Origin of the sequence: Klebsiella sp. RHBSTW-00484, assembly GCF_013705725.1 — a bacterium.
Lineage (GTDB): Bacteria > Pseudomonadota > Gammaproteobacteria > Enterobacterales > Enterobacteriaceae > Klebsiella.
Map to the genome: position 1 here is coordinate 5,918,079 of NZ_CP055481.1, position 115,343 is coordinate 6,033,421.

Sequence of the window (115,343 nt, forward strand, 5' to 3'; positions counted from 1 at the left end):
CCACGCGCCAGGTCACGACCGTAGCAGTGCGCACATACACCAAAGTCGGTGTCACAGGATACAACGGAACGCACTTTGACGGAGTCAACGGAGTTCTCTTCCAGCAGGTCACACCAGTGCTCGTGCAGCAGTGTATTGCGTGGAACCAGAATGTCCGCGGTGCCCGGCTTCAGAACGTCTTCAGCAGTCACACGACCCAGTACGCGATCGCGCAGCGGCTCTTTAACATCGCCACCCTCGATAACCGGGGTCATAGTGATGCCTTCCAGGGTACCACAGTCGTCTTCAGTGACAACCAGGTCCTGGGCAACGTCAACCAGACGACGAGTCAGGTAACCGGAGTTCGCTGTTTTCAGTGCGGTATCCGCCAGACCTTTACGCGCACCGTGCGTGGAGATGAAGTACTGAAGTACGTTCAGACCTTCACGGAAGTTCGCGGTGATTGGCGTTTCGATGATGGAGCCATCTGGCTTCGCCATCAGACCACGCATACCAGCAAGCTGACGAATCTGTGCAGCAGAACCACGCGCACCGGAGTCGGCCATCATGTAGATGCTGTTGAAGGAAACCTGCTGCTCTTCTTCGCCGTCACGGTTAATCACGGTTTCAGTTTGCAGGTTATCCATCATCGCTTTAGATACACGATCGTTCGCCGCAGCCCAGATATCGATAACTTTGTTATAGCGTTCGCCCGCAGTTACCAGACCAGACTGGAACTGTTCCTGAATCTCAGCAACTTCAGCTTCCGCTTCGCTGATGATCTCGTATTTTTTCTCCGGGATGACCATGTCATCGATACCAACGGATGCACCTGAACGCGCTGCATAAGCAAAGCCGGTGTACATCGTCTGGTCCGCAAAAATAACGGTTGGTTTCAGGCCCAGAATACGGTAACAGGTGTTCAGCATCTTAGAGATCGCTTTTTTACCCAGCGCCTGGTTCACGATGGTGAACGGCAGACCTTTAGGTACGATCATCCACAGAATGGCACGGCCAACGGTCGTGTCTTTCAAGCTGGTTTTCGCAACGAATTCGCCGCTTTCATCTTTTTCGTACTCGGTGATACGCACTTTAACGCGCGCATGCAGAGAGGCCAGGCCAGCACGATAAATACGCTCAGCTTCTTTCGGGCCAGTCAGCACCATGCCTTCGCCTTTGGCGTTAACACAGTCACGGGTCATGTAGTACAGACCCAATACAACGTCCTGAGAAGGAACGATGATAGGTTCACCGTTCGCTGGGGACAGGATGTTGTTGGTAGACATCATCAACGCACGCGCTTCCAACTGGGCTTCCAGCGTCAGCGGTACGTGAACAGCCATCTGGTCACCATCGAAGTCGGCGTTATATGCCGCACAAACCAGCGGGTGCAGCTGAATAGCTTTACCTTCGATCAGTACCGGTTCAAAGGCCTGGATACCCAAACGGTGCAGTGTTGGTGCGCGGTTCAGCAGTACCGGGTGTTCGCGGATAACTTCATCCAGGATATCCCAAACGACAGCTTCTTCACGCTCAACCATTTTCTTAGCGGCTTTGATGGTGGTGGCCAGGCCACGCAGCTCCAGCTTGCCGTAAATGAATGGTTTGAACAGCTCCAGTGCCATTTTCTTCGGCAGGCCGCACTGATGCAGACGCAGGTATGGACCTACGGTGATAACAGAACGACCGGAGTAGTCAACACGCTTACCGAGCAGGTTCTGACGGAAACGACCCTGCTTACCTTTGATCATGTCGGCCAAAGATTTCAGAGGACGTTTGTTAGAACCGGTGATCGCACGACCGCGACGACCGTTATCCAGCAGGGCGTCGACCGCTTCCTGCAGCATACGTTTTTCGTTACGTACGATGATATCCGGCGCAGCCAGATCCAGCAGACGTTTCAGACGGTTGTTACGGTTAATCACGCGACGATACAGATCGTTCAGATCTGAAGTTGCGAAACGACCACCATCCAGCGGAACCAGCGGACGCAGATCTGGCGGCAGAACCGGCAGAACGGTCAGGATCATCCACTCTGGTTTGTTACCAGACTGCACGAACGCTTCCAGCAGTTTGATACGCTTGGTCAGCTTTTTACGCTTGGTTTCGGAGTTGGTTTCGTTCAGCTCTTCGCGCAGAGTTTCACACTCTTGCTCCAGATCCATGCTTTTCAGCAGGGCCTGGATTGCTTCCGCACCCATCTTCGCATCGAATTCGTCACCGAACTCTTCCAGCGCGTCCAGATACTGCTCTTCAGTCAGGATCTGTTGACGTTCCAGGTTGGTCATACCGCCTTCGATAACGACATAAGATTCGAAGTACAGTACGCGTTCGATATCACGCAGCGGCATATCGAGCAGCAGGCCGATACGGGACGGCAGCGATTTCAGGAACCAGATGTGCGCAGTCGGAGACGCCAGCTCGATGTGGCCCATGCGCTCACGGCGCACTTTAGTCTGGGTCACTTCAACGCCGCACTTCTCACAGATCACACCACGGTGTTTCAGGCGCTTGTACTTACCGCACAGGCACTCGTAGTCTTTTACCGGCCCAAAGATACGGGCGCAGAAAAGGCCGTCACGCTCAGGCTTGAACGTACGGTAGTTAATGGTTTCCGGCTTTTTAACTTCACCAAAAGACCATGAACGGATCATGTCTGGCGAGGCCAGAGCAATTTTGATCGCATCAAACTCTTCGGTTTTAGTCTGCGCTTTCAGAAACTTTAATAAATCTTTCACGGATTTGCTCCCGTCGGAGTTAGCACAATCTGGCACCGGGAATTATCCCGGCACCAGTGACCTGTTTGAGCGAGAGTTACTCGTCTTCCAGTTCGATGTTGATGCCCAGCGAGCGAATCTCTTTCAACAGTACGTTGAAGGATTCCGGCATGCCCGGTTCCATCTGATGGTTGCCGTCCACGATGTTTTTATACATCTTGGTACGACCGTTCACGTCATCAGACTTAACGGTGAGCATTTCCTGCAGGGTGTATGCCGCGCCATAAGCTTCCAGCGCCCACACTTCCATCTCCCCGAAGCGCTGACCACCGAACTGCGCCTTACCACCCAGCGGCTGCTGAGTAACCAGGCTGTAAGAACCGGTAGAACGCGCATGCATTTTGTCATCAACCAGGTGGTTCAGTTTCAGCATGTACATGTAGCCAACGGTTACCTGGCGCTCGAACTGCTCACCGGTACGACCGTCAAACAACGTGATCTGACCAGAAGTCGGCAGGCCACCCAGCTGTAACAGTTCCTTGATTTCAGACTCTTTCGCACCGTCGAATACTGGCGTTGCGATCGGCATACCTTTTTTCAGGTTTTCAGCAAGACGCAGAACTTCTTCATCAGTGAAGGTATTCAGATCGACCTTCTGACGAACGTCTGTACCCAGATCGTAGGCACGCTGGATGAATTCGCGCAGTTTGGCGACTTCTTGCTGCTGTTTCAGCATGGCGTTGATTTTCTCGCCAATACCTTTCGCAGCCATACCCAAGTGGGTTTCCAGAATCTGACCGATGTTCATACGAGACGGTACGCCCAGCGGGTTCAGTACGATGTCTACCGGCGTGCCGTTTTCATCGTAAGGCATATCTTCGATCGGGTTGATCTTAGAGATAACACCCTTGTTACCGTGACGACCTGCCATTTTGTCACCAGGCTGAATCTGACGTTTAACGGCCAGATACACTTTAACAATCTTCAGCACGCCTGGTGCCAGATCGTCGCCTTGAGTGATTTTGCGGCGCTTCGCTTCGAGTTTCTTCTCGAACTCGTGTTTCAGTTCGTCATACTGCTCAGCCAGCTGTTCCAGCTGATTTTGTTTCTCTTCGTCGGTCAGGCCGAGTTCCAGCCAGCGGTCACGCGGCAGTTTGTCGAGCTTCTCAGCTTCAACACCACCGGAAACCAGCACCGCGTAGATACGACCAAACAGGCCAGCTTCGAGGATCTGCAATTCTTCAGACAGGTCTTTCTTCGCCTGCTTCAGCTGCATCTCTTCGATTTCCAGCGCACGTTTGTCTTTTTCTACGCCATCGCGGGTAAAGACCTGAACGTCGATAATCGTACCGGAAACACCGTTTGGTACGCGCAGAGAAGAGTCTTTAACATCAGACGCTTTCTCACCGAAGATTGCACGCAGCAGCTTCTCTTCTGGCGTCAGTTGGGTTTCACCTTTCGGCGTGACCTTACCAACCAGAATGTCGCCACCGGTAACTTCTGCACCAATGTAAACGATACCGGATTCATCCAGTTTGGAGAGCGCAGCCTCACCCACGTTCGGGATGTCAGCAGTGATCTCTTCCGGCCCCAGCTTGGTGTCACGGGACACACATGCCAGTTCCTGAATATGGATGGTAGTGAAACGGTCTTCCTGAACAACACGCTCGGAGACGAGGATGGAGTCTTCGAAGTTGTAACCATTCCATGGCATGAATGCCACGCGCATGTTCTGACCGAGCGCCAGCTCACCGAGGTCGGTAGACGGGCCATCTGCCAGCACGTCGCCGCGCTCGATTGGCTCACCCAGAGACACGCACGGCATCTGGTTAATACAGGTGTTCTGGTTAGAACGGGTGTATTTGGTCAGGTTATAGATGTCGATACCTGCTTCACCCGGGTACATCTCGTCTTCGTTAACTTTGATAACGATACGGGAGGCATCCACGTACTGAACCAGACCGCCACGTTTAGCAACCGCAGTTACACCGGAGTCAACGGCAACAGCACGCTCCATACCGGTACCAACCAGCGGCTTATCAGCACGCAGAGTCGGAACCGCCTGACGTTGCATGTTCGCACCCATCAATGCACGGTTGGCGTCATCGTGTTCCAGGAACGGGATCAGGGACGCACCGACGGAAACCACCTGTTGGGTGGAAACGTCCATGTAGTCAACCTGGTCGCGGCTGAACAAGCTGGATTCGCCTTTGCTACGACAAGTTACCAGGTCTTCTTCAAAGTGGCCTTCGTCATCCAGGTTGGAGTTCGCCTGAGCGATAACGTAGTTGCCTTCTTCAATAGCAGACAGGTAATGAATTTCGTCGGTAACAACACCGTCGGTTACTTTACGGTACGGAGTCTCAAGGAAGCCGTATTCGTTAGTCTGTGCGTACACGGACAGGGAGTTGATCAGACCGATGTTCGGACCTTCAGGCGTTTCGATAGGACATACGCGACCGTAGTGAGTCGGGTGTACGTCTCGAACTTCAAAGCCAGCGCGTTCACGGGTCAAACCGCCAGGGCCGAGTGCGGAGATACGACGTTTGTGCGTAATCTCAGACAACGGGTTGTTCTGGTCCATAAACTGGGAAAGCTGGCTGGAACCGAAGAACTCTTTAACCGCGGCAGAAATCGGCTTGGCGTTGATCATATCCTGAGGCATCAGGGTATCCAGATCGCCCAAAGACAGACGCTCTTTCACCGCACGCTCAACACGCACCAGGCCAACACGGAATTGGTTTTCCGCCATTTCGCCTACGGAACGGATACGACGGTTACCGAGGTGGTCGATATCATCGACTTCGCCTTTACCGTTACGGATATCGATGAGCTTTTTCATCACTTCGATGATGTCTTCTTTGCTCAGGATACCGGAACCTTCGATTTCATCACGCAGCAGAGAGCGGTTGAACTTCATACGACCAACCGCTGACAGATCATAGCGGTCTTCGGAGAAGAACAGGTTCTCGAACAGATTTTCAGCTGCTTCACGAGTCGGCGGTTCACCAGGGCGCATCATGCGGTAGATTTCTACCAGTGCGCTCAGACGATCGTTGGTTGGGTCGACGCGTATAGTCTCAGACATATACGCACCGTGGTCCAGATCGTTGGTGAACAGAGTTTCAATGCGCTTATGGCCAGACTGGCTCAGCTTCGCCAGTAGATCCAGGCTCAGCTCCATGTTCGCAGAGCAGATCAGCTCACCGGTAGATGCGTCAACATAGTCTTTAGATGCAACTTTACCCGCAATGTACTCAACCGGAACTTCGATATGTTTGATATCGTCTTTTTCCAGCTGGCGAATGTGGCGTGCAGTGATGCGGCGGCCTTTTTCGACGTACAACTTGCCGTTGGCTTCGATATCAAAAGAAGCTGTTTCACCGCGAAGACGCTCAGGAATGAGCTCCATCTGCAGCTTGTTATCACGAATTTCAAAGACCACTTTGTCGAAGAACAGGTCAAGGATCTGCTCAGTGGTATACTGCAGCGCACGCAGAATAATCGTTGCTGGCAGCTTACGACGGCGGTCAATACGGACAAACAGGTTGTCTTTCGGGTCGAACTCGAAGTCCAGCCAGGAACCACGGTAAGGAATGATACGCGCGTTATACAGCACTTTACCCGAAGAGTGGGTTTTACCTTTGTCGGAGTCAAAGAAGACGCCTGGGCTACGGTGCAGCTGAGAAACGATAACACGCTCGGTACCGTTGATAACAAAGGTGCCGTTGTCAGTCATGAGCGGAATTTCGCCCATGTAGACTTCTTGTTCTTTAATGTCTTTGACTGTGCCTTCCGGCGCTTCGCGCTCGTAGATCACCAGACGCAATTTTACACGCAGCGGTGCCGAATAGGTCACGCCACGAATCTGACATTCTTTAACGTCAAAAACAGGTTCGCCCAGACGGTAGCTGACGTATTGCAGCTCAGAATTACCGCTGTAGCTCTTAATCGGAAATACGGAACGGAAAGCTGCTTCCAGACCATACTGTCCTTCAGGATCTTGCTCGATGAACTTCTGAAACGAGTCAAGCTGGATAGAAAGGAGATAAGGTATGTCCAGAACCTGCGGACGTTTACCAAAATCCTTACGAATACGTTTTTTCTCGGTATAGGAGTAAACCATAGGGTTCCTCAGCTCGCTGACAAGTCGACCCATCTGCCCACATAAGGCAGTTTTTTATGCAACACTATTTTGTTGACCGGAAAATGGAACACTTTCCGCAATACCTGTTTCTATCACGCTTAAACCATTTCATTGCAATTTACACAGCTCAGGAGCCCTAACCTGTCGCAGTATATTAAGTCGTCTATAGAAACAAGCATTGTCAGGACAACCAGTAGTCAAACAGTGTGAAATGCTACTGGCGCCTTACAGCGCAAAAAGGCTGGTGACCAAAAAGTCACCAGCCATCAGCCTGATTACTCAGGCTGCAACCGGAAAAGTTGGCTTATTTAACTTCAACTTCAGCGCCAGCTTCTTCCAGAGATTTTTTCAGTGCTTCAGCGTCATCTTTGCTCACGCCTTCTTTCAGAGCGGCCGGAGCAGATTCTACCAGGTCTTTAGCTTCTTTCAGACCCAGGCCAGTTGCGCCACGTACTGCTTTGATAACGGCAACTTTGTTAGCGCCGATACCTTTCAGAATTACGTCGAATTCAGTTTTTTCTTCAGCAGCTTCAGCCGGGCCAGCAGCTACAGCTACAGCAGCAGCAGCAGAAACACCGAATTTTTCTTCCATTGCAGAGATCAGCTCAACAACGTCCATTACGGACATAGCGGATACTGCTTCAATGATTTGATCTTTAGTGATAGACATTTAAATTGTTCCTGAATATCAGAATAAGTTTATACGTAAGCAGATGCTTTACTAAGACAACTGCGATTAAGCAGCTTCTTTCGCATCGCGAACAGCAGCCAGAGTGCGAACCAGTTTGCCAGCCGAAGCTTCTTTCATGGTTGCCATCAGGCGTGCAATTGCTTCTTCGTAGGTCGGCAGGGTTGCCAGGCGATCGATTTGCGATGCCGGGATCAACTCACCTTCAAAGGCTGCGGCTTTGACCTCAAATTTTGCATTCGCTTTCGCGAACTCTTTGAACAGACGAGCAGCTGCGCCCGGGTGTTCCATAGAGTATGCAATCAGGGTCGGACCAACAAACGTGTCTTTCAGGCACTCGAACGGAGTACCTTCAACGACGCGGCGCAGCAGGGTGTTACGAACAACACGCATGTAAACGCCAGCTTCACGACCTGCTTTACGCAGTTCAGTCATTTTGCCTACAGTAACGCCACGGGAATCCGCAACTACTGCAGACAGCGCGCCTTTGGCTACTTCGCTGACTTCAGCAACAATCGCTTGTTTGTCTTGAAGATTTAAAGCCATTAGCTTTGCTCCTGGATGTTTGCCAGAGTTTATGCTCTGGAACTCACTTCACTCTTTCCAACGAAAGAGCGTCTTTATACGGTGAGCAGAAACAAGCCAGAGTATCCAAAAATAATCTTAGCGTTCTGTCACCGTCTACGCAGGGCATTAAGTTTCTTGCGAAACACCTGCGGTCTTCGACGGAGGCCTGGATAGGCCAGGCTCCAACGAACAAATCTGTTATTTGCTAACTTTCGTTAACAAACGTGGGGGTAGAATTGTAGACAAATCCTACGCCCACGTAAAGGCGAATATTAGTTCGCCACTGTCGCAGTCAGACCAGACTGATCAACGGCAACGCCAGCACCCATGGTGGTGGAGAGGCTAACTTTCTTGATGTACACGCCTTTTGCCTGAGTCGGTTTTGCTTTTTTCAGCGCAACCAGCAGAGACTCCAGGTTTTCTTTCAGTTTGTCAGCGTCAAAATCCACTTTACCGATGGTAGTGTGGATGATGCCGTTTTTGTCGTTACGGTAACGAACCTGGCCTGCTTTAGCGTTCTTAACTGCTTCAGCAACGTTAGGAGTTACGGTACCAACTTTCGGGTTTGGCATCAGGCCACGTGGACCCAGAACCTGGCCCAACTGGCCAACAACGCGCATTGCATCCGGGGAAGCAATAACGACGTCAAAGTTCATTTCGCCTTTTTTGATCTGGTCAGCCAGATCTTCCATACCTACCAGCTCGGCGCCTGCAGCTTTAGCTGCTTCAGCGTTCGGACCCTGGGCAAATACGGCTACGCGAACGGAACGACCTGTACCGTGCGGCAGTACAGTTGCGCCACGGACGTTCTGGTCAGATTTACGAGCGTCGATGCCGAGGTTTACAGCAACGTCAACGCTTTCTACAAACTTAGCGGTCGCCAGCTCTTTCAGCAGAGCAATGGCTTCGTTGATGTCATACTGTTTAGTTGCATCAACTTTGTCACGGATCACGGACATGCGCTTGGTCAGTTTAGCCATTTCTTAGTCCTCCACTACCAGGCCCATGGAACGTGCAGTACCTTCAATGGAGCGAGTCATCGCTTCAATGTCGGAACCAGTCATGTCGGCAGCTTTGGTCTGCGCGATTTCCTGCAGCTGAGCGCGGGAAATTTTACCTACTTTATCTTTGTTCGGCTTACCGGAACCAGACTTGATGCCTGCAGCTTTCTTCAGGAGAACAGCAGCCGGCGGAGTCTTAGTAACAAAGGTAAAAGAACGGTCAGCGTAAACGGTGATAACAACCGGGATTGGCAGACCTTTTTCCAGGGATTCGGTTTTAGCGTTGAACGCTTTGCAGAATTCCATGATGTTCACACCCTGCTGACCCAGTGCTGGACCAACCGGCGGACTCGGGTTTGCCATACCAGCTGCAACCTGCAGCTTGACATAGGCTTGTACTTTCTTAGCCATTTAAATTTCCTCGTTTGGGTGTAACGCCTTTAGAAAAGGCTCCCCGTGATAAATATCGCTTTATGGGCATATGACCCATAAAAACAAAAGGCGCGAAATTGTATGCCAATTTCGCGCCTCACGCAATGATTAAATCGCTGTTTTTTTGATCGGCAGTTAAGCTTTTTCTACCTGAGCAAAATCAAGTTCAACCGGAGTTGCGCGGCCGAAGATAGAAACGGACACCTTCAGACGAGATTTCTCATAGTCAACTTCTTCGACGACACCATTAAAGTCTGCGAACGGACCATCGCTAACGCGTACCATCTCACCCGGTTCAAATAGCGTTTTCGGCCGCGGCTTATCACCAACCTGCTGCAGACGGTTCATGATCGCGTCCACTTCTTTATCACTGATCGGAGCCGGACGGTCAGAGGTGCCGCCGATAAAGCCCATCACTCGAGGCACGCTACGCACCAAGTGCCAGCTCGCGTCATTCATGACCATCTGGACCAGTACATAACCAGGGAAGAATTTACGCTCGCTTTTACGGCGCAGGCCGCCACGGATCTCGACCACTTCTTCCGTCGGCACCATGACTTCGCCAAACAACTCTTCCATATTGTGTAATTTGATATGTTCACGCAACGAGGTAGCTACGCGACCTTCAAAACCGGAAAACGCCTGAACGACGTACCAACGTTTTTTAGGAGCTTCAGACATCTCAGAACCTCAGGCCAGTGATAAAGGATACCAGGCGAACCAGAATACCATCCAGTCCCCACAGGATCAGTGACATTACTGCAGTCACTGCGGCAACAATCAGCGTAGTGTGCAACGTTTCCTGGCGAGTTGGCCAAATCACCTTGCGGACTTCAGTTCTCGCTTCGCGAGCGAAAGCCACTGTCGCCTTACCTTTTGTCGTTAACAGCGCGACGCCGCCTGCTGCAGCGATCAGAATCACTACGGCCAACGCACGCACTGCCAGCATAATGTCACGATAGAGGAAGTTGCCGACGATAGCCATAATCAGCAGCACGGCAACAATCGCCCACTTCATCGCTTCGAGGCCGCGCCCGCTCCCTTGAGCTTCGGTATTCGCACTCATAAACCAACCTGTCACAAGAATTCAGACAAATATCTTCACCCCGCATGAAATACGAGGCGACCAAACCGAAATGCTCTGTTGCGTTTCGGACTTAACGCCCTCTTCAGAGCCTGTCTCAGCAATGATTATGACTCAAAAAATCACTGATGAGCCAGGTTCTGGTGTGAAAGCGTGCAAAAAGGGCATCAAATGATGCCCTTTTATTGCGCATTGCGTCAAATGTTATCAGTGATTAGCTGAGAACTTTAGCAACAACGCCCGCGCCAACGGTACGGCCGCCTTCACGGATTGCGAAACGCAGACCGTCGTCCATTGCGATCGGGTGGATCAGGGTAACAACCATTTTGATGTTGTCGCCCGGCATAACCATCTCTACACCTTCCGGCAGTTCGATGGTGCCAGTCACGTCAGTTGTACGGAAGTAGAACTGCGGACGGTAGCCTTTGAAGAACGGAGTATGACGCCCGCCTTCATCTTTGGACAGAATATAAACTTCAGATTCGAATTTGGTGTGCGGCTTGATTGAACCCGGCTTAGCCAGTACCTGACCACGTTCGATTTCTTCACGTTTGATACCACGCAGCAGAACACCTACGTTCTCACCAGCACGGCCTTCGTCCAGCAGTTTGCGGAACATTTCAACGCCGGTACAGGTAGACTTCGCAGTCTCTTTGATACCAACGATTTCAACTTCTTCGCCAACCTTAACAATACCACGCTCTACACGGCCGGTAACAACAGTACCACGACCGGAGATGGAGAATACGTCTTCGATAGGCAGCAGGAACGGCTTGTCAATCGCACGCTCTGGTTCCGGGATGTAAGAATCCAGGAAACCGGCCAGTTCGATGATTTTCGCTTCCCACTCAGCGTCACCTTCCAGTGCTTTCAGAGCAGAACCACGGATGATCGGAGTGTCGTCGCCCGGGAAATCGTACTGAGACAGAAGTTCACGAACTTCCATTTCTACCAGTTCCAGCAGTTCTTCGTCATCAACCATGTCGCATTTGTTCAGGAACACGATGATGTACGGAACACCTACCTGACGACCCAGCAGGATGTGCTCACGGGTCTGCGGCATCGGGCCGTCAGTTGCAGCAACAACCAGGATCGCGCCATCCATCTGCGCAGCACCAGTGATCATGTTTTTAACATAGTCGGCGTGGCCCGGGCAGTCTACGTGTGCGTAGTGGCGAGTCGGGGTGTCATATTCAACGTGGGAGGTGTTGATGGTGATACCACGAGCTTTTTCTTCCGGCGCGTTATCGATCTGATCGAATGCGCGAGCAGCACCGCCGTAGGTTTTAGCCAGTACGGTAGTGATTGCAGCGGTCAGCGTTGTTTTACCATGGTCAACGTGGCCGATAGTACCGACGTTAACGTGCGGTTTTGTACGTTCAAACTTTTCTTTAGACATCGATTGTCCCTCTAAGACACGGATAAATCGGTGATATCACCACATCAACCAGGCAACATGCCCGACTTGTTGAATGCAATAGAATAGAGAGAAACAGGGAGGAGAGATAAAGAAGTGGTGCTGATACCCAGAGTCGAACTGGGGACCTCACCCTTACCAAGGGTGCGCTCTACCAACTGAGCCATATCAGCACGTCTGGAGCGGGCAGCGGGAATCGAACCCGCATCATCAGCTTGGAAGGCTGAGGTAATAGCCATTATACGATGCCCGCATCCTGAAACTCGGCTACCCAGTTCTTTCTATAACAAAAAAAAGAGATGAGTCTCTTTTTCTGTTTGAGCTGACTAGTTTAACCAATCAACCCTGGCTTCGCAAAGCGTTGCCGAAAGATGGTGGTGGGGGAAGGATTCGAACCTTCGAAGTCGATGACGGCAGATTTACAGTCTGCTCCCTTTGGCCGCTCGGGAACCCCACCAGGCACTTGATGGTGCCGACTACCGGAATCGAACTGGTGACCTACTGATTACAAGTCAGTTGCTCTACCTACTGAGCTAAGTCGGCATCAAGTAGCGCGCATTCTAGGGAGACCTGAGAGTTCATGCAACTAAAAAATTGCATAAAACGTTCTATCGCTCACATTTTGTGCTTAATCGAGAAAAAACGGTGTAAATTCAAACAGCGAAGCACAAAAATACACCATTCATCGCACAAAGTTGCTTAGAGGCAACTCCTGAAAATGTAAAATCCCCTTTTGATATAACATCTTTACCGCTACGAGCTACCCGTGGTCTCAGTTAATTAACACTGACAGCCCTGTAGAAGACTTTATGTGCCACCACCAACTCATTCGCCTCTGTGATGCTACCGTTAGAAAGCATCATTCAATGAGTTTTTTTCTTATTATTCCTTGCAATCTGGTGTTACCCTCCTGCCCATTGTCCTGATTAACTAGTGTGAAGCACTCCCGCCTTTCTTTCATTCGGCGACTGCAAGAACATGCTTATGAGCCAAAAAGAGCAAACGTTAATGACACCGTATCTACAATTTAACCGCGACCAATGGGCTGCACTTCGTGATTCTGTTCCGATGACGCTAGCAGAGGAAGAAATCACGCGGTTAAAAGGTATCAATGAAGATCTTTCCCTTGAAGAAGTTGCAGAGATTTATTTGCCACTGTCGCGATTGCTCAATTTTTATATCAGTTCTAACTTGCGCCGCCAGGCGGTACTGGAACAATTCCTCGGTACCAATGGTCAACGTATCCCTTATATCATCAGTATTGCGGGTAGCGTGGCTGTCGGTAAAAGTACTACTGCGCGCGTGCTGCAAGCTTTACTCAGTCGCTGGCCCGAACATCGCCATGTTGAATTGATCACTACCGATGGTTTTTTACATCCTAACGCAGTATTGAAAGAACGCGGCCTGATGAAGAAGAAGGGCTTCCCGCAGTCTTACGACATGCATCGCTTAGTTAAATTCGTTTCCGACCTGAAATCAGGCATTCCAAACGCCACTGCTCCAGTCTATTCGCATCTAATTTATGATGTTATTCCTGATGGGGATAAAACAGTTACCCAGCCGAATATTTTAATTCTTGAAGGATTAAATGTTTTACAAAGTGGAATGGATTACCCACACGATCCACATCATGTATTTGTTTCAGATTTTGTTGATTTTTCAATTTATGTCGATGCGCCAGAAGACTTGCTCAAAACATGGTATATCAATCGTTTTCTGAAATTTCGCGAAGGGGCATTTACCGACCCCGACTCTTATTTCCATAATTACGCACAGCTTTCTAAAGATGAAGCTATCAACATTGCCACATCGTTATGGAATGAGATTAATCTTTTGAATTTAAAGGAAAATATCCTTCCAACTCGTGAGCGAGCTAGTCTTATAATGACTAAAAGCGCAAATCATTCCGTCAATCAAGTTCGATTACGAAAATAAGACAGGGAGCGTTAGCTCCCTTTTTCATTCAGCGCTGCGCAACGATATCTCACCACCAATCCAGGGTTTTACTACTCCACCCTGTTCCAGCAATAAGGCACCTTGAGCATCAATCCCGCGGGAAATACCAAAGATTTCTTTATCACCAATAATAAGTTTAACCGGACGATTAATAAAGTTATCTAACTTTTCCCAGCGTTTTAGATACGGTGCCAAACCTTCCTGTTCAAAAAGCTGCAGACTAGCCCGCAATTCTTTAATCAACCGCGCGGCCAGAGTATTCCTCTCGATAGAGATTCCTGCTTCCTGTAAGCTGATCCAGCCTTGATTAACAACATCAGACTCAACACGACGCATCATAAGATTGATACCTGCCCCACTGACTATCTGTGCAGCGTCACCGGTTTTACCCGTCAGTTCCACCAAGATCCCTGACAATTTCCGATCCTGCAAATAGAGATCATTAGGCCATTTCACCCGTACTTTATCAGCCCCCAGGCTTTGAAGTACCTCGGCAATCACAATCCCGATGACCAAACTCAAACCAATGGCAGCAGCGGGCCCCTGCTCAAGACGCCAGTACATTGAAAGGTAAAGGTTAGAACCGAACGGCGAGAACCACTTACGCCCCCTACGACCACGACCAGCCTGTTGATATTCCGCTACGCAAGCATCACCAGACTGCAGTTCACTAAGCCTATCCAGTAAATACTGATTAGTAGAGTCAATAACCGGTAGCACGGTTACCCGTCCATGTTCAATCTGCTTCGAAATCTGTTCTTCGTCTAATAGCTGTATAGGTTCCGGCAAGCTGTAGCCTTTACCTGGGACGGTAAATACATCAACTCCCCAGTCACGCAAGGTTTGAATATGTTTATTGATTGCCGCCCGGCTCATTCCTAAGCGCTCGCCAAGTTGCTCACCTGAGTGAAACTCAGCGTCGGCCAGTATCGATATCAACGTCAGAGGAACGGTATAATCTTTCATACAATGATCCCCTCCGCATCGACTTCACCTGTTTTGCTAATAAAACGCACTTCCGGTTGTAGCCAGATATTGAACTTATCCCCAACCTGCTGGCGAACATAGTGAGCTAATTTAACCACATCTTCACTGGTTGCCCGATCGTAATTAATCAATACTAATGCCTGTTGGTTGTGTACCGCTGCACCGCCAATTACCTTGCCTTTAAGCTGACATTGATCGATGAGCCATCCTGCTGCCAGCTTTATGCTGCCATCAGGCTGCGGGTAGTGAGGAATGCCTGGATATTGCTCCAGTAAACCTTGCGCATTTTCAGCACTAATCACTGGATTCTTAAAGAAACTGCCCGCATTACCCATCACTTTTGGATCAGGAAGCTTAGTCATTCGCATGTGACAAACGGAATCAAAAACCTGATGCGGCGTAACATTTTCAGGATCAAGGCGGGTTAAATCACCGTAAGTTAAGACCGGTCGCCATACTTTTGCCAAAGTTAGGCCTACGGCCACAATAGCGTAGAGGTCCTTATACTCATGCTTGAAAATACTGTCGCGATAGCCAAAGCGGCACTCAGCGGCTGAAAAGCGTCGCTTCTGACCAGTGGCTAACTCAACGCAATCGACATACTGACAAACGCTCTGTAATTCAATTCCATAGGCACCAATGTTTTGAATCGGGGAGGATCCGGCACAGCCAGGGATTAATGCAAGATTTTCCAAACCAGGCATTTTATTATTCAACGCGAATTGCACCAACCGATGCCAGTTCTCCCCCGCCCCAACATGCAAATGCCAGGCATCAGGTGTTTCACTAACCTCTATACCCATGATACGGTTGATAATTACCGTACCAGAATAATCCTCCAGGAAGAGAATATTGCTTCCTTCTCCCAGGATCAAAACAGGTTGTTTTGCTGTAACAGCCTTTTGCCAGACAGCAACCAGCTGTTGTTCGTTTTCGACGCGTACAAGCTCTCTGGCCGAGCAGTCTATGCCAAAGGTATTCCAGGGTTTGAGGGAGTGGTTCATAGTGGTTTCCTGATACAAAATCAGCATTAGTTTACCGTATATAGCAGGGGAAGGCTTGGCTGATTATCAGTAGTACGTTAGCGATAACTCTCTACTATGGCCGACCTGGCAATTCTGACAAGCATAAATTTTTTGGTATACAAAAACGCAAAAAGCCCATCCGTCAGGATGGGCTCTTCACTAAATTAATGCCTGGCAGTTCCCTACTCTCACATGGGGAGACCCCACACTACCATCGGCGCTACGGCGTTTCACTTCTGAGTTCGGCATGGGGTCAGGTGGGACCACCGCGCTGTCGCCGCCAGGCAAATTCTGTTATCTGTATCACGCTGAAAATCTTCTCTCAATTCCGCCAAAACATCTTCGGCGTTGTAAGGTTAAGCCTCACGGTTCATTAGTACCGGTTAGCTCAACGTATCGCTACGCTTACACACCCGGCCTATCAACGTCGTCGTCTTCAACGTTCCTTCAGGACTCTCAGGGAGTCAGGGAGAACTCATCTCGGGGCAAGTTTCGTGCTTAGATGCTTTCAGCACTTATCTCTTCCGCATTTAGCTACCGGGCAATGCCATTGGCATGACAACCCGAACACCAGTGATGCGTCCACTCCGGTCCTCTCGTACTAGGAGCAGCCCCCCTCAATTCTCCAGCGCCCACGGCAGATAGGGACCGAACTGTCTCACGACGTTCTAAACCCAGCTCGCGTACCACTTTAAATGGCGAACAGCCATACCCTTGGGACCTACTTCAGCCCCAGGATGTGATGAGCCGACATCGAGGTGCCAAACACCGCCGTCGATATGAACTCTTGGGCGGTATCAGCCTGTTATCCCCGGAGTACCTTTTATCCGTTGAGCGATGGCCCTTCCATTCAGAACCACCGGATCACTATGACCTGCTTTCGCACCTGCTCGCGCCGTCACGCTCGCAGTCAAGCTAGCTTATGCCATTGCACTAACCTCCTGATGTCCGACCAGGATTAGCTAACCTTCGTGCTCCTCCGTTACTCTTTAGGAGGAGACCGCCCCAGTCAAACTACCCACCAGACACTGTCCGCAACCCGGATCACGGGTCCACGTTAGAACACCAGCCATTAAAGGGTGGTATTTCAAGGTTGGCTCCATGCAGACTGGCGTCCACACTTCAAAGCCTCCCACCTATCCTACACATCAAGGACCAGTGTTCAGTGTCAAGCTATAGTAAAGGTTCACGGGGTCTTTCCGTCTTGCCGCGGGTACACTGCATCTTCACAGCGAGTTCAATTTCACTGAGTCTCGGGTGGAGACAGCCTGGCCATCATTACGCCATTCGTGCAGGTCGGAACTTACCCGACAAGGAATTTCGCTACCTTAGGACCGTTATAGTTACGGCCGCCGTTTACCGGGGCTTCGATCAAGAGCTTCTCCTTACGGATAACCCCATCAATTAACCTTCCGGCACCGGGCAGGCGTCACACCGTATACGTCCACTTTCGTGTTTGCACAGTGCTGTGTTTTTAATAAACAGTTGCAGCCAGCTGGTATCTTCGACTGAGTTCAGCTCCGTGAGCAAGTCACTTCACCTACCATCAGCGTGCCTTCTCCCGAAGTTACGGCACCATTTTGCCTAGTTCCTTCACCCGAGTTCTCTCAAGCGCCTTGGTATTCTCTACCTGACCACCTGTGTCGGTTTGGGGTACGATTTGATGTTACCTGATGCTTAGAGGCTTTTCCTGGAAGCAGGGCATTTGTTACTTCAGCACCGTAGTGCCTCGTCATCACACCTCAGCGTTGAATGACGTTCCGGATTTACCTGGAACATCCGCCTACATGCTTAAACCGGGACAACCGTCGCCCGGCTAACATAGCCTTCTCCGTCCCCCCTTCGCAGTAACACCGAGTACAGGAATATTAACCTGTTTCCCATCGACTACGCCTTTCGGCCTCGCCTTAGGGGTCGACTCACCCTGCCCCGATTAACGTTGGACAGGAACCCTTGGTCTTCCGGCGAGCGGGCTTTTCACCCGCTTTATCGTTACTTATGTCAGCATTCGCACTTCTGATACCTCCAGCAGCCCTCACAGGCCACCTTCAACGGCTTACAGAACGCTCCCCTACCCAACAACGCATAAGCGTCGCTGCCGCAGCTTCGGTGCATGGTTTAGCCCCGTTACATCTTCCGCGCAGGCCGACTCGACCAGTGAGCTATTACGCTTTCTTTAAATGATGGCTGCTTCTAAGCCAACATCCTGGCTGTCTGTGCCTTCCCACATCGTTTCCCACTTAACCATGACTTTGGGACCTTAGCTGGCGGTCTGGGTTGTTTCCCTCTTCACGACGGACGTTAGCACCCGCCGTGTGTCTCCCGTGATAACATTCTTCGGTATTCGTAGTTTGCATCGGGTTGGTAAGTCGGGATGACCCCCTAGCCGAAACAGTGCTCTACCCCCGAAGATGAGTTCACGAGGCGCTACCTAAATAGCTTTCGGGGAGAACCAGCTATCTCCCGGTTTGATTGGCCTTTCACCCCCAGCCACAAGTCATCCGCTAATTTTTCAACATTAGTCGGTTCGGTCCTCCAGTTAGTGTTACCCAACCTTCAACCTGCCCATGGCTAGATCACCGGGTTTCGGGTCTATACCCTGCAACTTAACGCCCAGTTAAGACTCGGTTTCCCTGCGGCTCCCCTATACGGTTAACCTTGCTACAGAATATAAGTCGCTGACCCATTATACAAAAGGTACGCAGTCACCCCATTAAAGAGGCTCCTACTGCTTGTACGTACACGGTTTCAGGTTCTGTTTCACTCCCCTCGCCGGGGTTCTTTTCGCCTTTCCCTCACGGTACTGGTTCACTATCGGTCAGTCAGGAGTATTTAGCCTTGGAGGATGGTCCCCCCATATTCAGACAGGATACCACGTGTCCCGCCCTACTCTTCGAGTTCACAGCCTGTGTGTTTTTGTGTACGGGAGTATCACCCTGTACCCTGCGACTTTCCAGACGCTTCCACTAACACACAAACTGATTCAGACTCTGGGCTCCTCCCCGTTCGCTCGCCGCTACTGGGGGAATCTCGGTTGATTTCTTTTCCTCGGGGTACTTAGATGTTTCAGTTCCCCCGGTTCGCTTCGTTAAGCTATGTATTCACTTAACGATAGTGTGTCGGAACACACTGGGTTTCCCCATTCGGAAATCGTCGGTTATAACGGTTCATATCACCTTACCGACGCTTATCGCAGATTAGCACGTCCTTCATCGCCTCTGACTGCCAGGGCATCCACCGTGTACGCTTAGTCGCTTAACCTCACAACCCGAAGATGTTTCGTAAAACACTTCGTGCTGCAAAAATTTGAGAGACTCGAACACACTGTCATTCTGTTCTTATTACGGAGAACAGACGCAGCATGTCGTTTCAATTTTCAGCTTGATCCAGATTTTTAAAGAGCAAATATCTCAAACGTAACTCACTGAGTTAGTTTTGAGATATCGGTGGGTTGTGTCTTTCACTCACAGCCAGCAAGTGGCGTCCCCTAGGGGATTCGAACCCCTGTTGCCGCCGTGAAAGGGCGGAGTCCTAACCGCTAGACGAAGGGGACACGAGGTGTCGCGACTTCGCAGCCGTCTTGCTTCTTTACATTCATCAGACAATCTGTGTGGACACTACAAAGGCAGGTTCTTTAAGGTAAGGAGGTGATCCAACCGCAGGTTCCCCTACGGTTACCTTGTTACGACTTCACCCCAGTCATGAATCACAAAGTGGTAAGCGCCCTCCCGAAGGTTAAGCTACCTACTTCTTTTGCAACCCACTCCCATGGTGTGACGGGCGGTGTGTACAAGGCCCGGGAACGTATTCACCGTGGCATTCTGATCCACGATTACTAGCGATTCCGACTTCACGGAGTCGAGTTGCAGACTCCGATCCGGACTACGACATACTTTATGAGGTCCGCTTGCTCTCGCGAGGTCGCTTCTCTTTGTATATGCCATTGTAGCACGTGTGTAGCCCTACTCGTAAGGGCCATGATGACTTGACGTCATCCCCACCTTCCTCCAGTTTATCACTGGCAGTCTCCTTTGAGTTCCCGGCCGGACCGCTGGCAACAAAGGATAAGGGTTGCGCTCGTTGCGGGACTTAACCCAACATTTCACAACACGAGCTGACGACAGCCATGCAGCACCTGTCTCAGAGTTCCCGAAGGCACCAAAGCATCTCTGCTAAGTTCTCTGGATGTCAAGAGTAGGTAAGGTTCTTCGCGTTGCATCGAATTAAACCACATGCTCCACCGCTTGTGCGGGCCCCCGTCAATTCATTTGAGTTTTAACCTTGCGGCCGTACTCCCCAGGCGGTCGACTTAACGCGTTAGCTCCGGAAGCCACTCCTCAAGGGAACAACCTCCAAGTCGACATCGTTTACAGCGTGGACTACCAGGGTATCTAATCCTGTTTGCTCCCCACGCTTTCGCACCTGAGCGTCAGTCTTTGTCCAGGGGGCCGCCTTCGCCACCGGTATTCCTCCAGATCTCTACGCATTTCACCGCTACACCTGGAATTCTACCCCCCTCTACAAGACTCTAGCCTGCCAGTTTCGAATGCAGTTCCCAGGTTGAGCCCGGGGATTTCACATCCGACTTGACAGACCGCCTGCGTGCGCTTTACGCCCAGTAATTCCGATTAACGCTTGCACCCTCCGTATTACCGCGGCTGCTGGCACGGAGTTAGCCGGTGCTTCTTCTGCGAGTAACGTCAATGAATGCGGTTATTAACCACATCCCCTTCCTCCTCGCTGAAAGTACTTTACAACCCGAAGGCCTTCTTCATACACGCGGCATGGCTGCATCAGGCTTGCGCCCATTGTGCAATATTCCCCACTGCTGCCTCCCGTAGGAGTCTGGACCGTGTCTCAGTTCCAGTGTGGCTGGTCATCCTCTCAGACCAGCTAGGGATCGTCGCCTTGGTGAGCCGTTACCTCACCAACAAGCTAATCCCATCTGGGCACATCTGATGGCAAGAGGCCCGAAGGTCCCCCTCTTTGGTCTTGCGACGTTATGCGGTATTAGCTACCGTTTCCAGTAGTTATCCCCCTCCATCAGGCAGTTTCCCAGACATTACTCACCCGTCCGCCGCTCGTCACCCAGGAGCAAGCTCCCTGTGCTACCGCTCGACTTGCATGTGTTAGGCCTGCCGCCAGCGTTCAATCTGAGCCATGATCAAACTCTTCAATTTAAGTTTGATGCTCGTGAATTAAACTTCGTAATGAATTACGTATGTTCACTCAGAGACTTGGTATTCATTTATTGTCCGAAGACATTAAGAATCCATGTCACTTTGAGTGCCCACACAGATTGTCTGATAAATTGTTAAAGAGCAGTGCAACGCGGCTTTCGCTCACCGTTGCGAGGTCCCGTATAATACGTTTTCCTCATTCAGAGTCAAGCGTTTAATTTCGCTTTTCTCTGCCGGCGTTCATCGCTGAACCCCGCTAACCCGGCGGCCTGTAAGCCGTTGTTCCGTGTCAGTGGTGGCGCATTATAGGGAGTTATTCCGATGTGACAAGAGGAAATTTCAAATTTTCTTTTGTTCGCTCAACTTTCCATCACCAAGGTGTTTTAACACCCTATTTGCTCGTCATTTGCGCGATTTCCCGGGCAAAAAGCGTGACCTGCTGCCAGTCGGTATAGACAACCTCTTTACTGATATCCGTTTCGCCGCCGGTCATCTTCATAATAAGACGAATCATAAAGCGGTCATACCAACGATAACGTGGGTAACGAAGTGCTCCAGCAAATACAGCGCTACGTTGAGGTTGCCACGGAGAGTTAAGCAGAAACTTACGTGTATAGCTGTTCGTTTGCGGCGTTCGCTTCTCTGGCTTACGCGCCACGAGATTGACCGAGAAAAAAGCACCCGGCAGCGCCTGCAGCGCCTGAAGATGTTTTTTCACGAACCGCTCCAGCGCCGGATGAAAATGGCCATAACGGATTGATGCACCAATCACTACGCGTTCGTATAAAGGCCAATCGATCTCATTGGTGCGATTAAGGTCAATCGTATCCGTATCAATTCCTTGCTCTTTTAATTCAGATGCCAGAAAGGAGGCGATTTCACGCGTTTGTCCGTCGCGGGTAGAGAATAGAATCAAAGTTTTCACAGGCACTCCTGTTATTCGCGCCAGAAAGTCGGAGTAAATAGCACCAGCAAGGTGAACACTTCCAGACGACCAAACAGCATGTTAGCAATCAGTATCCATTTCGCGACCGGGTTCATCGTCGCAAAGTTATCCGCCACAACGCCCAACCCAGGACCAAGGTTGTTTAACGTCGCGACAACTGAAGCAAAAGCAGAGAAGTCATCCACGCCGGTAGCGATGATCGCCAGCATACTGATGATGAATACCAACGCATAAGCGGAGAAAAATCCCCAGACGGCTTCCAGAATACGTTCCGGCAGCGCCCGGTTACCCAACTTAATACTGTATACCGCATTAGGGTGCACCAGACGTTTAAGCTCACGGTTACCCTGTTTAAAGAGCAGCAGAATACGAATAACTTTCAAGCCGCCGCCCGTCGAACCGGCGCAACCGCCGATAAAAGCCGAACATAGCAGTAACACCGGCAAGAATAACGGCCAGCGCGCAATGCTGTCGGTAGTGAAACCTGCAGTCGTCGCCATCGACACTACCTGGAAGAAGGCCTGGTTCAGCGTAGTAACCGCCGAGGCATAGACATCATGTAGCCACAGCACCAGGGTACAGATCACTACCAGCGTCAACTGCACCCCGATAAACATGCGGAATTCCGGATCGCGCCAGTAAACCTTCAGGTTGCGGCCACTGAGTAAAGAGAAGTGCAGACCATAGTTACAGCCGGAGATCAGCAGAAAGACTGCAATAATGGTGTTGATCGTCGGGCTGTCAAAATAGCCGACGCTGGCATCATGGGTAGAGAACCCCCCAATCGCGATGGTAGCGAAGCTATGTCCAATAGCGTCAAATGCCGGCATCCCGGCAAACCACAACGCCAGCGCGCAGGCCACAGTCAGCAAGACATAGATAAGCCACAGCGTTTTCGCCGTTTCCGCAATTCGCGGGCGCATCTTGTTGTCCTTCAACGGTCCAGGCATCTCCGCCCGATATAGCTGCATACCGCCGACGCCAAGGATTGGCAGTATCGCTACCGCCAGCACGATAATCCCCATACCGCCAAACCATTGCAGCATCTGACGATAAAAAAGGATGGCATGAGGTAACGAATCGAGCCCCACCAGCGTAGTCGCCCCGGTCGTTGTCAGGCCCGAGAAGGATTCAAAAAACGCATCCGTAACCGTCAGGTTTGGCTGTTCAGCGAAGATAAATGGCAGCGCACCCACGCTGCCCAATACGGTCCAGAAGAGGACGACTATCAGAAATCCTTCGCGGGATTTCAGCTCGCCCTTTTCACGACGGTTAGGCCACCACAGAAGCGAGCCGATCGCCAGCGCGACAAAAAAGGTCTGGGTAAACGCCCGTCCCGCACCATCGCGGTATATTAAGGCTACTAATCCCGGGAGGATCATAGTTCCCGAAAATAGAATGACCAGCAGTCCAACGATTCGGGTTATCGCGCGAAAATGCATCTCTGGCGCTTCCTTTGGTATGCAAAAAAATCAGGTGGGGATTATTCGTCAATCTTCAGTAATTGCAACGAACCACGACTAAAATCAGCTAGCTTTGCTGAAAATAGCGCCACTTCAGCCTGAGGAAGCGCCACGCGCAGCTGAACAGAGGCTTGATATTCGCTTTCGACAATTTTCCCTGAGAACTGAGCTAACAGCGTTTCAATCCCGGCCAACTGCCCATATTCACACTGCAAAGTATATGCGGTCAGCGGCGTCTTGCGCTGTGTTGTTAGCTGAGCAAGCGCCTGATGGACACCGCCGCCGTAAGCTTTCACCAGGCCGCCGGTGCCCAGCAGAATACCACCGTAGTAACGCACGACAACAGCGGTTATCTCCCCAACGCCACTGCCCATAAGCTGGGCCAGCATCGGTTTCCCCGCCGTGCCAGCCGGTTCGCCATCATCGGAAAAGCCCAACTGTTGTGAGTCGTTCGGCGGCCCGGCTACCCACGCCACGCAATGGTGGCGGGCGTCCGGGTGCTCAGCTCTGACGGATTCAACAAACGCCTTTGCCGCCGCTACGCCGTTGGTATGCGCCAACAGCGTAATAAAGCGGCTTTTTTTGATCTCTTCAACAAAGGTCACCGGCGCAGCCGGTATCAACCAACTTTCCATTACGCCAGTTTCAGGTCACGCGTCATGTTTTCGACATTATTCTCGTGGATAACCACGTTGTCTTCGATACGAATCCCGCCGAACGGCTTCAACGCGTCGATTTTCTGCCAGTTGAAGTGCTTGCTGAACTGCCCTTCGCGCCACGGGGCCAGTAGAGATTCGATAAAGTAGATGCCCGGCTCAATGGTCAGTACCATTTTTGGTTGCAGAACGCGCGTGCAGCGCAGGTAGGGATATTTTGACGGCGCCGCCAAATGGGTGCCAGTATCATCCTGCATAAAGCCCGCGACGTCATGCACCTGCAAGCCCAGTGGATGGCCAATGCCGTGCGGCATAAACGGCCCGGTCAGGTCGTTCTCCACCATCGCCTCTTCACTCATATCTTTGACTATCTGATGCTTACGCAGCAGTTTGGCAATACGCTGATGGAACTGAATATGATAATCCACATAGCTGGTGCCCGCCTTCATGGTGCTAATCAGCGCCAGCTGTTCGTCATTGACGTCTTTAACCAGTTGAGCATAGTCATTATCACTATGCGCCGCCCAGGTACGCGTCAGATCGGCCGCGTAACCATTATATTCCGCACCAGCATCCAGCAGAAAACTACGCGCTTCAGTCGGCGCGCGATGATCCAGTTTGGTGTAGTGCAGCACGGAGGCATGTTCGTTCAACGCCACGATATTGCTGTATGGCACGTCGGTGTCACGATGGCCGGTCGCCGTCAGATAGGCAAGGTTAATATCAAACTCGCTCATCCCTGAAAGGAATGCTTCATGCGCTGCACGATGGCCATTAACCGCCGATTTCTGCGCTTCACGCATACAAGCCAGCTCATAATCGGTTTTATAGGAACGGTAGTAGTGCAGATAATCGATAACGCCTTTCGGGTTGATCTTATCCGCTGCAATCTCCAGGCCAAGCGCACGTTCCGGAACCGGACCGATATAGCCGATATTGCCGCGGGCTGCGGGCAGTTGGCTGCCAATACTGTCAGCTTTCGGCAGGGCAATCACTTCCACCTCTTCGGTCCAGAATGAGGTCGGCAGCGGTTCTACGTTGTGCCAGTAATCAACCGGCAGATAGAACCACAGTTTCGGTTTGTTGACGCCGTCCACCAGCAGCCAGCAGTTAGGGACTTGCGTTACCGGTACCCAGGCTTTGAACTGTGGGTTGACCTTGAACGGATACGGATGATCGTCAAGAAAGACATTAACCAATTCACCAGAGTGAATCAGCAGCGCATCCAGCTTAAAACGGGCCAGAACATCGCGGGTACGTTCTTGTAGGGTAACGATATGATTTTTATAGAGACCGGCCAGTGATTCCATCTTTTATCCTTTGATTTTATTGGATCGTGATTCTTCGCATCTTAGCACATTGGCCTCAGGCGGGGTGATTTCTACCGGGTGTGATCCGACCAGCATTTATTTAAAGAGTCATTTGCAATTTATTAACATAAATTCCACACTCCATCTCATCTGGTACGACCAGATCATATTGCTGGATTCAGGAGACTGACATGCTCTACAAAGGCGACACCCTGTACCTCGACTGGCGGGAAGATGGCATTGCCGAACTGGTGTTCGATGCCCCCGGTTCGGTCAATAAGCTCGATACCGCAACCGTATCCAGCCTCGGCCAGGCGCTGGACGTGCTCGAAAAACAAGAAGATCTTAAAGGGTTGCTGCTCCGCTCTGAGAAAGCGGCCTTTATTGTCGGCGCGGATATCACCGAATTCCTTTCACTGTTCCTGGTTCCTCAAGATCAGCTCAGCCAGTGGCTGCATTTTGCCAATAGCGTCTTCAATCGTCTGGAGGATTTGCCGGTCCCTACCATTGCCGCAGTTAACGGCTATGCGTTGGGCGGCGGCTGCGAATGCGTTCTGGCAACCGATTATCGCCTGGCGACGCCTGACCTGCGTATTGGTCTGCCGGAAACGAAGCTGGGCATTATGCCGGGCTTTGGCGGCTCGGTGCGTATGCCGCGGATGCTTGGTGCGGACAGCGCGCTGGAAATTATTGCCGCCGGGAAAGATGTTGGTGCCGATCAGGCGCTGAAAATCGGTCTCGTCGACGGTGTGGTAAAGCATGAGAAGCTGATCGATGGCGCGATAGCCATTCTGCACCAGGCGATTAACGGCGATCTCGACTGGAAGGCCAAGCGTCAGCCGAAGCTGGAGCCTCTTCACCTCAGTAAAATTGAAGCCACGATGAGCTTTACCATCGCCAAAGGCATGGTCGCACAAACCGCGGGTAAACATTATCCAGCCCCTGGTACCGCAGTGAAAACCATTGAAGCTGCCGCACGCTTTGGTCGTGAAGAAGCGCTGAACCTGGAAAACCAGAGTTTTGTACCGCTGGCGCACACCAGCGAAGCTCGCGCATTGGTCGGCATCTTCCTCAACGATCAGTACGTCAAAGCGAAAGCGAAGAAGCTCACCAAAGATACCGAAACGCCAAGACACGCTGCCGTACTGGGCGCGGGTATTATGGGCGGCGGCATCGCTTACCAGTCAGCCTGGAAAGGCGTACCGGTGGTGATGAAGGATATCAACGACAAATCGCTGACGCTCGGTATGACCGAAGCCGCCAAGCTGCTGAATAAACAGCTGGAGCGCGGCAAGATCGACGGTCTGAAGATGGCTGGCGTCATTTCAACCATTCAGCCGACGCTGGACTATGCCGGTTTTGAACGCGTGGACGTGGTGGTCGAAGCGGTCGTTGAGAATCCGAAAGTGAAAAAAGCGGTGCTGGCGGAGACTGAAGATAAAGTGCGTCCGGACACCGTGCTGGCGTCAAATACTTCCACCATTCCGATTAGCGAACTGGCCAGCGTCCTGAAGCGCCCGGAGAACTTCTGCGGCATGCACTTCTTTAACCCGGTTCACCGGATGCCGCTGGTTGAGATCATTCGCGGCGAGAAAAGCTCGGATGACACTATCGCCAAAGTCGTCGCCTGGGCAAGCAAAATGGGCAAAACGCCGATTGTGGTCAACGACTGCCCCGGCTTCTTTGTTAACCGCGTGCTGTTCCCCTATTTCGCCGGTTTCAGCCAGCTGCTGCGCGACGGCGCGGACTTCCGCAAAGTCGATAAAGTGATGGAGAAGCAGTTCGGCTGGCCGATGGGCCCGGCGTATCTGCTGGATGTGGTCGGTATTGATACCGCACATCACGCCCAGGCAGTCATGGCCGCGGGCTTCCCGCAGCGTATGCAGAAAGATTATCGCGACGCGATCGACGCCCTGTTCGAGGCTAACCGTTTCGGTCAGAAAAATGGCCTCGGCTTCTGGCGTTATAAAGAAGACAACAAGGGTAAGCCGAAGAAAGAAGAAGATGCGGTTGTGGATAGCCTGCTGGCAGACGTCAGCCAGCCGAAACGCGACTTCAGCGACGAAGAAATCATCGCCCGCATGATGATCCCAATGGTTAACGAAGTGGTGCGTTGTCTGGAAGAAGGCATTATTGCCAGCCCGGCGGAAGCGGATATGGCGCTGGTTTACGGCCTCGGCTTCCCTCCATTCCACGGCGGGGCATTCCGCTGGCTGGATACGCTCGGCAGCGCAAAATATCTCGATATGGCGCAGCAATATCAGCACCTCGGCCCTCTGTATGACGTGCCGGAAGGCCTGCGCAGTAAAGCACGCCATAACGAACCTTACTATCCCCCGGTTGAACCTGCCCGCCCGGTAGGCGACCTGAAAACGGCTTAAGGAGTCACAATGGAACAGGTTGTCATTGTCGATGCAATTCGCACCCCGATGGGCCGTTCGAAGGGCGGCGCCTTTCGCCACGTGCGCGCGGAAGACCTCTCTGCGCACCTGATGCGTAGCCTGCTTTCGCGCAATCCTTCCCTTGAAGCAAGCGCGATTGACGATATTTACTGGGGCTGCGTGCAGCAGACCCTGGAGCAGGGCTTCAACATTGCCCGCAACGCCGCGCTGCTGGCGGAAATCCCGCACTCGGTACCGGCCACCACGGTCAATCGTCTTTGCGGTTCTTCCATGCAGGCGCTGCATGACGCAGCACGCATGATCATGACCGGTGACGCCAGCGTATGCCTGATTGGCGGCGTGGAACATATGGGCCACGTCCCGATGAGCCACGGCGTGGATTTCCACCCGGGCCTGAGCCGTAACGTCGCTAAAGCCGCCGGTATGATGGGGCTGACAGCAGAAATGCTGGCACGTCTGCACGGCATCAGCCGGGAAATGCAGGACCAGTTCGCCGCCCGCTCCCACGCTCGCGCCTGGGCCGCCACGCAGTCGGGTGCGTTCAAGACGGAAATCATTGCCACCGGTGGTCACGATGCTGACGGCGTGCTGAAGTCATACAATTATGATGAAGTTATTCGTCCTGAAACGACGGTAGAGGCGCTGGCTGCGCTGAGGCCCGCGTTCGATCCGGTCACGGGTACGGTAACGGCGGGAACCTCTTCCGCACTCTCCGACGGTGCTGCCGCAATGCTGTTAATGAGTGAAAGCCGCGCTCGCGAGCTGGGCCTGAAACCGCGCGCGCGAGTGCGTTCTATGGCCGTCGTCGGTTGTGATCCATCAATCATGGGTTATGGTCCGGTTCCAGCTTCAAAGCTGGCGCTGAAAAAGGCCGGACTCTCCACCAGCGATATCGACGTTTTCGAAATGAACGAGGCTTTTGCCGCGCAGATCCTGCCGTGCATTAAAGATCTGGGGCTGATGGAGCAGATAGATGAGAAGATCAACCTCAACGGCGGCGCGATCGCTCTGGGCCATCCGCTCGGCTGTTCCGGCGCGCGCATTAGCACAACGTTAATTAATCAGATGGAGCGCAAAGACGCGCAGTTCGGCCTGGCTACCATGTGTATTGGTTTAGGCCAGGGCATCGCCACCGTCTTTGAGCGGGTTTAATCGTTGCCGTTCTTCCCGCCTGTCAGGGGCGGGTTTTTTCCTCTTTTACTGGCCAATTTCAATCACCACCAACCGCGTATCCGCCCGACCACGATCGTCAATCGCCCGCACGCGATAGCGTCCGCTACGCTTTGGAAACCACTCAATCGTATTGCGGCTGGCGCTATTACCCAGATACACATCTTCCACAAACCAGTAAATCACGTTGCTGTCGTTATCCGTAATGGCGTTGAAAACAATAGGTGTACGCTTGAGCGAGTCACGCCTCAGGGTATAAGTCGTATTGCGCAGCGGCGAAGTAATTCGTGGTGGCGAACCGTTCACCGCGCCCGTATCTTTGCATTTTGCGCTGGAAGGCGGCTTGCGTTTGGGTAACCCAGCCTGGGCGAAAACGCGGGCCAAATCCGACGGCCAGAATTCAAACACCTCAGTCCTGACCGTATTCGGATCGTAAGGTGGGCAGGCTACCTCACCCGTTGCTTTATCAATCGCCACCGGGCGATAAACCGTATCCACGCTAATCGGCGATTTACCGGGAATAAACCAGGTCTTGCCCTTACGCTGGCACCACGGCGTCGGTAAATTCCCACTGGCGAGACATACCTCCACCTGACGCAGGTTCTGTGGACGCGGACGCACAGGCTCTTTTAGCCCCGGATATTCGGCGATAACGTTGTCGATAATATTGAAAAACAGCGGCGCGGCGGCGTCAGCGCCGATAAACGCGTTATTCCCTTTACCATCGAAGTTTCCCAGCCAGACCACCAGCACATACGGGCCGAAAATACCGCTGCTCCACGCATCGCGAAAGCCCCATGAAGTACCGGTTTTCCAGTAAACCGGCAGCGACTGTGAGCGCTGTGCCAGGGTATCGCCGGGACGACGATGCTGGCTGAGCATATTCAGCGTAATAAAGCTGGACTCCGGGCTTAACAGACGCACCGCCTCCCCCAGAAGAGTCGCGTCGTTCAAGCGCAGCGGCCTCATTTCACCACGGTTCGCCAACATCGCGTACATCCGCGCCAGTTCCTGGGCAGTCACTTCACCACCGCCCAGTACCAGCGACAGGCCATAATGTTTTTCACTCGCCATATTCGCCACCCCCGCCATTTGCATCAACTGATACAGCGTTGGCTGACGCAGGCGTGAGGCGATAGCCACTGCGGGAATATTTCGGCTGTAGTTCAGGGCATCGGTGGCGGAAAGGGGACCGAGAAAGCGGCGGTCAAAATTCTCCGGCGCATAGGCACCAAACGCGACAGGCACATCTTTCAGAATGGTTAGCGGATGCAGAATCCCCTGCTCCAGCCCCAGGGCATAGATGAAGGGTTTTAACGTCGAGCCCGGCGAACGTTTTGCATCCGTCCCGTTAACCTGCCCCTGAATCTGCCGATTGTAATAGTCAGCCGACCCCACCAGTGCCCGTACGCCCATATCGCGGGTATCCACCAGCAGCGCAGCAGCATTGCGGATACCGCGATTTTGCTCGCGCGCGATCCAGGCATTCACCTGACGTTCAAGTAGGGTTTGCAAGCGGACATCCAGCGTGGTGGCAACCTTCTGCGGCCTATCCATATTCAACCACTGCCGACGCTGAAGCTGCTCGACAAAATGCGGGGCGATATAAGGCATCTGCTCCGGTTGGCGCAACACCAATGGCAACTGAAACAGCGCGGCATAGCTGGCGTCATCAGGGTGCGAAGCCAGCCAGCGCTGATAAAGCCGGTTACGCGCCTTTGTTAACGCCGGGCCAACCACGCCAGTGCGCGAATCGCTACGAAAGCTGGGTGACTGCGGCAGCACCGCAAGCGTTAACGCTTCCGGCAGAGTTAGCGCCTGCGACGGTTTATTAAAATAGATCAGGCTGGCCGCGCCGATGCTTTCAATATTGCGCCCGTACGGCGCGTAGTTCAGATAGGCTTCCAGAATATCGCGTTTGGAATAGCTCAGTTCCAGCTGGGCAGCGCGCAAAATTTGCATCGCTTTGCCCGGCAACGTTCTGGTATTCAACTTCCAGTACATCCGCGCCAACTGCATCGTCAGCGTAGAGCCTCCCTGCGGATGGCCACCGCGCAGATAGCTCACCCAAAAGCCGCGCATCAGGCTGTAAGGGTTAAACCCCGGATGATAATAAAACCAGCGATCTTCATGGCGCATAACGCCTTCAACAAGCAGCGGCGACATCTCCTCCAGCGGCGTCCACAACCGGTAGCGATCGTCACCGGTCAGCGCCAGACGCAGCAATTTACCCTCGCGATCGTAGTACGCCGTAGAGAACAACACCCCGTCCGATAAGCGCGGATGAGGCCAGAAACGGAAGCCAACGCAAAATAGCGCCAGTAGAAACAGCGCCATCAACAGGTTTTGCAGCAGACGGAAAAAGCGGCCCGCAGAACGCGGGCCGTTTGGGGTTTCAGACATTACGGTTTCACCGCTCCCGGCGGGGCAACGACGGTTAAGGTCGCGCCGCCTGCGGTTTGCGCCTGGATTTCACGATCGTACATCGCTTCGCCATAAGCTGGCGGTACGGTAAAGATGCCGGAGTTGGTCGCTTTAATCTGATACACAAACTCCTGCACCTTATCCGTCGCCTCGCCGTACATAATCACCCGATCTTCGCGAATATCGCTGTAGTCCGACTGCCAGGAGCCGCCAACCGCTAGCGGTGACCGCCATTCAGCTTGTGTGTCATCATCGCTGGCGGCACCCGCGCTCTGTGGCGTTTGCTGCACCACCTCAAAGCCGCCCGGCAGCAGATCGACGATCGCGATGTTAGCCACCCCCTGCTTCGCATTGGCACGAACTTTCACATGCACCCAGACTTTTTCACCCAGCGTCACCTGCGTGATGACCTCGCCTTTTTCATTGGTGTAGTCGCGGCTTATCTCCAGCCCGCGCGCCACAGCCTTTTGCGGTACCAACTGGTCATAACCCGCCTGCGTAACCACGTACCAGGCCGGATGATCGGAGGTATTGCTGAACAGCACTTCTTGAGTATCGGCACTGAACCGCCCGCGGGCAGCGACGCCGTTCAATGACGCAATCACCTGCTGGCGCGCATCGCGGGTTTTCGCGCTAATGCTCAACTGAGCGCCCTGCGCATTTGCCTGCGGTGCGGAGTAGTATTCCAGCGCCAGGATGCTCATCGCCGAAGAGAGCGTGGTGTAGCGGTTCGCTTTCAGGCGCATCACAATATTTTCCAGCAGTTGCGGCGGGATCTGGTCGATTTTTTCCGGGAAGTGGCGGGTGATCAAATACAACCGCGTGCTGTCCTGCACCAGCGGATCGAAATAGTTCCGCGTCCACCAGCTGCGATCGTAAGCTTTGCTCAGCTCCTTCCAGATTGGCTGCAGCAGCGTCTCCGCCTGTTTATCCATCTTCAACATCTGATAAGAGGCCGCCAGATACAGCGCGCTAAGGTCGGTCTGCCACGCATTCGGGTAATTGTTTTGCAGGCGCGTCTGCACCTCCGCCAGCAGATTGGTGGTGATGATGCCCTGGCGGGTCAGCAGATACGCAGCGAAAGCGCGTAGGCGCAGATCGTCCAGCGAGGTCATCCCCGCATTGGCCGCCAGCGTTTTCAGATAGCCGTTTGCAGGCTTCAGCAGCGCCTCGTCCACCGGATATTGCGCTTGTTGCGCTTCCAGCAGGAACTGGACCACGTATGGCGTAATAAACGGATCGGCCTGCGGCGAGGAGCGCCATACGCCAATAGCCCCTTCGTTATTCTGCCGTGCCAGCAGCGTGGTCAGAGTTTGCTTAAGCAGCGTGCGTATCTGCTCATCGCTGTACGCGCCCTTCATTTCCGGGTGGCGATACTGGAACAGCAGCGGCGTCGCCTGGCTGACAATTTGCTCCGAACAGGCATTAGGGTAATCAGCCAGATACTGAGCCAGGCCGTTGGTCAGCACCAGCGGCGACCATGAAACCTGCGCATCGCGGCGGGCAAAGGCGTCAAACATCTGACGCATCTCGCCCACGCTTTGCTCGCGACCGTCCATCCGCCCCATCACCGACTGCGTGCGGTACGCCGCTGCGGGCCGCAGCGACAGGCTCACCATGCGCTGTGTTGATTTATTGCCTGATTCCGCCTTAAACACCAGCGTCGCATTGCCTGGCATCGCTTTTGCCTTCAGCCGGAAGGTCAGCACCCCTTCCTGTTTTTCGGCAAGCAGCATTGACTGCTGCGCTTCTCCGACCATCTCCAGTTGCGGCGGCAGATGAAGCGAGACGGTTAACGGCGTTTTCACACCGTTCAGCCCGTTGAGATTGTTAGCGACGCCCAGCGTCACATCAAATTGATCTCCCGGCGCGACCGTGGTCGGCACGTTCGGGCTTAAGACAAAATCGTCACGCACCGTGGTATAGCGCTGCGCGTGGCCTATTTTGTCCGGCGTCACCGACATCGCCATCACGCGGATTTTACCGTTGAAGTAATCCGGCACCGGATAGTTGAACACCGCTTCGCCGTCCACATCGGTAATCCCCGACCAGTACGCCACTGGCGCATCTTTCTTGCGCTTGAACGGGTTCAGATGCAGATCCAGCCCTTCGCCACCGTCACCTCCCGGAGCGGAAACCAGCGACATCATCTTGCTAAATTCCGGCAGGATCAGGTCGAGAATTTGCCAGCTTTCCACCTCCAGTGTGCGCTTGCGGAAGAAGTAATCCAGCGGATCTTTCAGGCGATAGCGCGCGACCTGCAAAATTCCCTCATCGACAGCAAACACTGCCACCCGCTGCGGCGAATTGGTTTTCACCTTAATCGCCAGCGTTTCACCCGGCTTCACCACTTCCGGCGCGTCAATCGTCATCTGCGCCTGCCGCGCTTCATGGCTAATCGCGAACGGTTTAACGCCATAGCTGAGCGGGCTCATAAAGATTTCATCCGAGTTCGGATCGCGGATGAACTGCACGTTGATGTAGCCGTTGCCCTCCATCTCTTCCGGTACGCGAATGGTTTGTACCGAGCTGGTGGTATCGGTATGGAACCACGTCCACTGGTACACCTTATCGCGCTCAATGGTGATGATACCGCTGCCGGTATACGGCGCGTTGACGGCGACTTCAATCTCTTCGCCCGGTTTATACGTGCCTTTGTTCAACGTCAGCTTCAATTCGGCATCGCGATCCAGAGAGCGCGAGATGTTGGCGTTGCCCGCCACCGTATAGACCACGCGGTTCAGCACGTTATCTTTGCCGTCTTTTATCTCCAGCACAAACGTCCCGGGCTTATCCGTCGCCAGACGGAAATCGCTCCCCTGTGCGTCAATCACCAGCGGCGCACTGGAAACAGGGACTTCTTTAAGCTTCGACTGATACTTATAAACCCCTGAACTCTGCTTCGTCAGCACCGACAGGTACTTCTGCTCGAGCAGATCGACTTTCAGGCCGGGGAGGGCCATTTTTTTCAGCAGCGGGTCGATGGCTATCAGATTCAGGTGGCGTTCCGCATCCTTGTTGATGTAGTCAAGATCGCCATCCGCCTTCACACCTACCAACCAATCGTGCGGAGAGACCATCACCCGCGCCGCCGCCGTCACCGAGCGTCCACCGCCCGCTTCAAAGGCTTCGGAAATCAGCTGTAGCTGGTAAGTGGCATCGTCGTAACCGTTAAGCTCCAGCGCGATATCCGCTTTACCGTTGTCGTCAGTGGTTCGCTCTTCCAACTGCGTCTCGAAGTCATCATTGCTACGGCGATTTTCATAGAACTGATAGTCATTGAACTGGCTGAAGCGCGGGTAAACCGGGCGCAGCGTCAAATTCGACGTCACACGCCGTCCCTGAGCTGGCGTACCGAACAGGTTCTGCACATCAATATTCGCTTTCAGATCTCCAGGCTTCACCCACCCCAGTTGACGTTCCGGCGACAGCTTGAGCGCCACTTTCAGACGGTCTGGCTCGAACTCTTTGACCCGCACCGTGGTATCACCTAACAGGCGCTTATCGTCCTCATTTTTCCCCAGCAAATAGAGATATACCGTCCAGTCGCCGGTTGGCGAGTTTTCCGACGTGGTGTAATTCAGCTCGCTAAAGCCGGAAGCATCCAGCGTTAGCGGGATGGTCGCCATTAATGTATCGCGCGGATCGCGGATTTCCGCCTGCACCGGAATACCGGCAACCTGGGTTTTCCAGTCGGTGGTGCGGGTGATAAGCCCAATGTTAAACCGCTCGCCGGGGCGATAAACGCCGCGGTCGGAGAACAGGTAGCTGTCGAGCGTACGCGGATCGCGCGGCGTATACTCGCCCTCTACATCAAAACGGGAGAAACTCAGCTGACGGTCGCTATTATCATCAGTCGGCAGGAAGGAGACATCGCCCTCTTTTTCGACCAGAAACATCACTGGCGTCCGCTCGGCGCTGAAATCATCCAGCGATGGGAACACCACGTGACCATCCGCTTCAGTCGTTCGGCTAAACAGCGTCGTGCCGTTTCTCGCCACCACGGAGACTTTCGCCCCGCTGACCGGCGTGCCATCATGAATCGACTGCACGAAAACGTCCCGCGAACGATCGACCGAACGCTTCGCCATGATGCCCAAATCGGTGACGACGACAAACCGGGAGTCCATCACCCGGGCCTGTTCTTCGTCGTAATCACGCTCCTCTTCTTCAGCCCACTCTTCTCTTTTCTGTTCGGCCTGCGGATCCCAGCGCCTTAAGTTCAGCAGAAAAATACCGCGCCGGGACTGACCGTTATTGGTCAGATAACGCCCCAGGTCCACGCCCTGGTACTGAAGCGCACCCGTGTTATCGTTTTTGAGCGGCATCTGGTAATGGAAGCGTTCGGTAAAATATTCGTCATTCACCCGCCAGTTCACGAACTCCGTTGAGGTAAAGTCGGACGATTTAAATGAGACGATGTGCTGCAACTGGCTCGGAATGACGCGCTTGATGTCCATTTGCAGGCCCGGTACGTTACGCGCCGCCACGGTGATGCGCTTATCGCCCTTCATCGACAGCAGCGCTCCTTCCGAAGTAAAACGCAGCGCCTGGGGGTAATCTGGCACGGTGACAATATGGTAATCATCGGCGCGCAGGCGGAACCCGCCGACTGAGCGGAGGCCAGCGGCCACTTTCACCAACAGGAGACGACCAGCGGGAATATCTTTGTAGGTGAAGCTGAAGCCCGCCTGGTTCTCTTCATCGTTATCGCTCATCGTGATGGGCAGTAGGGAAGCGTGCGCCAGCACCTCTTCATCAATATCACTCAGGCTCCAGGCATAAATGCTCTGCTCATCTTCACTCTCCCGCACTTTAGGATCCAGCGCGTGCTGCGGCAGCACCCAGGCGGTCACGTTTTTATTTAGCGCTTTTTCATTCACCGCATCGCTGGTAGTAATAATCAGCGTGCGCATACCGTCGCTGCCGTCCGCTTCCACCAGTTGGCTATCCACGTCATTCACGCTCAGGCTATACAGGCCGGGAATGTCCTGGCTGCGCATTTTCTCTTCCGCCGTCGCGTTGGCCGTCAGCGTTGATTTCACGCCTTTTTTCACCGACAGTGCGACGCGATCGTTGTTATCCGGCAGCGTTAGCTGTGCTGAATGCACCCACGCCTGAAGCTTTTTCTCGTCATAAACCACATTAAACTTCAGAGGACGGTTGGACGACATCGTGCTCAGCGAAAGACGTTGTTCAAAACTTTGCGCATCCACTGGCGCATTAAACCGAACGGTGAAAATCGCGCTCTTCTTCAACGGTGTTTGCGGATCCTGATAAAACTCCGTACCCGTTATGCGCAAATCGAACGGTTCGGTCGTGAAGCGGTATTCGTTGCGCGCAAGGGAAACCTGCGGTGCGAGGATCTGTTTGGCATCCAGAGTTAACTTGAACTCTTCCCCCATCGGCAGCGTTTTACTGGCGGTAAAGACCAGCGTGCGATCGTCCTGCCATTTCCATTCGCCAGGTGCCGCAGGCGCTAGCGTTACCCCTGTGCTGATGGTCTTGCCGCTCAGCTCAACCGGCGCCGCGGAGCGCGAAAACGACAGCACCAGCGTCTGCGGTTCCGCACTATTGATATCAGGCGCTTTCGGCTCCCGCAGGCGCACATTCGCCTGCTGCACAATCAGCGGCGCCGGCTCAATCGGCTGCGGGCGATTCAAATACCAGTGCCAGCCGTAATAACCGCCGCCTGCCGTCGCCAGCACAGCAACCAGTACCGTCGCCACTATTTTTGGATGACTATCGACGCCGTTTTCCGCCCAACGCAGTGCGCGCTTTATGGCCGGTACCCAGGGCGGCATTCGCCAGCTAATCCGGCCAACTAACGGAGCGATAATCACCCCAAGAAGGCGCAATAAGGCGGATATAAGCCAGCCAATAGCACGTAATAAGGCAAAGGGGGAGCGGAACAAAAAGCGTAAGACGTCCATATCGCGGTGATCCTCAAAAGCTGCCAGTCAGCAATGGTCATATTCTAATCAGGACCATAATAACCTGCTACTGGTATGTACAGTGGTCACTCAACTATCAGAAAACACCATAATACGGTGGCGATAGTCGAGATTAAAACGGGCCGGGATGATAGAAGCAGAAGAAGTGAGATTCACTTCATTTGAGGTGAGTTTTCTATTTCTTGCATTAAGGTATTATCGAGTCGACTCCCAACTATCTTAAGGACAAGTTATGAAAACACTTATTGGTCTTTTTATTTTCGCCACCTTTTCCGCCCCGGTCCTTGCCGATGAACAAGACAACGCGAAAGCATGCTTCACCTGGGGTATAAATAAAATGGCGCAAAACCCTGAAGGCCAGCAGCAGTTGAAGCAATTAACGTTGGTGATGTCCGATATCAATACCGAACGTTACGACGAGAATATCGGCAGCCAGCATATCGCCACGCAGCTAACCGCGCCACTGGAAAAGGACGGGAACGCCGCCGGGCAAATGCTCTGTTTGCTTGAAAATGAGCAACCGCTCTACGTTTACTTTAACGATTATCAATAAAGACACGCGTACGATACGAGGGGCAGTTTTTATGACTGAAAATAGCGGTAATGACCCGTTATACGCCAGCTAAATAACACATCTTCCGCCTGTGTTCCCGCCCCTATATTATGAATAATCAGCGGCGTGCCTCCTTGCGTATATCGATCCGCAACAACGCCAATATGCGCCAGGCCATTATCCAGCCGCCAGGAAACGATATCACCAGGATGGTAATCGCCAGGCTGCCGGGTAATGGGTAACGCTTTGCCGTGACGGGAAAACCAGGTTTCGAGATTTGGCACCCGCCGATGGTCAATATTGGCATCCGGACGGGTTAGCTTCCAGTTTTGCGGATATGCACGAAAATTCGCCCGCATATCTTCATGCACCTTCTGCTGAAGATCGACCTGCTGACTGCGCAGTGCCCGAATCACTACATCCGAACAAACTCCCTGCTCCAACGGAACATCCCCGCCAGGATAAGCCAGCCGGACATAAGCCGGATTGTAGAATCGCGTTTTGCCAATTTGCTGCTCCGCGCCCAGGGCCACGGCCAGATTAGACCGAGACGGAACCGACCGCGGCGTCACAACGCTTTGCGTATTTACCTGCATGGCAGGTGGAAACAAGCTGTATCCTGCAACAATCAGGCCGATAAAAATAGTGACCAGTTTCATTGTTCATCCTTGAACAACAGATACTTCAGGTGAGTTAAATAAACGCGAAGGCATCGCCAAACAGGCGATCTTCGCGCGCGCCGCGTTCGTTGCAGAACAGGTCGCGGGCAATCTTCGCCATCTCAAAGCGGCCAGCAATATAGATATCATGCTCGGCAAGCGTTCCGTAATCCTGTAAAACCGCCGTAAGTACGGTTCCGGTACGACCACGCCACTCTTCTTCAGGTTGTTCAACAACAGGCTCAACGCGTAAACCAGGATGTCTCACGCTTAACGCTTCAAGCTCGGATAAGTCATAGAGATGCTTGGCTTCACGCCCGCCCCAGTAGATAGCGATATCGCGGTTCGGATTGCGCGCCAGCGCAGTGAGCAGAATGGAACGCACGTAGGAGAAGCCCGTTCCCCCGGCGATCAGAATCAGCGGACGATCCTCATCATCGCGTAGCCAGGCTTCGCCATGCGGGATATCGACCTCGATTTCACGTTCTTTCAAAATGCGATCCATCACCGCCATCGCATACAAGTTGAGTTCAGATGCGCCGATATGCAGCTCAATAAACTCGTGTTCCGATGGCGTAGAGGCCATGGAGAACGGACGCTTGTCGCGCTCGTCCATCACGACCATCAGATACTGACCAGCACGGAAGGAAAACGCCGCTTCCGGCACTAATCGAACGCGATACACGGTATCGGTAATCGCCTCCACCGAGGTCACTTTACAGCTTAAGGTTGTCATGCGTCCCCTCTATCGGGTCTATTGTGCAAAACAGCGGCGTTAGCCCCGCTTACTGTTATTTGAAGATGGCCAGTTCATCCCAGATGGCGTCGATACGTGCCGTCACCTCGGGATCTTTCTTAATGGGACGACCCCACTCGCGCTGGGTCTCACCAGGCCATTTATTTGTGGCATCCAGCCCCATTTTTGAACCCAAACCGGAAACCGGTGAGGCAAAGTCCAGGTAATCAATTGGCGTGTTTTCTACCAATACCGTATCACGCGCCGGGTCCATTCGGGTAGTAATCGCCCAAATCACGTCATTCCAGTCGCGCGCGTTAACATCGTCATCGCAGACAATCACGAACTTGGTGTACATGAACTGCCGCAGGAACGACCAGACGCCCATCATCACGCGCTTAGCGTGACCAGCGTACTGTTTCTTCATGGTGACCACCGCCAGGCGATAGGAACACCCTTCCGGCGGCAGGTAAAAATCGACAATTTCAGGAAACTGCTTTTGCAGAATCGGCACGAAGACTTCGTTCAGCGCGACGCCCAATACCGCAGGTTCATCCGGCGGGCGTCCGGTGTAGGTGGAGTGATAAATCGCATCTTCCCGCTGGGTGATATGTGTGACGGTAAACACCGGGAAGCTATCCACTTCATTGTAGTAGCCAGTGTGATCGCCATATGGCCCTTCGGGCGCCAGTTCCCCGGGTTCGATATAACCTTCCAGCACGATCTCCGCGCTGGCCGGCACTTCCAGGTCGTTAGAAACGCACTTCACGACTTCAGTTTTTGTTCCGCGCAGCAAGCCCGCAAACGCATACTCAGAAAGGGTATCCGGAACCGGTGTCACCGCACCGAGAATGGTCGCCGGATCGGCACCCAGCGCCACGGAGACCGGGAAACGTTCGCCAGGATGCTCTGCGCACCACTCCTGGAAATCCAGCGCGCCGCCGCGATGGGACAACCAGCGCATAATCAGCTTGTTCTTGCCAATCAGCTGCTGGCGATAGATGCCCAGATTTTGCCGCTCTTTATGCGGACCGCGAGTGACCGTGAGCCCCCAGGTGATAAGCGGTGCGGCATCTTCCGGCCAGCAGGTCATGATCGGGATTCGGGTCAGGTCTACATCATCGCCCTGGATAATTTTCTGCTGACATGGCGCGCCGCGCAGGCGCTTAGTCGGCATGTTCAGTACCTGTTTGAACTGCGGCAACTTATCGAACAGATCGCGAAAGCCTTTTGGCGGTTCCGGCTCTTTCAGGAAAGCCAGAAGTTTACCCACTTCCCGTAACGAACTGACGTCCTCCTGCCCCATCCCCAGCGCAACGCGCTTTGGCGTGCCAAACAGGTTGCACAACACCGGCATGGAGTAGCCTTTCGGGTTTTCAAACAGCAGGGCTGGGCCGCCAGCACGCAAAGTGCGATCGGCAATTTCGGTAATTTCCAGGTGAGGATCGACCGGCAGGGAGATCCGTTTCAATTCCCCCTGCTGCTCCAGTAATGTCAGAAAATCGCGTAGATCGTGGTATTTCATGGAGTTGTTATTGACCTCTATACAGGCGGCTGATTATACGGCGTTCATCAGGGCGATGCTGTATTTTTGTTAAATTAGCGTGAAAGAACGCTGAAATTTCGTTTTCATCCGCAATGATTTCGCGATCGCATCGGGCTTTTGTTATGCTTGCTGCCAGTAGCTGTGGAAAGAGTCATTATGCAAGCCTGGTATTTACTTTATTGCAAACGTGGGCAGCTTGAACGCGCCCAGGAACATCTCGAACGGCAGGCCGTCAATTGCCTGATGCCAACGATCGAACTGGAAAAAATTGTCCGCGGTAAACGCACGACGGTCAGCGAACCCCTGTTCCCAAACTATCTGTTTATCGAGTTTGATCCAGAAATTATTCATACCACCACCATCAACGCGACTCGCGGTGTGAACAGCTTTGTGCGTTTTGGCGCACTGCCCGCTATCGTGCCGTCCGCCGTCATTCATCAGCTCTCCATCTACAAGCCGGAAGGCATTACCGATCCGGAAACGCCTCATGAAGGCGATAACGTGCTGATTACTGATGGTGCCTTTGAAGGTCTACAGGCAATCTTTACCGAACCGGACGGAGAAGCCCGTTCTATGCTACTGCTAAATCTGCTTAACAAGCAGGTATTGCAGAGCGTCAAAAATACGGACTTTTATAAAATCTGACGACGCGCTTAAAAGCGCACGCCAAAGAGTCTTCTGACGTTAGCATCGGTGACTTCTTCCAGCCACTTCGCGTCTTCCCCACGCCACCCTGCGATACTCGCCAAAATATGCGGCAAATAAGCAGGTTCATTCCGGCGGGAAGACGGTTTCGGGCGCATATCGCGCGGCAGTAGATAAGGCGCATCGGTCTCAACCAGCAGACGGTCGACCGGAATATCAACCAGCAACTCTCGCAGTTCCATCCCTCGACGCTCATCGCACACCCAGCCGGTGATACCAATGGATAAACCTCTATCCACACATTCACGCATCTCTTCGCGCGTACCGGTAAAGCAATGCACCACTGCCCCCGGGAGCTTATCGAGCCAAGGCGTCAGCAGGGCCAGGAAACGCTCGTGCGCATCGCGGCAGTGCAAAAACACCGGCATCGACAGCTCCGCAGCCAGCGCCAGTTGAGCACTAAACGCCGCTTCCTGCTCCTGCGGCGTAGAAAAGTTACGGTTAAAATCCAGTCCGCATTCACCAATCGCGACGACTTCCTGCTCGCGGGCCAACGCAAAGACTGCCGCCGCGACGGATTCCGTCCAGGTGCTACTGTCGTGTGGATGAACCCCGGCGGTTGACCAGCAGCCAGAGTAGCGGCGCGCCATCTGCTGCGCCTGCGCGCTTTCATGCAGGTTCGTTCCCGTCAGCAGCATGCCAGTGACTCCTGCCGCCTGCGCGCGGGAAACAACCTCATCGCGATCGCGAGAAAACTGCGAGCTGGTCAGATTTACGCCAATATCAAACATCACTACTCCCATATGACAACCGCCCTTGCGGGCGGCTGGTATTTATTCTTCTTTGCCCTGCGCCTCTTCGGCGGCGGCATCTTCATCACGCGTCATGCGCTTGCCTGTATAGAATCGCGCGAAGAAAACCCCGACTTCGAATAGACAGTACATCGGGATCGCCAATAGCGTTTGCGAGAAGACATCCGGCGGTGTCAGCAACATCCCAACGACGAATGCGCCAACCAGCACGTAGGGCCTTTTCTTACGCAGATCGTCCGGGGTTGTTACCCCCATCCAGCACAGCAACACGATGGCCACCGGCACTTCGAACGAGACGCCAAAAGCGATAAATAACGCCATGACAAAATCGAGATAACTGCGGATATCGGTTGAAACCTGTACCCCTTCCGGCGCGGCGTGCGTCAGGAAGCCAAACGCCAGCGGGAACACAACGAAGTAAGCAAAAGCCATACCGATGTAAAACAGCAGCGTGCTGGAGACCAGCAGCGGCATCACCAACCGACGTTCATGCTTATACAGCGCAGGCGCCACAAAGGCCCAGACCTGGTACAAAATGACCGGCACCGACAAAATGATCGACACCATAAAGGTCAGCTTGATCGGCGTGAAGAAAGGCGAGGCCACGTCCGTGGCGATCATCGTTGCGCCGACCGGCATCTGCCGAATAAGCGGCGCAGAAACCAACTGATAGATATCGTTGGCGAAATAAACCAACGCCAGGAAAATCACCAGAATCGCGAGAATGCTGTTGATCAAGCGTTTACGCAGCTCAATCAGATGCGTAATTAGCGGTTGTGTATCGTCTACGCCCATGTTTACTGTTTATCACTCGATGCGGGGGAGGAATCGGAAGCTGTCACGGCGACTTTCTCTTTCGCAGACGGAAGTTCTACCTGCGAAACAAGGGGTTCTTCAGCAACGCTTTCAGGGACGTGCTCTGGCGCGCTGGCCTGATGTTCAGCCGTCGCTGGCGTGATGTCTTTGCGCTGCTCTTCACTACCCTGCACTACCGGGTTATGAATCGTGTTGGCTTCGTCGCTGGCTTTTTCAGGATCGTTGGCGGTGTAGGAGCGCTTCATGGATTCAGCCGCTTCGCGTAGTTCGTCCATCGATGCCTTTAGCTCAGGGGTCAGATTATCCAGGCTGGCCTTTTCCACTTTCTTCAGGCTTTCCTGGAACTCCTGCAGCTTTAATTCCTGGGTTATTTCATTTTGCACGGTAGCCGCCAGAGACCGCAACGTGCGGATCCAACTGACTACCGTTTTTACCGCGACAGGCAGTCGCTGTGGCCCCAAGACGATGAGGCCAATCACGAACACCAGCAGTAGTTCACTAAAACCGATATCGAACACGAATTACACCTGCTCTTTGTCGTGGCGTTTGGTCTCGTCTTTCTTTGCTTCATCCGGTTTTTCAGCGAGGGTTTTCGCCGCAAAATCGGCATCAGGCGCGGATTTCTCCGGTTTATCTTCGTCGCTCATGGCCTTTTTAAAGCCTTTGATCGACGCGCCTAAATCCGAACCGAGCGAGCTCAGCTTTTTTGTCCCGAAAAGCAGAACCACGATGACGACAACAATGAGTAACTGCCAAATACTGATACCACCCATACACATTCCCCTATGCCAGATGATGAATTATTAGGACGCATTATATACAGTCATACTTCAAGTTGCATATGCGTTGGCTGCGGATTACTCGGCACATCCATGTGCCTCGCCCTGACGGGCCGTCGCAAGCAACGTTCAAATCCGCTCCCGGCAGATTTGTCGTTTACCCGAATCACTTACCACAGTAAGCTCATCGGGATGCGCTCACTTGCCGCCTTTCTGAAACTTGAATTATTTATGTATGCATATTATGCGCAGTGATAAAGGCGACTGCCGTCAGTTCGTCTTTCGCCAGCCGATAAGCCAGGTTACGACGCCAGCGGCCATCAGCCAGCCGGGCATCATGCCCCATTCCGGGCGGTGGATGAATAACAGCGTACCACTCAGCAGTAAAACCGCACCTATACCAAACAAGTAACGAGACTGCCCCTGGCGCACATGCCGCACCCGGATGTCACGCACGATGGTATCGACGCTATTCTGCAACTGCTTGCTTTGTTGCAAGCTTTGGTACACCAGCTCAGGTATTTCCGGCATTCTCTCAATCCAGAACGGCGCTTTTTCTTTAAACGCGCGCACCAGCGCCGGAATGCCAACCTGATCCTTAATCCACGACTCCAGGAACGGTTTCGCCGTTTTCCACAAGTCTAACTGAGGATAGAGCTGACGGCCTACCCCTTCTACGTAAAGTAATGTTTTCTGCAACAGAACCAGCTGCGGCTGCACTTCCATATTGAAGCGTCGCGCGGTGTTAAACAGGTTCAGCAGCACATGACCAAAGGAGATCTCCGCCAGCGGCTTTTCAAAAATAGGCTCGCAGACGGTGCGAATGGCAAACTCAAACTCTTCAACGTTGGTATCCGCAGGTACCCAGCCAGAATCAACGTGCAGCTCCGCAACTTTGCGATAATCACGGTTAAAGAAGGCGATGAAGTTTTCCGCCAGGTAGCGCTTATCCTCTTTGTTCAGCGAGCCGACAATACCGCAGTCGATACCGATGTACTGCGGGTCCTCCGGGTGTTCATAGCTGACAAAAATATTGCCCGGATGCATATCAGCATGGAAGAAGCTGTCGCGGAAGACCTGGGTGAAAAAGACCTGCACGCCGCGCTCGGCCAGCAGCTTCATGTTGGTATTTTGCGCTTCCAGAGCAACGACATCGGAAACCGGAATGCCGTAAATCCGCTCCATCACCATCATGCCTTCGCTGCAGTAGTCTGAATAAACCTCAGGGACATAGAGCATTGGGCTGTCTTCAAAGTTGCGGCGCAATTGAATGGCGTTGGCCGATTCACGCAGCAGGTTGAGTTCATCCAGCAGCGTTTTCTCGTATTCGCGAACTACTTCCTGCGGGCGCAGACGACGACCGTCCGGCAGCAGACGCGGTACCCAGCGCGCGAGGCGATAGATGAGTTTCATATCCGCTTTGATAACCGGCACAATATCCGGGCGGATCACCTTGATGACCACCTCTTTGCCATTCTCTTTCAGGCGCGCAGTGTGTACCTGGGCGATAGAGGCAGAAGCCAGCGGCTCGATGGAGAAATCGTCAAACCAGGCCTCCACCGGCAGGCCGCCCATCGCTTGCTCAATTTGCTTTTTGGCCTGCAGGCCGTCAAACGGCGCGACGCGATCCTGCAACATAGCAAGCTGATCGGCGATTTGCGGCGGAAACAGGTCGCGACGAGTTGAGAGCATCTGACCAAACTTAATCCACACCGGTCCCAGCTCCTGCAACGCCAGACGCAAGCGCTCGCCGAGAGGTTTTTCTTTGTGGCGGTTTGGCATCCAGAACAGCATACGTCGCCAGATTCGCAGCGGCAGCGTGATGCGCATTTTGGGGATGAGCTCATCAAGCCCGTAGCTCAAAAAGGTGCGGATGATGAAATACAGGCGCCGTAGTTCTCCTGGCGTCATTTGCCCTCCAGCGTTTCCAGCCGTTTTTCCAGCGCGGCCAGGGCTCGTTCCACAGCAGCGGTTTCCTCAACAAACCAGGCCAGCTCCAGCGGTCCCGGTGCCAGACGCCACTCTTCGGTGATCGCCTCCGCGACATAACGCTGCTGGCGCTGAGCGCCCTGTAAAAGAAAGCGAGTGCCGCCGCGTAATACTTTACTGAAGCCTTCCGCAACGATATCGCCAGTATACGGGGCCAATAGTTCAGCCGGGTCGAATTCAGCCAGATCGCACAGGGTGACGGTATTTTGTACCACCTGCAAATCCCCCTGCACTTCGAGATCGCCGCTGCGAATCAGCGCCGTCAGCTGCTGGCGGTTACGTAATTGCGGGAGCACGCTGAGGCGGGTAATCACGGTACAATCGGCTTCGCCTTCCCATGCGCCCAGCACGTCTACCTGACGCTCGCTAAAAACCAGCACCACGGGTGCGGAAAGTTCTTGCAACTCGACGCGCAGCACTTTCCCCAGCAGCCGCTGCCGGGCAGGTTTAAGCGCCTGGTCGCGCCAGAGGAAAGTATTCAGGACCGTCTCAATACCGGCGGAAACCAGTGATTTGAAAGGCATAGCGTCCCTCCTGTCAGAACTTGTAACCGCGGTGCAGCGCAACGATACCGGCCGTCAGGTTGTAGTAGTCGACGCTTTCAAAACCTGCGTCCTGCATCATGCCTTTCAGGGTGTCCTGATCGGGGTGCATTCGAATAGATTCAGCAAGATAGCGATAGCTTTCGGCATCTTTTGCAACCAGCTCGCCCACGCGCGGCAAGATATGGAAGGAATAGGCATCGTAGGCTTTGCTCAGCGGCTCCATTATTGGCTTCGAGAACTCCAGTACCAGCAGGCGACCGCCCGGTTTGAGCACGCGATACATAGAGCGCAGCGCTTTTTCTTTATCGGTGACATTACGCAGGCCGAAAGAGATAGTGATGCAGTCAAAGGTGTTATCTGCAAAAGGTAGCGCTTCAGCGTTAGCCTGGACATATTCCACATTACCGATAATGCCGATATTACGCAGCTTTTCGCGGCCCATCTTCAGCATAGAATCATTGATATCCGCCAGCATCACGCGGCCGGTTTCGCCCACCAGACGGGAGAATTTCGCCGTCAGGTCGCCGGTACCGCCGGCCAGATCCAGCACGGTCTGCCCACGACGGACGCCGCTGCAATCGATGGTGAAACGCTTCCACAAACGATGAATACCGAACGACATTAAATCGTTCATCACATCATATTTTGCAGCTACAGAATGAAATACATGCGCCACCATGTCAGCTTTCTGTTCTTTGGCGACAGTCTGAAAGCCAAAATGCGTCGTTTCTTGTGAATCCTCAACCATCTCAATGCCTGCTTGCTTATCAAGAAAATGTTTGTCGAGTGTAACAGGTTTAGCGCGCTTCCCATACGCTTCAACGCGGCTGAGAGCGGCCATCGTATACTGCAGCTGCCGCGGAATCTGATGAAAAATCGTTATCTTCCGGTGGGTTGTCTTCGTCCTCAAGACGGTATTCATCATCCTGCGCTGTGGCCTGTTCGACTAAGTCAGGATTAATCCCACGTTTGACCTCCACGCCCAGTCCGCGGAATGATTCCGCCTGAACGAGCAGATTACCGCGCCCGGAAGCGAGCTTTTTCATCGCCTGACGGTAGTTATCCTGCGCTTTATCGAGACTCTGCCCAATGGCGGACATATCGTCGACAAACAGGCGCATTTTGTCATACAGGCGCCCCGCTCTTTCGGCAATTTTCTGCGCGTTACGGCTCTGATGCTCATAGCGCCACAGGTTAGCGATGGTACGCAGCGCGACCAGCAGCGTAGTCGGACTAACCAGCATAATGTTGTTCTTCAGCGCTTCGCTAATCAGCTCCGGCTGACGGTCAATCGCCAGCAGGAAGGCGGGTTCAACGGGGATAAACATCAGAACGTAGTCGAGCGATCGCAGCCCCGGCAGCTGTTGATAATCCTTGCGACCCAGCAGACGCATATGATTGCGGACGGAAGCAATATGCTCCTGTAGTGCGGTCTCGCGGGTGTAATCATCATCGGCATTAAAGTAGCGTTCATAGGCGACCAGTGTCATCTTGGCATCAATAACCACATCTTTGCCCTGCGGAAGACGCACGATCACATCCGGCTGCATCCGTGAGCGGTTGTCGGTTTCGATGCTCACCTGCGTTTGATATTCGTGGCCCTCCCGCAGCCCGGAAGCTTCCAGCACGCGGGTCAATACCACTTCCCCCCAGTTGCCCTGAGTTTTGTTATCGCCCTTCAGCGCGCGCGTCAGGTTTAGCGCTTCCTGCGCCATTTGCGCATTGAGCTGCTGAAGATTACGGATTTCATGGGCCAGAGTGTGACGCTCCCGCGCCTCCTGACCGAAACTCTCCTGAACCTGACGACGAAAACCATCCAGTTGCTCGCGTAACGGCGTCAGCAGGCCGTGCAGGCTCTGGCGATTCTGCTCATCCACCCGTCGGTTGCTGTGCTCGAATATTCGGTTTGCCAGATTCTCGAACTGCTCGCTAAGGCGCTGCTCGCTGTTGACCATCTGGCGAATTTTATCTTCCGCATGCAGTTGCGTGGATTCAAGGCGGGTAGTCACCTCACGGAGATCGGCCTCCAGCGAGGTGTTGATATCACGCAGGCTGCGCAGTTCGTTATTGAGCAGCTCGCACTCTTCGCGCCAGTGGGACTCCTGCACCAGTTGTTGGCGGGCAGCGCTCAGCTCAATATCCAGCTCGCGACGCTCTTCGATGAGGTCGGCTCGGATTTGGTCGGCGCGCGCTTTGGTCGCCAGCCAGCCCACAATCAGCCCAGCGGCCAGCGCCACAACGGCACTAATAATAATCGAGATATCCACAACGCCCCCTGCGGCAACCACTTACGGCACAAAATAGAATTGTGCTGTACAAACGTCCAGTTTAAAAGGAATTTTCTGCGAGCTTCCACGCAAAGTCATGTTCACATCATCAAATCCCACATATCGGGACGACATCTTATAAATCGGGAATTTGTGCGTTTAATCACCGTTATCGCTCTTGAGGTAAGACAGAGTAACCACAAAATAAGAGGGCTTAATGGATGCTAAAAGAGACGCAGCACATTGCAGGAGCACAGACATTACTCCGTGGATTAGCGGTGATTGATGCCGTGGCAATGGGGCACAGAGACTTAAAATCCATCAGCGAATTCACCGCCACGCCCAGGAGCACGGCGCATCGTCTGGCTTCCGCACTCGTGGAACAGCGCTATCTGCGCTATGCCGCAAATGTCGGCTATGACCTCGGCCCTCGGCTAATTGAACTGGGCGCGCGAGCCCTGGATACCATCTCACTACCGGCACTGGCTCGCCCATGGTTACAAAAGCTCGCCGATAGCACCAAAGACACCGTGCATCTGGGCGTGCGCGAAGGTGATGAAGTGCTGTATCTGGAGAAAATTAACAGTCAGCGGGGACTGGAAATGCGTTCCCGTCCAGGCCACCGGATGCCGCTGGCGCTAACCGGAATCGGCAAGGCCTTGTTGATCAATGATTCTGAGGATGACCTGCGGGATCTCTTTCTTCGCCAGGGCACAGAGCACTCTCTGCAGCGCTTTCTGACCTGTATGCAGCGTTACGCCCATGGCGGTTACGCGTTCGACCTGGAAGAAAACGAACCGACCATTCGCTGCGTAGCGGCTCCAATCTTTGATGCCCACAATCAGCTCATCGCCGCCATATCCGTCGCCAGCACCGCGACCTATATGTCACGGGATCGAATGGATGCCCTGATTCCGCTGGTCCGTTCCCATGCAGGCCATATTTCGGCGGAGCTTGGCTGGGCGGGTTAACCGACTCGCCACTTTTAACAAGGAGGTAAGAATAATCATGGATAACCACACGCGTTTATTAGCACTGGACTGGGGAACGACATCGCTGCGCGCCTGGCGCCTTGGCGATGACGGCCAGCAGCTTGAGTCCAGAGATCTTCCCTACGGGATCATGAAGTTACCCGCCAACAAAGGGGGGAGACTCGCGGCGTTCCAGGAGGTCTTTCTCGCGGCCTGCGGCGACTGGCTACAGACCACCGGCTGCCGGGAAGTTATCGCTTGCGGGATGGTTGGCAGCGCCCAGGGCTGGAAAGAAGCCGCTTATTTACCGTGTCCAACGGGCCTGACTGACCTTGCTAAACAGCTCTGTTCACTGGAGGTATCGCCTGCAATACGCCTTTCAATCATTCCGGGTCTGGCGGTTAATGGTGACGATCCGGAAGTGATGCGCGGTGAAGAAACGCAAGTTTTCGGCATCCTGTGCAGCCAGAGTGAAGATAGCGGCGAAATGATTATCGGCATGCCGGGAACGCATTCCAAATGGGCGCTGGCGCAGCATAACCACGTGCTGGGGTTCCGCACATTTATGACCGGCGAACTCTTCGATGTCCTGAAAAATCACTCCATTCTTGGCGCCACAATGCAGCCCTCGCCAGAAACAGACTGGCAGGTATTTGATGATGGCGTCGCGACAGCTATCCGCCAAAAAGAAGCAGGGCTGCTTTCCACGCTCTTCTCGACGCGCACCAAACTGCTGGCCGGACAAATCTCAAGCCAACAGCAGTCTGACTATCTTTCCGGACTGGTTATCGGCCATGAGCTTGTTGGCTTGCGCCAGACGCTACTGGCTGATGAGGAACGACGCCTGAACACGCCGATCGTACTGACCGGCAACCCAACCCTGTGCGAACGCTATCAGCGAGCCTTTCGTCAGACGATAGCGGATCGCCCAATTCAGTTTATCGCTCAGGCCACCGTGGCTGGCCTGTGGCAAATCGCTTTACGCGCCAGGCTTATCCACGGCGCATAACGGAGAGACACAGATGGATTTGACCGATTGCATTAAAGAACATGGGCTTATCGCCATTCTGCGCGGAATCCAAACCGCGGAAGCGGAAGAGGCAGGCCTCGCGCTGTATGAAGAAGGTTTTCGTCTTATTGAAGTTCCGCTCAACTCCCCAACGCCCTATGACAGCATTCAACTGTTACGCCAAACGCTGCCGGAAGATTGCGTGATTGGTGCCGGAACGGTGATGACCTTCCGGCAGGTCGAGCGGGTAAAACAAGCCGGGGGACAGCTGATTGTGATGCCCCATAGCGACTGTGCGGTAATCGCCGCCGCTAAAAACGCAGGTCTGCTTTGCACCCCTGGAGCCGCTACGTTGACGGAGGCCTTTGCCGCTATAGAACACGGTGCGGATGCGGTCAAAGTGTTCCCGGCCGAGCAGATAACACCCGCGGTGATTAAAGCCTGGAGAGCCGTCGTACCGCCCCACATTCCCCTTCTCCCGGTTGGCGGCATCACGCCGGAAAAAATGCAGGATTACCTCAGCGCAGGCGCGGATGGATTTGGTCTGGGCGGAGCGCTTTATAAGCCAGGCGACAGCGTAAAAGAGGTTCGTCAGGCCGCCAGGGGGTTTATCTCTGCCTGGCAACAACGCGTACGTTAAATGTACCGATATATAAGCCCTAAATAATTCGAGTTGCAGGACAAGGCACTTGTGCCTTGAACAGCGCTTGCGCTGGCCCCGAAGGGGCGAGGCCATAGGCCGAGTAACGCGGCAAGAGAGTGAGTCTCCAGGAGCTTACTGAAGTAAGTGACTGGGGTGAGTGAACGCAGCCAACGCACAAGCAACTTGAAGTATGACGGGATAAACAATGATAAGGGATTACTATGATTAGACATCTTACCAGGCCATTACAATGCCTCTCTGCAGTACTCGTGGCCGGAACGCTGCTAAGCACATTACCTGCGCAAGCGGCTAAATATCCGACCAAACAAATCGATCTTGTGGTGCCTTATTCCGCCGGTGGCGGTACCGACCTGGTCGCCCGCGCCTTCGCCGACGCCGCAAAAACACATTTGCCCGTCAGCATCGGGGTCATTAACAAACCCGGTGGCAGCGGTGCTATCGGCTTTACCGAAATCGCCACGGCCCGACCAAATGGTTATAAGATCGGACTTGGTACCGTCGAATTGACCACCCTCCCCAGCCTTGGAATGGTCAGTTTCAAAACCGACAGTTTTAAACCTATCGCTCGTCTGAACGCGGACCCTGCTGCTATCACCGTCAGCGCCGATGCGCCGTGGAATACCCTTGATGAATTCCTTAAATGGGCCAAAGAAAACCCCGGAAAAGTACGCATTGGCAACTCCGGTACCGGTGCTATCTGGCACCTGGCCGCAGCGGCTCTGGAAGACAAAGCGGGCGTGAAGTTTACCCACGTTCCTTACGATGGCGCTGCGCCTGCAGTGACCGGCCTGTTGGGCAATCATATCGAGGCAGTTGCCGTTAGCCCTGGGGAAGTCATCAACCATGTTAATGGCGGCAAGCTGAAAATACTGGCGATCATGGCGGATGAACGCATGAAGAGCATTCCTGATGTTCCCACGCTAAAAGAGCAAGGTATCGATCTCTCCATCGGTACCTGGCGTGGCCTGATCGTACCGAAAAACACCCCGCAGGATATCGTGGATACGTTGTCTGTTGCCGCCAAAGCCACGGCTGAAGAACCTGCTTTCCAGGATGCCCTGAATAAACTCAACCTGAACTATGCCTGGCTTGAGGGTGCCGCTTTCCAGCAGCAGATTAACGAGCAGCAGGCTTATTTTGCCGAGCTGTTGAGCAAACTCGGTCTGAAAAAATAACGGGCAGGTACGGTTATGTCGATAAAAGCTGAATCACCCTCTTTAACCGTACCGCATCGCCGTCTCTCCCCGGTCGTGATGAGCGTGGGAGTTTTACTGTGCGTGATTGCGTGCGCGGTCATCGTGACTGCGCACAATTTCCCGGCTACGGCGATCGAGACAGATATTGGCGCTGGCGCCTTTCCCCGGTTTTATGCAGGCGCGCTCATAGTGCTGGCAGGCCTGTTAGTGGCAAGCGACTGGCTAACAAACCGCGCCGCCGATGTTCACCACGAACCCTCCCACTGTGGCCGCGTTGCGGCAGGAGTCGGTATCGTCGCGGGATACATCGTACTGTTGAGCTTCGTGGGATACCTGATTTCAACGCCGTTTTTCTTAACCGCGCTGATGATAATCATGAACCGCAGACGGCCATGGCTGACGTTGACGCTCGCCATCGCTATCACCCTGATTCTGTGGCTGCTGTTTTCTATGGCGCTGCAGGTACCGCTGCCTGTGGGTTCTTTATTCGAATAACCGGAGCCTGAAATGTTTAGTAGCGATCTGTTATTACAAGGCTTCACGCATTTACTCTCCAACCCAATGGCGCTGGTGCTGGCGTCATTCGGCGTGATGTTGGGGATTATGATTGGCGCATTACCCGGCCTGACTGCAACCATGGGGGTGGCGATTTTGCTGCCCTTCACGTACGGAATGGACCCTGTGTCAGGGTTATTAATGATATGCGGCGTCTTTTTCGGCGGCGTTTACGGCGGCTCGATAACCGCCATATTGTTAAAAATCCCCGGCACGCCTGCTGCTGCTGCAACGGCGATTGATGGTTATGAACTGACCCGACAAGGTAAAGCCGGGATGGCGCTAAGCGCAGCGACGTTCTCGTCCTTCGGCGGCGGACTGTTGAGCATCATCGTACTGATATTTTTGGCTCCTATTCTCGCCGGATGGGCATTAAAGTTCAGCGCCTCCGAGTCCTTCGCCCTGGCCATATTTGGCCTGAGCATTATCGCCAGCATCTCCGGAAAATCGCTGATAAAGGGGCTAATTTCCGGCATCGGCGGTTTGCTTATTGCCACGATTGGCCTTGACCCGATGGGCGGTTTTCCGCGCTTCACCGGCGGTTTTGTCGAACTGATGAATGTGCCCTTTATCCCGGTGATGATTGGCCTGTTCGCCGCCTCCGAAGCGTTTAAGACGCTGGAAAAGGACGATGCGGTTCGCCATGGCGCAAAAGTGGTTATCGGCAGCCTTCTGCTTCCCTGGAAGGTTATGCGGCGACTGCTGGTGACGATTCTCCACTCTGCCGGATTGGGCATTTTCATTGGCATGATCCCTGGAGCCGGAGCCGATATTGCCGCTTTCGTTGCCTACAACGAAACCAAGCGGTTTAGCAAAACGCCGGAAAACTTCGGCAAGGGTGAAATTACCGCCGTCTCCTCCTGTGAAGCAGGTGCTAACGGCTGTACCGGCGGCGCGCTGCTGCCGATGCTGACGCTTGGGATTCCGGGGGATGCGGTTACCGCCATTATGCTGGGCGCGCTGACGTTACAAGGTATGCAGCCGGGGCCGCTGATGTTCACTGAGCACGGCGACATGGTGTACACGTTGTTTATCGGCATGATCTTTTGCTACTTCATGCTGCTGATTTTGGGTCTTCTGTCCCTGAAGGTGGTCAGTAATGTGGTCAAAATCCCAACCCATATTCTGACGCCGCTAATCCTCGCGCTTTGCGTCGTCGGCACCTATGCGCTGAACAATAGCCTGTTTGATGTCGGAATTATGCTGATCGCCGGGATCGTGGGTTATTTTATGCAAAAAGGAGGCTATCCGGCGTCACCGGTGGTTCTGGCGTTGATTATGGGGCCGATGGCGGAAAGCAACCTGCGTCGCGCGCTGTCACTCTCTGGCGGAAGCTGGGATTTTCTCTATAGTCGCCCGATCACGCTGGCGCTGCTGACGCTCGCGGCAGTTACCTTGCTCACTCCGGTGATACGGGGGCTATGGGCATTTCGTAAGAATTTACGGGCATAAGCATGATGGTTCTCCCGGAATTTAAGCCGGGAGAAAACTGTGGCCCCGGTAAAATAGCCGGGGCTTTTTTATTACAGCAGGCGGCGCGCTGCTTCCACGACGATTTTCACCGCATGGCTTTCGGTTTGCTTCATGGTTTCCGCGTTTGGAATTTCCTGCTGGGTACGGTTGACGATAACCCCGGCAACCATCCCGGCACGCAGGCCCTGGCTGGCGCACATGGTCAGCAGAGTGGCGGATTCCATTTCATAGTTCATCACGCCCATCGACTGCCACTCTTCCATCGAACCTTTAAAGCGGCTCACCACGCGGCCGGAGAAGGTGTCGTAACGCTCCTGGCCCGGATAGAAGGTGTCGGAAGAGGCAGTGACGCCGACATGAGTGGTCGCACCGATGGATTTCGCCGCTTCAACCAGCGCGGTAGTACATTCGAAATCGGCTACCGCAGGGAATTCCATTGGCGCGAAGTGCAGGCTTGCACCGTCGAGACGAACGGAAGCGGTGGTCACCAGAACGTCGCCCACATTAATGTGCGGCTGAATAGCGCCGGTGGTGCCAATGCGCAGGAAGGTACGGATACCCAATTGGGCCAGTTCTTCCACGGCAATAGAGGTAGATGGGCCGCCGATACCGGTAGAGCAGACAATCACTGCTTTACCATCCAGTTCAGCACGCCAGGTGGTGAATTCGCGATGAGATGCCAGTTTGACCGGCTTATCCATCAGCGCGGCGATCTTTTCCACACGCTCCGGATCGCCAGGGACGATAGCCAGCGTAGCCCCTTGTAAATCGTTCTTGGTGAGGCCGAGATGAAAAACATCAGACTTAGACATAAAAAACTCCTCTGTGGGTCGAATTATCAGCAGAAGCAAAACGGTACTTTACAGAAGCTGCTGAGACTATTTTGTGACACCAATCACCATGAATGAAATTCATTGCAATAAATTGCCATTGAATGGTGATTCAAATCACATTAATAAGTTAATCTGGAGAGTACTGAACAAAAGATAGCCTGTTTCGGGCACTGTGGTTTGTTAACGTCCGGTCTATAACCTAAATAATTCGAGTTGCAGGACAAAGCACTTGTGCTTTGAACAGCGCTTGCGCTGGCCCCGTAGGGGCGAGGCCGTGGGCCGAGTAACGCGGCAAGCAAGAGAGTCCCGATGAGCTTACTCAAGTAAGTGATTCGGGTGAGCGCGCGTAGCCAACGCACAAGCAACTTGAAGTATGACGGGTATAAAACGTCTATAGTTATCGATGCGCTAATACATTAATAAGGGTACGGAGAATACCATGACCACAACTAAGCAACCCGGCTTTGCACCTGCAGCCACGCCGCATGCCTCTACTGCCGTTCACACGTCAGATGAAAATATCATCTCCGGGGAGACATCAATCCCTTCTCAGGGAGATAACATGCCAGCCTTCCATGCCCGTCCGGGCAACATCGACGGTCCGCTACCGGTCGTCATCGTTGTACAGGAAATTTTCGGCGTGCATGAACATATCCGCGATATTTGCCGCCGTCTGGCGCAGGAAGGGTATCTGGCTATCGCACCAGAGCTGTACTTCCGCCAGGGCGATCCCAATGATTACAACGATATTCCTTCTTTATTTCAGGGGTTGGTCAAAAAGGTGCCGGATTCTCAGGTACTGGCTGACCTCGATCACGTCGCCAGCTGGGCTTCCCGCCACGGTGGCGATGCCCATCGTCTGCTTATTACCGGTTTCTGCTGGGGCGGTCGCATCACCTGGCTGTACGCCGCACATAACCCGCAGCTAAAAGCCGCCGTTGCCTGGTACGGCAAGCTGGTCGGTGAGAAAACATTAAACTCACCGAAACATCCGGTGGACATTGCCGTTGATCTGAACGCCCCGGTTTTAGGACTTTACGGCGCGAAAGATGACAGCATCCCGCAGGATACGATTGAAACCATGCGTCAGGCGCTGCGGGCCGCCAACGCTACGGCAGAAATCGTGGTTTACCCGCAGGCCGACCACGCCTTTAACGCCGACTATCGTGCCAGCTATCATGAAGAGTCGGCGAAGGACGGCTGGCAGCGAATGCTGGCATGGTTTGCGCAATATGGCGGGAAGCGAGGTTAACCCCGCAACAGACTCACAGCCGTCTGCGGTCCGGTAGCCCGGACAGATGCGCAGCATCGCCTCCGGGAAATGCGCTGGATCTGATGCTTTGGCATTGCTTCTTCCCGGTTCGCGCTGCGGTATGAACCGGAAACATGGGTAACACTTTAGACCGGATACATGGGTAACAGTTATAACTGACATAGAAGAGGAGACTCACTATGCCCTGGACTGAGACCCGACCTATGCAACGTCTTGATTTTATCCGTGCCTGCCATGCAGGTACGGGCTCCTTCTCTGCTCTTTGCCGTCTTTTCGGCATCAGCCGAAAAACTGGCTATAAATGGCTTGAACGTTTTGACCCTTCTGACCTCTCATCTCTCTCTGACCGCTCACGCGCTCCCCACTCCCACTCCCGGACTGTTCCTGATGATATCGTCGGGCATCTGACTGCCCTGCGTCAAAAACACCCTGACTGGGGGCCTAAAAAACTGCGGATGTGGTTGCTCAATCACCATGTCGATTTTACCGTACCTGCTGCCAGCACTATCGGCGATATCCTCAAGCGTGAAGGCCTGGTCCCGGATAAAAAGAGAAAACGCAGAACACCGGGTAATCGCCAGCCCCTGACCCTCATCACTGAGAACAATCAGGTCTGGAGCGCTGATTTTAAAGGCAAGTTCAGGTTGCTGAGCAGAGAGTACTGCCATCCCTTCACTCTGACCGACAATCACAGCCGATATCTGCTGAGCTGCCGTGGAACATTCCGGGAGAGTGAATCCTTTGTCAGAGAGTGCCTGACTGATGCGTTCCTGGAATATGGCCTGCCGGAAGTCCTCAGAACTGATAACGGTCAACCCTTTGCGGGAACAGGTATAGCCGGATTAAGCCGTCTTGCCGTCTGGCTAATCAAGCTGGGCATCAGACCGGAACGTATCAGAAAGGGTCATCCGGAAGAAAATGGCCGCCATGAGCGAATGCATCGCTCCCTGAAAAGTGCGGTGAAATATGGCAACACCTTCATGACGATGGCAGAACAACAGCGGTGGTTCAGTGACTACCGGGAAGAGTTTAACCACGAGAGGCCGCATGAAGCCCTGGCAGGCGCAACGCCCGGAACGGTGTGGCAACCGTCGGGCCGACAATGGGATGGCAGTGTTCCGGAATATGTGTATCCGGCAGGAGGCACGGTCTACAGGGTGAAATCGAGGGGAACACTTTATATGGGTAAAAAGGGGGCGGTGTTCCTGAGTGAAGCGCTGACTGACGAGTACATTATGCTGAAAGAACAAGATGATGGCCTGGAAGCCATCATCTTTAATGGAATAACGCTTGCGTACTATGACCAAAAAAACCAGAGTGTGCTCCGGATAGACTAAAAAGTGTTACCTATGTTCCCGGTCTGATCTGTCACCTATGTATCCGGTCATACACTGCGCTTAACCGGGCTACGGGTTCACCGACGCCTGCGGGCGAGTAGCCCGGACAGGCGTGTCAAGCGCCGCCTCCGGGAAAATATACCAGGCCTGATACATCAATGAAGGGATTAAGCATAAATATGGCGGGCGATCAGCGCCGCCAGCGTCCCATCCTGCTGCCACCGTCTCACCAACTCTTCCATCTGCTGATAATAGTGCGGGGCCGCGCGCGGCACGCAGATTGCCTGCTGAATCTGGCTATAGCTATCGGGTAGCACACGAACGCTATCTTGCCCCTGGGCGGCGGCTTCCAGCAGTTGACGAATATTCGCCATCATATCCCCCTCACCCTCCATGAAAGCACTGAGCGCCTGCTGAGTCGTGGGATATTCGCAAAGTCGGGCATGTTTTAAGGTGCGGATCAATGGCAATGAATAGGCAGAACCCCTTCCGACGTTAATCGTCACGCCTCCACGGTCCATCTCATGAACCGAATGTACCTCGCTATCGCGACGCACCAGAACAGTACAGTCGATAGTGAGATAGGGCGAGGTAAAACGCAGCTCGTTCTCACGCGCCGGATCCACCGCCAGAAAAGCAATATCCCATTGATTATTTACGGCATCATCAACGATGCGCTTTGCCGCAGGATAAGGTTCCAACAGCTCCGTCTGCTGGCAGGAGTGCGCAATTTTTCGCGCCAGATCGACCGTCAGCCCGCTCAGCTCACCGTCGGCTGACTGCTCTGCCAGCAAAGCATTGCCTAAATTAATTGCAAAACGTAAAGCTGATGATGGCATGGCTCGCTCCTTATCGGGTCGACTTAGAAAGCCGGACAGTTAAGGTGGTTGTTTAATCTCTATTTATCCCGATAGGTGCTGTACTGGAATTCATATTCTTCACGATACCAGGTTTCGCCCCACAGGATCAGTTTGTCATCGCCTGCCAGGCAAGTATGTTGACGCACCATCACCGGTCGGCTGCGTTTAATATCCAGAAATTTTGCCACTTCTTGCCCCGGCAACGCGACGCGAACCTGGTTATGAATGGTATGAATAATAATGCCCAGCTGTTGCTCAAATAGCGTCTGTAACGCCAGCGTTTCCAGCGAGGCGACGGCAATATTGGCCGCTATTTCGGCATCAAGATAGCGAATTTCGACCGCCAGCGGCTTCCCGTCGATAAGGCGTAAACGAACCAGACGGTATATTTTCGCACCGGCATTAAGCCGTAAATTTGCCAGTAAAGCCGGTGTTGACGGGACTTCGCCAAAGAAGAAAACCTGGTACTGAATAGAAAGATTACTTTCCTGCAAATCTTTCTCGAAAAAGCCAAGCTCTTGCTTTCTGACGCGCGTCACAATCGGCACAGTTTTGACAAACGTTCCTTTGCCGCGCACGCGCTCAATAAGCCCTTCGCTTAGTAAACCGTGCATCGCATGAACCACGGTGGCGCGAGTGGTGGAAAATTGTTGGGCCAGTTCATTCTCGGACGGCAGCTTATGACCAGGTGGATAATCCCCCCGCTTAATGCCGTTGCGAAGTTGTTCCTGGATCTGCACATAGATCGGTAAAACGTGAGCCATGTAGAAGTATCTCTATTTGCCAGGTTGTATAGTCAACTCAAAGTTGTATAGTCAACTACGCAACTTAAAGGTGGACATTCAGGCTCTCTACAGAGCCAGCAACAGCCATTTTATCGTTATCTCACTGAAAAAGGATAAAATTTAGATGCATTTTGATACTCATGCTCATGTTTTTACCACCGGTTTACCGCTGGCAGAGCATTGCCGCTATGTACCGGAGTACGATGCAGCACCAGCGCAATATCTTGCGCAACTGGATAAGCACCATATCGATAAAGCGATTCTGATCCAGCCCAGTTTTCTGGGTACCGATAATAGCTATATGCTGGACGCGATTCGCCAGTCGCCGGACCGTTTTTACGGCGTTGCGGTCATCGACCCTGATACGTCACTTAGCGAGATGGAAGCGTTAAAACAGCAGGGTATTATCGGTGTACGCTTGAATCTTATTGGCCAGGATCTTCCTGACTTAACAACATCGGTCTGGCAGCAGCATCTGCGTAATATAAAAGCGCTTGGCTGGCATATTGAACTTCATCGCCCAGTGGCGGATTTAGTCCCCCTACTTGGCGTACTGCTCGCCGCCGACGTAAAAATTGTGATCGACCACTTTGCTTTACCTGCTGAAAAAGAAAAAGATCCAGGATTTATTTATCTTCTCAAGCAAGCGGAAACCGGTAAAATATGGGTAAAAGTCTCCGCCAGCTACCGAAATGGCAGTGAACAAAAGCCAACAGATAATACAAAGATGCTAGTTCCATTACTGTTAAAACACTTTGGCCCTGAACGGTTAATGTGGGGCAGTGATTGGCCGCATACGCGCTACGAAGACAGCATGACCTATACGAAAGCAATAGATGAAATATATAACTGGGAATTAACAAATACTCAACGCGATAATATTTTTTGCCAAAGCGTTATAGAACTCATTAATAGTTGAGTATTAACCCAAAAACAATACAGCATATATCATTACAATAATATATATTTTGGCAAGGGTTGAACTCCCATTCACAAAATATATGAATAAAAACCGATATCAAAACCGTTATTTTCGGTTGCTGCCCCATTTCCGATAACACGGTAAAAGGACTTATCATGAACATCAGCATGATAGTAATACTCTCTATTGTGATCTCTATTGCGTTAGGTTACCGCACAAAAATAAACACCGGTTTATTCGCAATTGTATTCGCGTACCTTATAGGTTGTTTCCTGCTGGATATGAAGGCCGGGGAAGTGATCAAAACATGGCCGATCAGTATTTTCTTTGTTATTTTTGCCGTTTCACTTTTTTATAACTTCGCTTTAATTAACGGTACATTAGAAAAGCTGGCCATGCATTTGCTCTACTTATGCCGCCACTTTCCTAAATTCTTGCCGCTGGTCATTTACTTCGCCGCCACCTTTGTGGCGAGCCTGGGGGCGGGTTTCTTCACCGTTCTCGCTTTCTTCGCACCGTTAACGCTGCTGCTGTGCCGTAAAACGGGAATGAATAAACTGGTCGCCGCCGTCGCCGTCAACTATGGCGCCCTGGGCGGTGCTAATTTTATGACCAGCGCCAGCGGCGTCGTATTTCGTGGGCTTATCGATAGCGCGGGCTACAGCGCAAGCTCCTTTATCTACGTTTCAACTATTTTCCTGGTTTCCTTCCTCTTACCAATCGTCGTTATTCTGTTGTTAATCTTCCTGACTAACCGTGGCAATAATGCCGTTACTGGCGCATTGCAGGTTGAAAAACCGGATGCGTTCGATAGCACACAGAAGTTAAATCTGCTGCTTATCTTCGCGATGCTGCTGGTGGTTCTGGCGTTCCCGGTGATGCATCTCATCATGCCAGAATCCGCTAACATCAAATTTATCAACGCTCGAGTGGACGTTGGCCTGGTCTCAATTGTGTTCGCCGTTATCTCTCTGTTCCTCAAGCTTGGCGATGAGAAAAAAGCCATTGCCCTGGTGCCATGGAATACGCTGATCATGATCTGCGGCGTCGGGATGCTGATTCAGGTCGCCATTAAAGCGGGCACCATTGATATGCTGGCGAGCTGGGTGGGTTCAAGCCTGCCTGCGGCCATCGTTCCCTTCGCGCTGGCAATTATCGGCGGCATGATGTCGTTCTTCAGCAGCACCCTCGGCGTCGTCTGTCCGGCCCTGTTCCCGATCATTCCGTCAATTGCAGCCTCTACTGGTATTAACGCCCTGGTGCTGTTCACCGCCACGGTTATTGGCGCACAGGCTACGGCAATATCCCCGTTCTCTTCCGGCGGTAGCCTGCTTCTCGGCTCCTGCTCTGAAGATAAAGAACGTAATGAACTGTTCCCTACCCTGCTGTTTAAGGCGGTGCCGATGTGCGTGTTCTTCGCACTATTAAGCGTCGCCATCATGATGATGTTTTTTTAATTAAGGCAAAAGAGGGTCGATAATGAATGCCACCACAATAATGAGCAGAGTGAACAGCAAGAACGCTGCCAAAATAGCCGAAGTGGCTTGTTTTCTTCAGGCTAATAATCTGGATATCGACCCTCACGTTACCGATTTCGTAGTACTTCGCCAGCAGGGGAATATCGTCGCCTGCGGCGGGGTAGATGGCGAAATAATTAAATGCGTCGCTATTTCCCCGCAGCTCCGCGGCCAGGGCGTATTGCTCAAACTAGTCACCGAACTGATTAATATCGCCATAGAGGGCGGCAATAGCACATTATTCGTTTATACCCGCAGCCATAACGAGCATCTATTTCGCCATTGCGGTTTCACCACGTTGGTGTCTATTCCTGACTGCATGGTGTTAATGGAAAATAGCGGCTCGCACCTGACACGTTATTTACAACAGCTGGCGCAATGGCGTAAGCCTGGCAAGCGTATTGCCGCCATCGTGATGAACGCCAATCCCTTTACCAATGGGCATCTGCATCTTATTCGCTATGCCGCGACGCATTTTGACTGGCTACATCTGTTTCTGGTCAACGAAGATGCCGCCCAGTTTCCGTTCGCCGACCGGCTTGCGCTGGTGCGTGACGCGACGCAGGGTATCACGAAACTGACGGTACATCCCGGCTCGCAATATATGATTTCGCGCGCCACTTTTCCGGCCTACTTCCTGAAAGAGCAGGCGCTGGTTGAACGCTGCTACACGCAAATCGATATCACGCTTTTTCGTCAATATATCGCCCCGGTATTGGGTATCACGCACCGCATCGTCGGGAACGAACCTTTCTGCCCAATCACCGCGCGCTATAACCAGGACATGCGCCATTGGTTAAGCACGCCAGAGCTCCCCTTCGCGCCGGTCGAGCTCGTTGAGATTTCGCGGCTGCAATGGCAAGGCACGCCCGTTTCCGCATCCCGGGTTCGCCGCCTGCTACAGCAGAATCGTTTAACTGAGGTCGCCCCGCTGGTACCTGACGCCACCCTACGTTATCTGAAACGCCAGCAGAACACTGCCCTGGCGAACACGACCAAGACCCCCACAGGAGCATTATGAAACAGATAGTCCCCGCCGTTGCCGGGACTCTGGAGTCCAGCGATGTGATGATTCGCATCGAACCGTTGACCCCGGAGCAACCGCCGGAAATTGAAATATCCAGCTCGGTTCAGAAGCAGTTTGGCGATGCCATTCGCGCCACCCTGGCTGCGGTACTGCAACAACATGCGATTCGCGGCGTCGCCGTGATCGTTGATGACAAAGGCGCGCTGGACTGCGTGCTGCGTGCACGGCTGGAAACCGCGCTGATGCGTGCGGGCGCGCTGACGCTGTGTTGGGGGGAAAAATAATGACGCCAGAACGTAAAAACCGCCTGCGCCGCAGCATGTTGTTCGTCCCCGGTGCCAATGCCGCCATGCTGAGCAACGCCTTTATTTATCCTGCCGACGCGCTGATGTTTGACCTTGAAGACGCCGTGGCCGTGCGTGAGAAAGACGCTGCCCGCCGCCTGGTTTACCACGCGTTGCAGCACCCGTTGTACCGCGATATCGAGACCATTGTTCGCGTTAACGCTCTGGATTCGCAGTGGGGTATCGATGACCTGGAGGCCGTAGTGCGCGCCGGGGTCGATATCGTCCGTCTGCCGAAAACCGACACCGCAGATGATGTTATTGCGATGGAAAAAGAGATTGCCCGCATCGAACAGGAGTGCGGACGCAAGCCCGGCAGCACCGGGATGCTGGCGGCGATTGAATCGGCAAAAGGCATTCTGCAGGCTCCAGCCATCGCCCTGGCTTCGCCGCGCTTAATCGGCATCGCGCTGGGCGCGGAAGATTACGTGCGCGATATCCGTACCGAACGCTCCGCTGACGGCATCGAGCTGCTGTTTGCCCGCTGCACCATCCTGCAAGCAGCGCGGGCGGCGGGCATTCAGGCTTTCGATACCGTCTACAGCGACGCCAACAACGAAGAGGGCTTCCTGCACGAAGCGGCGCACATCAAACAGCTCGGCTTTGACGGCAAATCGCTGGTCAACCCGCGACAAATCACCCTACTGCATAACCTCTACGCCCCGACGCAAAAAGATGTCGATCACGCACGGCGCGTAGTTGAAGCCGCAGAAGCCGCAGAACGCGAAGGCCTGGGGGTCGTCTCTCTGAACGGCAAGATGATCGACAGTCCGATTATCGCGCGCGCCCACCTGGTGCTGTCCCGCGCTGAACTTTCCGGCGTCCGTGAGGAGTAAAACCGCCATGAATCATACTCAAGACTTATCCCAGATCATCGGTGAACTGACGCCATTTGCCGACACCGACAAGCAAACCCAGCGCCAGCAGCGTCGGGCTAAAACCTGCGCTTCGCTGGAAGAGGCCGTGCGCCGCTGCGGGCTGCGCGACGGCATGACTATCTCTTTCCACCACGCCTTTCGCGGCGGCGACTTGACGCTAAACCTGGTGATGGAGCAGCTGGCGGCAATGGGCTTTAAAAACCTCACTCTGGCCTCCAGCTCCCTGAGCGCCTGCCACGCGCCATTAGTCGGCCATATCCGTAACGGCGTGGTCAGCCAGATTTACACTTCCGGGCTGCGCGGCCCGCTGGCGGAAGAGATTTCCCGTGGACTGATGGCGAACCCGGTGCAAATTCACTCCCACGGCGGTCGCGCCCATCTGGTGAAAAGCGGTGAGCTGAACATTGATGTCGCCTTCCTCGGCGTCCCGGCCTGCGATGATATGGGCAATGCCAACGGCTATACCGGTAGCGCCACCTGCGGTTCACTCGGCTACGCGATGGTCGATGCACAGCACGCGAACCAGGTCATACTGCTGACGGAAGATATCCTGCCCTACCCGCACCATCCGGCCAGTATCAGACAGGATCAGGTCGACCTGGTCGTACAGGTAGAGTGCGTTGGCGATGCGGAAAAAATTGGTGCCGATGCGACCCGCATGACCTCCAACCCGCGCGAGCTGCAAATTGCACAGAACGCCGCGCAGGTCATTGAGGCTTCAGGTTATTTCCGCGAAGGCTTCTCGCTGCAAACCGGTACCGGCGGCGCGGCTCTGGCGGTAACCCGCTTCCTCGGCGAGAAAATGCGCCGCAAAAATATCCGTGCCGATTTCGCCCTCGGCGGTATTACCGCCACCATCGTTGGCCTGCACGAAGAGGGCTACATCCGTCGCCTGCTTGACGTACAGGGGTTTGATAGCGTCGCCGCGCGCTCGCTGGCGCGTAATCCAAACCATATCGAAATCAGCGCCAACGAATACGCCAACTTCAGCTCCAAAGGCGCGTCGGTCAACAAACTGGACGTGGTGGTGCTGAGCGCGCTGGAAATCGACACCGGCTTTAACGTCAACGTGCTGACCGGCTCGGACGGCGTGCTGCGCGGCGCATCAGGCGGGCACTGCGATACCGCCGTCGGCTCGGCGCTGTCGATTATCGTCGCTCCGCTGGTTCGCGGGCGCATTCCGACCGTTGTCGATAAGGTACTAACCCGCATCACCCCCGGCTCCAGCGTTGATGTGCTGGTAACCGACCACGGCGTGGCGGTCAACCCGGCGCGACCTGAACTGGAACAGCGTCTCCAGGCGGCAGGACTAAAAACCGTTACCGTGGAATGGCTCTGTGACCGCGCACGCCAGCTGACGGACGAACCGCAGCCGATCGCCTTCACCGATAAACCCATCGCCATCGTGCGCTATCGGGACGGCTCGGTTATCGACGTCGTTTATCAGGTCCGCGATTAATGACGCGCCCGATGCCTCTCGAATCCTGGGGCGCGCCCGTCGCACGTCAGGAAAAGCTGCCGCAGGCTTACCTCAGCCGCTATTACGCCAGGCTCGCCTGCCGGGCGATGCAGACGGAAGCCCGGCTAACGCCGAAGCCCGGTCTGGTTGATGGCCGCAATACTGGTGCCCATCAGGATATGGCGCTGCCTGATTTTCTGCGCAGCGCTAACGCCATCGCCAACGATCTCCCCCTGTTTGTCGAGGAGGGGATCGCCAGCGCGACGCTTGATACCAACGGCGTTCTGGCTCGCCTGAAGCCCATCGGGCTACGCTGCGAAACGGCAATGCTGCACGCCACGGGAGGCGTCAACACCCATAAAGGCGCCATCTTCACGCTCGGGCTGTTTTGCGCGGCGCTGGGGCGTCACGAGGCTTTGGGGCAATCGCTCGCGCCCGCCGCGCTGGCCGCCACCGTGAGCAAATTTTGCCACGGTATTGTCGAGCGCGAACTGGTTGAGCTTCACGGCCTGACGCCGCTGACCGCCGGACAGCGGCTGTTTATCACCCTCGGCTTAACCGGCGCACGCGGTGAGGCACAGGCAGGATACCCGCTGGTTATCGATCACGCCCTGCCCCGCTATCGTCAGCTGCGCCGCGAAGGGCTAAGCGAGGAGTTGGCGCTGCTCAATACCCTGCTGCTGATCATGTCGCGCAACGACGATACCTGCGTCGCGTCGCGTGGCGGGAGCAAGGGGCTGCGCTGGCTACAGTATCAGGCGCAGCAGTTGCTCAACGTCGGCGGGATCCGCTCGCCCGAGAACCTCTCTCTGTTGCAGCAGCTCGATGACCTCTGTATTTCTCGCAACCTTAGCCCAGGCGGCAGCGCTGATTTACTCATCCTGACCTGGTTTTTATCTCATTTTACTCAAGAATAAGGATTATCACTGTGCTGGAAGAATACCGTAAGCACGTCGCTGAGCGTGCAGCCGAAGGGATTGTTGCAAAACCCTTAGATGCAACCCAAATGGCCGGCCTGGTTGAGCTGCTGAAGAATCCGCCTGCTGGCGAAGAAGAATTCCTGTTAGATCTGTTAATTAACCGCGTACCGCCGGGCGTCGACGAAGCCGCCTATGTTAAAGCCGGATTCCTTGCCGCAATCGCCAAAGGCGAAGCGACTTCCCCGCTGGTGACCCCTGAAAAAGCCATCGAACTGCTGGGCACCATGCAGGGCGGTTACAACATTCATCCGCTGATTGATGCGCTGGACGACGCAAAACTTGCGCCGATTGCCGCGAAAGCACTGTCCCATACCCTGCTGATGTTCGATAACTTCTACGACGTAGAAGAGAAAGCCAAAGCAGGCAATGAATATGCCAGACAGGTGATGCAATCCTGGGCTGACGCCGAGTGGTTCCTGAACCGTCCGCAGCTGGCTGACAAAATCACCGTCACCGTTTTTAAAGTCACCGGCGAAACCAATACCGATGACCTGTCTCCGGCCCCTGATGCCTGGTCCCGCCCGGATATCCCGCTGCATGCGCAGGCGATGCTGAAAAACGCCCGTGAAGGAATCGACCCGGATCAGCCTGGCGTTGTTGGCCCGATCAAACAGATCGAAGCGTTGCAGCAGAAAGGTTTCCCGCTGGCCTACGTTGGCGATGTGGTGGGGACCGGTTCATCACGTAAATCGGCCACTAACTCGGTGCTGTGGTTTATGGGCGATGACATCCCGAACGTGCCGAACAAGCGCGGCGGCGGTCTTTGCCTCGGGGGTAAAATTGCCCCTATCTTCTTCAACACCATGGAAGATGCGGGCGCGCTGCCGATTGAAGTGGACGTCAACAAACTGAACATGGGTGACGTGATTGACGTTTATCCGTTCAAAGGTGAAGTGCGCAACCACGAAACCAACGAACTGCTGGCTAACTTCGAACTGAAAACCGACGTGCTGGTCGACGAAGTGCGTGCCGGTGGCCGTATTCCGCTGATTATCGGTCGCGGCCTGACCACCAAAGCGCGTGAAGCGCTGGGTCTGCCGCACAGCGACGTTTTTCGTCAGGCGAAAGACGTGGCGGAAAGTAACCGTGGTTACTCCCTGGCGCAGAAAATGGTGGGTCGCGCCTGCGGCGTGGCCGGTATTCGTCCGGGTGCTTACTGCGAGCCGAAGATGACTTCCGTCGGCTCTCAGGACACCACCGGTCCAATGACCCGTGATGAACTGAAAGACCTGGCGTGCCTGGGCTTCTCATCTGACCTGGTGATGCAGTCCTTCTGCCACACGGCGGCGTATCCGAAGCCGGTTGACGTCACCACACACCATACGCTGCCGGACTTCATTATGAACCGTGGCGGCGTATCGCTGCGTCCGGGCGATGGCGTTATCCACTCCTGGCTGAACCGTATGCTGCTGCCGGATACCGTGGGTACCGGCGGTGACTCCCATACCCGTTTCCCGATTGGCATTTCCTTCCCGGCGGGCTCCGGTCTGGTGGCGTTTGCTGCCGCGACCGGCGTGATGCCGCTGGATATGCCGGAATCCGTTTTAGTTCGTTTCAAAGGCAAGATGCAGCCGGGTATCACCCTGCGCGATCTGGTGCATGCGATCCCGCTGTATGCGATTCGCCAGGGCCTGCTGACCGTTGAGAAGAAAGGCAAGAAAAACATCTTCTCCGGCCGCATTCTCGAAATCGAAGGTCTGCCGGATCTGAAAGTCGAGCAGGCGTTTGAACTGACCGATGCTTCCGCCGAACGTTCTGCTGCCGGTTGTACCATCAAACTGAACAAAGAGCCGATCGTTGAGTACCTGACCTCCAACATCGTGCTGCTGAAGTGGATGATCGCGGAAGGCTACGGCGATCGCCGTACCCTGGAACGTCGCGTGCAGGGCATGGAAAAATGGCTGGCGGAACCTGAATTACTGGAAGGTGATGCAGATGCTGAATATGCGGCAGTGATCGACATCGATCTGGCTGATATTAAAGAGCCCATCCTGTGCGCGCCGAACGATCCGGACGATGCGCGTCTGCTGTCTGACGTGCAGGGCGAGAAGATTGACGAAGTGTTTATCGGTTCCTGCATGACCAACATCGGCCACTTCCGTGCTGCCGGTAAGCTGCTGGACAGCCACAAAGGGCAGCTGCCAACCCGCCTGTGGGTGGCGCCGCCAACCCGTATGGACGCAGCGCAGCTGACCGAAGAAGGCTACTACAGCGTGTTTGGTAAGAGCGGTGCGCGTATTGAAATCCCGGGTTGTTCCCTGTGTATGGGTAACCAGGCGCGCGTAGCGGACGGTGCGACGGTGGTTTCGACCTCAACCCGTAACTTCCCGAACCGTTTAGGTACCGGTGCAAACGTCTTCCTGGCTTCTGCGGAGCTGGCGGCAGTCGCGGCGCTTATCGGTAAGCTGCCGACGCCGGACGAGTACCAGACCTGGGTGGCGCAGGTAGAGAAGACGGCGGCAGACACCTACCGCTATCTGAACTTCGATCAGCTGGGTCAGTACACGGAAAAAGCAAATAACACCCTTTTCCAGATAACTCTTTAATTCTGTATCTGCGCGGCAGCGCCGGCGGAAGAGTGGGCAATGGTCATCACCTGCGAGGGTGAAGGGAAATCCAAAATGCCAACGACTGTTCTCCCTCTGACGCGACGCTGCTGCGCATCCAGGAAAATACAATGACTGATAACGCACTGTTACTAAAAGAAGGCTTCACCCTGATGTGTCTCGGGATGGGATTCGTGCTGGCGTTTCTGTTCCTGCTGATTTTCGCCATCCAGGGCATGTCCGTCGCCGTCAACCGCTTCTTCCCTGAACCGGCCCCGGCGCCCGGAGCGGCACCCGCTGCCGCCGCGCCCGCTGACGACTTCACCCGCTTAAAGCCGGTGATTGCCGCCGCTATCCACCACCATCGCCGCCTTAACCCTTAATTCACGGAGCATTCCATGACCGTTGCCATTACCGATGTCGTCCTGCGCGACGCCCACCAGTCCCTTTTCGCCACCCGCCTGCGTCTTGACGATATGCTGCCCATCGCCGCTCAGCTCGATGACGTCGGCTACGGCTCCCTCGAATGCTGGGGCGGCGCCACCTATGACGCCTGCATCCGCTTTCTCGGCGAAGACCCGTGGGTCCGCCTGCGCGAGCTTAAAAAAGCCATGCCGAAGACCCCGCTGCAGATGCTGCTGCGCGGCCAGAACCTGCTTGGCTACCGCCACTACGCCGATGACGTGGTGGAGCGCTTTGTTGAGCGTGCCGTCAAAAACGGCATGGACGTGTTCCGCGTCTTCGATGCCATGAACGACCCGCGCAATATGAAAGCGGCCCTCCAGGCGGTACGCAGCCACGGCGCGCACGCCCAGGGCACGCTCTCGTATACCACCAGCCCGGCGCACACCCTGCAGACCTGGCTGGACCTGACTGAACAGCTGCTGGAAACCGGCGTCGATTCCATCGCCATCAAGGATATGTCCGGCATCCTGACCCCGTCTGCCGCTTTCGAGCTGGTCAGCGAAATCAAAAAGCGCCACGACGTGCGCCTGCACCTGCACTGCCACGCCACCACCGGGATGGCGGAAATGGCCCTGCTGAAGGCTATCGAAGCGGGCGTTGACGGCGTGGATACCGCGATTTCCTCGATGAGCGCCACCTACGGCCACCCGGCCACCGAGGCGCTGGTCGCCACCCTTGCCGGGACAAAATACGACACCGGGCTGGATATCCTCAAGCTGGAGAGCATTGCCGCGTATTTCCGCGAGGTGCGCAAAAAATACCACGCCTTTGAAGGCCAGCTGAAGGGCTACGACAGCCGCATTCTGGTGGCCCAGGTGCCGGGCGGGATGCTCACCAACCTCGAAAGCCAGCTGAAGCAGCAGAACGCCGCCGACAAACTCGACCTGGTACTGGCGGAAATCCCCCGCGTGCGCGAGGACCTCGGCTTTATTCCGCTGGTGACCCCGACCTCGCAGATTGTCGGCACCCAGGCGGTGCTTAACGTCCTGACCGGCGAGCGTTACAAAACCATCGCTAAAGAAACGGCGGGCATTCTGAAAGGCGAGTACGGCCACACCCCGGTGCCGGTGAATGCCGCATTGCAGGCCCGCGTGCTGGAAGGGGCTGCCCCGGTGACCTGCCGCCCGGCGGATTTACTCAAGCCGGAGCTGGCGCAACTGGAAGCCGACGTGAAGCGCCAGGCGCAGGAGAAGGGCATTACGCTTGCGGAAAACGCCATCGACGACGTGCTGACCGTGGCGTTGTTCCCGCAAATCGGCCTCAAATTCCTCGAGAACCGTAACAACCCGGCAGCCTTTGAGCCGGTACCACAGGCAGAAACCGCGCAGCCTGCTGCTCCGGTAAAAGCCGCCGCCTCCGGCGTCTATACCGTCGAAGTCGAAGGTAAAGCCTTTGTGGTGAAGGTCAGCGACGGCGGCGATATCAGCCAGTTGACGGCAGCCGTTCCAGCCTCCGCGCCAGCAGCTGCGGCTCCGGCAGGCGCAGGCACCCCGGTGACCGCCCCGCTGGCGGGCACCATCTGGAAGGTGATTGCCGGCGAAGGCCAGACGGTCGCCGAAGGCGACGTGCTGCTGATTCTGGAAGCCATGAAGATGGAAACCGAAATCCGCGCCGCGCAGGCCGGGACCGTGCGCGGTATCGCGGTGAAGTCCGGGGACGCGGTCTCTGTCGGCGACACCCTGATGACCCTGGCGTAAGGAAAAGGAACGGAAATGGAAAGTCTGAACGCCCTGATTCAGGGCATGGGCCTGATGCACCTCGGCATCGGCCAGGCCATCATGCTGCTGGTGAGCCTGCTGCTGCTGTGGCTGGCGATTGCGAAGAAGTTCGAGCCGTTACTGCTGCTGCCGATTGGCTTCGGCGGCCTGCTGTCGAATATCCCGGAAGCCGGGCTGGCGCTGACCGCGCTGGAGAGCCTGCTGGCGCACCACGACGCCGGGCAGCTGGCGGTGATTGCCGCGAAGCTCAACTGCCTGCCGGACGTGCATGCCATCAAGGAAGCCCTGGCGCTGGCGCTGCCGTCGGTACAGAGCCAGATGGAAGACCTGGCGGTGGATATGGGCTACTCGTCCGGGGTGCTGGCGATTTTCTATAAGGTCGCCATCGGCTCGGGCATCGCCCCGCTGGTGATTTTTATGGGCGTCGGGGCGATGACCGACTTCGGTCCGCTGCTGGCCAACCCGCGCACCCTGCTGCTGGGGGCAGCGGCGCAGTTCGGTATCTTCGCCACGGTCCTCGGGGCACTGACGCTGAACTACTTCGGCCTGATTTCCTTCACCCTGCCGCAGGCGGCGGCGATAGGCATCATCGGCGGGGCGGACGGCCCGACGGCGATTTACCTGTCGGGCAAGCTGGCGCCGGAGCTGCTGGGGGCCATCGCGGTAGCGGCGTACTCGTATATGGCGCTGGTGCCGTTAATCCAGCCGCCGATTATGAAGGCGCTGACCAGCGAGAAAGAGCGGAAAATCCGCATGGTGCAGCTGCGCACGGTGAGTAAGCGGGAAAAAATCCTCTTCCCGGCGGTGCTGTTGCTGCTGGTGGCGCTGCTGCTGCCGGACGCGGCCCCGCTGCTGGGGATGTTCTGCTTCGGCAACCTGATGCGCGAAAGCGGCGTGGTGGAGCGTCTGAGCGACACGGTGCAGAACGGGCTGATTAATATCGTGACCATTTTCCTGGGATTATCCGTGGGCGCGAAGCTGGTGGCAGACAAGTTCCTGCAGCCGCAGACGCTGGGCATTCTGGTGCTGGGGGTGATTGCCTTTGGTATCGGGACGGCGGCCGGCGTGCTGATGGCGAAGCTACTGAACCTGTTCAGTGAAAACAAAATCAACCCGCTGATTGGTTCCGCCGGGGTCTCGGCGGTGCCGATGGCAGCAAGGGTGTCGAACAAGGTGGGCCTGGAGTCAGACCCGCAGAACTTCCTGCTGATGCACGCGATGGGCCCGAACGTGGCCGGAGTGATTGGCTCGGCGATTGCCGCCGGGGTGATGCTCAAATATATCGTATCGCTGTAACACCGCGTTATTCCCGGAGGCGGCGCATTGCGCCTGTCCGGGCTACAGATTCACGGCCGTCTGCGGGTTGGTAGCCCGGACAAGGCGCGTCAGGCGCCGCCTCCGGGAAACAGCAGGCAACATGGCTCCCGCTTTCTCCCGGCTTGCGCTGCGCTGAGCCGGGCTACGGGTTCACATCCGTCTGCAAGCCGGGAATACCCTACAAGGAGAAAGAGATGTCTGAAACAGCAATGCCTGAATATACCGCCGCCCGGATAAGCAGAACCACGCTGGCCGGCTATCTTCATCAGTCACTGGAACTGGCCAGCAAACTGGCCTCCGGTCTAAAAATACTCCAGCTACCGGTGAGCGACACCCGCCGGGCCGCAACGGTGCTGACGGAGCCGGTCTACGCCGCCGCCGGGTTGCGTCTTGCCCGCCAACAGCCTCTGGCGCAGAACCCGCTCTGCGACGACGTATTGTGGCGCTTTCGCCAGGCTCCCGGCCTGACGGCTGACCTACCAGATCTGGTTGAGACCGTACGCAGCGTAGCGCTGCCGGTCTGGTCACGCCTGCACCGCGACGGACACGGCGACGATATCGCCATTCGCCAGACGTTGCTGCACATCCTCGCCTGGCGAAGCGATTCCCCATGGCTACAGGATCAGGCGCAGCGAATACTCTGGCAGGGAGGCGTGTTGGGTGAAAAAGGAGAGGCCGTGTTAACATCCCTCGACGATGAAGCCGCCCTCCGATGCATCGTGTTCCGCGGGCTGAGTGAACTACTGACCACCACCGGTTTTTTAGTCCACTTCCCGGCGGGACCTCTGTTTTGTGATGAAAATACTGAGAGTTATTAATGAAGTTAATCAGTTTTTGCGTAAGCAATATCCCCCGCTATGGTCTGCTGCGGGAGGGCGGCGTTGTCGATTTAACCCGACATTTTCTGCAATATCCGTCGCTGAAGTCTTTTCTGGCGGCCATGGACAACATTCCGGCAGAAATGCTGTCGCATATGGCGATCGACTACGCCCTCGATGAGATCGAATTTTTGCCGCTGATCCCCGACCCGCAAAAGATCCTCTGCGTCGGGATGAACTACCAGGCCAAACGACTGGAGTTTGACGAACAGGATCCCGACCCGACGCTGTTTATCCGCTTTCCGGATTCCCAGTGCGGGCATCTGGGCGACATCATTAAACCGGCCGCCAGCCACGAGTTTGATTATGAAGGTGAACTGGCGCTAGTGATCGGTAAACGCGGGCGCAATATTCCCGCGGAGCGGGCGCTGGAGCACGTTGCCGGGTACAGCTGCTATATGGACGGCTCGGCCCGCGACTGGCAGCACGCCTGGTTTACCGCCGGAAAAAACTGGCCATCGACCGGCGGCTTCGGCCCCTGGCTGGTGACGCGGGATGAAATCGCCGACCCTAACGCACTAGCGATCAAAACCCGGCTCAACGGCATGGAAGTACAGAACGACAATACCGCCAGCATGATCCACAGCGTTCCGGAGCTGATTGCCTATATCAGCACCTTCTGCGTTCTGACGCCGGGTGACGTTATCCTGACCGGCTCACCGGGCGGCGTGGGGAAAAAACGCACCCCACCGCTGTTCCTGCAGGATGGCGATACGATTGAAGTGGAAATTGAAAATATCGGCTGCCTGCGTAACCGCATCGTTGACGAGGTGCCGGAAGCGTAACGCTGGCCTCCGGCAACAAACACCACCACAGAGCCCCGGTCAGCGTCGTAAGACCGGGGAAACTGACGGCATAATAGCGTCATTATTCCTCTGAGCCGACGGTGTAGTTTTTATAATAAAATATTTTATCTCTTTCATTAATACTTCTGATCACCTTACAAGGAACACCGACGGCAACGACATCCGGCGGGATATCTTTGGTGACAACGCTACCCGCGCCAATAACCGAATTGTCTCCAATCGTTATACCTGGATTGATAACTACATTGCTGCCAATCCATACGTTATTGCCGATGGTGACCGGAAAGGAGAACATCTCTCCGGCTTTTCTCAACTCGTGATGAACGGGATGCCCTGTGACAGAGATCGTCACATTTGGCGCAATTAAAACGTTATCGCCAATGGTGACCGTGTAATCGTCCACAATGGTAAAATTAAAGTTCGCGTAGAAATTATCGCCAATATGGATATTGGTTCCGTAAGAGAAATAAACCGGCGGTTCTACCCACACATGTTTTCCCACTTTTCCAAACATCTCACGAATCAGCTTATCTCTTTTTTCCACCTCTGATGGACGCGTGTGATTAAATTCGTACATGAGTTCTTTGCCACGTAATCTCTCTTCTGGCAGGCCCTCGCACATATCGGTAAACAGTTCTCCCGCTTTTATTTTATCTCTCATAGAAATGTTCATCGATGGCATTCCCTCTTTATTTTTTGTATTCATGCCTGTTTATCCGATTGTGCGAAAGAGCGGGAAAAAGGTCCCGGCCCGCTAAGGGTAAATACAGAAATCAGCGTAAAGCTCAGCGCAATTATCCCTAACACCAGATAAGCCCCCTGGAAGCCAATACTCTCATACATATTCCCGGCCAGAACGGACATAAAAATCATCGCTAACTGTTTGAAGAAGCAGAAACAGACCAGATAAATCGTGGCGGAGAAACGGACTTCAAACTGGCTGGTGATGTATTTGAAGCAGCCGACGATCAGGAACGGTATTTCAAACATATGCAGCGTTTTGAGGATCACAACCTCCAGTGCGGAGGAGGCGAAAGACGAGCCGATAATCCTTACCGACATGATCGCGCCTGCCAGCAGCAAAGCGTTCTTTCCACCAATACGATTCACAATCAGCGGCGCAAAGAACATGATGCTGGCATTCAGTAACTCACCCATGGTGGTGACGTAGCCGAATACGCGGGTACCTTGTTCACCGGTAGCAAAAAAAGAGGTGAAGAAGTTAGCAAACTGCTGGTCAAACACGTCGTAAGTACAGGAGACGCCGACCACGTACAACGAGAGGAACCAGAGTTTAGGCTGTTTAAATAACTCCAGCGCCAGCTTCAGGCTGAAAGCTGAGTTGTTGGCCCCCACCGCATCGGCGACCTTCGCGGAAGAAGGCGCATCTGTTTTTGAAAAGAACAGCAGCAAGGCCAGAATAACGGCGCAACCGGAACCCAGCCAGAAGACAAACTGGTTATTGATGGTGAACATAATTCCGGCAATCGAGGCGCATAGCGCCCAGCCTACACAACCAAACATGCGGGCGCGGCCAAATTCAAAGTTGCTCCGGCGGCTGGCTTTTTCAATATAGGCTTCAATCGCCGGTGCGCCGGCATTGTAAATAAAGCCAAGGTAGATCCCACCAACAATCGACCCCAGTAAAATATTTACCTGTAATAAGGGACCAAAAACGTAAATAAAGAACGGGGCGAACATCACCAGCATCCCGGTGATGATCCACAGCAGATGTTTTCGCAAGCCAAGCTTATCGGATAGCAAACCGAAGGCTGGCTGGAACAGAAGCGAAAATAGTGAAATACAGGCGAAAATGATCCCCGTATCTCCTTTGCTTATATGGTTTACATCGTGTAACCAGATAGGAAAGAAGGGGAAATAAGCACCCATGATAAAAAAGTAGAAGAAGAAGAAAAAGCCGAACATCCAAAAGTTAGTATTTTTTAAATAGTACATATGGACTTCCTTACCCTGATTACGGGCAGGCGTGAACCTGCCCGAGTGTTTTTACTTTTGACCCCAGACCAGCTGGTAGTGGTAGCGTCCGGCGCTAAGCTGAAATTCCGGCGAAACCGAAGGACTCCACGAGTCATCGCCGCCGACGCCCATATGGAAACCATCAATATTGAGCCAGGTTCCGGCTTCCGGCTGTAGCAGATGGCGGTGGCTGGTCTCCATCAACTGCTTCTGACCATAGCGGCTGATGTTGAACAGGAAATCACCACGCCAGCAGTGCGGGCCGTATTTGAGTTCACGGGTTCCACAGCGCAGACCATTTTCAGTCGGGAAAACATACGGGGTATACATCTCCTCCAGCGACAGATCCCAGCGGTCAAAGCAGGCAGCGGAAAGCCTGTCCGGATAGTTTTCATGTGGCCCTAATCCCAGCCAGCTAACCCGCTCAGCCACCTGCGCGAGCTGGCAGCTCAGACCGATACGTGCCGGGTGAGGCGTGCCGCTGGCAACGTCAACGTCGACCTCTATTCGCATCTCGCTGTTGCCGTCGACACGGTACGTTTTACGGCTGACGAACAGCGTTTCCCCCTGATACTGCCAGGCATGTGCGGTGGTTATCTGTACTGCATTGGCCAGTACGTCGGCATCGCATTGCAGCAATGTAGCTTCGGCCTGGTAGTGACCGGCGACCTTCCAGCGCTCCACCCAGGCGTTAGGATCAATGCGGGTTGACTCGCTCACGCCGATGTCGTTATCCAACGGTGCGCGCGTAAACTGGTCAATAAGCGGCGTCAACAGTTGTGCTTCTTCGCCAATCCAGTACTGCGTCAATACGCCCTGCTGGCGGCTAAACTCCCAACGCTTCTCGTTCACTGTGATGCTGAATGTGCTCTCGCTGGCAGTGAGCTTTGGCGCGTGGTTGGCGGGCTGCGGCAGCTGCGTACAGAGTTTCTCGTCGAGCTTCCATTGTTGCCAGGCGCAAATATGTCCGGCCTGCGACCATGCGGTTGCTTGAGGCTGTTCAACGCGAACGGTCAGCCACAGCTGGCCTGCGGTTTCCGGTTTCGGGAAGTCAGGTAGCGCGATGACCTGACGCCCCTGCGGCGGGATATCCAGCGTCACCACGCCTGAAGCCAGTGGATTACCATCCAGCGCCAGCGACCAGTGCAGAACCTCGTTATCGCTGTGGCGGAACAGGTATTCGCTGGTGACTTCAATCTTACGTTCGGCCCCCGGCAGCAGCGCAAACTGGAAAAATTGCTGTTCATGTTTGGCTTCATACAATGCCGGATGCGGCGTGCGATCGGCGAATACCAGGCCATTCATGCAGAACTGGCGATCGTTAGGCGTGTCGCCAAAATCACCGCCATACGCAGACCACGGCTTGCCATCAGCATCGTGTTTGATAAGCGACTGATCCACCCAGTCCCAGACGAAGCCCCCCTGCAGACGCGGATACTGGCGGAATGCCTGCCAGTATTTGGCGAAGCCGCCGAAACTGTTACCCATCGCGTGAGCGTACTCGCAGAGGATCAGCGGGCGCTGCTCGCCGGGTAGCGACAGCCACTTTTTGATTGACCATTTCGGCACGGCAGGAAAAGGCTGATCCTGATCGACGCGGGCGTACATCGGGCAAATAATATCGGTGGCGGCAGTGTTGGCTCCGCCGCCTTCATACTGCACCGGGCGGGACGGATCTTCTGATTTCAACCAACGATACAGCGCGTCATGATTTACACCGTGACCCGATTCGTTACCCAATGACCAGATAATAATGCTCGGATGGTTGCGATCGCGCTGCACCATCCGCGTCACGCGCTGGCTCATGGCGGGCAGCCAGTCGGGATCGTCGGTCAGGCGATTCATCGGCACCATTCCGTGAGTTTCGATGTTGGCTTCATCCACCACATACAGGCCATAGCGATCGCACAATGTGTACCACATCGGGTGGTTCGGGTAATGAGAGCAGCGCACGGCGTTAAAGTTGTTCTGCTTCATCAGGAGAATGTCCTGCACCATCGTCGCCTCGTCCATCACCTGGCCATTATCCGGGTGATGTTCATGACGGTTGGTGCCGCGAATCAGCAATGGCTTGCCGTTCAACAACAGCAGGCCGTTTTCAATGCTGACCTGACGGAAGCCAACGTCACAGGCTTCAGCTTCCAGCAGCGTACCGTCGGCGGTATGCAGTTGCACCACGGCACGATACAGATTCGGCGTCTCGGCGCTCCATAATGCTGGGTTTTCGACGTTCAGACGCAGGGTGATTCGGTCATGGTAAGCGCCGCGCTCATCAATGATGTCACTGCCTAATGGGGCGTTTTTTTCGCCGACTAACATTTCGCCATCCCACATCTGTACCGTCACGCGTAAATCATCGCGCAGCTCGCCCTTCACCCGGACTTCCGCTTCCAGAACCGCGCGGCTAAAGTCATCGTTGAAACGGGTGTTGATCCGCAGGTCGCTGATTTGCGTGGTGGGTTTATGCAGCAAAGCAACATCGCGGAAAATCCCGCTCATCCGCCACATGTCCTGGTCTTCCAGATAGCTACCATCGCTCCAGCGCAGCACCATGACCGCCAGACGGTTTTCGCCATTGTGCAGATAATCGCTAAGATCAAATTCAGACGGCAGGCGGCTGTCCTGCCCATAGCCCACCCAGCAACCGTTGCACCACAGATGGAACGCCGAGTTCACGCCATCAAAAATGATTCGCGTCTGTCCTTCCTGAAGCCAGGCATCGTCAACGCAAAATGTGAGCGAGTAACAACCAGTAGGGTTATCAGTCGGTACAAACGGCGGGTTAACCGGTATGGGATAGGTGACGTTGGTATAAATCGGTGCATCATAACCGTCCATCTGCCAGTTGGACGGTACGTTGATGGTATCCGCCTGCGACAGATCGCTTGTCAGCCAACTTTCCGGCACCGCTTCAGGCGAGGCAAACCAGGTGAATTGCCACTGTCCGTTCAGACTGAATTTCTGCGCAGATTTCCGATTAGCGCGAGCGTCATCAGCATTCTGCCAACTGTAAAAAGGAGGGTGCGCCTCCAGGCGGTTGAGTTGCGTTACGCCTGGATTTTCCCAGTCGCGTCGAGCCAGCACCGCAGCGAGTGAATTTGTGTTCAGGGGCATAGCTGTATCCTTTTAGAAATTGTTATCCGCTCACAATTTAAATCAAAATAGAGGTATAACGTTATTTCTGTAAAGGATGAGATGAGCAATGAGTGAACTCACTCACACAATTTTACCCGTTCATATTTTGGGCGATAGCTGGGAAATCTGACGTGCGAGCTGGATGAGTGAATCGGCGAGGGCCTCAGGGGAGGTCGTGTGGTTGTTGGGAGGCCGAACGGTTTTACGTTGAATCAATGACACGGGCAGTAGCTGGTTGTTAGTCGCGGGTTCTCCGCCAGAGAGTTGCAGCAGTTTGTCTACACTCGTTTTGCCGAGCAGCGAAAAATCCTGCCTGATGGTCGTCAGCGGTGGGATATAGCAGGCGCTATCCTCAGTATCGTCATAACCAATAACGGAAATGTCGCTCGCCACGCGTAGACCAAATTCGCTAATCGCCCGCATCGCGCCCAGCGCCATCTGATCGTTAGCCACCAGTATGGCGGAGGGGATCGTCCCGTCATTAAGCATTTGCTGAGTTTGCTGAAAACCGGACATCGCGCTCCAGTCGCCTTCTGTTTCAGCAACCAGCTGTAGCTGATAGTGCGCCAGATATTTATGCCAGCCTGCGAGTCTCAGCCGCGCGGAAACCGAAGAATGCGGCCCGGCCAGTAGCGCAATGCGCTGATGCCCATGCTCTACCAGATGTTCAACACCCAGACGCGCGCCGTCATCGTGAGAAAAAATAATGCTGTTAATGGGGGACTGGTCGGAAACGTCGAGAAAGAGTACCGGCACGTTGCCGCAGCTTGCCGCCACCGCAATAGCGTCGTTTTCATCGAGCGGATAGTTAACGATCAAACCGGTTACCCGTTGCGTCAGCAGGTTATGTACCGCCGCTTTGCAGGCTTCAACACCGTTGCGCTCCACCATGGCAATCACGACGCTGGCGCCTGATCTGTCGGCGCGAGATTTGATGGCCGCGACAATCTGTGACGGCGCGTGCAGCGCAAGGTTGGCAGTCGCTACGCCAATAAGCGGCGTCTGTTTTCCCGCCAGCTGCTGCGCAACGCGATTGGGAATGTAATTCAGCTCCGCCATCGCGGCTTCAACTTTTTCACGGGTTTTAGCGGAAACATGGTCAGCCTGATTCACCACACGGGAAACGGTCTGATAGGAGACCCCCGCGTGATCTGCGACATCGTATAGCGTTACCTGTTTCACATTCATCACCCTGATTTTACAGTTGTCTGCACGCTATGATGCCATACTCCACCAGGCTTTCACTATGTCGCTGGCGAGTGAATTGCATGGTACATAGGGGTTTCTATAGACCCTCTGGCAACCTCAATGCTGCGCTCCGCAGCATTTTTTATATTTACGCCCGCTGCCGCACGGACAAGGGTCGTTGCGGGTAGCCGATTTCGGCTGCTGCTGCGCCTCTTTCGCCAGCCACTGCATAATCGCCGGAAGCGGATAGCCATTGTCCAGAAGCTGCCGCCAGACGTTCATATAAGGCGTCACGTGCTTGAAAAAGTGCTTATAGCCCGCGCACAGATAGTTGTGGCCAGGACGCCCGCTCGGCGAAACGGCAAAACGGTGCTTCGGGCAGCCGCCATGGCAAACAAAGCGAAACTCGCAGCTGCGGCAATCCGCCGTCAGCGTCTCTTTTTTGGCCTGACCAAAGGCGATGGCCTGTTCGCTATTGTTTAACTCCCGAATACTCTGCTGGTGAATATTACCCAGCTTATGCTCCGGGTAAACAAAGTGATCGCAGTTATACAGATCGCCGTTCGATTCCAACGCGAAAGCATGTCCGCAGGTTTGGGAATGCACGCACAGCACCGGCGGCTGGCCGGTCCACGCCGCTAACGCAACGTCAAACATCTGCACGTAGACGCTATCGACGTCGCGTCGCACCCAGATATCGAAAATTTGGTTCAGGAATTCACCGAACTGCCAGGAGGGCACCGTCCAGGGCGCAAGCCGCGCCGCGCTTTCTCCCGGCAGCACCAGCTGCAGCGGCGACGAGGCGTCGCTGCTCATGCGCTCGACCAGCGGAATAAACTGCATATAGCGTGAGCCCGCCGCCAGCAGGAAGTCATAAACCTCGCGGGCGTGATCGACGTTATGCTTGCCGACCACCGTCAGGGTGTTGAACTCGACGTTATGCGCCTTCAGCAGCGCCATTGCCGCAACGACCTTATCGTGAGTTCCCTTTCCGGCGCGGTTGACGCGGTACTGGTTATGCAGATGCGCAGGGCCGTCTATCGACAATCCCACCAGAAAACGCTGCTCGGCAAAAAATTGCGCCCACTCATCGTCCACCAGCACGCCGTTGGTTTGCAGGGCATGATCGATCTTTTTGCCGTTGGCGTATTTACCACAAAGCTCAACGACGCGGCGAAAGAACGGCAGCCCCATCATCGTCGGCTCACCGCCTTGCCAGGCAAAGGTCACCGCATCGCCAGACTGGGCCTCGATATGCTGGCGAATATAGTTTTCCAGCGTCTCGTCGGACATGCGCCAGTTTTTATTGCGTTCTGGATAAAGCGCTTCCTTTTCCAGATAAAAGCAGTAGGTACAATCGATGTTACACACCGAGCCGCTCGGTTTTGCCATCACGTGGCAGCTATTAATCATACTCATTTTCCCTGATTCGATGGCCCAGTATACTCTATGGATTTCGAGTTGCAGGAAGACGGCAAATGAGCGAATCCCCGGGAGCGTACATAAGTACGTGACTGGGGTGAGCGAGTGCAGCCAACGCACATGCAACTTGAAAGACGACGAGTATAAACTCTGCCATTAGCTATTCTCCACAACGTACTGATAGCAGCTGGCGATATGGCGGGCGATGGTGTATTCCACCAGCTCTCCGCGATCGTTAAAGCCCTGACGGGTCTTCACCAGCAGCGGCTCCCCTGCGGCAACCTGCAAAATATCGCAGTCCTGCGCGGTGGGCAGTTCGGCGGTAATCGTATCTTTATAGCCTTCGATGTTCTCGCCGCGCAGCTCCAGCGCGCTGTACAACCCTTCTTTAAACGCTTCTAACGTCAATTCGCCCAGACGCGGCGTTAGCCAGATGTAGTTTACCTGCGCGGGGAGTTCGTTTTGCCGATAAATCGTGCGGGTGAGACGCTGAATTTTCTGCTCCGCCGGGAGAGCGAACGCCTGCGCCACATCCGGCGGCGGCAAAAGATGTTCCAGTATCAGATTATGTCGCGAAATAGAGTGCTGCTGCTGGCCGTCGACCAGCCGGATACGGGTCTTTACTCCCTGTTTCTCGGAGGTGCTGATGACCATCGTGCCGATACCGGCCTGGCGTTTTACCAGCCCTTTGGCAGCCAGTTCAGCCAGCGCGCGCCGCGCCGTAATACGGCTGACGCCAAAAAGCTCTTCAAACTCGGCTTCGGTAGGCAGGACATCATTCTTCTTGTAGGCCCCACTTCTCAGTTTCTCGAGCAGAATGTCGTAAAGCTGAGCGTATAAAGGCTTCGCACCGCGAGAATAGTCCAGTTCTTCTTTCATTAACTTCGCACTCCTGTTCCCCGGCCGCAGCCGGGGCTACCCCTTAATCAAGTCGCATTTCTAGCGCCATCTTATAGTACACGCTCTGATGCTGCTCCTCTGGAACATCGTTCTGCACGAAAGCCCACAAATTTTCCCGATCCCATGTTGGCTGGCAGGATGACTGAAGCTTCTCTGCGAGCGCATGCTGACCGCTACCTTCCAAATGCTGCAGCAGCGCAAACAGGCCGTAGCGCACCTGCGGCGCAAAGGCGGCCAGCTCCGGCAGCAGATGCGGATCCAGCCCCAGCAGCGGACTTTGCGCATCATCCAGGCCATAGCGCGCGTACAGCTCAGCGGGCGCATCGTTTTCCTGCATCATGCGAATCATCTGCTCCACTAGCCGCCGCGCGACCTGTTCATCACGGCACTGGGTTTGTTGCGTTGGATCGGCCTCTAAATCATACAGACGATGACCAAAGCGATCGGCACCGCGGGTCATCACCGACTCGGCGGGGATTTTCATCACCGGGCAGCCTTTGGTAAAGCTAAATGGCGGATGCAGCGTCATCTCCCGCAGCTCCTGCGGCGTAAAACGGCGATTAATGCGCGTCGGCATCAGCGTGTATTCGTACAGGCCATCGATGCCTTGTTCAATGGGCGAGCGCATATAAACATAGCGACCATCGGTAATATTGATATGGCAGCCGTGATAGCCAAACAGGGCATAGTCACGCACTGGCGTATCGTCGCACAGCGCGGGAAGCAGCGACACGCCCTGCATATCCGCCGGTTTATCCAGACCAAAGCAGTCCAGCAGCGTCGCCGGAATATCAATTGTTTGCGCCAGCGCCTGACGGGATTCGCCCGCACCGCCGTGCTGCGGGTGCCAGATAAATAAAGGAATATTCGCCACTTCGTTATACAGCGGCATGATATTTTTTCCCCACCACTCGTGCTCACCGAGCAGAAAACCGTGGTCGGTATTGACGATCAGCATCGTATCACGCCACAGGTCGTAGCGATCCATATGGTCCAGCACCTTGCCAACATACGCATCGACCATGGTCAGTAGTGCCATATAATACTTCTGGATCATGCTCTTGCGTTCGGCGCTTTCGGTAACAAAGTAGTACGGCGGCCAGCCGTCAAACTGCGAAGGATCGTCAATGCCGTACATCTTCAGGTACTTTTCCGGCACGAAAAACGGCTCATGCGGATCGAAACACTCCAGTTGTAAAAACCAGTTATCGCTGGCGTGGTTGGTATCAATAAACTCCAGCCCTTTGCCGATCGTCCGCGCCAGATGATGGTCTTCTTCGTTGTGCATAAACTGCACGTTGATCTGATGCTGTACCCGGCTGGCGATCTTCCGCTGCTTGATCTCCTCCGGCTCGCCGGATTCGTAGCGATATTCTGGCTTATCAACGACGCCTTTCCAGGCGTCGCCTTCCTGACCACGCACAAATTCGTAGGTGCTGTAGCGCGAATGATAGGTCGCCCCGCCGTCGCGCCAGTAGTGCTTGTGGTCCGTCACCAGATGAGTGTGAATACCGTTTTTCTTCAGCAGCTCCGGAACCGAATCATCGAACGGCTCGATCGGCGACCAGCCGCGGTGTAAAAAATTATAGCGTCCGGTATGCAGTTCCCGGCGGGCGGGCATACAGGGCATGCTGCCGACGTAGCCGTTATCGAAACGGACCGTGCGTTCCTTCAGACGCTGAAAATTCGGCGTAATCGCCCGATCGCTGCCGTAGGCCGACAGCAGGCGCTTATTCAGCGAATCAAACATCAACATAATCGCTTTCATGCTTTACTCCTTAATCCTTCCTTCACGCCGTTTCTTTATCGTAACCGCGCATTTTGCCAACGATGTAAGTCAGTACAAAAGCCGCGGCGCAGCCGACCAGCCAGGAAATGATGTACTGCAAATATTTACCGTCAGCGATGAGCGGCAGCGCGGATAGCCCGGCTGCGCCAACGCCGTTGGTCGAGACGCCCAGCAGCACCACCATCATTCCGCCAAAACCGGCACCGATAGAACCGGTAATAAAGGCGAATCCGGCCGGAATATTGACGCCGAAAATGGTGGGTTCGCCTACTGCCAGAATGGAGGTTGGGATTGCGCCTCTGGCGATTTTTTTCATCACCGGGTCGCGGGTCAGCAGCAGTACCGCCGTCGCCGCGCCGACCATTCCGGCGTTGGACATGATCTGGATGGCGAACAGCGGCGCGTGGCCGGTGGCGTTAATCATCTCAAGATGGATTGGAAACAGGCCGTGGTGCAGGCCGAGCGAAATCAGGAACGGAAACAGCGCCGAGAGCACAAAGCCCGCTGCGATGCCGCCGGTAGAAAGCAGGCCGTTCAGCCCGTGCAGAATACCGTTAGAAACCACGCCCGCCACGGGCATAATTACCAGCAGCAGCGCCGCCGCCATCACCACCAGCACGATAGTCGGCGTCACCACCACATCCACAATATCCGGCACAAAGCGCCGGACCTGTTTTTCCAGCAGGCACATCAGCCATGCGCAAAGAATGACGCCAATCAGCCCGCCCTGCCCCGGGATCAGCCCCAGCGCGGTAATCTGCGGCACAATAGTGATCGCCCCCAGCAGGCCGCCCATCACCGCGTTGCCGTCAAACTCCTTCGCCGCCGTCACCCCGGTATAGATGGCGAGAAAACCGAACAGCGCCTTCGAGACGATATCGAGAAACTGGCTCACGCCCAGCATGTGCCGTTGGTCGAGTACTACTTGAGTCGGCGACAAGTCCCCCAGCGCCGCGACGTGATGCGCCAGCGCCCAGGAAGCAGCGGAGTTGACCAGCACGTTGTTAATACCCATCAGGATACCGGCCGCAATCAGCGACGGTAGAATTGGTACAAAGATATTGGCGATATGCTTGAGGATAACTTTGGTACGGGTTTGCTTTTTCGCTTTCTCCCGCGCCAGTTTTGCTTTTTGCTCTACGCTGCTGAGCGGCGCATCACCCGCAGGCTGGTCTTTCAGCAGCGCGTTAATCACATTCGCAACTTTGGTCGATTTCCCCGGCCCGACGATCACCTGCAAGGTATCGTCCTCCACCACGCCGAGCACGCCGTCGATACTTTTAAGTGCGGCGATATCCACCTGTGATTGCTCAGCGATGGTCATTCGGACGCGGGTCATACAGTTGGTGACATGCAGCAAATTCGACAGGCCACCGCAGTGCTTCACAATCGCATTTCCCACCTGGTTGTAGTCCATACAGAGGTTCCTTTATTCTTTTGGTGGTGATTGTTATAACAATATAATGTTATCATATTTGTGAGGGCGATCATAAAGGCGAATTAACGATCGTTTTTGGCGGGTGGTAGCTGGCCGGACTACTGTTCACAGCCGTCTGCGGGCCGGTCGCCCGGAAAGATGTGCAGCATCACCTTTGGGAAATGCGCCGGACCTGATGCATCGGCGTGGCTTCATCCCGGGGGCGGCGCTCAACGCGCCTTGCCCGGGCTACAGGTCCGTGCGTTCTGCGGGTTTGGTAGCCCGGAAAGATGTGCAGCATCGCCTCCGGGAAATACGCCGGACCTGATGCATCGGCGTGACTTCATCCCGGGGGCGTCGCTCGACGCGCCTTGCCCGGGCTACAGGTCCGTGCGTTCTGCGGGTTTGGTAGCCGGGTAATTCTACATTACCCCTGACGCAGGTTCTGCGCGGCTTTGACCATGTTAGCCAGCGCGGCACGGGTTTCCGGCCAGCCGCGGGTTTTCAGGCCGCAGTCCGGGTTCACCCACAGGCGCTCTGCTGGGATACGCTGCTCCGCTTTCTTCAGCAGGGCTTCAATCCACTCCACGCTTGGGACGTTCGGCGAGTGAATATCGTAGACGCCCGGCCCGATTTCGTTCGGATAGTCGAACTCTTCAAACGACTCCAGCAGCTCCATGTCGGAACGCGAGGTCTCGATGGTAATGACGTCGGCATCCAGCGCGGCAATGGAATCCATAATGTCGTTAAACTCGCAATAACACATATGGGTGTGGATCTGGGTGTCATCCTGCGCCACGGCGGCGTTAATGCGGAACGCTTCGACGCCCCACGCCAGGTAAGCATCCCAGTCGCTGCGCTTCAGCGGCAGACCTTCGCGCAGCGCCGGTTCGTCAATCTGAATAATACCGATCCCAGCGGCTTCCAGGTCTGCTACCTCATCCCGCAGCGCCAGCGCAATCTGCTTCGCGATGGTTTCACGGGTCACGTCTTCGCGCGGGAATGACCAGCAAAGAATGGTCACCGGACCGGTCAGCATTCCTTTTACCGGTTTGTCGGTCAGCGACTGGGCGTATTTCGCCCACTCGACGGTGATCGCTTCCGGGCGGCTAACATCGCCGATCACTACTGGCGGTTTAACGCAGCGGGAGCCGTAGCTCTGCACCCAGCCGTTCTGAGTGAAGATAAAACCGTCCAGGTGTTCACCGAAATATTCCACCATGTCGTTACGCTCGGCTTCACCGTGCACCAGCACGTCCAGCCCCAGGCGCTCCTGCTCCACAATCGCCTGCTTGATGTGCTCTGCTATGCCGGTACGATAGTTATTCGCATCGAGATTGCCCTTTTTGAAGTCCAGACGCAGGCCGCGAATTTCCGTGGTTTGCGGGAAAGAACCGATAGTGGTGGTCGGCCAGGCCGGGAGCTTAAAGCGCGCCCGCTGCGCTTCGGCACGCACCTCATAGGCGCTCGCGCGCTGGCTGTCCTCGGCGGTAATCACCGCCAGGCGTTTTTCGACCGCCGCGTTATGCACGCGAGTCGAGTGGCGACGGGCCTGGATCGGCGCGCTCCATTCGGTAATTGCGGCAGTATCACCGCTGTTCAGGGCATCACGCAGCAGCGCCAGCTCGGCGCATTTTTGCAAAGCGAAGGCAAACCAGCTCTTCACTTCCGCATCCAGACGAGTTTCCACGCTCAGGTCGATCGGGCTGTGCAGCAGGGAACAAGAAGAAGCCACCCACAGATCGCGTTTACCGACGATGTCTTTAATCTGCGCGTATTTCTCGGTGAGATCGGCGCGCCAGACGTTGCGACCGTTGATCAGCCCCGCAGAGAGCAGCCAGCCGACAGGCAGACGTTGGTGCAGCTCTGCTACATCATCTTTACCGTGAACAAAATCAACGTGCAGACCCTGTACCGGCAGCGCGGTAATGGTATCAAGGTTCGCCGTAATGCCTTCAAAATAGGTGGTCAGCAGCAGCTTAACCTGGCCGCTAAGCGCCTCATAAGCCGGTTGGAAGGCCGCCAGCCACTCCTGCGGCAGCTCGAGCACCAGCGCTGGTTCATCAATCTGTACCCACTCAATGCCGCGTTTTGCCAGCTCAGTCAGCACCTGCTGATAGACCGGCAGAATATCGTTCAGCAAGCTCAGGCGGTCGAACTGCTCGCCTTTCACCTTACCGAGCCACAGGTAAGTGACCGGCCCCAGCAGAACGGGTTTGACCTTGTGGCCCAGCGCCAACGCTTCGTCCACTTCATCCAGCAGCTGAGTCCAGGTCAGTTTGAACTGCTGGCCCTTCACGAATTCCGGCACCATGTAGTGGTAGTTGGTGTTAAACCATTTGGTCATTTCCGCTGCGGCAGCCGGTTCACCGGTCGGTGCGCGACCTCGGCCAATGCGGAACAGGGTATCGATATCGACGGAGTCGTCTTTGTTCTGATGACGAGCCGGCACGTTGCCGAGCAGCAGGCTGGTGGTCAGAACATGGTCGTACCAGGCGAAATCACCCACCGGCAGCAGATCAACGCCTGCCTGCTTCTGCTGTTCCCAATGGCGAGCACGCAGCTCACGCCCAACCGCCAGCAGTTCTTCACGGCTGGTGTTGCCTGCCCAGTAGCTCTCTTGCGCTTTTTTCAGCTCGCGGCGCAGGCCAACGCGAGGGAAACCGAGGGTGTGGTTAATAATTGTCATTTTTTGAGCCTCATAATTGTAATCCGAAAGATTTCGGATTTAGGGAAGGCGGCAAACTTGCTCATCCCCAGGAGCTTACTGAAGTAAGTGACTGGGGTGAGGAAGTGCGGCCAACGCACCATAAATTCGAAAGATAAAGGATTTAGCCATCCAGATGTTTACACATCCATAATGTGAATGTACTGTATATTCCTCAAGCGCAAATTATTCATGCCGAAGTGAAGGACTTTCATGATCGAAATTAAACACCTGAAAACGCTCCAGGCGTTGCGGAATAGCGGTTCTCTGGCAGGCGCGGCAGCGGCCCTGCACCAGACCCAATCCGCCTTGTCCCACCAGTTCAGCGATCTGGAACAGCGCCTTGGCTTTCGTCTATTTGTGCGTAAAAGCCAGCCGCTGCGCTTTACCCCACAGGGAGAGATTCTGCTACAGCTAGCCAATCAGGTACTGCCGCAAATTAGCCGCGCCTTGCAGGATTGCAATGAGCCGCAGCAAACCCGTCTGCGTATCGCCATCGAATGCCATAGCTGTATTCAATGGCTCACCCCGGCTCTGGAGAATTTCCGCGCCCGCTGGCCGCATGTGGAAGTGGATTTTCAGTCCGGAGTCACCTTTGACCCGCAGCCAGGGTTGCAGCAGGGTGAGCTGGATCTTGTGATGACCTCTGATATTCTGCCGCGCAGCGGTCTGCACTATTCACCGATGTTTGATTTTGAAGTGCGTCTGGTGCTGGCGCCGGATCATCCGCTGGCGGCAAAAACGCGGATTGCGCCTGAGGATTTAGCCACCGAGCTGCTGCTGATTTACCCGGTGCAGCGCGCGCGCCTGGATATCTGGCGTCACTTTTTACAACCAGCAGGGATCAGCCCGCAGCTGAAGAGCGTCGACAATACGTTGCTGTTAATTCAGATGGTGGCCGCACGGATGGGTATCGCTGCCCTGCCGCACTGGGTAGTAGAAAACTTTGAACGCCAGGGCCTGGTGGTGACCAAAACCCTGGGCGAGGGACTGTGGAGCCGGCTGTACGCCGCAGTGCGCGATGGCGAGCAGCGGCAGCCGGCCACCGAGGCGTTTATTCGCTCAGCGCGGAACCACGCTTGCGACCACTTACCGTTTGTGAGGAGTGCGGAGCGACCCAACGCCGATGGACCCACAGCGAGGCCAGGATCACCAGAGCTCCAATAATAAAGCTCGGCCAGCGGGGCTGCTCCTGCCAGATGGCAAGGTTCACCAGCAGCCCGGCGGGCACGTGCATATTGTTCATGATGCCGAGCGTACCAGCATCAACCTGGGTGGCACCGTAGTTCCACATAAAATAACCGATTCCCGACGCCGCCACGCCAAGAAAGACCAGAATGCCCCACTGTAGCGACGTTTCCGGCATTTTCTGCGCGTTACCCATCAGACTCCAGGCAACTACCGCCACCAGAAATGCCCCGATATAGAACCAGGCGAAAGCGTTATGCTGTGGCATCGGGCGCGTTTCCATCAGGCGCTTATAGCCCACCATCCCGATAGCGAAGCTGATGTTGGAGAGCTGTACCAGGATCAGACCGGTCCAGAAATGGTTGGTCACCTGGTCATAGCGAATAATTCCTGCGCCAATAACCGCCAGCAGCGCGCTGCAGGCATAGCCCCAGCGCAGGCGACGTCGGCTCATGAGATCGTAGATTAGAGTAATATAGAGCGGCGTCAGAACGGTAAACAGCAGGAGCTCAGAGACCGTCAAATAGAGGTAGGCGTGGAAGCTCAACATATACATGATACCAAGCTGCATCGCGCCCACCAGCATATACAAGCCAATAGTTGTCAGGCTTTGTCCACGGGTACGCAGGAAGGGCAAAAACACCAGCGCCGCCAGGCCAACGCGCGCCAGCACCGCGAAATAGCTATCGACATGACCCGCCAGATATTCGCCGTACAGGCTAAAGGAAAAGGCCCACAGAATGGTGGTGATAATCAGTAGCGCCACAATGAATGTCTCATAGATTAAAGAACATTCATTGTAGCGAAGAGGTCAGTTGACAACTGCTCAATTATAGAGCAGTTGTCAATCTTTTTTAGTCGAGATACAGTTTACGCAGATAGTGCGGTACGGCGTCATCGGCGTTGCTGCCGATCACTTCCAGCTCAGGATGCAGGTCCTTCAGGCGCTGGTGCGCGTTAACCATAATGCAGCCCTTACCCGCCATCGACAGCATTTCCGCATCGTTCATGCCGTCGCCGAAGGCGATGCACTCTTTCAGGCTATAGCCGAGCATTTTCGCCACCGCTTCCAGCGCATGACCCTTCGATACGCCGCCTGCCATCACTTCCAGGCAGGTCACGGTAGAGAAACTCACGTTTACGCGGTCACCCCAGCGCGCGTTGATCGCCTGCTCCAGCGGCAGTAGCTGCTCATGCTTATCACAGGTGAAAAAGACCTTGCTGATCCCCTCAGGGTCCAGCTCGCCCGGCTCATACAGCTTGTAGTTGAACACTGCCTCTTTGAAGAAACGCATCTCCTCAGGACGATGGCGGTTCATAAACCACTCATCTTCACGGTAAACGTTGGTCACAATCGCCGGATCGTTGCGCATCATCTCAAACAGGTCGGTGGCGATATCGCGGTCAAGGTTGTGAGCAAAGATCTGATTCCCTTCGCTATCGTGCACTCGCGCACCATTGGAGGTGATCATGTAGGATTTAATGCCGAGATTATCGCGAATTTGCCCAACATCAATGTAATGGCGGCCGGTCGCGAACACAAAGTTGATACCGCGTGCGGTAAGCAGCTTCAGCGTCTCTTTAGCGTAGGGAGTTAAGCAGTGATCGGGGGAAAGCAGCGTGCCATCTAAGTCAGACGCAACAACCTGGTACATAAAAATTTTAACCTCTAAGCAGGGCGACTAGCGTTTCGCCAGATTAATTATGTCGACGGAAAAAATCGACGATAGCATTCAGCGCGACTGAGCGCAGGGCGTCCTTTTCAAAAAGGATCTCATGGTATGCCCCTTCTATGACAAACGGCTTATTCCCTTCACAGGGATGACCGGCAGCGGCACGGAGTTCACAGTAGCGATCGTGCATACGGTTATCAACCACCCGCTCTTCTTCAGCCTGGAGCAACAAAGTTGGCGTGACGTCTTTTTCTACCCCAGCCAACACCTCTTCGCCCGCGAGGATCCCCTCACGCACCCAGTGGAACGTCGGCCCGCCGACCCGCAGCTGCGGGTCATCGGCATAAAAACGTAGGTTGCGACGATAACGTTGACGGCTATGCGTCAGCACGTTGACCGCATAGGGCAACGCCCGCCAGCGGCCGGTACCGATGGCATACTCTTCGCGAATGCGCTGATGGCCCTCAGCCCAATCGAGAATATGGCGCACCATCCAGTCAGGAAAACGCATGACAATCCCGAACATCGGCGCGCAGAGCGCTATCGCGTCACAATGCTGCTGGTGACGCTGCAAAAATAGCGTCGCAATAGCTCCGCCCATCGAGTGAGCCAGTATATACCGTTTCCGCCAGTGCCCCGGAACCACTTCCTGTTGCCAGAATGCGGCAAGATCATCAACGTAATCGCTGAAATTGACGACGTGTCCACGGTGGGTATCAGAAAGCATCCGTCCGGAACGACCCTGCCCGCGATGATCGATAATCATCACATCAAAACCGCAATGGAAGAGATCGTAAGCCAGCTCGGCATACTTAACGTAGCTTTCAATGCGACCCGGACAGATAACAATCACCCGGTCATTACTCTTGGCGCAGAAGCGAACAAAGCGCACCGGAACATTATCCACGCCCCTGAATTCCGCTTCTTCTCGCTGACGCCAGAAATCGGTCAGTGGCCCCATGGTAAAGGCCGCGAACGCGTTTTCTCGTGTTTCCCAGTCCTTTTGCTGCAAAAACATCGGGCTTACACCCCTGATAACCGCTGAAAATCGTTTTTTTATCGTGTATCACACAATGCTTACACAATAGCGTATTGTGGCATAAAAACAGACAATCAGGGAGTTTCTCATGACGTTCGAGTGGTGGTGTGCCTATCTGCTGACATCTATTATTCTCAGCCTGTCGCCGGGTTCCGGGGCGATTAATACCATGACCACCTCAATCAATCATGGCTATCGCGGGGCGGCGGCCTCGATTGCTGGTCTACAGACCGGGCTGGGCATTCATATCGTGCTGGTCGGCGTCGGTTTGGGCACGCTATTTTCCCGCTCGCTGTTAGCCTTTGAAATCCTCAAATGGGCAGGCGCAGCCTATCTTATCTGGCTCGGGATTCAGCAATGGCGGGCCGCGGGTTCAATCGATCTCAATACCCTTGCGAAAGTGCAGACTCGCGGAAAGCTCTTTAAACGCGCGGTGTTTGTTAACCTGACCAATCCGAAAAGCATCGTGTTTCTTGCCGCCCTATTCCCGCAGTTTATCGTGCCCAATCAGCCTCAGGTAATGCAGTACCTCGTGCTCGGCACCACCACTATCGTGGTCGATATCATTGTGATGATTGGCTACGCGACGCTGGCCCAACGCATCGCGGCGTGGATTAAGGGGCCGAAACAGATGAAGGCGCTGAACAAGGTATTCGGCTCGCTGTTTATGCTGGTCGGGGCGCTGCTGGCTTCCGCCCGTCACGCCTGATGAATGGAATCACGCTCGCAATTTGAGGTTCACCTTGTGGACGCAGCAACGTCGTCACTCGAGGGCGCACGCAAAGAGAGAAGATAATTCTTTTGCGTACTGTCGACTCCGCAGCGCCAATGCCAGAATGCCGCCAGATGCTCTTATTCATGGACGAAAACAATGGCGGAAGCGGCAACTCCACATGATGCGGTATTCAGAACCTTTCTCTCCCGCGTGGAAACCGCGCGGGACTTTATTGAGATCCACCTGCCGCCCTCGCTAATTCAGATTTGCAAACTGGATACACTGCGCCTGGAATCAGGGAGCTTTATTGAAGACGACCTGCGGCCTTATTACAGCGATATACTCTATTCACTGGAGACCACCAGCGGTCAGGGCTACGTGCATGTCCTGATTGAACACCAAAGCTCGCCCGATAAACTGATGGCGTTTCGCTTGATGCGTTACGCCATCGCCGCCATGCAGAGGCATCTCGAGAATGGGCACAAGACGCTGCCGCTGGTGATCCCAATTCTCTTTTATCAGGGGCGGCGAAGCCCCTACCCCTGGTCCCTGAACTGGCTGGAGAGCTTTGCCGATCCGGATACTGCACGCCAGCTATACGCCAACACCTTTCCGCTGGTGGATATCACCGTTATCCCCGATGACGAAATCATGCAGCACCGCAGTATGGCGGCCCTGACGCTGGTGCAAAAGCATATTCGCCAACGCGATATGGCTGAGCTTCTGGACAAGCTCACCAGTCTGCTGATGCTCGAACAGATGAGCAGACAACAGATTACCGTACTGATAAAATATATGACCCAAGCGGGAGAAGAGCAGGACGTTCGACCGTTATTATATGAGCTGGCACAGCGGGTGCCGCAGCATGGAGAAGTACTGATGACTCTGGCAGAAAAGTGGCTCGAGGAAGGTATGCAGAAGGGCATCAAGGAAGGCATAAAAAACGGCAAGCGCGCCGCCTTTATGGAAGTCGCAAAAGCAATGCTCAACCGGGGCATCGATGATACTGCGGTTATGGAAATGACCGGTCTCACACCTGACGATTTGCAGCAGCTCCGTCATTAATACCCGGCCCACCCGTAAACCCCTGGACGGGCCGCAGAATACTTAGCGCGAAAGAATCAGGTGAATGCCGAAACCGGCGAACAGCGTACCGGCGAAGCCGTCGATCCACTTCGCCATCCGCTGATAGCCGCGGCGCATCCCCGGTAGGGCAAACAGGCTGGCAACCACCGTAAACCAGGCCAGGGTCTCCAGTACGATCAGCAGAAAAATGCCCCAGCGCGCGCTGGCGGTAACGTCGTCGCCAACAAACAACGAGAACACAGAACCGAAGTAAATAATCGCTTTCGGGTTCGCCAGGTTGGTGAGTAGCCCCTTCAGGAAGCTCCGGCCGCTACGCGCCAGCTCAACCTGTGGCTCCGCCGCCGCTACGTCGCTTTTCTTCAGCGCGCCGCGCAGCATCTGGAAGCCCATCCAGCACAGATACAGCCCGCCGCCGACCATGATAATGGTGTGCAGCCAGGCCATTTTCTCGATAATCAGGTTCAGGCCGAGCAGCGCTACGCCCGCCCACACCATCACGCCGCAGGTGATCCCCAGGACGCCCATCATCGCCTCTTTGCGGGAGCGGCTAACGGCGGTTTGTGAGACAAAGAAAAAATCCGGTCCCGGACTCATCAGCGCAATGATATGCACCAGCGCCACGGTGAGGAAAAGCGTCAACATGATTAACTCGCAGGAAAATAGTAAGGACGAAAACTATATTTGCACTTTTTCGTCTGGCTGACTACTCATCATCGCCATCCACGTGCGCACGGATCAGAGCCATAAACTCTTTACCAAAACGCTCAAGCTTACGCGTGCCCACGCCGTTCACGCTGAGCATCTCACCTGCGCTCAGCGGCGTTTGTTCGGCCATCTCAATCAGCGTCGCATCGTTAAACACGACGTACGGTGGGATATTCTCTTCGTCGGCGATCGCTTTACGCAGTTTACGCAGCTTCGCGAACAGTTTGCGATCGTAATTACCGCCGAAGGATTTCTGCATCGCCTTCGGCTTCAGCGCCACAATGCGCGGTACGGCAAGCTGTAGCGTAACGTCGCCGCGCAGAACCGGGCGAGCAGCTTCGGTGAGCTGTAGCGCGGAGTGCTGGGCAATATTCTGCGTCACCAGCCCCAGGTGAATAAGCTGACGGATAACGCTGACCCAGTGCTCGTGACTCTGCTCGCGACCGATACCGTAGACCGGCAGCTTATCGTGTGCCATATCGCGAATACGCTGGTTATTAGCGCCGCGCAGCACTTCCACCACGTAGCCCATACCAAAACGCTGATTGACGCGATAAATCGTCGACAGCGCCTTACGCGCGTCCATTAAACCGTCGTACTGCTTCGGCGGGTCGAGGCAGATATCGCAGTTTCCGCACGGCTCCTGACGCCCTTCGCCAAAGTAGTTGAGCAGCACCAGACGGCGGCAGGTTTGCGCTTCGGCAAACGCCCCCATCGCGTTCAGTTTATGACGCTCAATATCCTGCAACGGCCCGGCGGGCTTCTCTTCAAGGCAGCGCCTGAGCCACGCCATATCTGCCGGATCGTAAAACAGCATGGCTTCGGCAGGCAGGCCATCGCGCCCGGCGCGCCCGGTCTCCTGGTAATAGGATTCAATATTGCGGGGGATGTCGAAATGCACCACAAAACGCACGTTCGGTTTGTTGATGCCCATGCCAAAGGCCACCGTCGCCACCACGATTTGCAGGTCATCGCGCTGGAATTTCTCCTGCACATCAGCACGAACCTGATGTTCCAGGCCCGCATGGTACGCAGCCGCACTAACGCCGCGGCTTTGCAGACGCGCGGCGGTATCTTCCACTTTCGAACGGCTATTGCAGTAGATGATTCCCGACTTGCCGCGCTGATCCTGCACGTAGCGCATCAGTTGATCCAACGGCTTAAACTTTTCCATCAGCATATAGCGGATGTTGGGCCGGTCGAAGCTGCTGACCTGAATCAGCGGGTCATTCAACCCCAGCAGACGGACGATATCACGACGGGTGGTATCATCGGCGGTGGCGGTGAGCGCCATAAATGGGATCTGCGGTATCCGCTGACGCAGTTGACCGAGCGCGGCGTATTCCGGGCGGAAATCGTGGCCCCACTGGGAAATACAGTGGGCTTCATCAACCGCCAGCATCGACAGATTCCAGTGGCTGAGATGCTCAAGGAAGTTATCCAGCATCAGGCGTTCCGGGGCGATATACAGCAGACGAATTTGCCCGCTGCGACAGCCAGCCATCACTTCCTGCTGCTGCTCACGGCTCTGCGTTGAGTTCAGGCACGCCGCCGCTACGCCGTTGGCCAGTAGCTGATCGACCTGGTCCTTCATCAGTGAGATAAGCGGCGATACCACGACGGTCAGGCCGCCCAGCACCAGCGCCGGAACCTGATAACACAGCGACTTTCCGCCGCCGGTCGGCATCACCACCAGGCAATCGCGCCCTGCCAGCGCCGTATCGATAATGGTATCCTGGCCCGGGCGAAACTGCTGGTAGCCGAAGGTTTCTTGTAAAACCTGCTTAGCCAGCAATTCCTGATTTAATACTTCCGCCTGCGCCACATTGACCCCATATGCCTGAAAAGAAAACAGGCGCTATTTTCAGCGCCTGAGAGCCAGAGTGCAACGATTAAAACAGATCGTTGAGCATCAGCCCGACGCCGACGCGGGTCTGGTTAAAGTTATAATCGATGAGTGACTCACCATAACCGCTATAGACCTGAGTATAGACGCGCACATGTTTGGTGACCGGATAACTCACCCCAAGCTCAGCACCACCGTATCCGGTATTCCAGTTATATTGCCCCTGGGCGCTAAGAATCGCGTCGCCAAGTTGATAACCCACTTTCAGGCGGTAATAGCCCATATATTTGGTGATATCCGGGTTATCGTCAGTGCTGCCAATCACGTACCAGGGCTTCACCTCCACCAGCCAGTTGCCGTTCTGCGCCATCAAGCGGGTATAGAGACGATTCCAGCTGCGGGACGTGGGATCGGAGCGGCCGTTGGAGTCGTGGTTATAGCCCATTTCAACATCGCGCAATGTCCAGCCAGCAAACGAATAGTCGGTCGCAAAACCGAGGAACAACTGCGGCTCATAGTTGGTTTCGCGAAACGGTGCCGACTCCTTGCTGTTGGAGAGTTGCCACCAGGATTTCTGCGTATAAGAAGCCCCCAGCAGCGAGTTGTCGCCAAAGATCCCCCGCCATAGCGGAAAGCCGAGACTTAGCTGGAACTTCACTTCGTCTTTACGCGCGTTGTCAGCCCAATCGTAGCTGCGGATCGCTTCTTTATTGAGATCGCTGGTCCACGTATAGAGCAGATAGTTGCTCTCATAGGGATAAAGTAAGAACGGATTATCATGGTCCTGTAACAGGTTGGCGATAATACTCCCACGAACAGCCGGGGTGTCATGGACCTGTTGATTCACGAGCGCGTCCTGCGCCAGAACGCCAGCCGGAAGCGCAGCAAGCGCCAGCAGGCAGGCCAAAGAGATACGCATTGCTGTTCTCCTGGATGGATAATTATTATTTCTGTTTAACCCAACCAGCATTCTACCTATTTATGCGTCTTCTGACCTGTTATCCGTTCTTAAAGTAGAAATCAATATTTTAGAAGCATAAAATCAACATTTCGTTAACCTTTGGGATGTTGTTATGTCTGAACTGACCGCCGCCGCCGCCCTTAAGCTGGTGGGAGAAATCTTTGTTTATCATATGCCTTATAACCGTGCCTTAGGGCTGGAGCTGGAGCGCTACGAAAAAGAGTTTGCTCAGATCAGCTTTAATAACCAGCCGATGATGGTCGGCAACTGGGCACAAAGCATTTTACACGGCGGGGTTATCGCCTCCGCGCTGGATGTCGCCGCAGGGCTGGTCTGTGTGGGCAGCACGCTGACTCGCCACGACACTATCAACGAAGAAGAGCTGCGCCAGCGTCTTTCGCGGATGGGGACCATCGATCTGCGCGTTGATTATTTGCGCCCTGGCCGAGGGGAACGCTTCACCGCCACCAGCAGCCTGCTGCGCGCCGGTAACAAAGTGGCGGTGGCCCGCGTCGAGCTACATAACGAAGAGCAGGTTTATATCGCCAGCGCCACGGCGACGTATATGGTGGGTTGATTAGCCTAAATCGAGTAACATCACTCTCTTTGGCAATGGATTTGTACCGATGGATGCGAAACAAACGCGGGTAGGGGTTCTTCTGGCCCTGGCCGCCTATTTTATCTGGGGTATCGCACCTGCGTACTTCAAGCTTATCTACTATGTTCCCGCCGATGAAATTCTGACTCACCGCGTGATCTGGTCCTTCTTTTTTATGGTGGCGCTGGTCAGCATCAGCCGCCAGTGGCCGCAGGTCAAAAGGCTGCTTAAAACACCGAAAAAGGTCTTCCTGCTGGCGCTGTCGGCCGTGCTGATCGGCGGCAACTGGCTGCTGTTTATCTGGTCGGTCAACAACCATCATATGCTGGAAGCCAGCCTCGGTTATTTTATTAACCCGCTGGTGAACATCGTGCTGGGGATGATCTTCCTGGGAGAGCGCTTTCGCCGGATGCAGTGGCTGGCGGTGCTGCTGGCCGCCTGCGGTGTGCTGGTGCAGCTCTGGACTTTCGGCTCGCTGCCGATTATTGCGCTGGGCCTGGCGTTCAGCTTCGCCTTCTACGGCCTGGTGCGTAAGAAGATCGCCGTTGATGCGCAAACCGGGATGCTGTTCGAAACCCTGTGGCTGCTGCCGGTCGCCGCTATCTATCTGTTTGGCATTGCCGATAGCCCAACCAGCCATATGGGTCAGAACCCATGGTCGCTGAACCTGCTGTTAATCGCGGCGGGCGTGGTGACCACAATCCCGCTGCTGTGCTTTACCGGTGCGGCGACGCGTCTGCGCCTCTCCACGCTGGGCTTTTTCCAGTATATCGGTCCGACGCTGATGTTCCTGCTGGCAGTAACGTTTTACGGTGAGGTGCCGGGCGCAGATAAGATGGTGACCTTCGCCTTTATCTGGGTGGCGCTGGCGATTTTCGTGATGGATGCGATTTACACCATACGCAGAACGCGTAGGGCATAACGAAAAAAGGAGCCGAAGCTCCTTTTTTTACAGCCAGTTTTTGCGCTTAAAGTACAGATACGGCGCCAGACCGGCGAGCATCATAAAGACAATCGCGCCGGGGTAACCGAAGCTCCAGTGCAGCTCGGGCATAAATTCGAAGTTCATCCCATAGCTGGAAGCCACCAGCGTCGGCGGCAGGAACACCACGGAAACCACCGAGAAGATCTTGATGATGCGGTTCTGCTCGATATTGATAAAGCCCATCGCCGCCTGCATCAGGAAGTTAACTTTCTGGAACAGTGATTCGTTGTGCGGCAGCAGGGATTCGATATCGCGCAGGATCTCACGCGCCTGCTCCAGCTGGCCCGCCGGTAAACGCGCCTTACGCACGAGGAAGTTCAGCGCGCGCTGGGTGTCCATCAGACACAGGCGAACTTTCCAGCCGATATCTTCCTGCTCAGCGAGGGTAGAGAGTGCCTCATCGTAATCATCGCCCTGACGGCCTTCCATAATCACCCGGCTGAGTTTTTCCAGGTCGCTGTAGATGTTTTCAATTTCATCCGCCAGCTGTTCGATTTTGGTTTCGAACAGGTCAAGCAGCAGCTCGTAGGCATTGCCATCAACCATCGACTGGTTGCGAACGCGCATACGATACAGGCGGAAAGCGGGCAGCTCCCGCTCGCGCAGGGTGAACAGACGTCCTTCGCGGATAGTAAACGCCACGGTAGAGTTACCGGCGTGATCCTCTGCATCTTCAAAAAAGAAAAATGAGTGGATGTGTAGACCGTCTTCATCTTCAAAGAAACGCGCTGACGCTTCGATGTCTTCCAGTTCCGGGCGCGTTGCCAGGTTCTGGCCCAATTCCGTTTGCACGCGGCTTCGTTCTTCATCGTCAGGCTCGACCAGATCGACCCACACCGAACTGGCGAGGTGCTTGATCTCATCTGCTTCCAGACGCGTTAAACGATTATTTTCCAGTTGAAATGCGCTCAGCATGACCGGGACTCCCAATGCAAAAAAATTATCGGACAGTTCGGTGGGCACACAGAAACAATTTGGGTTTCAGACCATAAAGCCTGACTCAGAGCGACGGGAATAGAACGGGTCGCCGACAACCGCTAAGGCTATCAGCATAAGAGGATAGCCTTAGGAGTTGTTCCTGATGGACAGGAAGTTGAGCCAGCATCTACTGGGTGTGTCCAAGGCGAATGTCCTCTTAGCGTAATCGTGCGCGCATGTTACGCCAGCAAAAATTTGCCGTCAACCGATGTTCGGTCCGGCATAAGCACGCTTAAAAAGCGCTTCTGCATAGCGTAAGGCATCTTTATATATTCCTATTTTTAAACACATCATTTGAAATTTATTGAAACTAAAACTTAATATTGCTAACGCAGTCTCTCTTCTCACTTAAGGAAAATCATGAAAAGGATTATTGTTCCTGCCGCGTTATGTTTTACTCTTGCAGGCTGCGCGACTGGCGCGCCGGATATGATGGTGATACAACAGGCAACGGCCACACAGCTGGGATTAGCCTCCACCGATGAAGTCACGGTTTCTAACGTTGTGAAAGGCAAGCCAAGCGCCCTCGGCGGTAGTACAGTGACCTACGACGCCGTAACTGCGAGAGGGCGTAAATTTACCTGTAATACAATGATGATGCCTAATCTCAATCCGTTGGAAAAACCCACCTACACTTCGTTTCAGTGCCAACCTAAATAACCACACTTGCGCCGCAATGGCGCAAGTATTTACACTGTTTCCAGCCGCGCATAGGCAGCAACCAGCCACTTGATCCCTTGCCCCTGAAATGCGACCTGCAGACGACTGTGTTCGCCGCTGCCTTCAAGATTCACGATGGTGCCTTCGCCAAACTTAGCATGGCGCACACGCTGGCCCAGCTTATATCCAGTGTCGTTTTCCGCCATCGGGGTGCCCATGCGCTGATGACTCACCGGGCGACTGACCGTCGCGCGCAGCCGCACCTCTTCCACGCACGCTTCCGGCAGTTCGCCGATAAAGCGTGACGGACGATGATAAACCTCTTTGCCATACAGGCGGCGGGTTTCGGCATAGGTCAGGGTCAGCTTCTGCATTGCCCGGGTCACGCCAACGTAGGCCAGGCGACGTTCCTCTTCCAGGCGACCGCCCTCATCGAGCGCCATCTGGCTCGGGAACATCCCCTCTTCCACGCCGACGATAAACACCTGCGGGAACTCCAGCCCTTTCGCCGAGTGCAGGGTCATCAGCTGTACCGCGTCCTGCCAGGTGTCCGCCTGCCCTTCGCCCGCTTCCAGCGCGGCGTGGGAAAGGAACGCCTGTAGCGGCATCAGGTCTTCATCTTCTTCGTTGTAGCTGAACTGGCGCGTTGCCGTCACCAGTTCCTCTAAGTTTTCGATACGCGTCTGGCCTTTCTCGCCCTTCTCCTGCTCGTACATCGTGCGTAGGCCGGAATCCTTGATGACCCGGTCAGTCTGCACGTGCAGCGGCATATCAGCGGTTTCCTGCGCCAGAGCGTCAATCAGCTCCATAAAGCGCTGTAAGGCGCTGGCGGCACGACCGGCGAGAACTTTATCTTTTAGCAACTCGCGACAGGCCTGCCACAGCGTCAGCTGGCGGTCGCGCGAGGTCTGACGCACCACGTCCAGGGTACGATCGCCGATACCGCGCGTTGGGGTATTCACCACGCGTTCAAACGCCGCGTCGTCATTACGGTTGGCAATCAGACGCAGGTAGGAGAGCGCATCTTTGATCTCCTGGCGTTCGAAGAATCGCATACCGCCATAAATACGATACGGCATGCTGGCCTGTAGCAGCGCCTCTTCCAGCACGCGCGACTGGGCGTTGCTGCGATACAAAATCGCACACTGCGCCAGCTGACCACCGTTTTCCTGCCAGGTTTTGATGCGGTTGACGACAAAACGCGCCTCATCAAGATCGTTAAACGCACAGTAGAGCGAAATCGGCTCACCGTCGGCACCGTCGGTCCACAGCTTTTTGCCCAGACGCCCGCTGTTGTTCTCAATCAGGGCGTTCGCCGCGCTGAGGATATTGCTGGTCGAACGATAGTTCTGCTCCAGGCGGATAGTTTCTGCGCCAGGGAAGTCGTTGAGGAAGCGCTGGATGTTTTCCACCTGCGCACCTCGCCAGCCGTAAATGGACTGGTCGTCATCACCAACGATCATAACCTTGCCAGTGTCACCCGCCAGCAGGCGGATCCACGCATACTGAATGTTGTTGGTATCCTGGAATTCGTCCACCAGGATATTGGTAAAACGCTCGCGGTAGTGCTGGAGAATATGCGGTTTGTTGAGCCACAGCTCATGAGCGCGCAGCAGCAGCTCGGCAAAATCTACCAGCCCGGCACGATCGCAGGCTTCCTGATAGGCCTGATAAACCTTCTGCCAGGTCTGCTCAACCGGATTACCGTAGCTTTGAATATGATGCGGGCGCAGCCCTTCGTCTTTCTGACCGTTGATGTACCACATCGCCTGACGCGGCGGCCACTGCTTCTCATCAAGATTCATCGCCTTAATCAGGCGTTTAAGCAGGCGCAACTGGTCTTCGCTATCGAGGATCTGGAAATCCTGCGGCAGGTTAGCATCAAGGTGATGAGCGCGCAGCAGGCGGTGCGCCAGCCCGTGGAAGGTGCCGACCCACATGCCGCCCTGGGTGGTGCCCATCAGTTGGCCGATACGATGGCGCATTTCCGCCGCCGCTTTATTGGTAAAGGTCACCGCCATAATGGAGTAAGGCGAACAGTTCTCAACGCTCAGCAGCCAGGCGATGCGGTGTACCAGCACGCGTGTCTTACCGCTGCCCGCTCCGGCCAACACCAGCATGTTAGTACGTGTTGCCGCAACGGCTTCACGCTGTTTGTCATTGAGGCTGTCGAGCAGGTAAGAAACGTCCATTGGCACCGCCGGAAATGAGACGCCCGGCAACGTTCAGTTCACCGGGCTACTGTTAATTTATACAGAACTACTGACGATTATATCAGCGAGGTCAGAGATGCCAACCGTGAAATTTCGATGTGCGGCAGCAGGCGGCTGTCGGCGGTGTGCATCAGGTCTGCGCCCTGCGGTTTGATCCAACAAGCCTGCATGCCGCAGCGAATCGAGCCTGCCACATCGGTCGTTAAGTCATCACCGACGTGAAGAATTTCCCCTAGCGGAAGCGTCAGCCGTTCTGCCGCAAGATGATACATATCGGCAAAGGGTTTAGAGCGCCCATCCGGGCCCGCGCGCAGCACAAAGCGGAAGTAGTCGCTCAGGCCGAAGAGTTCCGGCTGGGCGTTACCGTTGGTAATCGCCACCAGCGGCCACTTTTCAGCGAGTTTAGCCAGCGTATCGTGCGTCTCTTGCGGGATGTCGATGAGGCTGCGCCAGTAGGCAAAGCTAGCCATCGCCTCGTCAGCACCGGTTTTCGCCATCGCCGCAGAAAGCCCGGCGTTGATCATCCCCAGCTCCAGCGCGCGACGCCGCCATTCGGTCACATCGTGGTAAATCTCCGGCTCTGTCGCCAGCAGGGTCTGACGCAGTTGGTTCAGTTCGCTGGCGTCAAATTGGCTTAAAGAAGGATGGTAGCTGCGCACAAAACTCAGCGACTCATGCATCGTCCGATCAATCACCGGGCGGTTGTCATAAAGGGTATCGTCCAGGTCAAACGTCAGCGCTGAAATCTGGCCCAGAGGTCGGTAAAAACGCATTATTTCCCCCGTTTGGCGCGCGGATGCGCCGCATCATACACCGAGGCAAGGTGTTGAAAATCAAGATGGGTATAGATTTGAGTGGTAGAGAGGTTGGCATGGCCCAGCAGCTCCTGCACCCCGCGCAGATCGCCGCTCGACTCCAGCATATGCGTGGCGAAGGAGTGGCGCAGCTTATGCGGATGCACGTGGCTGTTGAGACCTTGCTTAATGCCCCATTCGGCAAAGCGTTTTTGCACGTTACGCGCGGAAATTCGCTTACCCAGTTTGGATAAGAACAGCGCGTCGTCATCGGTACCGAACAGGCCGCGCAGGTCGAGCCAGTGCTCAATCCACACCACCGCATTGCGGCCAATCGGCAGGCGGCGCTCTTTGCTGCCTTTGCCCATCACCCACACCTCGCCTGACTCCAGGTCAAGGTGCTTAATGTCGAGATTCACCAGCTCCGAAAGACGCAGCCCTGCACCGTACATCACTTCCAGCATCGCCCGATCGCGCACCGCCAGCGGATCGTTAAGATCGATATCCAGCAGTCGGTTAACGTCGTCGACATCGATATTTTTCGGCAAGTGGCGTGGCGCTTTCGGCGCGGAGATGCCCTTCGCCGGATTAGCCGTCAGTTCACCCTGGCTCACCAGCCAGTCAAAAAAGCTGCGTAAGGCAGAAAGCCGCAGCGCCAGGCTGGCAGGCCCCAGTCCCAGACGGCGGCTGCGCACCGCAAAGCCTCGAACCTGAGCGGCGTCACACTGCTGCCAGCTTTTAAGCCCGGCGTTTTCCGCCAGCGCGATAAGCGCATCCAGTTGACGCCGGTAGTTCAGCAGCGTAATCGGACTCAGCTGACGCTCCACGCCGAGATAACGTAAGAAGCGCTCTACGGAGGCAAACAGAGGAGAATCGGTCATGCGCGTTCAATCCAACGCGCCAGCAATCCGGGGAGCATTGAAGCAATCTCCTGCAACAGTTGTGTTCCCTGACCTTGCTGATAGTGCTGGGGATCGCGACTGCTGAAGAACATGACGCCGGGAGCATCATCGCCGCCGAGCAGCGACATCGCGACCGAACCGATGGCTTTCGCTTCCGGCAGCGCGACCAGCAGTTCAGGGCCGTTCAACGGACCAAGATAATGGCGTTGCTGCCCAAGACGCTGAATACGGATAGGTTCAAACGCCTGGCGACTCAGCGCCAGATGGGTGAATTTGGATGGCGCGCCGAGCCGCCAGCAATCCGGAAACAGACGCACCGTCGCGCCCGCCAGCCCCAGCTCGCGCGCCCAGCGATGAAAGCGGTTTAGCATATCATCAAGGCTCTCGGCCGCAGCCAGCCGCGTTTGCAGGTGGAACAGGCGCTGAAACAGGCTTTCGTTCGCCGTCGCCTGCTCCATCAGCAGCGTCATATTCTCTTCCAGAACGTTGATATGATTCCGCGCCCGCGCCATGTGCCACTCCACCAGCGAGACCGAACCACGCACCGGATGCGGAACAGACATGTGCTCCACCAGCGCCGCATTACGAATAAAGAATTCAGGATGTTGCAACAGATAGTCCACCACTGCGCGGTCATTCAGCGTGCCGATGATTTCCTGCTGTTCTTCCCCGACTTGTTTCATAAATGAATAAATCCGTCATAGACATGTGCCGCCGGGCCAGTCATATACAACGGTTGGCCCGGGCCTTTCCAGGCGATATCAAGACGCCCGCCGGGTAATTCCACGCGAACCTCCTCACCCAGTAATCCCTGCTGGATACCCACTGCCGCCGCTGCACAGGCACCGCTTCCGCAGGCCTGCGTTTCGCCCGCGCCGCGTTCATACACGCGCAGACGAATATGGGAACGGCTGACCACCTGCATAAAACCGATGTTCGCGCGCTCCGGGAAGCGTTCATGGTTTTCCATCACCGGGCCGAGCGTTTCCACCGTCGCGGTTTCCACGTCATCGACCTGAATAACGCAGTGCGGGTTACCCATCGACACCACGCCGCACAATACTGTCTGTTCAGCGACACGCATAATATAGGTCTTTTCCGCTTTGTTGGCGCGGAACGGCACCTGCGATGGCTCGAAGTTCGGCTCGCCCATATTCACGCGCACCAGATCGTCTTCCGTTACGCTTAATACCATACGGCCGTTCGACGTGCTCACGCGGATATCACGTTTATTGGTCAGGCCTTTCAGGCGCACAAAACGGGCGAAACAGCGCGCACCGTTGCCGCACTGCGCCACCTCGCTGCCGTCAGCGTTAAAAATACGATAATGGAAATCGAGTTCGGGATCGTAAGGCGGTTCAACGACCAGCAGTTGATCGAAACCCACGCCAAGGTGCCGATCCGCCAGGCGGCGAATCAGATCCGGTGAGAAAAAAACATTCTGCGTTACCGCGTCAACGACCATAAAGTCGTTGCCAAGGCCATGCATTTTAGAAAACTGCATTATCTACTCCAGTTGCGCGGAACAGAACGTTAGTAATTTACCTGGGTCGGGCCGCCGCTATCACCGCGATCGTTACGATCAGGCGTAGAGCTCTGGATACCGCTATCAACCGGTTTGGTCGGCGGGGGTGCCGTTTTTTCCGCTGGCGGGAAATAGAGCGGACCTTTCAGGCCACAGCCAGTGAGGCTGAGGACCGCTAATAAAACGGCAAGCGTTGGGAAAACGTTTTTCATGGATAGTTGCCCGTGATTCATTCTTTCTGCTTTCTATCATCGCAGGAGAAGACGTAAAAGCAAGCGTTTAGGACGGCTTTATGAAATCTGAAAAGCGGCTTTCCACCGAGGTTAAAGCGCTAAAACGTTGCCAGATATGCTCTAGTGATTCATTAACCTTTGTGTTGTCAGGATGACCAGGTGATGAAGAAAAAGCTGCTTTGCGTACTTGTTGGGGCGTTAGCAATACCTGCCGCATGGGGGTGTCGCGTAAGCCCAATATATAATGCATACCAGAAACAGGGACACGATGTTGTTTATGTTAGTGGGGTAAACTATCAAAATTCAGTCACCCTCACTCATCTACCCGAAGTAAACTTCAGCAAACTACGACTTCTACGAGATCCGGCGCGCCCTGAGGAATGGCGCTATGTTGAAGAACCGCCGGAGTCTGATTATACCGACGAAGGCGTAAACGCCACGCGGCTCACCACCGCTTATTATTCTGATGGCCGCTATGTTATATCGGCCGGGGAGATTGTACGCAACCCTCCCGGAACACCCCCTGTGGATATAGCCACATTCCGCGTTTTTGGCCGTTTCGCTGCGGATAAACACAGTCTTTATTTCGATGGCAAACGCACCGGGGCAAATCAGGGCGTGGATATGGCCACTTTAGCCGCGGTGCCATTTGGTGAGCCGTGGTATGACTATGGCGGCCCGAAATCCGCAACTGTTTTACGCGACCAACACCATCTTTACCTGCGCGGGCATCGGGCGGAGAACTCCGACAGATTTCGCGTCCTGGCACAAAAGCCATGGGATCAGCGGGGAATTTTTTATTCTATCAACGCCTGCGCAGACGTGCCTATCGGCCCGTGGGATACGCTGGCGCGCACCGCAACGCAGGTTATCATCAATGGTCTGGCGCTGGACGCCGACCCTGACTCTTTTACCGTTGTGCGCTGGATCCCCGGCACCCTGCTCATCTACCGCGATAAAAACGGTGTCAGGCGACTCAATCTGGATCTGAAGGACAAAAACGCCGGGACGCCGAATCACGCGCTGGGCAGCAAAGACTGTTCAGCCACCTTTAATATGCTCGAAGATAAGGTCACGTGGCGTAAGGCATGGCAAGGGGAAGATTGTGAGGTCGAAACCCTCCCGGGCCTCGATCCAGAACTGTTTCATCCACTTAACAACAGCGTGGCGCAGTACCAGGACCGCCTGTACTCGGTGAAAACGTCGGAATTCGGCGAAGATTATCTGGAAGTTATCACGCTGGACGACCCGAATCTGGTGATCAACAAAAGGTTTAGCGCCGATAAGCGTCACGGATATCTGCTGACGACCAAAGGGGAGCTGGAGGTCTTCGATTCCGCCGGGCCGCTGGTCCTTTTAGATGCGCGTGTTCCCGATGAACGGGAAGCACATACCGAAGACAGTCAATACCGCCCCAACTGGTTTGCCCGCGACGATCGCTATGTTTACGTCTTCACAGGCTTACAGCTCTACCGCTATGAAACGGCCTGGCCGCAATATGCACATGTCACAGGCCAGCGAGAAAAAGGCGGTTACGGCTTTGCCTATTCCAGAATCGGCGGCAAGCTGGTGACGCTGGAAGGCTATTACTATCAGGATCAATTTGTCCCACGGAAAAATAAGTAACCGGGGCAAAGAACGCAAGGATGAGGTAATGCATATAAAATTCACGCTGCTAACCACTTTGCTCTTCCTGCTTATACCGCAGGCGCAGGCCACCACCTGGAGCTATAACTCAGCGTCATTGAGAAATGCGCCAGCAGGCTTAGTCTACAGTGAGGGCGTCGATAACGTCGCGCAATATCGCGACCGCCTGTACGTGGATAAACTGTCGTTCTTCGGCGAAAAACAGCTGGAGACCATTACGCTGGACTCGCCGGGCCTGGTGATTAATAGCCGTCTCAGCGCGGGAAAAAGCCACGGCTATTTTATTCGCCAGTTCGGGGATGTTCAGGTGTTTACCCCCGCCGGAACGTTGCATATTCGCAACAACGCGCCAGATTATGACGATCGCTACGTGTATACCTGGAGCCGTAGCCAGCTTTATCGTCGTGCCAGCGGTTGCCCACAGGAGTCCAGGTTTGACACAGATGCAGAGGGAGATTCAAAACTCACTCTCGTTGACCAGTGTCTTAAAAATTCAGGTCAGGATGGCTTATGAAAAAGCCGCACCTTGCATTTACCACCTTTTTGTCGCTGGCAATACCGCTAGCTCACGCAGCAGAGTTTCACTACCAGCAGCAGGGTGAAGAGACGCTGTATACCGCCCAAAGTGAACCGCCGGAGATTATTTCCCGCCTTACCGGCGTCGACTTTGCCCATTTACAGCGCATTGCCGATTTATCACAGCCCAATGAAACCACGCCGCTAAGCAATATCAATACCGATACATGGGCTTGTAGCACGTCGTTTAATGACGTCCCGGCGATCTGCGATTATCACCACGCCTGGCTGAGCGATGGCCGACAAATCCTGTGGGCGGGTAAAAAAGTCATCGGCGCTGATGTCGCCAGCTTTCGCGCCTATGGCCGCTTCGCCGCCGATAAACAGAGCCTCTACTTTGACGGCGAACGTACTGACGATAATCCCGCAGACAACCCGCTGGATATGGCAACGCTGGAAGAGATCGACAGCGATTTAGCTGAAGGTGACGCCAGCGACATCGTGAAAGATCGGCACAATCTCTACTATCACGGACGCCGCCTGGGTAGCGCTGACGGCTTCGTCCTGCTGGGCTTAAAATCATGGGATCAGCGCGGGTCACTCATCGACTACAGTTCCTGCGAACCGGCCCGTAACGCCGGGCCGTGGGATATTCTCGTGCGCAACATCAACCACGTGTTTATCAACGGCGAACCGATTAACGCCGATCCCGATTCCTTTGAGGTGGTGCGCTGGATGCCCGGCTCGCTGCTGATTTATCGCGATAAACACGGCGAAAAGCGCCTTTCGTATGGCCGGAACTGCACCGATATTTTTGATATGCAACTGGGCAAAGTCACGTGGCGTACCCGCACCGCCACCCCGCGCGGCAACGATTGCCGGGTAGAGACGCTGCCTGACGTCGCCCCTGAAAATTTTAACGTTATTAGCCGCGCAATAGCGCAGTACAAAGATCGGGTTTATATCGTGAAAGACCGAGATTTTCTGGACCAGCGCCTGAGCATTATCAAAATTGCCGACCCGGAGTTAGAGCTGGATACCGGGATTAACGTTACCGATAGCAATCGCGCTTATGTGGTGAGCGAGGATAGCGTTTTAACCGTCCGGACCGCTGGCAAGATGGTGCGCATAAAACTGCCCGACGGCGAGTTTTCTCAACTATTCGCTCATGACGATCGCTATGTCTATGCATTCCTGGAAGGCGATATGTGGCGCTACAAGACGGCGCGGCCTGAGGCGGCATATATAAACGAGGATAACGATTTGGTTATCGATGAAGGGAAATATCGCAGCTATGGTGCCGAAAGCAAATTCATCCCCCGCAGGGCAGCGGAGAAAAAGTGATAACAGAGACTAATGACAAACCTGGCTACTGGTTCACCATCGTCTGCAGACCGGTAGCCCGGACAGATGCGCAGCATCGCCTCCGGGAACCAGCGCGCAACGCCGCTTACGAGACTTACTCCCAACATTTTTTGAGCACCTGTATCGACTGCACAATATCCGCCTCCATGACGCCCGCAAATCCCAGCACGATACCGTAATGGTGGCGGCTTTCCGGGGTACCCGGGATCCACAGCGCGCTCAGCGGCGTAATCTCAACTCCAGCCGCCTGAGCCTGGCTCACAAGGCGATTTTCGGTTTCAGCATCGTCCAGCGTAATCGCCGCATGCAGCCCCGAGGCCACCTCCGGCATCACGCCAATATGGCTCAGATGTTGATTCCACTCGGCCAACAGCAGGTCGCGACGGCTTTTGCTGATTCTGCGCATCCGGCGAATATGAGGCTGGAAATGACCTTCCGAAATAAAGCTCGCCATCACCTGCTGATCGTTCATTGGCGGCTGGCGGGTCGATAGCGTGCGCAGCAGGTTCAGCGGCTCCACCAGCTGTTGCGGAACGACCATGTAGCCCAGGCGCAGCGCGGGATACATCACTTTGGAAAACGAACCGATATAAATAACCCGATGGCGGTTATCCAGCGCGGCGAGCGGCATCAGCGGCGTGCCGTTATAGCGATACTCACCGTCGTAATCATCTTCCATAATCCACGCCTGATGCTTTCTGGCCCACTCCAGCAGCGCCATACGCCGCGGCAGCGAGAGCGTCGCACCGGTCGGGTACTGACATGACGGACTGACGTAGACCATCCTGGCATCGGGATAATCCGCCAGCTGTTGCGTCTGAAGCCCCTCATCATCTACGTTGATCGCTTTAATATTCAAACCCAGACAGGAAAATACGCCCGCCGCTGCCCAGTGGCAGGGGTTTTCCATGATCACATCCTGCTCCGCGCGCAGCAGTAATGCGGAGCACAGCATAATCGCCTGCTGCGCGCCAAGGGTAATAATCACCTGGGCCGGATCGCACTTCAGGCCGCGCGAAGTATGCAGATAGCTGGCGATAAGCTCTCGTAGCTGTAAATCCCCCGCCGGTACGCCATAGCCCATTTGCGCGATGGGTCGACGCCGCCAGAAACGGTTTTGCAGCCGGGACCAGGTATCAAACGGAAAATGGTCAATCGCTGGCATACCAATGCGAAATGCCTTCGGCGGGCCATCGTGAACAAAATGGCGGTTAAACCGCGCCGTCAGCGGCAAGCGCGAGTCTACGCGCAAAGCGGGAATTTCCGGGACTTCCGGGCCTTCTTCAACCTCCTGCCCCCGAAAACGAATATAGGTGCCATCGCCCTGCCGGGTCTCAATCAAATCATCGGCATATAAGCGCTCATAGACCGATACCACCGTATTACGCGAAACGCCCAGCAGCCGCGCCAGCTCACGCGTGGCAGGCAGCTTCGCGCCGTGGAGACCGGGCGTGCTCATCATCTTCTCTCTCAGCGCACGATAGAGCTGCTCGCTACGCTTTCGCCCAGCATCCAGCTTTATCCCCGTTAAATCAAAAGGCAGAGTGATCGACAAATTGGCACCTTAATATCGTGGGTTTTTGGCCCTGTTATACATCCAATATGACAATTAGCATAGATGTATTAATACTCATGATGAAAGCGACGTCTTTCATCACTCTCAGAACCCAGAATGATTGAGCCAACTATGTCAGCATCAGAAATCACGATTTTTGCCGCTAAGAAAATCATTACGATGTGTCCGAACCGCCCGGAAACGACCCATGTGGCGGTGCGTGGCGACCGTATTTTAGGCACCGGCACGCTTGAAGAACTCACCGGTTTTGGCGAATACCAGATGGATAACACCTTCGCTGATAAAGTACTGATGCCTGGCCTGATTGAGGCCCATTCGCACGTCACTGGCGGCGGCATGTGGCAGTTCCCTTACGTCGGATATTACGACCGCCCGGACCATACTGGTAAAATCTGGCAGGGTTGCCGTTCTTTTGATGATGTCGTCAGCGCGCTGCAGGCCGTTGAACGCACGATGACCGACCCGCACGCGCCGCTGATTGCCTGGGGCGTTGACCCGATTTATTTCGGCAGCGAGAAGCTGGGACGCGAGCATCTTGACCGGGTTTCCACTACCCGTCCGGTCGCTGTTATCCATATGAGCATCCACCTGATGGGCGCCAATACCGCCGCGCTGCACGATTGCGGGATTTTTGACGACTGCCAGATTGAAGGGGTGGTGAAAAACGAAGACGGTACGCTGCACGGCGAGCTGGTGGAATTTGCCGCCATGGGGCCGATTCTAAATAAATATGGTTTTTGGGATGAACTGACCACCGAAATCGCCATCGCCAATTTCGGCCAGGAAGCGTTTCGCGCGGGCTGTACCAGCGCGGCGGATATGGGTCTGACCGATTTCAGCAATCCTGAGCTGATGACCAACTACATCCGCATGACCCGTGAAGAGGATTTCCCGATTCGCTTGCTGGTAGCCTACGGTCCTCCATTCGTTAAGAAACCGTTCCAGCAAGCGCTGGATTTTGCCCCAGACGTGATGCGCCACGGCCACGAAAAAATGCATTTCGGCCCGATGAAAATCTTCCTCGACGGCTCTATCCAGGGCGGGTCCGGACGTATGCTGGAACCGTTCTATTATCTGGATGGCCATAACGGCGCGTGGAACGCCACTCCGGAAGAGGTGGAGCAGCAGGTCTATGACATTATGTCCCGTGGCTACCAGGTTCACTGTCACTGTAACGGCGACGAGGCTTCGGAAGCGTTTATTAAAGCCGTTGAGAAGACCCTGAACCGCATTCCGGCAGTTAACCACCGCGCAGTGATGCAGCACGCGCAGATGCTGCGTGAAGATCAGTTTAAACGCATTAAAGAGATCGGTATGTGCGTGAACTTCTTCAGCAATCACGTCTATTACTGGGGCGATCAGCATTACAGCAAAACCATGGGCCCAGAGCGCGCGATGCGCATGGACGCCTGCGGCAGCGCGGTACGTCACGGTATTCCTTTCGCTTTCCACAGCGACTGCGGTATCACGCCCATCAACCCCCTGTTCACCGGCTGGTGCGCGGTTAACCGCCTCACCGCCTCCGGACGCGTGCTGGGCGAAGCGGAGAAAATCTCCGTCGATCAGGCGCTGCACGCCATGACCCTGGGCGCGGCATGGACCATGAAAATGGACCATCTGATCGGCAGCATCGAATGCGGCAAATACGCCGACTTCACGGTGCTGGAAGACGATCCGCAGGCCATTGAGCCGGTCCAGCTTAAAGATGTGAAGGTATGGGGCACCGTGCTGGGCGGTAAGAAACAGCCAATCCAGTAAACCTTTTTCCTGTTGCCCACCCGATGATAGCCATCGGGCGGGCCACTTTTGCCTGAAACTAACCACAGAACCTTTTTATGACTACCAATACCGTTCTTAACTCTCCCGGTATGTCGCGCAACGCGTCCGCCGATACGGCAATGAAGTGGCTACCGCTGCTGGTGCTGTGTCTCGCCCAGCTATCGACATCCGGCGATAACGCCACCCTGAGCATCGCCACCGGCGCGCTGGTGAAAGACCTGCACGCCTCAATGGATCTTATCAGCATCGCCAACGCCATGTATTCGTTGGCTGCCGGTTCCCTGATGGTTGCCGCCGGTATGGCCGGGCTTATCGTTGGTTGGAAAAAAACCTTCCGCATCGGCTGCGCGCTGCTGTTCCTTGCTGAACTGACCGCCTACTTCTCACCGAACATGATCGTCTTCACCTACGGCGCTCGCCTGCTTTCCGGTATTGGCGGGAGCTTTATGATCCCGTCCGTGTTGGGGCTGATCGCCAGTAACTATCAGGGTCGTCAGCAGGCCATTGCCTTTGGTGCCATCGGGGCAGCAAGCGGGGTCTCCTTCGCCGCCGGGCCGTTGATTTGCGGCCTGCTGGTTGACCATCTCGGCTGGCGCGCAGCATTTGCCGCCATCGCCTGCCTGTGCATCGTCATCTTCAGCGGCTCATTCCTGGTCCCTACGCCAGCGAAGCCGGATCGCAAAGTGGTGTTCGATCTGCCGGGCGTAGTTTTGACCGTCATCGGCCTGTTCAGCGTGATCCTCGGCTTCCTGAAAGTATCAAGCTGGGGTCTGCTTACGCCATTCAACGCGCCGTTCACGATTATGGGCATGAGTCCGGCGCCGTTCCTGGTGCTGTTTGGCCTGGTGGTACTGGCGATTATGCTGAAATGGGAGCGCCATCGCGAAGCCACAACCGGCAGCGCGCTGATCCCGCTGTCGTTCCTTGCCACGCCGCAGGTGCGTAACGGCCTCTACCTGACCGCATTTATCTTCCTTGCCTATGGCTCTGGTATTTTTGTTACCGTGAGCTTTGTGCAGGTTGTCGCCGGACTGAACGGTATCGAAACCGGCCTGATGATCCTGCCGTTTGCGCTGGGCGTGGTAGTGTGTTCGCTGGGTCTGCCGATTGTGTGGAAAAACGCTAACCCGAAACGGATGTGCCAAAGCGCGCTGCTGAT

At 54.7% G+C, this 115,343-nt stretch carries 92 protein-coding genes, 5 tRNA genes and 3 rRNA genes (2 of these 100 cut by a window edge); 37 read left to right on the forward strand and 63 right to left on the reverse strand.

What is annotated here, in order from left to right; all coding sequences use genetic code 11:
* The 13 genes from rpoC to HV213_RS27950 all read right to left on the reverse strand — a co-directional run.
* Positions 1–2,717, reverse strand: the 5' portion of a protein-coding gene (rpoC, locus tag HV213_RS27890) for a DNA-directed RNA polymerase subunit beta' (protein WP_112217118.1). 1,507 nt of this gene lie to the left of the window's left edge; 2,717 of the gene's 4,224 nt are visible here — the first part of the coding sequence; the start codon lies at positions 2,715–2,717; its stop codon lies off the left edge, out of view.
* Between the two features lie 76 nt (positions 2,718–2,793).
* The gene (rpoB, locus tag HV213_RS27895; RefSeq protein ID WP_181484082.1) at positions 2,794–6,822 is read right to left on the reverse strand and encodes a DNA-directed RNA polymerase subunit beta; all 4,029 of its coding nucleotides are present in this window, start codon (positions 6,820–6,822) and stop codon (positions 2,794–2,796) included.
* A 325-nt stretch (positions 6,823–7,147) separates the two neighbouring features.
* Complete coding sequence (gene rplL / locus HV213_RS27900; protein ID WP_049842133.1) at positions 7,148–7,513, reverse strand: 50S ribosomal protein L7/L12; 366 nt, start codon at positions 7,511–7,513, stop codon at positions 7,148–7,150.
* A 66-nt stretch (positions 7,514–7,579) separates the two neighbouring features.
* A complete protein-coding gene (gene rplJ / locus HV213_RS27905) occupies positions 7,580–8,077 on the reverse strand; it encodes a 50S ribosomal protein L10 (protein WP_110277337.1) in 498 nt (165 codons plus the stop codon).
* 293 nt (positions 8,078–8,370) lie between these two features.
* Complete coding sequence (gene rplA, locus HV213_RS27910; protein ID WP_110277336.1) at positions 8,371–9,078, reverse strand: 50S ribosomal protein L1; 708 nt, start codon at positions 9,076–9,078, stop codon at positions 8,371–8,373.
* 3 nt (positions 9,079–9,081) lie between these two features.
* Complete coding sequence (gene rplK / locus HV213_RS27915) at positions 9,082–9,510, reverse strand: 50S ribosomal protein L11 (protein ID WP_004097640.1); 429 nt, start codon at positions 9,508–9,510, stop codon at positions 9,082–9,084.
* Between the two features lie 156 nt (positions 9,511–9,666).
* Complete coding sequence (nusG, locus tag HV213_RS27920; protein WP_041143537.1) at positions 9,667–10,212, reverse strand: transcription termination/antitermination protein NusG; 546 nt, start codon at positions 10,210–10,212, stop codon at positions 9,667–9,669.
* Position 10,213: 1 nt separating this feature from the next.
* Positions 10,214–10,597 (reverse strand): preprotein translocase subunit SecE, encoded by a 384-nt coding sequence (gene secE, locus HV213_RS27925; protein ID WP_110277335.1) that lies wholly within the window; start codon positions 10,595–10,597, stop codon positions 10,214–10,216.
* Positions 10,598–10,829: 232 nt separating this feature from the next.
* Positions 10,830–12,014, reverse strand: a complete 1,185-nt coding sequence (gene tuf / locus HV213_RS27930) for an elongation factor Tu (RefSeq protein WP_181484083.1) — start codon at positions 12,012–12,014, stop codon at positions 10,830–10,832.
* 115 nt (positions 12,015–12,129) lie between these two features.
* Positions 12,130–12,205 (reverse strand) — tRNA-Thr (locus HV213_RS27935).
* Positions 12,206–12,210: 5 nt separating this feature from the next.
* Positions 12,211–12,285 (reverse strand) — tRNA-Gly (locus HV213_RS27940).
* 119 nt (positions 12,286–12,404) lie between these two features.
* Positions 12,405–12,489, reverse strand: a tRNA-Tyr gene (locus HV213_RS27945).
* 10 nt (positions 12,490–12,499) lie between these two features.
* A tRNA-Thr gene (locus HV213_RS27950) sits at positions 12,500–12,575 on the reverse strand.
* A 441-nt stretch (positions 12,576–13,016) separates the two neighbouring features.
* Here HV213_RS27950 and coaA point away from each other — a divergent pair.
* Positions 13,017–13,967, forward strand: a complete 951-nt coding sequence (gene coaA / locus HV213_RS27955; protein ID WP_207106311.1) for a type I pantothenate kinase — start codon at positions 13,017–13,019, stop codon at positions 13,965–13,967.
* 24 nt (positions 13,968–13,991) lie between these two features.
* Here the strand turns inward: coaA and birA are convergent, their stop codons facing one another.
* The 10 genes from birA to pepQ all read right to left on the reverse strand — a co-directional run bounded on the left by birA (position 13,992) and on the right by pepQ (position 25,555).
* Entirely contained in the window at positions 13,992–14,954 is a 963-nt protein-coding gene (birA, locus tag HV213_RS27960; protein WP_181484085.1) for a bifunctional biotin--[acetyl-CoA-carboxylase] ligase/biotin operon repressor BirA, read from the reverse strand.
* The gene (gene murB, locus HV213_RS27965) at positions 14,951–15,979 is read right to left on the reverse strand and encodes a UDP-N-acetylmuramate dehydrogenase (protein ID WP_181484086.1); all 1,029 of its coding nucleotides are present in this window, start codon (positions 15,977–15,979) and stop codon (positions 14,951–14,953) included. The genes birA and murB overlap by 4 nt, the downstream gene beginning before the upstream one ends.
* A gap of 190 nt (positions 15,980–16,169) precedes the next feature.
* Positions 16,170–16,285, reverse strand: a 5S ribosomal RNA gene (gene rrf / locus HV213_RS27970).
* Positions 16,286–16,352: 67 nt separating this feature from the next.
* Positions 16,353–19,261: ribosomal RNA gene (locus HV213_RS27975) — 23S ribosomal RNA — on the reverse strand.
* Between the two features lie 217 nt (positions 19,262–19,478).
* Positions 19,479–19,553, reverse strand: a tRNA-Glu gene (locus HV213_RS27980).
* 87 nt (positions 19,554–19,640) lie between these two features.
* Positions 19,641–21,180, reverse strand: a 16S ribosomal RNA gene (locus HV213_RS27985).
* Together the 16S, 23S and 5S rRNA genes with 1 tRNA gene alongside form the textbook arrangement of a ribosomal RNA operon.
* A gap of 391 nt (positions 21,181–21,571) precedes the next feature.
* Positions 21,572–22,105: a menaquinone-dependent protoporphyrinogen IX dehydrogenase gene (gene hemG / locus HV213_RS27990; protein WP_181484087.1), complete on the reverse strand. Its 534-nt coding sequence runs from the start codon at positions 22,103–22,105 to the stop codon at positions 21,572–21,574.
* A gap of 11 nt (positions 22,106–22,116) precedes the next feature.
* Positions 22,117–23,568 carry a Trk system potassium transporter TrkH gene (trkH, locus tag HV213_RS27995; protein WP_112217112.1) on the reverse strand — a complete coding sequence of 484 codons (1,452 nt, stop codon included), beginning with the start codon at positions 23,566–23,568 and terminating at the stop codon, positions 22,117–22,119.
* Positions 23,569–23,609: 41 nt separating this feature from the next.
* The gene (locus tag HV213_RS28000; protein ID WP_181484088.1) at positions 23,610–24,224 is read right to left on the reverse strand and encodes an IMPACT family protein; all 615 of its coding nucleotides are present in this window, start codon (positions 24,222–24,224) and stop codon (positions 23,610–23,612) included.
* Positions 24,224–25,555 (reverse strand): Xaa-Pro dipeptidase, encoded by a 1,332-nt coding sequence (pepQ, locus tag HV213_RS28005; RefSeq protein WP_181484089.1) that lies wholly within the window; start codon positions 25,553–25,555, stop codon positions 24,224–24,226. The genes HV213_RS28000 and pepQ overlap by 1 nt, the downstream gene beginning before the upstream one ends.
* A gap of 191 nt (positions 25,556–25,746) precedes the next feature.
* Between pepQ and fadB the strand changes: the two genes are divergently transcribed.
* Together fadB and fadA are read left to right on the forward strand one after the other, a co-directional pair.
* The gene (gene fadB / locus HV213_RS28010) at positions 25,747–27,936 is read left to right on the forward strand and encodes a fatty acid oxidation complex subunit alpha FadB (protein ID WP_181484090.1); all 2,190 of its coding nucleotides are present in this window, start codon (positions 25,747–25,749) and stop codon (positions 27,934–27,936) included.
* Positions 27,937–27,945: 9 nt separating this feature from the next.
* Positions 27,946–29,109 (forward strand): acetyl-CoA C-acyltransferase FadA, encoded by a 1,164-nt coding sequence (gene fadA, locus HV213_RS28015; protein ID WP_181484091.1) that lies wholly within the window; start codon positions 27,946–27,948, stop codon positions 29,107–29,109.
* A gap of 45 nt (positions 29,110–29,154) precedes the next feature.
* Here fadA and pbpC read toward each other — a convergent pair whose 3' ends face one another.
* Positions 29,155–31,530: a penicillin-binding protein 1C gene (pbpC, locus tag HV213_RS28020; protein WP_181484092.1), complete on the reverse strand. Its 2,376-nt coding sequence runs from the start codon at positions 31,528–31,530 to the stop codon at positions 29,155–29,157.
* Positions 31,530–37,484, reverse strand: coding sequence for an alpha-2-macroglobulin family protein (locus HV213_RS28025; protein ID WP_181484093.1), 5,955 nt, complete (start codon positions 37,482–37,484; stop codon positions 31,530–31,532). The genes pbpC and HV213_RS28025 overlap by 1 nt, the downstream gene beginning before the upstream one ends.
* 253 nt (positions 37,485–37,737) lie before the next feature.
* On the opposite strand from HV213_RS28025, the gene HV213_RS28030 reads away from it, so the two are divergent.
* Positions 37,738–38,058: a hypothetical protein gene (locus HV213_RS28030; protein WP_181484094.1), complete on the forward strand. Its 321-nt coding sequence runs from the start codon at positions 37,738–37,740 to the stop codon at positions 38,056–38,058.
* A gap of 29 nt (positions 38,059–38,087) precedes the next feature.
* Here HV213_RS28030 and HV213_RS28035 read toward each other — a convergent pair whose 3' ends face one another.
* From HV213_RS28035 to ubiD, 3 genes are all read right to left on the reverse strand, one after another.
* A complete protein-coding gene (locus HV213_RS28035) occupies positions 38,088–38,654 on the reverse strand; it encodes a DUF1287 domain-containing protein (protein ID WP_228288641.1) in 567 nt (188 codons plus the stop codon).
* Between the two features lie 97 nt (positions 38,655–38,751).
* Positions 38,752–39,453 carry an NAD(P)H-flavin reductase gene (fre, locus tag HV213_RS28040; protein ID WP_181484096.1) on the reverse strand — a complete coding sequence of 234 codons (702 nt, stop codon included), beginning with the start codon at positions 39,451–39,453 and terminating at the stop codon, positions 38,752–38,754.
* A gap of 55 nt (positions 39,454–39,508) precedes the next feature.
* Positions 39,509–40,978: a 4-hydroxy-3-polyprenylbenzoate decarboxylase gene (gene ubiD, locus HV213_RS28045; protein WP_181484097.1), complete on the reverse strand. Its 1,470-nt coding sequence runs from the start codon at positions 40,976–40,978 to the stop codon at positions 39,509–39,511.
* Between the two features lie 177 nt (positions 40,979–41,155).
* On the opposite strand from ubiD, the gene rfaH reads away from it, so the two are divergent.
* The gene (gene rfaH, locus HV213_RS28050) at positions 41,156–41,644 is read left to right on the forward strand and encodes a transcription/translation regulatory transformer protein RfaH (RefSeq protein ID WP_110277484.1); all 489 of its coding nucleotides are present in this window, start codon (positions 41,156–41,158) and stop codon (positions 41,642–41,644) included.
* 8 nt (positions 41,645–41,652) lie between these two features.
* Here the strand turns inward: rfaH and tatD are convergent, their stop codons facing one another.
* The 8 genes from tatD to rmuC form a co-directional block, all read right to left on the reverse strand.
* Entirely contained in the window at positions 41,653–42,447 is a 795-nt protein-coding gene (gene tatD / locus HV213_RS28055) for a 3'-5' ssDNA/RNA exonuclease TatD (RefSeq protein ID WP_181484098.1), read from the reverse strand.
* 30 nt (positions 42,448–42,477) lie between these two features.
* A complete protein-coding gene (tatC, locus tag HV213_RS28060; protein ID WP_181484099.1) occupies positions 42,478–43,251 on the reverse strand; it encodes a Sec-independent protein translocase subunit TatC in 774 nt (257 codons plus the stop codon).
* Between the two features lie 2 nt (positions 43,252–43,253).
* The gene (tatB, locus tag HV213_RS28065) at positions 43,254–43,790 is read right to left on the reverse strand and encodes a Sec-independent protein translocase protein TatB (protein ID WP_181484100.1); all 537 of its coding nucleotides are present in this window, start codon (positions 43,788–43,790) and stop codon (positions 43,254–43,256) included.
* Positions 43,791–43,793: 3 nt separating this feature from the next.
* Positions 43,794–44,045 (reverse strand): Sec-independent protein translocase subunit TatA, encoded by a 252-nt coding sequence (gene tatA / locus HV213_RS28070; protein ID WP_181484101.1) that lies wholly within the window; start codon positions 44,043–44,045, stop codon positions 43,794–43,796.
* A gap of 276 nt (positions 44,046–44,321) precedes the next feature.
* Entirely contained in the window at positions 44,322–45,962 is a 1,641-nt protein-coding gene (gene ubiB / locus HV213_RS28075) for a ubiquinone biosynthesis regulatory protein kinase UbiB (protein ID WP_181484102.1), read from the reverse strand.
* Complete coding sequence (gene ubiJ, locus HV213_RS28080; RefSeq protein ID WP_112217100.1) at positions 45,959–46,564, reverse strand: ubiquinone biosynthesis protein UbiJ; 606 nt, start codon at positions 46,562–46,564, stop codon at positions 45,959–45,961. The genes ubiB and ubiJ overlap by 4 nt, the downstream gene beginning before the upstream one ends.
* Before the next feature lie 13 nt (positions 46,565–46,577).
* The gene (gene ubiE / locus HV213_RS28085; RefSeq protein WP_110277498.1) at positions 46,578–47,333 is read right to left on the reverse strand and encodes a bifunctional demethylmenaquinone methyltransferase/2-methoxy-6-polyprenyl-1,4-benzoquinol methylase UbiE; all 756 of its coding nucleotides are present in this window, start codon (positions 47,331–47,333) and stop codon (positions 46,578–46,580) included.
* A gap of 70 nt (positions 47,334–47,403) precedes the next feature.
* The gene (rmuC, locus tag HV213_RS28090; protein WP_181484103.1) at positions 47,404–48,852 is read right to left on the reverse strand and encodes a DNA recombination protein RmuC; all 1,449 of its coding nucleotides are present in this window, start codon (positions 48,850–48,852) and stop codon (positions 47,404–47,406) included.
* Positions 48,853–49,073: 221 nt separating this feature from the next.
* On the opposite strand from rmuC, the gene HV213_RS28095 reads away from it, so the two are divergent.
* From HV213_RS28095 to HV213_RS28120, 6 genes are all read left to right on the forward strand, one after another.
* The gene (locus HV213_RS28095; RefSeq protein ID WP_181484104.1) at positions 49,074–49,823 is read left to right on the forward strand and encodes an IclR family transcriptional regulator; all 750 of its coding nucleotides are present in this window, start codon (positions 49,074–49,076) and stop codon (positions 49,821–49,823) included.
* Between the two features lie 37 nt (positions 49,824–49,860).
* Positions 49,861–50,832 (forward strand): 2-dehydro-3-deoxygalactonokinase, encoded by a 972-nt coding sequence (locus tag HV213_RS28100; protein ID WP_181484105.1) that lies wholly within the window; start codon positions 49,861–49,863, stop codon positions 50,830–50,832.
* Between the two features lie 13 nt (positions 50,833–50,845).
* Entirely contained in the window at positions 50,846–51,472 is a 627-nt protein-coding gene (locus tag HV213_RS28105) for a 2-dehydro-3-deoxy-6-phosphogalactonate aldolase (RefSeq protein WP_181484106.1), read from the forward strand.
* A gap of 224 nt (positions 51,473–51,696) precedes the next feature.
* Positions 51,697–52,671: a Bug family tripartite tricarboxylate transporter substrate binding protein gene (locus HV213_RS28110; RefSeq protein WP_181484107.1), complete on the forward strand. Its 975-nt coding sequence runs from the start codon at positions 51,697–51,699 to the stop codon at positions 52,669–52,671.
* Between the two features lie 15 nt (positions 52,672–52,686).
* Positions 52,687–53,187, forward strand: a complete 501-nt coding sequence (locus HV213_RS28115; protein WP_228288580.1) for a tripartite tricarboxylate transporter TctB family protein — start codon at positions 52,687–52,689, stop codon at positions 53,185–53,187.
* A gap of 12 nt (positions 53,188–53,199) precedes the next feature.
* Positions 53,200–54,699 carry a tripartite tricarboxylate transporter permease gene (locus HV213_RS28120; RefSeq protein WP_181484108.1) on the forward strand — a complete coding sequence of 500 codons (1,500 nt, stop codon included), beginning with the start codon at positions 53,200–53,202 and terminating at the stop codon, positions 54,697–54,699.
* Between the two features lie 71 nt (positions 54,700–54,770).
* On the opposite strand, the gene udp is transcribed toward HV213_RS28120, so the two are convergent.
* Positions 54,771–55,532: a uridine phosphorylase gene (udp, locus tag HV213_RS28125; RefSeq protein ID WP_003828923.1), complete on the reverse strand. Its 762-nt coding sequence runs from the start codon at positions 55,530–55,532 to the stop codon at positions 54,771–54,773.
* A 460-nt stretch (positions 55,533–55,992) separates the two neighbouring features.
* Here udp and HV213_RS28130 point away from each other — a divergent pair, with 460 nt between their 5' ends.
* Positions 55,993–56,805, forward strand: coding sequence for a dienelactone hydrolase family protein (locus HV213_RS28130; RefSeq protein ID WP_181484109.1), 813 nt, complete (start codon positions 55,993–55,995; stop codon positions 56,803–56,805).
* 200 nt (positions 56,806–57,005) lie between these two features.
* Positions 57,006–58,163: an integrase core domain-containing protein gene (locus HV213_RS28135; RefSeq protein WP_181482744.1), complete on the forward strand. Its 1,158-nt coding sequence runs from the start codon at positions 57,006–57,008 to the stop codon at positions 58,161–58,163.
* A gap of 167 nt (positions 58,164–58,330) precedes the next feature.
* Here the strand turns inward: HV213_RS28135 and HV213_RS28140 are convergent, their stop codons facing one another.
* Both HV213_RS28140 and HV213_RS28145 read right to left on the reverse strand, forming a co-directional pair.
* On the reverse strand, positions 58,331–59,002 hold the full coding sequence (locus HV213_RS28140; RefSeq protein WP_181484110.1) for a transporter substrate-binding domain-containing protein: 672 nt from the start codon (positions 59,000–59,002) through the stop codon (positions 58,331–58,333).
* 59 nt (positions 59,003–59,061) lie between these two features.
* Positions 59,062–59,787: a GntR family transcriptional regulator gene (locus HV213_RS28145; RefSeq protein ID WP_181484111.1), complete on the reverse strand. Its 726-nt coding sequence runs from the start codon at positions 59,785–59,787 to the stop codon at positions 59,062–59,064.
* A 145-nt stretch (positions 59,788–59,932) separates the two neighbouring features.
* Between HV213_RS28145 and HV213_RS28150 the strand changes: the two genes are divergently transcribed.
* The 13 genes from HV213_RS28150 to HV213_RS28210 all read left to right on the forward strand — a co-directional run bounded on the left by HV213_RS28150 (position 59,933) and on the right by HV213_RS28210 (position 74,644).
* Positions 59,933–60,727 carry an amidohydrolase family protein gene (locus HV213_RS28150; RefSeq protein WP_181484112.1) on the forward strand — a complete coding sequence of 265 codons (795 nt, stop codon included), beginning with the start codon at positions 59,933–59,935 and terminating at the stop codon, positions 60,725–60,727.
* A 170-nt stretch (positions 60,728–60,897) separates the two neighbouring features.
* A complete protein-coding gene (locus HV213_RS28155; protein ID WP_228288642.1) occupies positions 60,898–62,187 on the forward strand; it encodes an SLC13 family permease in 1,290 nt (429 codons plus the stop codon).
* A 22-nt stretch (positions 62,188–62,209) separates the two neighbouring features.
* Complete coding sequence (citC, locus tag HV213_RS28160; protein WP_181484114.1) at positions 62,210–63,268, forward strand: [citrate (pro-3S)-lyase] ligase; 1,059 nt, start codon at positions 62,210–62,212, stop codon at positions 63,266–63,268.
* Complete coding sequence (gene citD, locus HV213_RS28165) at positions 63,265–63,558, forward strand: citrate lyase acyl carrier protein (protein WP_181484115.1); 294 nt, start codon at positions 63,265–63,267, stop codon at positions 63,556–63,558. The genes citC and citD overlap by 4 nt, the downstream gene beginning before the upstream one ends.
* Complete coding sequence (gene citE, locus HV213_RS28170) at positions 63,558–64,454, forward strand: citrate (pro-3S)-lyase subunit beta (RefSeq protein WP_112217086.1); 897 nt, start codon at positions 63,558–63,560, stop codon at positions 64,452–64,454. Before citD ends, citE begins: the two co-directional genes overlap by 1 nt.
* A 7-nt stretch (positions 64,455–64,461) precedes the next feature.
* Complete coding sequence (gene citF / locus HV213_RS28175; RefSeq protein ID WP_181484116.1) at positions 64,462–65,955, forward strand: citrate lyase subunit alpha; 1,494 nt, start codon at positions 64,462–64,464, stop codon at positions 65,953–65,955.
* Positions 65,955–66,872 carry a triphosphoribosyl-dephospho-CoA synthase CitG gene (gene citG / locus HV213_RS28180; RefSeq protein WP_181484117.1) on the forward strand — a complete coding sequence of 306 codons (918 nt, stop codon included), beginning with the start codon at positions 65,955–65,957 and terminating at the stop codon, positions 66,870–66,872. Before citF ends, citG begins: the two co-directional genes overlap by 1 nt.
* Before the next feature lie 11 nt (positions 66,873–66,883).
* Positions 66,884–69,481, forward strand: coding sequence for a bifunctional aconitate hydratase 2/2-methylisocitrate dehydratase (gene acnB / locus HV213_RS28185; protein WP_181484118.1), 2,598 nt, complete (start codon positions 66,884–66,886; stop codon positions 69,479–69,481).
* A gap of 131 nt (positions 69,482–69,612) precedes the next feature.
* On the forward strand, positions 69,613–69,864 hold the full coding sequence (locus HV213_RS28190; protein ID WP_181484119.1) for an oxaloacetate decarboxylase subunit gamma: 252 nt from the start codon (positions 69,613–69,615) through the stop codon (positions 69,862–69,864).
* 15 nt (positions 69,865–69,879) lie between these two features.
* A complete protein-coding gene (gene oadA / locus HV213_RS28195) occupies positions 69,880–71,643 on the forward strand; it encodes a sodium-extruding oxaloacetate decarboxylase subunit alpha (protein WP_181484120.1) in 1,764 nt (587 codons plus the stop codon).
* A 15-nt stretch (positions 71,644–71,658) separates the two neighbouring features.
* Entirely contained in the window at positions 71,659–72,960 is a 1,302-nt protein-coding gene (locus HV213_RS28200) for an oxaloacetate decarboxylase subunit beta (RefSeq protein ID WP_181484121.1), read from the forward strand.
* Between the two features lie 215 nt (positions 72,961–73,175).
* A complete protein-coding gene (locus HV213_RS28205) occupies positions 73,176–73,799 on the forward strand; it encodes a hypothetical protein (RefSeq protein WP_181484122.1) in 624 nt (207 codons plus the stop codon).
* Positions 73,799–74,644, forward strand: coding sequence for a fumarylacetoacetate hydrolase family protein (locus tag HV213_RS28210; protein ID WP_181484123.1), 846 nt, complete (start codon positions 73,799–73,801; stop codon positions 74,642–74,644). The genes HV213_RS28205 and HV213_RS28210 overlap by 1 nt, the downstream gene beginning before the upstream one ends.
* Positions 74,645–74,726: 82 nt before the next feature.
* On the opposite strand, the gene lacA is transcribed toward HV213_RS28210, so the two are convergent.
* The 9 genes from lacA to metE form a co-directional block, all read right to left on the reverse strand.
* Positions 74,727–75,338: a galactoside O-acetyltransferase gene (lacA, locus tag HV213_RS28215; RefSeq protein ID WP_181486516.1), complete on the reverse strand. Its 612-nt coding sequence runs from the start codon at positions 75,336–75,338 to the stop codon at positions 74,727–74,729.
* Positions 75,339–75,367: 29 nt separating this feature from the next.
* Entirely contained in the window at positions 75,368–76,621 is a 1,254-nt protein-coding gene (locus tag HV213_RS28220; protein ID WP_181484124.1) for an MFS transporter, read from the reverse strand.
* Positions 76,622–76,672: 51 nt separating this feature from the next.
* Positions 76,673–79,756 carry a beta-galactosidase gene (locus tag HV213_RS28225; protein WP_181484125.1) on the reverse strand — a complete coding sequence of 1,028 codons (3,084 nt, stop codon included), beginning with the start codon at positions 79,754–79,756 and terminating at the stop codon, positions 76,673–76,675.
* A 120-nt stretch (positions 79,757–79,876) separates the two neighbouring features.
* Positions 79,877–80,959 (reverse strand): LacI family DNA-binding transcriptional regulator, encoded by a 1,083-nt coding sequence (locus tag HV213_RS28230; protein WP_181484126.1) that lies wholly within the window; start codon positions 80,957–80,959, stop codon positions 79,877–79,879.
* Positions 80,960–81,082: 123 nt separating this feature from the next.
* Positions 81,083–82,378: an anaerobic sulfatase maturase gene (locus HV213_RS28235; RefSeq protein ID WP_228288581.1), complete on the reverse strand. Its 1,296-nt coding sequence runs from the start codon at positions 82,376–82,378 to the stop codon at positions 81,083–81,085.
* A 165-nt stretch (positions 82,379–82,543) separates the two neighbouring features.
* The gene (locus tag HV213_RS28240) at positions 82,544–83,266 is read right to left on the reverse strand and encodes a GntR family transcriptional regulator (protein ID WP_181484127.1); all 723 of its coding nucleotides are present in this window, start codon (positions 83,264–83,266) and stop codon (positions 82,544–82,546) included.
* 43 nt (positions 83,267–83,309) lie between these two features.
* Entirely contained in the window at positions 83,310–85,055 is a 1,746-nt protein-coding gene (locus HV213_RS28245; RefSeq protein WP_181484128.1) for a sulfatase, read from the reverse strand.
* Positions 85,056–85,077: 22 nt separating this feature from the next.
* Positions 85,078–86,493: a PTS transporter subunit EIIC gene (locus tag HV213_RS28250; RefSeq protein WP_181484129.1), complete on the reverse strand. Its 1,416-nt coding sequence runs from the start codon at positions 86,491–86,493 to the stop codon at positions 85,078–85,080.
* Between the two features lie 427 nt (positions 86,494–86,920).
* Positions 86,921–89,182 (reverse strand): 5-methyltetrahydropteroyltriglutamate--homocysteine S-methyltransferase, encoded by a 2,262-nt coding sequence (gene metE, locus HV213_RS28255; protein WP_181484130.1) that lies wholly within the window; start codon positions 89,180–89,182, stop codon positions 86,921–86,923.
* 231 nt (positions 89,183–89,413) lie between these two features.
* Between metE and metR the strand changes: the two genes are divergently transcribed.
* A complete protein-coding gene (gene metR / locus HV213_RS28260; RefSeq protein WP_181484131.1) occupies positions 89,414–90,367 on the forward strand; it encodes an HTH-type transcriptional regulator MetR in 954 nt (317 codons plus the stop codon).
* Here the strand turns inward: metR and HV213_RS28265 are convergent.
* From HV213_RS28265 to pldB, 3 genes are all read right to left on the reverse strand, one after another.
* Positions 90,255–91,154, reverse strand: a complete 900-nt coding sequence (locus HV213_RS28265) for a carboxylate/amino acid/amine transporter (protein ID WP_181484132.1) — start codon at positions 91,152–91,154, stop codon at positions 90,255–90,257. The two genes, metR and HV213_RS28265, sit on opposite strands and share 113 nt — an antisense overlap.
* An 88-nt stretch (positions 91,155–91,242) precedes the next feature.
* On the reverse strand, positions 91,243–92,043 hold the full coding sequence (gene yigL, locus HV213_RS28270; RefSeq protein ID WP_181484133.1) for a sugar/pyridoxal phosphate phosphatase YigL: 801 nt from the start codon (positions 92,041–92,043) through the stop codon (positions 91,243–91,245).
* A gap of 43 nt (positions 92,044–92,086) precedes the next feature.
* Entirely contained in the window at positions 92,087–93,079 is a 993-nt protein-coding gene (pldB, locus tag HV213_RS28275; RefSeq protein WP_110276854.1) for a lysophospholipase L2, read from the reverse strand.
* 109 nt (positions 93,080–93,188) lie between these two features.
* Here pldB and rhtB point away from each other — a divergent pair, with 109 nt between their 5' ends.
* The gene (gene rhtB / locus HV213_RS28280; RefSeq protein ID WP_181484134.1) at positions 93,189–93,809 is read left to right on the forward strand and encodes a homoserine/homoserine lactone efflux protein; all 621 of its coding nucleotides are present in this window, start codon (positions 93,189–93,191) and stop codon (positions 93,807–93,809) included.
* Positions 93,810–93,971: 162 nt separating this feature from the next.
* Positions 93,972–94,880, forward strand: a complete 909-nt coding sequence (locus HV213_RS28285) for an Rpn family recombination-promoting nuclease/putative transposase (protein ID WP_181484135.1) — start codon at positions 93,972–93,974, stop codon at positions 94,878–94,880.
* A gap of 42 nt (positions 94,881–94,922) precedes the next feature.
* Here HV213_RS28285 and rhtC read toward each other — a convergent pair whose 3' ends face one another.
* The 3 genes from rhtC to pldA all read right to left on the reverse strand — a co-directional run bounded on the left by rhtC (position 94,923) and on the right by pldA (position 98,371).
* The gene (rhtC, locus tag HV213_RS28290; RefSeq protein WP_181484136.1) at positions 94,923–95,543 is read right to left on the reverse strand and encodes a threonine export protein RhtC; all 621 of its coding nucleotides are present in this window, start codon (positions 95,541–95,543) and stop codon (positions 94,923–94,925) included.
* A gap of 61 nt (positions 95,544–95,604) precedes the next feature.
* A complete protein-coding gene (gene recQ / locus HV213_RS28295; RefSeq protein ID WP_181484137.1) occupies positions 95,605–97,431 on the reverse strand; it encodes an ATP-dependent DNA helicase RecQ in 1,827 nt (608 codons plus the stop codon).
* Positions 97,432–97,498: 67 nt separating this feature from the next.
* Positions 97,499–98,371: a phospholipase A gene (gene pldA, locus HV213_RS28300; protein ID WP_181484138.1), complete on the reverse strand. Its 873-nt coding sequence runs from the start codon at positions 98,369–98,371 to the stop codon at positions 97,499–97,501.
* 154 nt (positions 98,372–98,525) lie between these two features.
* On the opposite strand from pldA, the gene yigI reads away from it, so the two are divergent.
* Together yigI and rarD are read left to right on the forward strand one after the other, a co-directional pair.
* Positions 98,526–98,990, forward strand: a complete 465-nt coding sequence (gene yigI / locus HV213_RS28305; RefSeq protein WP_181484139.1) for an acyl-CoA thioesterase YigI — start codon at positions 98,526–98,528, stop codon at positions 98,988–98,990.
* Between the two features lie 49 nt (positions 98,991–99,039).
* Entirely contained in the window at positions 99,040–99,933 is an 894-nt protein-coding gene (gene rarD / locus HV213_RS28310) for an EamA family transporter RarD (RefSeq protein WP_181484140.1), read from the forward strand.
* Between the two features lie 27 nt (positions 99,934–99,960).
* Here rarD and corA read toward each other — a convergent pair whose 3' ends face one another.
* Together corA and ysgD are read right to left on the reverse strand one after the other, a co-directional pair.
* Positions 99,961–100,911: a magnesium/cobalt transporter CorA gene (gene corA / locus HV213_RS28315; protein WP_110276862.1), complete on the reverse strand. Its 951-nt coding sequence runs from the start codon at positions 100,909–100,911 to the stop codon at positions 99,961–99,963.
* Between the two features lie 150 nt (positions 100,912–101,061).
* Positions 101,062–101,118 (reverse strand): YsgD/CorL family protein, encoded by a 57-nt coding sequence (gene ysgD, locus HV213_RS33825; protein ID WP_350494802.1) that lies wholly within the window; start codon positions 101,116–101,118, stop codon positions 101,062–101,064.
* 216 nt (positions 101,119–101,334) lie between these two features.
* Here ysgD and HV213_RS28320 point away from each other — a divergent pair, with 216 nt between their 5' ends.
* A complete protein-coding gene (locus HV213_RS28320) occupies positions 101,335–101,634 on the forward strand; it encodes a hypothetical protein (protein WP_181484141.1) in 300 nt (99 codons plus the stop codon).
* Between the two features lie 29 nt (positions 101,635–101,663).
* Here HV213_RS28320 and uvrD read toward each other — a convergent pair whose 3' ends face one another.
* The 6 genes from uvrD to lptM all read right to left on the reverse strand — a co-directional run bounded on the left by uvrD (position 101,664) and on the right by lptM (position 107,280).
* Entirely contained in the window at positions 101,664–103,826 is a 2,163-nt protein-coding gene (gene uvrD, locus HV213_RS28325) for a DNA helicase II (RefSeq protein ID WP_181484142.1), read from the reverse strand.
* Between the two features lie 77 nt (positions 103,827–103,903).
* Positions 103,904–104,620 carry a 5-amino-6-(5-phospho-D-ribitylamino)uracil phosphatase YigB gene (gene yigB, locus HV213_RS28330; protein ID WP_181484143.1) on the reverse strand — a complete coding sequence of 239 codons (717 nt, stop codon included), beginning with the start codon at positions 104,618–104,620 and terminating at the stop codon, positions 103,904–103,906.
* Positions 104,620–105,522 (reverse strand): tyrosine recombinase XerC, encoded by a 903-nt coding sequence (gene xerC, locus HV213_RS28335; RefSeq protein WP_181484144.1) that lies wholly within the window; start codon positions 105,520–105,522, stop codon positions 104,620–104,622. Before xerC ends, yigB begins: the two co-directional genes overlap by 1 nt.
* Positions 105,519–106,226, reverse strand: coding sequence for a DUF484 domain-containing protein (locus HV213_RS28340; RefSeq protein ID WP_181484145.1), 708 nt, complete (start codon positions 106,224–106,226; stop codon positions 105,519–105,521). Before HV213_RS28340 ends, xerC begins: the two co-directional genes overlap by 4 nt.
* A complete protein-coding gene (dapF, locus tag HV213_RS28345) occupies positions 106,223–107,047 on the reverse strand; it encodes a diaminopimelate epimerase (RefSeq protein ID WP_181484146.1) in 825 nt (274 codons plus the stop codon). Before dapF ends, HV213_RS28340 begins: the two co-directional genes overlap by 4 nt.
* 29 nt (positions 107,048–107,076) lie before the next feature.
* On the reverse strand, positions 107,077–107,280 hold the full coding sequence (gene lptM / locus HV213_RS28350) for an LPS translocon maturation chaperone LptM (protein ID WP_110276916.1): 204 nt from the start codon (positions 107,278–107,280) through the stop codon (positions 107,077–107,079).
* Positions 107,281–107,826: 546 nt separating this feature from the next.
* On the opposite strand from lptM, the gene HV213_RS28355 reads away from it, so the two are divergent.
* Genes HV213_RS28355 through HV213_RS28365 form a run of 3 tightly spaced genes read left to right on the forward strand, consistent with a single transcriptional unit; the run spans position 107,827 to position 110,808 of the window.
* Positions 107,827–108,927: a DKNYY family protein gene (locus tag HV213_RS28355; protein WP_181484147.1), complete on the forward strand. Its 1,101-nt coding sequence runs from the start codon at positions 107,827–107,829 to the stop codon at positions 108,925–108,927.
* 28 nt (positions 108,928–108,955) lie between these two features.
* Positions 108,956–109,462, forward strand: coding sequence for a hypothetical protein (locus HV213_RS28360; RefSeq protein ID WP_181484148.1), 507 nt, complete (start codon positions 108,956–108,958; stop codon positions 109,460–109,462).
* On the forward strand, positions 109,459–110,808 hold the full coding sequence (locus HV213_RS28365; protein WP_181484149.1) for a hypothetical protein: 1,350 nt from the start codon (positions 109,459–109,461) through the stop codon (positions 110,806–110,808). The genes HV213_RS28360 and HV213_RS28365 overlap by 4 nt, the downstream gene beginning before the upstream one ends.
* 115 nt (positions 110,809–110,923) lie before the next feature.
* Here HV213_RS28365 and pdxR read toward each other — a convergent pair whose 3' ends face one another.
* Positions 110,924–112,384: a MocR-like pyridoxine biosynthesis transcription factor PdxR gene (pdxR, locus tag HV213_RS28370; RefSeq protein ID WP_181484150.1), complete on the reverse strand. Its 1,461-nt coding sequence runs from the start codon at positions 112,382–112,384 to the stop codon at positions 110,924–110,926.
* A gap of 132 nt (positions 112,385–112,516) precedes the next feature.
* On the opposite strand from pdxR, the gene HV213_RS28375 reads away from it, so the two are divergent.
* Both HV213_RS28375 and HV213_RS28380 read left to right on the forward strand, forming a co-directional pair.
* On the forward strand, positions 112,517–114,163 hold the full coding sequence (locus HV213_RS28375; RefSeq protein WP_181484151.1) for an amidohydrolase: 1,647 nt from the start codon (positions 112,517–112,519) through the stop codon (positions 114,161–114,163).
* A gap of 77 nt (positions 114,164–114,240) precedes the next feature.
* Positions 114,241–115,343 carry the 5' portion of an MFS transporter gene (locus tag HV213_RS28380; protein WP_181484152.1) on the forward strand. The gene runs 574 nt beyond the window's last position, so the window shows 1,103 of its 1,677 coding nt (coding positions 1–1,103); it begins with the start codon at positions 114,241–114,243; its stop codon lies beyond the right edge, outside the window.

Coding starts and splice junctions, on each gene's coding strand:
- rpoB (WP_181484082.1), bottom strand. CDS start 6,822: ATGGTTTACTCCTATACCGAGAAAAAACGTATTCGTAAGGATTTTGGT.
- rplL (WP_049842133.1), bottom strand. CDS start 7,513: ATGTCTATCACTAAAGATCAAATCATTGAAGCAGTATCCGCTATGTCC.
- rplJ (WP_110277337.1), bottom strand. CDS start 8,077: ATGGCTTTAAATCTTCAAGACAAACAAGCGATTGTTGCTGAAGTCAGC.
- rplA (WP_110277336.1), bottom strand. CDS start 9,078: ATGGCTAAACTGACCAAGCGCATGTCCGTGATCCGTGACAAAGTTGAT.
- rplK (WP_004097640.1), bottom strand. CDS start 9,510: ATGGCTAAGAAAGTACAAGCCTATGTCAAGCTGCAGGTTGCAGCTGGT.
- nusG (WP_041143537.1), bottom strand. CDS start 10,212: ATGTCTGAAGCTCCTAAAAAACGTTGGTACGTCGTTCAGGCGTTTTCC.
- secE (WP_110277335.1), bottom strand. CDS start 10,597: ATGAGTGCGAATACCGAAGCTCAAGGGAGCGGGCGCGGCCTCGAAGCG.
- tuf (WP_181484083.1), bottom strand. CDS start 12,014: ATGTCTAAAGAAAAGTTTGAACGTACAAAACCGCACGTTAACGTCGGT.
- coaA (WP_207106311.1), top strand. CDS start 13,017: ATGAGCCAAAAAGAGCAAACGTTAATGACACCGTATCTACAATTTAAC.
- birA (WP_181484085.1), bottom strand. CDS start 14,954: ATGAAAGATTATACCGTTCCTCTGACGTTGATATCGATACTGGCCGAC.
- murB (WP_181484086.1), bottom strand. CDS start 15,979: ATGAACCACTCCCTCAAACCCTGGAATACCTTTGGCATAGACTGCTCG.
- trkH (WP_112217112.1), bottom strand. CDS start 23,568: ATGCATTTTCGCGCGATAACCCGAATCGTTGGACTGCTGGTCATTCTA.
- HV213_RS28000 (WP_181484088.1), bottom strand. CDS start 24,224: ATGGAAAGTTGGTTGATACCGGCTGCGCCGGTGACCTTTGTTGAAGAG.
- pepQ (WP_181484089.1), bottom strand. CDS start 25,555: ATGGAATCACTGGCCGGTCTCTATAAAAATCATATCGTTACCCTACAA.
- fadB (WP_181484090.1), top strand. CDS start 25,747: ATGCTCTACAAAGGCGACACCCTGTACCTCGACTGGCGGGAAGATGGC.
- fadA (WP_181484091.1), top strand. CDS start 27,946: ATGGAACAGGTTGTCATTGTCGATGCAATTCGCACCCCGATGGGCCGT.
- pbpC (WP_181484092.1), bottom strand. CDS start 31,530: ATGTCTGAAACCCCAAACGGCCCGCGTTCTGCGGGCCGCTTTTTCCGT.
- HV213_RS28025 (WP_181484093.1), bottom strand. CDS start 37,484: ATGGACGTCTTACGCTTTTTGTTCCGCTCCCCCTTTGCCTTATTACGT.
- HV213_RS28030 (WP_181484094.1), top strand. CDS start 37,738: ATGAAAACACTTATTGGTCTTTTTATTTTCGCCACCTTTTCCGCCCCG.
- HV213_RS28035 (WP_228288641.1), bottom strand. CDS start 38,654: ATGCAGGTAAATACGCAAAGCGTTGTGACGCCGCGGTCGGTTCCGTCT.
- fre (WP_181484096.1), bottom strand. CDS start 39,453: ATGACAACCTTAAGCTGTAAAGTGACCTCGGTGGAGGCGATTACCGAT.
- ubiD (WP_181484097.1), bottom strand. CDS start 40,978: ATGAAATACCACGATCTACGCGATTTTCTGACATTACTGGAGCAGCAG.
- rfaH (WP_110277484.1), top strand. CDS start 41,156: ATGCAAGCCTGGTATTTACTTTATTGCAAACGTGGGCAGCTTGAACGC.
- tatD (WP_181484098.1), bottom strand. CDS start 42,447: ATGGGAGTAGTGATGTTTGATATTGGCGTAAATCTGACCAGCTCGCAG.
- tatC (WP_181484099.1), bottom strand. CDS start 43,251: ATGGGCGTAGACGATACACAACCGCTAATTACGCATCTGATTGAGCTG.
- tatA (WP_181484101.1), bottom strand. CDS start 44,045: ATGGGTGGTATCAGTATTTGGCAGTTACTCATTGTTGTCGTCATCGTG.
- ubiB (WP_181484102.1), bottom strand. CDS start 45,962: ATGACGCCAGGAGAACTACGGCGCCTGTATTTCATCATCCGCACCTTT.
- ubiJ (WP_112217100.1), bottom strand. CDS start 46,564: ATGCCTTTCAAATCACTGGTTTCCGCCGGTATTGAGACGGTCCTGAAT.
- ubiE (WP_110277498.1), bottom strand. CDS start 47,333: ATGGTTGAGGATTCACAAGAAACGACGCATTTTGGCTTTCAGACTGTC.
- HV213_RS28095 (WP_181484104.1), top strand. CDS start 49,074: ATGCTAAAAGAGACGCAGCACATTGCAGGAGCACAGACATTACTCCGT.
- HV213_RS28100 (WP_181484105.1), top strand. CDS start 49,861: ATGGATAACCACACGCGTTTATTAGCACTGGACTGGGGAACGACATCG.
- HV213_RS28105 (WP_181484106.1), top strand. CDS start 50,846: ATGGATTTGACCGATTGCATTAAAGAACATGGGCTTATCGCCATTCTG.
- HV213_RS28110 (WP_181484107.1), top strand. CDS start 51,697: ATGATTAGACATCTTACCAGGCCATTACAATGCCTCTCTGCAGTACTC.
- HV213_RS28115 (WP_228288580.1), top strand. CDS start 52,687: ATGTCGATAAAAGCTGAATCACCCTCTTTAACCGTACCGCATCGCCGT.
- HV213_RS28120 (WP_181484108.1), top strand. CDS start 53,200: ATGTTTAGTAGCGATCTGTTATTACAAGGCTTCACGCATTTACTCTCC.
- udp (WP_003828923.1), bottom strand. CDS start 55,532: ATGTCTAAGTCTGATGTTTTTCATCTCGGCCTCACCAAGAACGATTTA.
- HV213_RS28130 (WP_181484109.1), top strand. CDS start 55,993: ATGACCACAACTAAGCAACCCGGCTTTGCACCTGCAGCCACGCCGCAT.
- HV213_RS28135 (WP_181482744.1), top strand. CDS start 57,006: ATGCCCTGGACTGAGACCCGACCTATGCAACGTCTTGATTTTATCCGT.
- HV213_RS28140 (WP_181484110.1), bottom strand. CDS start 59,002: ATGCCATCATCAGCTTTACGTTTTGCAATTAATTTAGGCAATGCTTTG.
- HV213_RS28145 (WP_181484111.1), bottom strand. CDS start 59,787: ATGGCTCACGTTTTACCGATCTATGTGCAGATCCAGGAACAACTTCGC.
- HV213_RS28150 (WP_181484112.1), top strand. CDS start 59,933: ATGCATTTTGATACTCATGCTCATGTTTTTACCACCGGTTTACCGCTG.
- HV213_RS28155 (WP_228288642.1), top strand. CDS start 60,898: ATGATAGTAATACTCTCTATTGTGATCTCTATTGCGTTAGGTTACCGC.
- citC (WP_181484114.1), top strand. CDS start 62,210: ATGAATGCCACCACAATAATGAGCAGAGTGAACAGCAAGAACGCTGCC.
- citD (WP_181484115.1), top strand. CDS start 63,265: ATGAAACAGATAGTCCCCGCCGTTGCCGGGACTCTGGAGTCCAGCGAT.
- citE (WP_112217086.1), top strand. CDS start 63,558: ATGACGCCAGAACGTAAAAACCGCCTGCGCCGCAGCATGTTGTTCGTC.
- citF (WP_181484116.1), top strand. CDS start 64,462: ATGAATCATACTCAAGACTTATCCCAGATCATCGGTGAACTGACGCCA.
- citG (WP_181484117.1), top strand. CDS start 65,955: ATGACGCGCCCGATGCCTCTCGAATCCTGGGGCGCGCCCGTCGCACGT.
- HV213_RS28190 (WP_181484119.1), top strand. CDS start 69,613: ATGACTGATAACGCACTGTTACTAAAAGAAGGCTTCACCCTGATGTGT.
- oadA (WP_181484120.1), top strand. CDS start 69,880: ATGACCGTTGCCATTACCGATGTCGTCCTGCGCGACGCCCACCAGTCC.
- HV213_RS28200 (WP_181484121.1), top strand. CDS start 71,659: ATGGAAAGTCTGAACGCCCTGATTCAGGGCATGGGCCTGATGCACCTC.
- HV213_RS28205 (WP_181484122.1), top strand. CDS start 73,176: ATGTCTGAAACAGCAATGCCTGAATATACCGCCGCCCGGATAAGCAGA.
- HV213_RS28210 (WP_181484123.1), top strand. CDS start 73,799: ATGAAGTTAATCAGTTTTTGCGTAAGCAATATCCCCCGCTATGGTCTG.
- lacA (WP_181486516.1), bottom strand. CDS start 75,338: ATGAACATTTCTATGAGAGATAAAATAAAAGCGGGAGAACTGTTTACC.
- HV213_RS28220 (WP_181484124.1), bottom strand. CDS start 76,621: ATGTACTATTTAAAAAATACTAACTTTTGGATGTTCGGCTTTTTCTTC.
- HV213_RS28225 (WP_181484125.1), bottom strand. CDS start 79,756: ATGCCCCTGAACACAAATTCACTCGCTGCGGTGCTGGCTCGACGCGAC.
- HV213_RS28235 (WP_228288581.1), bottom strand. CDS start 82,378: ATGATTAATAGCTGCCACGTGATGGCAAAACCGAGCGGCTCGGTGTGT.
- HV213_RS28240 (WP_181484127.1), bottom strand. CDS start 83,266: ATGAAAGAAGAACTGGACTATTCTCGCGGTGCGAAGCCTTTATACGCT.
- HV213_RS28245 (WP_181484128.1), bottom strand. CDS start 85,055: ATGAAAGCGATTATGTTGATGTTTGATTCGCTGAATAAGCGCCTGCTG.
- HV213_RS28250 (WP_181484129.1), bottom strand. CDS start 86,493: ATGGACTACAACCAGGTGGGAAATGCGATTGTGAAGCACTGCGGTGGC.
- metE (WP_181484130.1), bottom strand. CDS start 89,182: ATGACAATTATTAACCACACCCTCGGTTTCCCTCGCGTTGGCCTGCGC.
- metR (WP_181484131.1), top strand. CDS start 89,414: ATGATCGAAATTAAACACCTGAAAACGCTCCAGGCGTTGCGGAATAGC.
- yigL (WP_181484133.1), bottom strand. CDS start 92,043: ATGTACCAGGTTGTTGCGTCTGACTTAGATGGCACGCTGCTTTCCCCC.
- pldB (WP_110276854.1), bottom strand. CDS start 93,079: ATGTTTTTGCAGCAAAAGGACTGGGAAACACGAGAAAACGCGTTCGCG.
- rhtB (WP_181484134.1), top strand. CDS start 93,189: ATGACGTTCGAGTGGTGGTGTGCCTATCTGCTGACATCTATTATTCTC.
- HV213_RS28285 (WP_181484135.1), top strand. CDS start 93,972: ATGGCGGAAGCGGCAACTCCACATGATGCGGTATTCAGAACCTTTCTC.
- rhtC (WP_181484136.1), bottom strand. CDS start 95,543: ATGTTGACGCTTTTCCTCACCGTGGCGCTGGTGCATATCATTGCGCTG.
- pldA (WP_181484138.1), bottom strand. CDS start 98,371: ATGCGTATCTCTTTGGCCTGCCTGCTGGCGCTTGCTGCGCTTCCGGCT.
- yigI (WP_181484139.1), top strand. CDS start 98,526: ATGTCTGAACTGACCGCCGCCGCCGCCCTTAAGCTGGTGGGAGAAATC.
- rarD (WP_181484140.1), top strand. CDS start 99,040: ATGGATGCGAAACAAACGCGGGTAGGGGTTCTTCTGGCCCTGGCCGCC.
- corA (WP_110276862.1), bottom strand. CDS start 100,911: ATGCTGAGCGCATTTCAACTGGAAAATAATCGTTTAACGCGTCTGGAA.
- HV213_RS28320 (WP_181484141.1), top strand. CDS start 101,335: ATGAAAAGGATTATTGTTCCTGCCGCGTTATGTTTTACTCTTGCAGGC.
- uvrD (WP_181484142.1), bottom strand. CDS start 103,826: ATGGACGTTTCTTACCTGCTCGACAGCCTCAATGACAAACAGCGTGAA.
- yigB (WP_181484143.1), bottom strand. CDS start 104,620: ATGCGTTTTTACCGACCTCTGGGCCAGATTTCAGCGCTGACGTTTGAC.
- xerC (WP_181484144.1), bottom strand. CDS start 105,522: ATGACCGATTCTCCTCTGTTTGCCTCCGTAGAGCGCTTCTTACGTTAT.
- HV213_RS28340 (WP_181484145.1), bottom strand. CDS start 106,226: ATGAAACAAGTCGGGGAAGAACAGCAGGAAATCATCGGCACGCTGAAT.
- dapF (WP_181484146.1), bottom strand. CDS start 107,047: ATGCAGTTTTCTAAAATGCATGGCCTTGGCAACGACTTTATGGTCGTT.
- lptM (WP_110276916.1), bottom strand. CDS start 107,280: ATGAAAAACGTTTTCCCAACGCTTGCCGTTTTATTAGCGGTCCTCAGC.
- HV213_RS28360 (WP_181484148.1), top strand. CDS start 108,956: ATGCATATAAAATTCACGCTGCTAACCACTTTGCTCTTCCTGCTTATA.
- HV213_RS28365 (WP_181484149.1), top strand. CDS start 109,459: ATGAAAAAGCCGCACCTTGCATTTACCACCTTTTTGTCGCTGGCAATA.
- HV213_RS28375 (WP_181484151.1), top strand. CDS start 112,517: ATGTCAGCATCAGAAATCACGATTTTTGCCGCTAAGAAAATCATTACG.